Below are 113,831 nucleotides of genomic sequence, written 5' to 3' on the forward strand. Positions count from 1 at the left end.
CCCGGTGCCTTGAGAGGGGCACGCCGGGTGCGGGAAGCGGTCCGAGGAGACGGGCCGGTCGAAAGACCGGAGCCGCGCCTCGGGCCGACTTCACCAAATCTCGCCGAGTGCGAGACAGCCCGCTTCCGGCCATGGTAGTACCGGGATATGCTCATCGGTATGACCAGCGTGAGAAAGATCTCCGTGTCGATGCCTGAAGATCTCGCGGAGAAGCTTGAGGGCAAGGGCAACCGGTCGGCGTTCGTGGCGGCCGCGATCGAGGAGAAGCTCGCGCGCGATCACAACGCAGCGGTGCTGGCGCGGATGTTCGGTGCCGACTACACGAATGCCGCCGCTGATGACCCTGAAGGCGCCCAGTGGGCAGAAGGGGTGCTGAACCGGGTACGCGCGCGTCGGGAGCAGCCGCGTGAGCGATGAGTCCGGGGCCCAGCACCAACTGGGCGGACTGGTCTTCGACTACAGCGCGCTCGAGTCGATCTATCTCGGTAAGTCAATGCGCGGAGTCCAGCTGATCATCAGTGCGGTTCAGGCCAATGAGACGTTGCACGTCCCTGCAGTGGCGCTCCAGCAGCTCACGGCGACCATGCCGCTGCGCGCGGCCGAGCTCCTGGAGCTGTCTCTCACCATGGTCGCGCCGTTGAGTATCGACCACGCTCGCCGGGCCGGCGAGGTGATGCTGGCCATGGCGACTCGCGCCGGAACTGTCACCCGGGACGCGCCTGTGGAGTACACGGTGTCCGCAGGACATGCTGTGGTTCTCGCCGAAGAGCGTGGGCTCGCCGTCATCACCGCGCAGCCTTTGTTGTATGCGGGCCAACCCGTCGAGATTGAGCCGCTGCCTTCCTGATCGCTTATGAGGTAGTTCGCGGGCTGGGCTGCCAGGGTGCGATCGGCACCCAGGTGCGGGGCCGGCGGGAGATCCTGCGCCCGCCGGCTGCCGTGGCTGTCAGTGGCGGTGCAATGTCAGGCGCGTCTCGTCATCGGTGACGGTCAGGCTGGCTTGGCCGCCGATCGGGATGGTGGCCAAGGGGTGGGTGTGGCCGACGTCGATGTTCGCCAGGACCGGGAGGCCGGTCAGTGCCGGCTGGGAAGCGATGATCTGCTCCAGAAGTGAGCGAGTCATCCTGCTGGCGTTCTGGAACCGTCCGATGGCCAGCCCCCGGATGCCCGCCGCGTCGGGAAGCTGAAGCAGCGACGTCAGGTCTCGGGCGAAGGTCGCCGGGTGTGACTCGAAGTCGTCCTCGACGATCAGGATCGCGCCGTCGAGAGAAGGCATGGAGGGCGTGCCCTGCAGCAGGTTCAGCGTGCACAGGTTGCCGCCGACGATGCGTCCCTCGGCGGTGCCGGGGCGGATCGGCCACCATCCATCGTTGGGGATCAGCTCGCGCTTGTCCTGGTCGAGGAACCAGGCATCGTCGCTCCAGTACGCGGCCGGAGCCAGGGTGATCGGCTCGATGGTGAACATGACATCGGTGAACCACCGCAGGGTCTGCTCGAAGTGATCGCGCATTCCGAACGTCGACCAGTGCGGCCCCGAGTAGGTGACCAGCCCGGTTCGGGCGAGGATGGCGTTCTGCAGGGCGGTGATGTCGGAGTATCCGCACACGATCTTCGGGTTGGCGCGGATCAGCTCCCAGTCCAGGTACGGCAGCAGCTCATTGCAGTTGAAGCCGCCGATGACCGTGAGGATCGCCGCCACCGACGGGTCAGCGAAGGCCTCATGCAGATCAGCGACTCGAGAGGCGATGCTGGAGGAGTCGAGCGCGTCCCGTTCGTCGACATGGCGGCCGTAGGAGACCGTCAGGCCGAGTTCGGCGAACCGGGACTCGATGAGGCCGGTGTGGTCGTGCTCCATCACCATCGCGCGGGATCTGGCGGGCGCCACCACCCGTATGACGTCGCCTTCGTGCAGCTTGCGCGGGAAGATCGCATCCATTGCCAGAGCGTAGCGAAATACTGAGGGCCGGCGAGCCGAAGCCGCCGCCGCGCGCACCAACGGCACCTGCGGGTGGCGGCCGCCGCCTGGCCGTACCGACTGGTACGGCCAGGCCGGTCGAGCGGGCCCCACCCGGCAGGCGGGTGCCCAACGGGTGGAGCCGCAGTTCGCCGGGAAGTCAGGCGCCGACGTAGGCCGCCAGGTGGTCGCCGGTGAGGGTGGAGCGGGCGGCGACGAGGTCGGCGGGGGTGCCCTCGAAGACGATCCGGCCGCCGTCGTGGCCGGCGCCGGGGCCGAGGTCGATGATCCAGTCGGCGTGCGCCATGACCGCCTGGTGGTGCTCGATGACGATGACCGACTTGCCGGAGTCGACGAGCCGGTCGAGCAGGCCGAGCAGCTGCTCGACGTCGGCGAGGTGGAGGCCGGTGGTCGGCTCGTCGAGGACGTAGACGCCGCCCTTGTCGGCCATGTGGGTGGCCAGCTTGAGCCGCTGCCGCTCGCCGCCGGACAGCGTGGTGAGCGGCTGGCCGAGGCTGAGGTAGCCGAGCCCGACGTCGGCGAGCCGGTCGAGGATGGCGTGCGCGGCCGGCGTGCGCGCCTCGCCGGCGCCGAAGAACTCCTCGGCCTCGGTCACCGACATCGCGAGCACCTCGCTGATGTCGCGGCCGCCGAGGTGGTAGTCCAGCACCGATGCGTGGAAGCGCTTGCCCTCGCACTCCTCGCAGGTGGTGGAGACGCCGGCCATCATCCCCAGGTCGGTGTAGATGACGCCGGCGCCGTTGCAGTCGGGGCAGGCACCCTCGGAGTTGGCGCTGAACAGCGCCGGCTTCACGCCGTTGGCCTTCGCGAACGCCTTGCGGATCGGGTCGAGCAGCCCGGTGTACGTCGCCGGGTTGCTCCGTCGCGAACCCTTGATCGCTCCCTGGTCGACCGAGACGACACCCGCCCCGGCGGGGATCGACCCGTGGATCAGCGAGCTCTTGCCCGAGCCGGCGACGCCGGTGACGACGCAGAGCACCCCGAGCGGGATGTCGACGTCGACGTCCTGAAGGTTGTGGCGGGTGGCGCCGCGGATCTCCAGCGTGCCCTTGGGCGTCCGCACCGTCTCCTTGAGGGCGGCCCGGTCGTCGAGATGGCGGCCGGTGATGGTGCCGCTGGCCCGCAGCGCCTCGATGGTGCCCTCGAAGCAGACGGTGCCGCCCGCCGTACCGGCGCCGGGGCCGAGGTCGACGACGTGGTCGGCGATCGCGATCGCCTCCGGCTTGTGCTCGACGACGAGCACCGTGTTGCCCTTGTCGCGCAGCCGCAGCAGCAGGTCGTTCATCCGCTGGATGTCATGGGGGTGCAGGCCGATGGTGGGCTCGTCGAAGACGTAGGTGGTGTCGGTGAGCGAGGAGCCGAGGTGGCGGATCATCTTGACGCGCTGCGCCTCGCCGCCCGACAGCGTGCCCGCCGGCCGTTCGAGCGAGAGGTAGCCCAGCCCGATCTCCACGAACGAGTCGAGGGTGTGGACCAGCTTGGCGAGCAGCGGCGCGACCGACGGCTCGTCGAGGCCGCGGACCCATTCGGCGAGGTCGCTGATCTGCATCGCGCAGGCGTCGGCGATGTTGACGCCCTGGATCCGCGAGGAGCGGGCATCCTCGCTGAGCCGGGTGCCGTCGCACTCGGGACAGGTGGTGAAGGTGACCGCCCGGTCCACGAACGCCCGGATGTGCGGCTGCATCGCCTCCCGGTCCTTGGAGAGGAACGACTTCTGGATCTTGGGGATCAGCCCCTCGTAGGTGAGGTTGACGCCGTCGACCTTGACCTTGGTCGGCTCCTTGTAGAGGAAGTCCTGGAGCTCCTGCTTGGTGTACTTGCTGATCGGCTTGTCCGGGTCGACGAAGCCCGACTCGGCATAGACCCGCACCGTCCAGAAGCTGTCCGACTTCCAGCCGGGGATGGTGAACGCGCCCTCGGCCAGCGACTTGGAGTCGTCGTAGAGCTGGGTGAGGTCGATGTCGGTGACCGAACCCCGGCCTTCGCAGCGCGTGCACATGCCGCCCATGCGGGTGAAGGTCGCCTTCTCGGTCTTGCGGGCGCCGCGTTCGACCGTGATCGCACCGCTGGCCCGGACCGTGGGGACGTTGAAGGAGAACGCCTGGGGCGAGCCGATGTGCGGCTGCCCGAGCCTGCTGAACAGGATGCGCAGCATCGCGTTGGCGTCGGTGGCGGTGCCGACGGTGGAGCGGGGGTCGGCGCCCATCCGCTGCTGGTCGACGATGATCGCGGTCGTCAGCCCGTCGAGCACGTCGACCTCGGGCCGGGCCAGCGTCGGCATGAAGCCCTGCACGAAGGCGCTGTAGGTCTCGTTGATCAGCCGCTGCGACTCGGCGGCGATCGTGCCGAACACCAGCGAGCTCTTGCCCGATCCCGAGACGCCGGTGAACACCGTCAGCCGGCGCTTCGGGATCTCGATGCTGACGTCCTTGAGGTTGTTCACGCGCGCGCCGTGCACGCGGATCACATCGTGGCTGTCAGCGACGTGCAGCGCAGGCGACTGCATGTCCGTCCTCGTGGGCATGCTCATCGTGTCTCCATCTGTTGGGCGGGGGCGCTCACCTGGCGTGATTTGACCGGCTTGAGCATACAGGTGGCCCTTGGGGCGAAGCCGGTGCTTACGACGAACCGATCAGCCCGCGCCTCACCGGTCCTGAAGCAGCCCGAGGACGTTGCCATCGGGGTCGGTGACGGTGGCCACCAGCCGGCCGCCGCCGACGTCGCGCACGGGGTCCTTCACGGTGGCACCGGCGGCGGTCACCTCGGCCAGCTTCGCCTCGATGTCCGGCACGTGCCAGTAGGCCAGCGGTGAGGTCATGCCCTGCGGCCCACCGTTCGGCACCAGCCCGATGTGCTGGCCCGCGGCCTCGTAGCCGACGTAGTAGGGCCCGTCGGCCTGCGGCTCCACGCCGAGCAGGGCGGTGTACACCTTCTTGGCCGTCGCCAGGTCGGAGACGGGATGCAGCACGGTCTTGATCCCCAGGGTGGAAGAGTCGGTCACGATCACTCCTGATGTCGTGGGTCTGGTTGGGCATGTCTGGCGCAAAGAAGTACGGGAAGTCCAGGTCAGGGATGCATCCGGGTCATTGCGCGGGAGAAAGCTCGCGTGATGGTGATGTGCAGGTGTTCACGCTACGTGCGGCTCGGTGGCCGACGCTTCTCCATTCCTGATGGATCTGGTTGCCTGTTTCGCCACGTACGGTGGCATTCCCGTCGTCACGCGCTCGATGCGCCGGGGTTGCCGGCGTCCCGCCGCACTCCGCCCGGTCTGGTCTAACGGCCAACCTCAGACTCTGACGATCTTGATAGTCTTCCCGCAGAGCTTGCTCATGTCGTCCTCGCCAGAGGTCAGGATGAGGGCCGGTTTCACGGCACGGAGCGCGGTGGCCGCCACAATGGCATCGATGCCGTACTTGTGGCCGTGAAGCCGGTTGGCGCGCAGCAACTCGATCGCCTGCGAACAAATGTCTTCGGTCACCGGTTCGACCTTCAGCCGCGAGAGATGCCACTTGAGGCGATCACTCTTCACACGAACGTCCTGAGCCTCGATCGGTGTAATCGCGCTGACGACGACGCGGAAGTCGTTGTCCTGCGCCTCGCGCACGATCGCGGTCACTCGCTGGTCCGCCGCACACCACTTGACGAGGCCTTCGCAGTCGAGGACGACGGTGCCCGCACTCAGCCGGCTCCGTGAGCGTGTCACCTGTCCTCCTCCAGGAGTTCGGGTGCGGATTTCACGCTCCGGAACAGCTCGGCCGCCTCATCGCGCAACGCCTGCGGGATCGGCCCCGAGGCGGCCTCGTTCGCCTGAAGCGCCTCTTCCAGGAGATCGCGCTCGATTTGCCGCTCCACTGCCGCATCCACGTACGCCGAGAACCCGCGGGCTCCGACACGTGCCCTGACCGCGCGGATGTTGCCCGCCCGCAGAGAGACGCTCACCTTGGCTGCTGGACCGTCTCCTGGCCCGAAGTCTCGCTCAGGCATCCTCATGCGACGAGTTTACTACTTGAAGTAGCAATTCGCCTACGCCGGGCTCAACGGCAGATCTCTCGAGCAGGGGAGGGGGTCAGAGTGCCGTTGGCGGCGGAGCGGTGGACTGCCGCGCTGAGCGCCTGCGCGTCGCGGAAGGCGGTGTCTGCTCCGACGCCACGCCATCCAGATGGGGAAACTCGTACGCCGCGGCCGTGGACGCACTCCCGTTGCCAGGGCTACGACGTCGGGTGACGATGGAACCCGAGGTAGCTGAAGCGTGGGTAGGCGCTCGACGGGTACGCAGGGGGATGATCGGGGGCAAGCGTGATGACGCTGCATGGGCGACATGGCCGGGGACCGGCTGCGGGCCGGCCCGTGGGTGGCACCGTAGGTGCGGCGGTGGCCTGACGTGGCCGGGCTCGAGTGGGCCGCGGACGCGCTGGTGATCTTCGGGATCACCGGCGACCTGGCCAGGAAGATGACCTTCCCCGCGCTCTATCGATTGGAACGGCGCGGCGCGCTGACCTGCCCGATCATCGGCGTCGCGGCCACCCATCTGACCACGCAGGAGCTGGTCGTGCGCATGGGCACGGCCGTCGAGGAATCCGGCGAGCAGGTGCACGAGGCGGTGTTGGCCCGGCTGGCCAGGCGGTTGACCTATCTGGCCGGCGACGTGACCGACCCGCAGCTGTACAAGGCGCTGTCGGTGCAACTGGCAGGAGCGCGCCGACCGCTGTACTACCTCGAAATGCCGCCATCGCTGTTCGCGCCGATCGTGGACAGGTTGGATGCGGCCGGCCTCATCGGGGATGGCCGAGTGGCGGTGGAGAAGCCGTTCGGACACGACCTGGCCTCGGCGCGGGAGCTCGGCAACCGCCTGCACCAGGTGCTCAGCGAGCGGCAGCTCCTGCTCGTGGATCATTTCCTGGGCAAGGAGCCGGTGATCGAGATCGAGTATCTGCGGTTCGCCAACATGGCCATGGCCGAGTTGTGGCACCGTACCAGCGTCGAGGCCATTCAGATCACGATGGCGGAGAACTTCGGGGTGGACGGCCGCGGCCGGTTCTACGATGCGGTGGGGGCGCTACGGGACGTTGTCCAGAACCACCTGCTGCAGGTACTGGCGCTGGTGGCGATGGACCCGCCGATCGGAGCCTCGGCCGATGATCTGCGGGACAGGAAAGCCGAGGTGCTCAAGTCGATGCCGCCGGCCGACGTGCGGCACTACGTACGCGGCCAGTACGACGGCTACCTGCAGCTGTCTGGAGTGGCTCCAGGGTCGGACACGGAGACATTCGTGGCGCTGCGGTTGGAGATCGACAGCTGGCGGTGGGCCGGAGTGCCGATCTTTATCCGAGCCGGAAAACAGTTGCCGGTACGCGCCACCGAGGTGCGGCTGGTGCTGCGGCATACTCCCCGGCTGCGGTTCCTGCCCGACGCGGCGCGGGTGGAGGCGAACCAGATCGTGTTGCGCATCGCTCCCGATCCCGGGCTCCGGCTCCAGCTGTCGGCGCTGGACGAGAACGAGGCGTGGCGTCCGGTGCGCCTGGACTCGGTCTTCGCGAAGGAGCTGGGAGTGCCGCAGGCGCCGTACGAACGGCTGCTGTACGACGCGCTGAACGGCGACGACCGACTGTTCGCCCGGCAGGACGCGGTGCAGGAAAGCTGGCGGATCATGCAGCCGCTGGTCGCCTACCCGCCCCCGTTGCACCGGTACCCGGTGGGATCATGGGGGCCACCCGAGGCCGACGCGCTGCTGTCCGGGTACCCGTCATGGCAGCCGCCCTGGCTGCCCGCACCATCCGCCTGAAGGGCGCGCGGTGTCACCAGCGGAGGAGGGCGGCGACGCCCTTGTGCGGGGCCAGGGGCTGGGCGGCTTCCGTGCCGAGGATGGTGACGGAGACACCGCTGTCCAGGGCCGCCTCGATCATGCTTTCGCCGAGGTCGGGCACCTGCTCAATTGCCATGGACTGCGGGGTCTGGTCGTAGTAGAGGTAGCCGTCGCTCCCGCGACCGCCGCTCCAGTGGCCGTTCTCGTCGAGGAGGAGATGGTCCACTCGACCCTCGTTCAGCAGGGCGAGCGTCTGGTTGAGCCCGAGCGTGCCCTTCCCGCCGGACAGCGCCGCGTCCTGCACCCGAGCGACCAGCGCCGCGTCCCGTCGCTCGCGGGTGGCGACCAGCTCGGCGGCCACGTGCTTGGCCACCTCCGGCGCCGGCAGCGTGTCCACGATGGTGTCCACCTGCACGACCTTCATCGGGTGAAGCGCGGCGGCGACGATCTCGGTGAGGGCCGCGTCGCCGATCAGCAGCACGTCGGCCCACGACAGCGCCGTGGCTCGATGACTGATCTCGGGCGCGACCCCGTGCAGGAACCGCCTGAGATTGTCGTCGATCCGCCGCTGGTACCTGTCGACCTGCGTGGAGTCCGTCTGCTTCGATCCGCCGGGACCGGGGCCGCGCATCTGGCGCCAGTCATCGGTGTCCAGGTCGAAGGCGGTCTTGGCGACGTCTTCCGCCACGCCGTACCGGTAGTCGATGAGCCGCACCCCGTCACGCGAGACCAGCACGAGCCCGGCGGGCGCGCTGGTGGCCATCGCGGTGACGAGCGGCCGCACGTACGCCGTCGGCTCCAGCACCGCGCAGTGCTGGATGGACACCTGGAGCGAGATCTTGCGCACCTCCCTGCCGCTCACGGCGGCGAACAGCGCCCGCCCGATCCCCGACTCGGCCGCGTCGACCAGCTCGCGGATGTCCGGCTCCAGCTCCTCCAGCCGGGAGAGTACGGCGGCGCGGCGATCCTTGTCCGGCCAGGAGGCGACCTGATCGCGCATGTCGCTGAGCTCGTTGCGCAGGCGAATGCCCCAGGCGGGCCGGGTCGACGCCTCTTGCCGTGGATCGGCGGTCGTGTACAACGATATGACGCCTACCTCGTCCTTCATGGACACGAGTTCGCGGAGGAAGGTCTGGTCGAATACCACGGTGGTCCTCTCCTTGCGTCGGGATCCCTTCCGACTCTAGGGACCCACAAATGCCCCGAATCCCACCGTTAGTGGATATTTCCTCCACCTTGACCAACCCCACACCCCCTCCTCACGGGTGACCGGGTGCTGCGGTGGCGTCGGGCGCGTGCCCGCCGCGCGAATGCCTCCTGGCCGCCTGACCAGCGTGTTTCATGGGTATGGCCAGCATGCCCGGCCCTGTCGGGGCGCACCTGGGGTGCGCGGGTCTCGCAGATCCCGCCACCGCCGAGCGGGCGTGGGCTGGCCAGAACAGCCTCTGGACAACAGGCTCAAGGAGTGAAAGACATGCGTGGTGTAGTGCTGCACGCCCCCGGCGATGTCCGGGTGGAGGAGATCGGCGAACCGAAGATCACCGCCCCGACGGATGCGATCATCCGGCTGTCGGCGGCCTGTGTCTGCGGCTCGGACCTGTGGCCCTACCGCGGTGTCGAGGCCGTCGACCAGCCCGTGCCGATGGGACACGAGTACGTCGGCATCGTCGAGGAGGTCGGCAGCGAGGTCAAGAACGTCAAACCCGGCCAGTTCGTCGTCGGCTCGTTCGTCGCCTCCGACGGCACCTGCGAGATCTGCCGCTCGGGCTACCCCTCCTCCTGCGTCCACCGCGTGTTCATGTCCCTGGTCGGCACCCAGTCCGAACGAGCCCTGATCCCGCATGCCGACGGCACACTCGTGGCCACCCCGGCCATGCCCGACGCGGAGCTGATCCCCAGCCTCCTGGCCGCCTCCGACGTGCTGGGCACCGGCTGGTTCGGCGCGGTGGCCGCCGAAACCGGCCCAGGCAAGACGGTCGCGGTCGTCGGCGACGGCGCGGTCGGCCTGATGGCAGTGCTGGCCGCCAGGCAACTGGGCGCCGAACGGATCATCGCCATGAGCCGCCACGAGACGCGCCAGAAGCTGGCCAGGGAGTTCGGCGCCACCGACATCGTCACCGAGCGAGGCGACGACGGCGTGGCCAAGGTCAAGGAACTGACCGCAGGGCTGGGCGCCCACTCGGTCGTCGAAGCGGTCGGCACCCAGGAGTCGATGCAGCAGGCCATCCGCTCCACCCGCCCCGGTGGCCACGTCGGCTTCGTGGGCGTCAACCACGACGTCGATCTCAGCGGGGAGGAACTCTTCTTCGCCCAGGTCAGTCTGCTCGGCGGCCCGGCCCCCGTGCGCCGGTTCCTGCCCGAGCTCATCCAGCTGATCTGGGAACGGAAGATCGACCCCGGCAAGGTCTTCGACCTCACCCTGCCGTTGGAGCAGGCCGCCGAGGGATACCGGGCCATGGACGAGCGCCGGGCCATCAAGGCCCTGCTCACCCCTTGACCCCCACTACGCGGGGCCGGTGGCCGCCGTCTCCCATGCCGCGGCAAGAACGCCTCCGAAGAACGCGGGCAAGATGACGCCGCTTGGAGAAACTGCGGCAAAGAGGCAGAACACCCACCGCGGCGACCTCGGAGACGCCGAAGACGGGGGACCAGGCGGCCAACCGTAAGAAAGAGAGCCCTAGGCCGACACGAGTCGAACGATTTCGCGAGGGCGTGATTCGCGCTCGTCAAAGGCGAGATCCACCTCCGGCGCCGCCATCACGGCGGCGAGCGAAGCGGCGGACGCCTCCTCGGACTCCCACTGCACGGTCGAGATCACCGCCTCGCCGTCCGCGGACAGCCAGTAGTCAGCCGAAAGGCAGCCCGGCGTCCGCCGGAACACCTCGGCGACCTGGTGGACGCGTGCGATGAACTCCTCGCGGTGAGCGGCGTGGGGGTAGTGGCTCGCCACCATGCCTACCTTCATGACGATCTCCTTTCGATGGCCGACGTCCGCACCTGTGCGCCGATGCCGGAGCCGGGGGTGTCCCCGCCAGGGACGAGAGCTCTTCAGTCACGACTGCCGCTGCCGGTCCCATTCGGCCATCAGGCCGAAGAGGGAGAACCGGTCAAGGACCGGCTGGTCGGGGTTGATCTCGCGGTAGCGCTGGTAGACGTTGACCACGACCCGCTCGGCGTCCAGCCAGCCGGCGTACTCGGCCAGGTCCACCGTGAACGCCGCCTCCTGGACGTCCATGCCCTTGGCGTAGGCGGTGTCGGCCTGCTCGACGACGCGGCCGAAGTAGCCGCGGACGGCGCGGATCCCGTCGGCGTCGGTCACCGGGCCGTGGCCAGGCACCACGACGGCGGCGTCGAGGGCGAGCATCGTGTCGCAGGCGGCGATCCAGTTGGCGATCGGCCCGCTCCACACGATCGGCGTGCAGCCGACGAACAGCAGGTCGCCCGCGAAGAGCACGCCCGCGTCGGGAACGTGCACCACCGTGTCGGCCTCGGTGTGGGCGGGACCGAGGTTGAGCAGGTGCACCTCCCGCCCGCCCACGTCCAGGACGAGCCGCCGGTCGAAGGTCTGGTCGGGGGCGCGCAGGCGGATGCCGCCGAAGTCGTACGGCCCGAAGCGGTCGCGCAGATACGCCGTGAGCGTCGGCCCGAGGTCCATGATCTGCAGCGCCGTGGTCAGCTCAGGCGCCATCTCGGTGTGCATCTCGTGGGCGGTGCCCTCGGCGGCGATGACGCGCGCCGACTCGGGCAGCAGCTGGCCGCCGTGGGTGTGGTCGCCGTTGGCGTGGGTGAGGACGGCGTGACCGATCGGGTGCCGGTCGGTGATCGGCCGCATGCCGGAGAGCATCTCGGCGGTGAGCGGCAGGTCGTAGAGGGTGTCGACGAGGAGGGAGGCGCCGTCTCCGGCGATGAGGCCGGCGTTGCTCATGCCGTACCCGCCGTCGGGCAGCAATCCACAACACTCTGCGCGAGCACTGCAGGCGATGGCTGGAGCGGCTGCCGCTGCGGCCCGGGCTGTCCGCCGAGGCGCTGGCCGTCACGATCATCGGCGCCGGGATCGGCGTCCACCAGCAGTGGCTGCTGGCGCCCGACCGGGTCGACCCCGACCAGGCGCTGGGTGCGCTGCGCACGCTGGTGGAAGGGGCGGTGCTGCCTGCCTCGTGATCTCCGTGTGCCACAGTGGTCGGGTGAGTGAGTTCACCGAGGCGATGGCGCAGCTCGCGGCGGGGGTCGCCGTGATAACCGTACGAGATGGCAGAGACGACCTCGGTGTCACCGTATCGGCCCTGATGTCCGTCTCCGTCGACCCGCCGCTGGTGCTCGCCAGCCTCGGCAGCCGCGGCTACCTCACCGAGGTGCTCCTGCGGCAGGACCGCTGGGCGGCCTCGCTGCTGTCGGCCGGTCAGGCGGCCATCGCCAGCCGGTTCGCCACGTCGGGCCGGCCGAGCGCCCGTCATCTGGTCGCGGGCGCCCCGCACCACCGCGGCCCGCGCACCGAGGCGCTGGTCGTCGAGGGCGGGGTGGCGGCGCTGGAGCTGGAGACGTCGCAGGTGGTGCCCGCGGGTGACCACACCCTGTTCGTGGCCAGGGTCCTCACCGTCGACTACGTCGACCCCACCCCTCTTCCCCTCGTACGGCTGCGCGGCCGCTACCGCCCGGTGTAGCCATGTCTCCGCCGACCACCGGCTGACCGCCCGCCCGAGCCGGGAGGCCCCTCGAACACCCTCGTGCTCACGACATGTGATCGGCTGATCGGCGCCGCCTGAACCAGTGCCGATGGCTCCGTACGAAGGTCACCACGAAGAGCGCCTGGATGGCGCCCTCGATGAGGATCAGCAGCCCGGAGTCCAGCGCCGGAAGCACCGATCCGCCGTTGAAGCCGTCGACGATGGCGCCGATCGCGCGGAACAGCGCGACGATCGCGATCGGGGCGGCGAACAGCGCGAACGCGGTGAGCGATACCGTGGCGCCGACGACCAGGAAGACGGAGTAGACACGGGTGGCCCGCCGCTCGTGCGGCGCGAGTTCACTGGTCGGATCCTCGACCGGGCAAGGGCGGCGGCGCAGGCGCGCGACGGTTCTGGCGCGCAGGTAGCGGGCGAAGGCGAGTCCGTCGTCGAAGAGGTTGCGGGTACGCAGCAGGTCGCGAAGGACGTAGTACAGGTCCGTGCGCATGTAGACCTGAAGCTGGAAGGGGATGGTCATGAGCACCGCCACGACCAGCGCCTGGAACAGGGCCTTCGTCAGTGACGGCAGGGCCACGTGGGCGATCAGCAGGGTCAGTGACGCCATGAGGAACACGTCCCAGGCCATCCCCGCCAGGTAGACGCGGTACCGGGACCGTCTGGGCACGCCCCACACCGCGGTGACGTCGGTCTGCACGACGAGGTTGTGCAGCCGGGTGCCGAAGCCGATGCGCCCCGGCACGCCGAGCGACCGTGCCGCCATCAGATGCATCATCTCGTGCGTGCTGAGCGTCAACGACACCATCACGGTGTTGACCAGCACCGTTAGCCCGACGTACTCGCTCCAGAAGAAGTCCTCGTAGTGGGGCAGCAGATCGGGCCTGACCACCAGCGTGGCCAGCGCCGCCCCCACGACCAGCAACCATCCGAGCTTCATCGGCCGACTGAAGATCCAGCTCACGTGTCGGTCGGTCAGCCACGGGAAGTGGCTGCGCGGGGCGTCCGCGCCGGGATCGGGCAGTCGGCGCTCGTCCACCGAGTCGACGAAGCCCAGCTCTGTCAGCGCCTCCACGAGCTCGGCGACATCAATCTCCACGTCCTGCTCGGCCGCCAGCCGCTGCTCCACGGCGCTGACCGGCAGTCCCGCGCGCAGGAGCCGGATCGCCTCGCCGTACACGGCGGGCAGCTCGATGAACTCCCCGATCTCCGCCCTGCCCACCACCACGACATCCGGATCGTCGTCGTCCGGACGGGCGATCAGCGGGTGGAAGCCGATCCGGCTCTCGGCGATGATCGGAACGGCGGTCACGACGGTTCGGCTCCGCACGCCGGGCAGTCGTCGTAGTGCGGGATGTCGATGTAGTAGGAGTGGTCCCACATGCCGTAGTTCCAGTGGAAGACGCGACCACGGGCCTGTACGGGCAGGCCGCCGAGGTGGTACATCACCTCGAGGGCGCACAGGTGCCCGCTGATGTTGGCGCTGGCCGCGATCACGGCGTTGGGCCGTTCCTCGGTGAGCGAGCGGCCGTGAGCCTTGAACTCGCGTTGGTCCTCCTGGCGCCGCAGGCACATCCAGCACCCGGTCTGGTGCGGGACCAGGGATCCGACCACGGCCATCGGCCCGGTGTAAAAGCTGACGAACCACGGTGTGCCTGTGCGCAGCGCCGCGTCGTTGGTCCAGAACATGATGTCAGGGTGAGGTTCGTCCGCGCACAGGATGAACACGTCACACTCGTCCATCAGCTGAGCGATGTCATCCGATCCGCCTGCCTTCATGGTGCTTCCGGTGACCTCGACCAGGCTGTTCATCTGGCGCAGCCGCGCGACGGCAGTGTCGATCTTGGGGCGACCGATGTCCGCCTCGGTGTAGAGGAGCTGGCGCGTGAGGTTGGCTTCCTCGACGGTGTCGAAGTCGACCAGGTGGAGGGCACCGATACCGCTGGAGACCAGCCCCGCCGCCACCGCCGAGCCCGTGCCGCCGATGCCGAGCAGACAGACCCGGGCGTCCTTGATCTTGGACTGGACCTCGTACGGCGAGCTGCGCGGAACCGGGTCGATCCAGGCGAAGTAGTTCCTGGCCGGCTCGTAACGCCTGGCCTCCCGCTCGGTGAGATTGACCGGCAGCGGCACGCCGGCGTCCTCCACGAACCCGTTGTCGATCAACCCCGAGATGACCTCACGAACATCCTGCTCATCGACGGCGGGATTGGTTTCGGCGAAGGCGGCGCAGACCTCGTCGACCGTACGGGTGCCGTCCATGAGGACGATCAGCCGGGCTATCGAGCCGTCCTCGTCATCCTGGATCTCGGAGGATATGCCCTGCTGCATGAGGCCGATCATGATGCGATCGCCAGGCAGGGTCATGGGCTGGTGAACGCGCTTGATGCGGGGGACGCGCACGAGAACCTTCCGGGTCACAAGACGTGGGAGGCCGGTCAGGTTCACCCTGACCGGCCAGTGGATCCGTTAGAGATCAGCCACCCTCACGAAGCCCGGTGGTCTCGACCTTCTCGAGTCGCTTGATCTCGAGCTTGATCTTCTTGGTGGCCTTTTTGTCGTCGGTTACCTGATCCAACTTCTCCATGCTGCCTCCCAAAGGAGTCGAGGCCGTTGATCGGTGATCATACCTAGGCGCAAATCCAGATGTAAGGTCGAATTTGACGACAATCGAACACGTACTGTCACCCGATCCCTGACATGCACCAGGTGCACCAGAATGCCCGCATGACTGATTCGAGAATCGATCCCCCCGCGGCCGGCGACGAGCGGGAGCTGCTGACCGCCTTCCTCGACTGGCATCGGGAGACCCTGGCGGTCAAGTGCGCGGGCCTGACCGAGGCGCAGCTGCGCGAGCAGTCGGTCCCCCCGTCGACGATGTCGCTGCTCGGCCTGGTCCGGCACGTGACGGACGTCGAACGCTACTGGTTCCGCCGCATCCTCGCGGGCACGGACGTGCAGGCCGTCTACTGGAGCGACGTCGACGACGTGGAGTTCGACGTGGCCGACGCCTCAGCCGACGAGGCGTTGGCCGGGTGGCGGGCCGAGGTGGAGGCCTGCCGCAAGATCTCGGCCGACCTCCCGCTCGACGCCCTCGCCAAGCGTGACCGCCGCGGCGACCACTACTCCCACCGCTACATCCTCATTCACCTGATCGAGGAGTACGCCCGCCACAACGGCCACGCGGACCTCCTGCGCGAACGCATCGACGGCGCCACGGGGGAGTAGGCGCTAGCGGATGACGAACTCGCCCGGCAGCAGGAGCGGCCCGTAGGCGGGCAGCCCCAGCTCACCCGCGAGCCGGGCGAACGGCCCCCAGGCCTCCAGCCGGACCCTGGCCAGCGCCGCCGCCTTGTCCTCGCTGGACTCCGCCCCGCGCAACCGTTCCAGCGGGTTCAGCCGGGGGTAGGTCCGCACCGGCGCGTCCGCCGCCAGGCCCGCGCGCTTGCGCGCCATCCCCAGCGCGTCCTCGAGGCCGCCGAGCTCGTCCACGAGCCCGTTTTCGCGCGCGTCGGCCCCGGTCCACACCCGGCCGCGGGCCAGCTCGTGCGCTTTCTCCCTGGTCAGGTGGCGGCCCTCGGCGACCTTGCCCACGAAGTCGTCGTAGATGCGGTCGAGCCAGGCGTTGACCCTGTCCCACTCCTCGGCGGAGAACGGCCTGACGGAGGAGAACATGGCCGCGTTCGCGCCCTCCCTGATCAGGTCGGTCGTCACCCCGGCCTTCTCCAGCAGGCCGCCGAGGACCGCCTTCCCGCCGAACACGCCGATGGACCCGGTCAGCGTGCCCGGCTGGGCGACGATGACGTCGGCGGCCATCGAGACGAAGTACCCGCCCGACGCCGCCACATCCCCCATCGACACGATCACCGGCTTGACCTTGCGGGTGAGCACGATCTCGCGCCAGACGGAGTCGGAGGCCACGTAGGAGCCGCCGGGGCTGTCGACCCTGAACACCACGGCCTTGACATGGCCGTCCTTGCGCGCGGACCTGATCGCGGCGCTGACGGTGTCGGAGCCCATGGCGCCGCTGCCGCCCAGAGGGCTGCGCCCACTGCGGCCGAGCCTGATCATGCCGTGGCCGTGGACGAGCGCGATGCTGTCGGCCGTCGGGTGCGGCAGCTTGCGGGCGGTGAGAGCACGGGCGTAGCGGGCGACGTACTGCAGGTGGGCGTCGGCGCCCGCGGCCTGCTTGACCTCGTCGTAGACCTCGTCACGGTAGGCGAGGCGGTCCACGAGCCCCGCCTCGACCGCCTCGGCGCCGATGAAGGGACCCCTGTCGATCAGCTCGCGCACCTTGGCCGGATCGAGCCTGCGCCCCTCGGCCACGCCCGCGACGACCTGCTCGATGATCGACTCGGCGAGCCTGCCGTACGACTCCTTGTGGGCGTCGGTCATGTGGTCTTCGGTGAAGGTGTTGGCGGCGGTCTTGTACTCGTGGCGCTTGCCGACCTCGTAGCCGACGCCGAGCTTGTCGAGCGTGCCCTTGAGGAAGCGCTGTTCGAGCGCGATGCCGGTGAGGCCGACGTCGCCGCTGGGCTGGAGGTAGACGCGCTCGAAGGCGCTGGCCAGGTAGTAGGGGATGGTGCCCTGCCCGAACTCGCCGAACGTCTCCCCGAAGGCGACCGTCAGCCTGCCCGACGCACGGAAGCGGACGACGGCCTCCCGCAGCTCCTGGACCATGGCCAGGCCGAGCGGGGCGCCGCCGATCTTGACGATGAGCGCCTTGACGCGGGAGTCGTCCCTGGCCCGCTTGAGGCCGGACAGCACGTCGGCCAGGCGCGGCTTGCGGATGGAGAGGATCGCGGCGAGCGGGTCCGTCGGCGGGCCCTCGGTCAGCCCCTCGGTGAGGTCCAGCTCGAGGACGAGCGGCGCGGTCCGCCGCTGTCTGAACCGGTCAACGCTGTCAACGATCACCTTGGTCGCGTCCATAAATGTCACCCTAAGCGACGCCCCTCCCCCCGCGAGCGCCGCTCTCCCCACCATCTCGGCCCTCCGTCGGAATCCGGTACGGCAAAGCCGGTCTGGCGCCTCCGTGGTCACCCGGTCCCGTCCGCCGAAGGCGCGCCGCCCAGCAGGACTCCGCTCCCCGCCGTCACGGCGCCCGTAAAGCCCTCACGTGACCGAGATCGTCAAACCCCTCATGTGGCCGCGCCCGTTGAACCCCTCGCGTGACGGCGCCCGTCAAAAGCCTTCCGTAACGGCGCCCGGCCCCGCGCTCCCGGTGATGCGTATCCCTCGACAGAGGCCCGCCCTGCACCCACGGTGGTGCCCGGCCCGGCGTGCCGTACAGACCCGGAAAAGCGCTCGCGAACGCGCCCCTCGGGCACAAAAGCACCGGCCATGCTCGTGAGAAACGAGCATGGCCGGTGAAAGGAGCGGGTCAGGCTGCGGTGCAGGTCAGCGTGGCGGGCGGGGTGTTGGCGCCGCCGCGCAGCTTGCCGTTGAACCCGAACTGCGTCGTCGCGCCCACCTCGAGCTTGCCGTTCCACCGGGCGTTCGTCACGGTGACGTCGGCCCCGCTCTGGGTGTGCTTGCCCTGCCAGAGGGTCGTCACCTTCTGCTGGTCGGGGAAGCTCCAGCTCACCTTCCAGCTCTTGACGGGCAGGCTGCCGGTGTTCTTGACGGTGACATACGCCTGGAACCCGCCCGGCCAGGTGGCCCGGTTGGTGTAGGTGGCGGTGCACTCGACGTGCGGCAGCGCCTTCCACACGTCCAGGCGCGGCGTGGTGACCTGCTTGCCCGCGCTGGTGTAGGTGATCGGCTTGCCCGTCTCCTTGAGCTTGGCGACGATCTCGTCGACGGAGGCGTTGGGCAGCTTCTCCCTCATGAGGGCGAACGCGCCGGCGACGTGCGGGGCGGCCATCGAGGTGCCGCCGAAGCCCGCGTACTTGTTGTCGGGCACGGAGGAGAAGATCGGCCAGCCCGGCGCGAACAGGTCGAGCATCTCGCCGCGGTTGCTGAAGGAGGAGACGTCGTCGGTGCGGGTGCCGACCTGCGGGTACTCGACGTCGGTGGAGCCGACGGTCACCACGTTGGAGACGCAGGCGGGCCAGGAGACCGACGCGTCGTGTCCCTCGTTGCCGGCGGCGACGACGGTGGCGACGCCCTGGGCGAGCAGTTCGTCGGTGCGGGCCTTGAAGTCGGCGCCGTCACCGGTGTCGCAGGCGGCGTCGTACTTGCCGCCGCCGAGGCTCAGGTTCACCGAGACGATGTTGTACTGCTGGGCGATCGTGTTGACGTAGGCCATCCCGGTGAGGATGGAGGAGTCGTAGGCCAGCACGCACGGGGTGTTCTCGGCGCCGCCGCAGTAGTCGGTGTTGGCGAACCTGCTGAACACCTGCACGGGCACGATGGTCGCGCCGGGGGCGACGCCGTTCGAGGGCTCGCGCTGCGTGGGGTGCGACTTGCCCGCGACGATGCCGGCGACGTGGGAGCCGTGCGAGCAGATCCCGAAGGCCGCCTCGCCGGGTGGGATGTCCTTCATGCACGCGTCGGCGGTGGCGCTGGCCGCGCCCGAGCCGATCTGGAACGGCGCGCCGCTCGGGCACAGGGAGGTGGCGCTGTCGGCGGCGTTCTCGGCGGAGAAGCACGCCTCGGCGGCGATGCGGCCGCCGAAGAACGGGTGGTCGCCGTCGATGCCGGTGTCGAGGACGGCCACCGCCTTGCCCGCGCCGGTCACGCCGGCGGCGTGGGCCTTGTCGGCGCCGATGATGGCGGTGCTCCTCACCAGGTTCGGCGAGTTGAGGTGGTCCTCACGGATGGAGACGACGTCGGTCTGGCCGGCGATCTTCTTGAACTCGTCGACGGTGCCCTCGTAGACGAAGAAGTCCAGGCGGCCGGCGAGCGCCTCGGGGGTCGGGGCGACGTTCTCGACGCTGGGGGCGACGGACTCGGCCTTGGCGGCGAGGGACTTGGCCTGCGCGGGGCTCTGCACCTGGACGATCGCCCGGTGCGTGCCACTGATCCGGACCGCGGGGTCGATCTTCTTGATGGGGTCGTCCGCGGCGGCTTGCGCGGGAGCCTGGATGAGCCCGGCAGAAACGGCGGCGAGGGTGGCCGCAGCAGCCAGGAGAGACCGCAGTCTCACTGTGCCTCCGAGGGGGGTGATCCAATTTATGTGGCCTGAGTGTACAGATGTGACATTTGTTGTCAGAAGGGAGGGGATGTGTCGTTTGGGTAACACGCGCTACGCGCCGAGCGAGGTGGCGGCCTTCCTGAGCGCGGCGCTCGACTTCGAGCCGAGCCGTACCTTCTCGGCCGCGTTGACCTTCTCCAGGGACGAGGTCGCGCCGTGGGCCCAGTTGAGCCAGGCCGTCAGCAGCGCCCTGTCGAGACCGGCCCGCGCGCCCTTCGACGCCTTCAGCACCCGATAGGCCTTGCCGAGCGAGGAGGCCTTGGTCAGCTCGGGGAAGACCTTGCTCGTCTTGTGGGCCAGCTTCAGGTAGCAGGTGAGCGTCTCGTCGGACAGTTGTCCGGTGCCGCGGTAGAGCTCCACGGCCCACTGCTTGGCGCTCATGGCGGTGCCTGCCGTACCACGGGTGCACACGGGGGCGGGCGCGGCGGGAGGCGTCACGGTGACGGTCACCGTCACCGTGATCGTCGGCAGCGGAACAGGAGTCGGTCCTGGCGGATCGGCCGGATCCTCGCCCGTCTGCGGATCCTCGTCGGAGGGGACGGGTGAGGGGCCGCTCGCCGACGGCTCAGGGTTGGGCGCGGGGTCGGGGTTGGGAGCGGGGGCGGGGGCGCTCTGGGTGGCGGTGGGCTGCGGCGCGGCCCCCGTCATGGCCGCCGCGAGGTCCAGACGCGGCGTGATCACCTCGGCGCCGTTCACCTGGTAGGCGAACGGCCTGCCGGTCGTCTTCAGCTTGTCGACCAGCGCGCCGATCGGCTGGTCGGGAAAGGCCGCCTTCAGTACGGCGAGCGCGCCCGCCACGTGCGGGGCGGCCATCGAGGTGCCGCTGTGGGTCGCCATGACATCGTCGGGCACCGACGACTCGATCTCCACGCCGGGCGCGAACAGGTCCAGCAGCGCTCCTGTGTTGGAGAAGTCGGCGATCCGGTCGCCGTTGTCGCTGGCCCCCACGGCGACGGCCGAGGAGACGCACGCGGGGAACGACGTGCCCGCGAAGTACTCGTTGCCGGCGGCGACGACCGTCGCGATCCCCTTGGACAGCAGGTCGTCGATCTTCGCCTTGAAGACCTGGCCCTCCTCGGTGCTGTCGCACGTGGTGTCGGACAGCCGTCCGCCGAGGCTGAGGTTCAGCGCCGCGATGGGCGTGGTGGGGGCGAGCGAGGCGACGTGGTCGAAGGCCAGGCGCAGCGACGACTCGAAGGCCATCAGGCAGGCCGCCGCGCCGCACACGTCCTCGTCGTTGACCCTGCTGAACACCTGGACGGCCACGATGCCGGCCCCGGGGGCCACGCCACCGCCGCCCGCCGCGATGCCCGCGACGTGGGTGCCGTGCTCGCACAGGTTCTCGCTGCCGGCAAGGCACTTGGGGGTCTCGGCGTCGGCGGCGCCCTGGCCGACCATCTGGCTCTGGCCGTTCGGGCACAGCGACTCGACGCCGTCGTACTCGGTGGAGGAGAAGCACGCCTCGGCGACGATCCGATTGCCGAAGAAGGGGTGGTCGCGGTCGATGCCGGTGTCCAGGATCGCCACCGCCTGCCCCGCGCCGGTCGCGCCGGTGGCGTGGACCTTGTCGGCGCCGATGACGGGCAGGCTGGAGATGGCGGCGGGCGGGTAGGCGCGGTCGAGGTGGATGGAGGCGACGCGCGGGTCCTCGGCCAGCGCGGCGAGCTCCTGCGCGGTGCCCTCGACGACGATGAACGGCTGGGCGGCAGGCTGGGTCGCCGGCTGCAGCACCACCTGGGCGTCCTCGGCCGCGGCCTGCGCCGCGACCGGCGCGGACTGGGCGGCGTCGGTGAGCTCGACGATGACCCTGGCGGTGCCCTCGGTGACGGCTAAGCCCTCTTCGAGCTTCTCCTCTGCCACCACGGAGGCCACCGCGGAGGTCGGCGACGGCGCCGGAGTGGCGGGAGGTTCACCGGCGACCGCGGGAGCGGCGGGAAGTAAGGCCAGCAGGACCGAGCACACGATCAGGCGTCGAAATCGCACACGTCCTCCGAGGGGTGGTGATCTCGGAGTCTAGAGAGCTTTGTCCGCTTAGCCCAGAGGGTCGGGACCTTCCGTGGAAATCTCGGCCGGGGTGTGCTTCAGCCAGATCGCGCCCAGCGGCGGCACCCGCAGCGTCGTCGAGTACGGCAGGCCGTGGTGCGACTCCTCGAACGCCTCCACCGAACCGAGGTTGCCCACCCCGCTGCCCCAGTAGTCGAAGGCGTCGGTGTTGACCAGCTCCTCCCACCGCCCGCCGTACGGCAGGCCGAGCCTGAACTCCTCGTGCGCACTCCCGCTGAAGTTGACCACGCACGCCACCGCGGACCCGTCCACGCCCAGCCGCAGGAACGAGAAGACGTTGCCCGGCGCGTCGTCGGCGTCGATCCACCTGAACCCGTCAGGCGTCGTGTCCTGCTCCCAGAGGGCGGGCGTCTCCCGGTAGATGGCGTTGAGGTCGCGCACCAGCTTCTGCACCCCGCGATGCCCGTCGAAGTCGAGCACCCACCAGTCGAGCCCGCGCTCCTCCGACCATTCCGACCCCTGGCCGAACTCCCCGCCCATGAACAGCAGCTGCTTGCCCGGATGCGCCCACATGAACGCCAGCAGCGCCCGCAGCTGCGCGAAGCGCTGCCACTCGTCGCCCGGCATCTTGCCCAGCAGCGAGCCCTTCCCGTGGACGACCTCGTCGTGCGAGAGCGGCAGGACGAAGTTCTCGCTGTAGGCGTACATCAGCGAGAACGTCATCTGATGGTGGTGGTACTGCCGGAAGATCGGCTCGTGGCGCAGGTAGGCGAGGGTGTCGTGCATCCAGCCCATGTTCCACTTGAACCCGAACCCGAGCCCGCCCAGGTGCACCGGCCGCGAGACGCCCGGCCACGCGGTCGACTCCTCGGCGATCGTGGAGATGCCCGGTGCCTCCCGGTAGCAGACGGAGTTCATCTCCTTGAGGAACTCCACCGCGTCGAGGTTCTCGCGCCCGCCGTAGACGTTCGGCGTCCACTCGCCCTCGCGCCTGGAGTAGTCGAGGTAGAGCATCGAGGCGACCGCGTCGACCCGCAGCCCGTCGATGTGGAACTCCTTCAGCCAGTAGAGCGCGTTGGCCACCAGGAAGTTGCGCACCTCGTTGCGGCCGAAGTCGAAGACGTAGGTGCCCCAGTCCGGATGCTCGCCGCGGGCGGGGTCGGCGTGCTCGTAGAGCGGCGTGCCGTCGAAGCGGGCCAGCGCCCAGTCGTCCATCGGGAAGTGCGCGGGCACCCAGTCGAGCAGCACGCCGATGCCGCGCTGGTGCAGCGCGTCGACCAGGTGACGGAACTCGTCGGGAGTGCCGAACCGGGCGGTCGGCGCGTAGTAGGAGGTCACCTGGTAGCCCCAAGACCCGCCGAACGGGTGCTCGGCCACCGGCAGGAACTCCACGTGCGTGAAACCCATCTCCTGCACGTAGTCGGCCAGCTGCGTCGCCAGCTCGGTGTAGCCGAGACCCGGCCGCCACGAACCCAGGTGCACCTCGTAGGTGCTCATCGGCTGCTTCCGCGCGGATCTGCGCTCGCGCTCGGTCATCCAGTCGGCGTCGCCCCACTCGTAGGAGGACTGGTCGACCACCGACGCCGTCTGCGGCGGCACCTCGGTCCTGCGCGCCATCGGGTCGGCCTTGTCGCGCCACAGCCCGTCCGCGCCGAGGACCTGGAACTTGTACCGCTCGCCCTCGCCCATGCCGGGCACGAACAGCTCCCACACGCCCGACCGGCCCAGCGAGCGCATCGGATGGGCCACGCCGTCCCAGTGGTTGAAGTCGCCGACGACCCTGATGCCGCGCGCGTTGGGCGCCCAGACGGCGAACGCGGTGCCGTCGACGTCCTCGTGGCGCATCGTCCGCGCGCCGAGCGCCTCCCACAGCCGCTCGTGCCTGCCCTCACCGATCAGGTGCAGGTCGACCTCGCCGAGGGTGGGCCAGTGCCGGTAGGGGTCACGCATCTCGTACGGCTCACCGCCGCCGTAGCGCACCCGCAGGCGGTAGTCGGGGACCTTGTCCAGGCCGGTCACCGTCGTCTCGAACACACCGTGAGCGACATGCTTCATCGGCCGCGACTCGTCGTCGATGACCACCTCGACCTGTTCGGCCAGCGGACGCAGCGTCCTGAACGTGACTCCGTCCTGGCCCAGGTGCGCTCCGAGAATCGAATGCGGGTCGTGGTGCGCCCCGCCCGCCAGACGGTCGAGCTCTGTCCTCATCGGCATGCCTCTCACCCTGCCCTACAGCGACCTTCCAACCCATGCCCTTGCCCGCTCTCGCCATGCGAATTCTGGAGACGGGCATTTCAGAAAAATCGGATTAATCATGGTGATCTGTGTCCGACCTGCGGGCGACCCACCCGCCGCCGGGCGCAGGCGCGATGATCGCCATCCTGGCCATGCTAGCCACCGACGCCCTGAGCGCACGGCAGCCACACCGGCCGCCCGTGTCGATCTTTCTTCCTGTACGGCAAGCCGGTCTGGCGCCTCCGTCCCAGCGTGGTGCCCTCCGTCGCGGGCGCGCGCCCAGCAGGACTCCGGTCCCCGCCGTCACGGCGCCCGTCCGACCGTAAGACCCGAAGACCCCAAGCCTGGCGCCCCTCCCGCGCCACCCGTCAGGCGACCTCCCGGGGCTGCCTCCCGCCCACTCGCCGGGCCGCCTCCCGCCGCGAGCAGGGCCGCCAGTGTGGCGATGGCGAAGCTCCAGCCGGGGCCGCCGGCCGACAGGACCGCCGCCCCCACCGCCCTGCGAGGCTGCCGCCTACGACCCCTCATTGACGCCTCCGGCTGCCGCGGTCCCGGCCGGTTCCACGTGCGCGACGGCCGTGCCGAGGGCCGCGTAGCCGAGGCCGACGCTCACCCCCGGGATCCCGGGTCGCACGGTCAATGGGAGCGGATGGAGCGAGGCCCTCCGATGCGGCAACCTGAGGCATCGGTATCCATGGTGTGCGTTCTGTACATCATGCACGTATCATGAGAGGCATGAAGACTGACTCATTGGGCATCGTGGAGGCGCGCAACAAGCTCGGCGTCCTGGTTTCCCGCGCCGTGCATGGCCACCAGCCCACCACGATCAGTCGCTCTGAAGACGAGCGCGCCGTTCTCATCTCCGAAGAGGAGTATGAGGAGCTCCTCCGGCTCCGCGAGGAGCGAGAGATTGGCCGCGTCCGCGAGGCCATCGCCTCCCGCGAGCGAGGCGAGATGCGGATGCACCGCTACGAGAGTGCCGCCCAGCTGTACTCTGACTACGGTCTTCCCGTCCCCGGCGACCGCTCTTGAAGCGGGCGCTCGATCTCGCCGACGCTGTACGGGTGGCCCTTCACCAAGTGGCGCCCGGCCTGCGCGCTGTGATCATCGATACTTTGCTCGACCTCACGGAGGAGCCCGAACCGCTGGGGGTCCGTCCTTACGGTGGCATTCCGAGCGCGTTCGAGCTGCGCGCGGAAACGTTCCGCGTCGTCTATACGCATGGTGCCGACCACGTGTCCGTCTGGGTCCTTCAGATCAATACCTGATCACCCGGCCAGGGAACTGACCTGCACCGACATGCTGTACGTAGCGCATGGTCGGTGTCTGCCCAGGGCGGAACTTCGGCCGTCCACCTCTCCCAGGCGCAATCGCCGTTCACCGCTTGCTTGACCTTCGCCCCGGCCCGTAGGGAAGAATCACGCAATGCCGGTGTTACTCAAGACGGTCCTGGCGGGCGCGGCGATCGGGATCGTCCAGGTTCTCATCCTGGTCTTCTGGCCTCATGATCCGGACGACGACTTCACCGGGGTGGGGGCGATGATGCTCGCGCCTTTCCCACTCGCGTTCCTGCTGGGCTGGGCCGCGAGGCTGCCGCGCTGGCCGATCGTGGGGGTGTCCGCGCCGTTCGTCATGTTCGCGCTCGACATGGTCATGGCTTCGGGCATGCGGTGGTTGCCCGACTCGCTTGTCAGCCTCGCCGTCCCCGCCGTGATCGGATTTCCGCTCACGGCGTGGCTGTGCGCTCCGGGCAACAGAATCGTCCGCGTCGCCGCAGCGGGGACGGTCGCTCTCGCCTTCTGCACGGCTCCGCTGGTGGCCGAAGCCATCCGGACGGCTGAACTCGCCAGGGCCGTGGAGAGCTCGGGAATACCGCTGGTCGCTCCAGCCATTCCGAACTTTCGGCTCGCCTCCATGGACGAGATCTGGTTGCCCGAGATGATCGGCCTCACCTATTACCCCACCGCCGCTCAGTGGAGTGGCCGGTCGGTCCAGGTGTACATCAGGCCGGCCACCGCGGCCTCCCCTGAGGCTGCGTGCGCCGATCCCATGCCGGACTGGAACTGGAAAGCGGTCACGCCGTGCCGGCAGATCGCGCCCGGCGTCTGGGCGACACGCCTGGAGAACGGCTACACCCCCGTGTACGCCAGGCACGGCGACGCCCTGGTGCAGGTAGGCGGCTACGACGAGATATCAGAGAGCTTCCTCCTCGCGGTACTGCCCACCTTCCGGCCCATCACCGCAGGGGAAATCGCAGCGGCCGGCTAGATCGCGGAGGCGGCCGGAAGTGATCCGGTGGATCGGAGCCGAATGCGGTGAACACCCCCACCCCCGATGGTGATCGACACCAGGGCATCCGCGCGAGGCTGGCCGTCGTCAGGTTTCGTCGTGTGGTTGGGCTGGCACGTCAGGCGAGCGCCCTTGCAAGCCGCTCGAAAGGGATATTCAAGGCGAATTCGATACAAAGCGTGAGGAATCGCGCTGCCCTGCCGGCAGTGCACCCTTCGGCAGGTCCGACCGACAACACACGACGGGAAACCCACATGTCCACAGCTGAAAACCACGCCGAGACCGGCAACGGCCGCAGGCTCACCGCTGCGGCGGTGCTGGCGCTCGTTCTTGCGTCCGGCGCGATGGCCGCCACCACCAGCGCCGCCGACGCCGCCGTGGCTAAGCCCAACCCTGGCGAGTCATCGCTCAGCGGCAGGAATCACAACGAGACCGTGCTGGCCCGCAACTGATCGGAAAATCCACATGTAGACCCCGACCGGCGAGGGCCGGCGGCTCACCGCTGCCGCGGTTCTCGCCGGCCTGACCCCTGATCCAGAACAGAGTCCCTGACGGGCGCCCTCCCCGGTTCGTCCCACGGCCACCTGTGTGGGCATCCTCGATTGCGGTGGCGAGTGTGGTACTGGAGGACACTCCCAGACGGGGCGCCGCATCTGGATCAGAGGAGCATCGTCGTCGGCTCCCACACCAACGCCCCCGAGCCTCCGCCGCCAGCCCTGACCCCCGTGGCATCGTGGCGTCCATTGACGTCGGCCCGCCCGGACGGTAGGTGGCAGCCTGGTAGGGCAGGGGTCGCTCCTCATGTTCTGGAGCACCCATGTCTGATGATCACCCCTCTCCGCCCCTGCGCCCCATCCCCGAGCCCGGTCCGAACGAGCCGGCCGCGACGCCCGCCACCGGCCGGGGCGCCGGCTCACCCGACCTCAGGCCGCGCACGGAGACGGCGGACGTCCTCCCCTTCGGCAAGCCCGGCCGAGCATTCGGCGGCAGCCCGTTCACCTTCGGCTTCACCGCCGCTCTCGGCGTCCTGGCCGCCTGGCTGCTGGTCCAGGCACTGACGGCGACCGCCTCGATGCTGGTCCTGATCACCGTGTCGCTGTTCTTGGCCGTGGGCCTGGATCCAGCGGTGCGCTGGCTGCAGCGGCGCGGCCTGCCACGCTGGGGCGCGATCACCGCCGTGTTCGCCGCAGTGATCGTCTTCTTCGCCGGGTTCGGCGTGGCGGTGATTCCGGCGCTGTCGCAGCAAACCGGGCAGTTCGTCGAACAGCTGCCCACCTACATCGGCCAACTGCAGAGCCACCCCCAGGTGCGTGACCTGGACCAACGCTTCGGCCTGCTCGAACGCCTGCAGTCCTACCTGATCAGCGGAGATCTCGGCCGTCAGGTGTTCGGCGGGCTGCTCGGGGCCGCCGGCATCGTGGTCAGCGCCGTCTTTTCGGCCCTCACCGTGCTCATCCTCACCCTGTACTTCCTGGCCGCGCTTCGCACCATCACCAGCACCGGCTACCGGCTCATCCCCAAGTCCCGCCGGGCGCGGGTGCAACTGCTCGGCGACGAGATCCTCCACCGAATCGGCAGCTATGTCGCCGGCAACCTGCTCATCTCGCTCATCGCCGGCGTGACGACGTTCGTCTTCCTGTCCATCGCCGGCGTGCCGTACGCGCTGGCCCTGGCCATCATCGTCGCGGTCACCGACCTGATCCCGCTCATCGGCGCCGGCATCGGCGCCGCTGTCGCCATCGTGGTGGCCCTGTTCGTCTCGGTTCCCGTCGCCATCGCCTGTCTGGTGTTCTTCATCGTCTACCAGCAGATCGAGAACTATCTGATCGCGCCGAAGGTGATGAAATCGTCCGTCGACGTGCCCGCTGCCGCCACCATCGTCGCCGCCCTCATCGGCGGAGCCCTGCTCGGCATCGTGGGGGCGTTGTTGGCCATTCCGGTCGCTGCCGCCGTCCAGCTGATCGTGAGCGAGGTGGTCATGCCCCGCCAGGAACGCCACTGACCGAAGACCTGGTGCGAAGGTTCTTCAGGGTCGTGGCGGCTCTCCGGCTGGCACGCACGCGGGCCTGAACGTTATTCCTCCGCGGTCAAGTGATCGAGGAGGACCTGGCTGATGTACAGGTCGATGAGGTGGGCACGCGCGCTCTCCACGTGGTGCGGGGTCGCGGCCTGCAGCGCGGCCAGGCCCTCGTCCGTGAGTACGGCGAGCCAGCCGCGCCGGTCACCCTTGTAGTGCTTCCTGCGTACCCAGCCGCTCTGTTCGAGCTTGTTGACCGCATGGGAGATGCGGCTGGGCTTGGAGTTGGTCCAGTGCGCCAACTCACCGACCTCGACCCCACGGCGTTCACCGACACCAGCAACTCCTGGTACTGCCTGACCGGCGTGGAGGTCAGCGGCAGCCGTAACGCGGCAGTCGCCCTGTTCGGCGATTCGCTCACCGACGGGGTCGGCTCCACCCCCGGCGCCGACAACCGCTACCCGGACCAACTCGCCGAACGGCTGGCTGCCCGCCCCGCCCCCTCGCCGTCATCAACGCCGGCCTCGGCGGCAACCGCCTCCTGACCGACTCCGCGGAATACGGGCCAAGCGGCCTGGGCGTCCGCACCGTCATCATCATGCAAGGCGTCAACGACCTCGCCGAATGGAACAAGCCCCAGCAGGCCACCGCCACCCGGCTCATCGCCGGCCACCGGCAACTGATCCGCGCGGCCCGGGCCAAGGGCCTCACCGTCATCGGCGCCACGATCATGCCCATGAAGAACGCCGACCTGGCCTACAGCGACAAGGCCGAAGCCGTCCGCGACCGCGTCAACCGCTGGATCCGCACCAGCGGCGCCTACGACCACGTCGTGGACTTCGACCGCGTCGTCCGCCAGCCCGCCGACCACGACGCACTCCGGCCCGGATACGACTCCGGGGATGGCATCCACCTCAACGACGCGGGCTACGACGCCCTCGCCCAGGCCATCGACCTCGACGCTCTGTGAACAACTCCTTCCCGGCGGGTCGCCGGTCAGCGTAGGGCGTCGACGGGCTCCATGCGGGCGGCGCGCAAGGCCGGATACAGGCCGGCCAGGAGCCCGACCAGCGCGCCGGCCACGGGGGCGGCCAGGGCCAGGCGGATGTCCAGCACCGGGGTCCAGTGGCGGACGGCCGCGACCACGACGACGGCGACGGTGCCCAGGCTGGCGCCGATCACTCCGCCGGCCAGGCCGATCAGGCTGGACTCCAGCAGGAACTGGGCGGCTATGTGGCGGCGGGCGGCTCCCAGAGCTCGGCGCAGGCCGATCTCGGCGACGCGTTCCATGATGGTGACCAGGGTGACGTTGGCGATCCCGACCGCGCCCACGACCAGGGAGACCAGTCCGAGGACGAGGAACAGGCCGTTGACGTCGTCCTGGGCGCCGTCGCGTGCGCGTTTGGGGCTGGGCGGGGCGATCACCTGGAGTTCACCGGTGTGGTTGGGGCTGAGGGCGAGGGGGGCCTGGCGGGCGATCAGCTCGGCGGCGCCCAGTTGGGTGCCGACCAGGACGCGGGTGACGTTCTTCAGGCCGAAGTCGGGGCCGAGGGTGGGCGGCACCAGGATCGCGCTGGCGAGGACCTGCTCGCGCTGCAGGCCGCCGATGATGCCGATGACGGTATAGGCGCGGTCGTTGATGAACACCGCCGGCGCGTGGTCCAGTCGGGTGATGCCGAGCATGGCGGCGGCCTGCTCGCCCAGCACGACGACCCGGTCGCCGCGGGTGAGGTGGCCCGCGTCGTAGAAGCGGCCGGTCAGCAGTCTGCCGCGGGTGGTGGCCGGCAGGTCCGGGGTGGCCGCGACGACGGCGAGGGTCTGCCCGGCCACCTGCGTCGGGTCGAGCAGGTTGTTGGCGGTCACGACGAGGTTGGAGCTCTTGTCGCTCTGCGCCAGCGCGGTGGCCGAGAGCACGCCGCGCAGCCGCCGCAGTTCCGCTGCGGCCTCCCACGACACCAGGGCCTGGCGGCTGTTCTGCGGCACCTCGACGGTGACACTGGTGGCCAGCAGTTCGTCGAAGCGGCCGACGATCTGGTTGCCGGCGGTCGCGGCGATGCCCATGGTGACCACCAGCGTGGTGATCCCCAGGACGGTGCCCAGGGTGGTCAGGGCCGATCGGACGGGACGGGCCAGCATCCCCGCCAGGGACTCGGCCCACAGATCGCGGATGTTCATGCTCACCCCTGCTCGGTCAGGATGCCGTCGCCGATGCGCACCCGGCGCTTGGCGTGGGCGCTGACCTCGTCTTCGTGTGTGATCACCAGGATGGTCAGGCCCTGGGAGCGCAGCCCGTCGAACAGGTCGAGCACGGCCTCGGTGTTGCGGCTGTCGAGGTTGCCGGTGGGCTCGTCGCACAGCAGCAGGGACGGACGGGCCATCAGGGCGCGGGCGATGGCCACCCGCTGGCGTTCGCCGCCCGACAGCCGGTCCGGCCGGAAACCGGTGCGGTGTCCCATGCCCACCTGCTCCAGGGCCTGCTCGGCACGGGCCAGGCGACCGCGGCGCGGGTGCCGCCCGTAGACCTCGGCGAGCATCACGTTCTCCGCCACCGTCCGGTGGGGGAGCAGGTGGAAGGACTGGAAGACGAACCCGATGCGCGCGCCGCGCAGCCGGGTTCGCGCGCCGTCGCGCAGGGCGGTGGTCTCGATGCCGTCCAGCCGGTACGAGCCCGAGCTCGGCCGGTCCAGCAGCCCGAGAATGTTGAGCAGAGTGGACTTGCCGGACCCGGACGGGCCGATGATGGCCACGTAGTCGCCGTGGTCGACGCGCAGTGTGACGTCGTCCAGCGCGCGCACCGGCGGGTCGGCGGGGAACTCCCGGCAGACGCCGGTCAGCTCGATGACGGGCTCAGGCATCGCTCACCACGACCCGGTCGCCTTCCTTGACCGTGCCGGCCTGCACGGGCGTGATCTCCACATTTCCGTCGGCGGTCAGCCCGGTGCGCACCTCGACCTCGCGGGTCCTGTCGCCGTCGAGCGCCACCCGTACCCGGGGGCGGCCGTCGGCGGAGGTGACGACGGCGGCGACCGGCACGCTCAGCACCTCCCCTTCAGTGGAGCCGACGGAGATCCGCACCGTCAGCGACGAGCCGACCAGCGCCTTGAGCCCCTTGGCGGTGTCGGGAGTGAGCAGGATCGGCACCGAGCCGGTGCCGGGCGGGGTGTCCTGGTTCTCGTCCTTCTTCTTGTCCTGCGAGGTGACGCGGGCGGCCTCCCCGGTGGCGGTGAGCCTGGCCTGCAGCAGGGTGCCGTCGAGGGTTTCCATGGTGGCCTTCTGGTTCCGACGCAGCAGCTTGGCCTCCTTGGCGTCCACCGACCCGGTGATCGCGAAGGCGGAGCTCGTCACGGTGGCGACCTTGGACTCGATGGTGTCGCCGGGCTTGACCTCGGCCTTGTCGATGCGGGCCGGCAGCGTCGGGAGGAAGACGACCTCGCCCGCCGGGACGCTGACGCCGTAAGTCTTGAGGAACTCGGCCAGCATGTCGCGGGCGTCGGCCAGGCCGGCGGCGCTGTTGCTGACCTTCATCCGCAGGGGGGAGACCTCCCGGGCCCGGCGCAGGCTCTGCTTGGCGGTGGCCTCGGCTTCCTTCGCGGTGCGCACCGATTTGCGCAGCTCCTCCAGCCGCTTGTCCTGCTCATCGCGGACTTGCTCGAAGTAGTCGTCCACGGCCTTGCGGGCCTCGTACAGGGCCTGCCGGGCGTTGGCGAGCTTCATCTCCAGCAGGCGGGTGTCCGTCGAGCGGGACGGTGTGGGGGTGGGCAGCGGTGGTTCAGGTGGTGGCGGGGTGCCAGAGGGTGTGCCGGACGGCGTCGGCGCGGGCGGCGGCGAGGGCGGCGGGGTGTTGTTCTGCTCCCTGGCCTCGTTCAGTTCCTTCTCGGCCGCGAGCACTGCTTCCTCGGCGGTGCGCACGGTCTGCCGCAGGCTCGTCAGTTTGGCGGCCTGATCGGGGGTCATGTCCTGCCGCAGCGCCTCCCGCAGCGCCTGCTCGGCCGAGTGCAGGTCGCGGCGGGCGTTGTCGAGGCGCAGCTTGAGCGGCTGGACATCGAGGCCCTCATCCAGCGCCTTGCGGGCCTCGGCCAGCTCGGCCTGCCTGTTCCGCACGGTCTCGCGGTAGGTCTGCAGGTTCTTACGCGCCTCCATGTCAGGCTCCTGGGCCTGGTAGCCGCGCTTGGCGTACCAGCGTTTCACCGCGGTGACGGTGGCCGCATCGAAGACGCCCGACACAGGCACCCGCACGCCCTCGCGGCGCAGCGCGCGCTGCAGCTGGCGTACGTCGTCGCCTTCGGTGCCCGGCACCAGCGGCCGGTACATCGGCAGCCGCCCGCGGAAGGCGAACACCGGCCGCCCGTTGACCTGCATCAGCACGTCACCCTCGCGGATCGGGCCGGTTTGGGGCGCCTTGGTGACGCGCTGGGGCGTGCCGCCGCCTCCGCCCATGCCGCCGCCTCCCCCCGTGGCGCCGGTCACGCCGACCGTGCCGGCCAGCGTGACCGGCAGAGGGGAGCCGTAGGTGAGCGTGCCGTTGACGGTGACGGTGCTGGTGAGCTTCCGCCGTTCGACCGGCGCGGTGACCAGGGACGGCTTCGGCGGGCGGCGCGCGGCCAACTGGTCGGCGGGGGAGCGCAGATCCGCGCCCACCGCCCAGCCGATGCCGGCGAGCGCCACCACTGCGGCCACGACACCGGCCAGTACCTTGTTCCTCGAGAGACCGGCCTTCGAGGCGCCCTTCCTGGCTGTGCCTGGACCGCCGGGTCCGCCGGGCTCCGCGGCCGGCTCGCCTGCGGACGCCCTGAACTTGCGCATACTGAACTCGCTTCGATGGAAATGGAGTGAGGGGTGGAAGCGGCGGGCTCCCAGGAGCTATCCCGCGACGGCCATGGCCACGCCCATGCCCGCGAACAGGCCGGCCTGCTCGTAGACGGTGTTCAGCTTGGGCCGGTAGGCGGCGTAGAACTCCTTGCCGCACTCCAGGTCGTCCAGCGCGGCCTTGATCTCGCGCGTCAGGAGAGGGCGGGCCTGCTCGGGCGTGGGTTTCTCGCCGAGCTTGCTCAACTCCTGCCCGAACGGCCCCTCGGTGCTGTTGGCGATCTCGACGGGTTGCTGGGAGGTGACCGTGTAGCCCTTGCCCTTGAGGCAGTCGGCGAACTGGCCGGCCAGCTCCACCAGGCGGGCGTCGCCGTTCACCTCGCGGTTGATCGCCTGCTTCATCATCTCGGACTGGGCCTTCGCCGCCTCCTGCATGGAGGTCATCTTGCGGCCGGTGGCCTTGTTGAGCATCTCCAGCATGCACGTGTCCATCGCGGCGAAGTAGGCGTCCCGCTGCGCCTTCGACAGCCCGGCGATGACTTTCGAGTTCGGGTCGTCGCCCGGGGCCTCAACGGTCCGGGCGAGCATGCGCCCGCCCGGGTCGTTCGGGTAGACGATCGAGGCGGCCCAGCCGAAGCCGTACTTGCTCCGGTGCTTCTTCATGGCCTCGTAGTCGCCGGACATCTCCTTCTTCTGCTCTTCGGGGATATCCCGCGTGGAGACGACCGGGTGGTAGGTGAAGCCCTTGCCCTTCATGCAGGCGGCGAGCTGGGCCTGGTTCTGGCGCTGCTTGTTCTGGGGGTCCACGGAGGGAGCCGCCGATGGCTGCGCATCACCGGTCGAAGCGCAACCGGTCATAACGGCCAGCAGAGCTGCGCCGGCCACCATGGCCGCGAGCGATCTATGGGAGTGAATCATGGGGCCTTCTCGTCAGTCATAGGGGGATGAGTGAGGCAGCACGAAGAAGACCCGCGGCGCAACCGTGCAGCGGGCCCGTTCGTCGCGGGTTCGTCTATCGGGGTTCGTCGCGGTGCGGGCCCGCGAGCCGGTTCACCTTCCCGTGGGCTTCCTGAAGCGAACCTGAACGCGCCTGAAGCCTCGTGCGAGGGTCGAGGCAGCCAGCGGCCGCGTACACCCTCGACCCTCGCATGCGACCTTCGTTACCGCGGGATGGCTGCTGTCGTCTTCACAGTCCCCCCGCGCAGCCGCGTTTCCGCTTTCGCGGTCCAGCGCGTAGCGGCCGTTGCCCGAGCGGCGTGCCCGTTCCTCAGGGCCTTGCCCGCAATCGTGGGCACTGCGCATGCCTTGTGCGCACCCACGACCTGGACCGTGCGCTTCGCCTTCCGGATCTTCGCCGTGTGGGCCGGCCTGTCCCAGGTGTGGGCGGGCCTGTCCCAGGTGGCGGGGCCGGAGTCGATGATCTCGCCGTGTCCGGCGCTCGTGCTCGCGGTCACCGGTACGGGACGGTGATCGGCCAGCGCGGGGCCGGCCATGGCAGACAGGGCGAGGCCGCCCATCACGCCCAGAATCGCGATACGCCGCTTGACCATGGAATCCCCCTTGGTGCAGGTGCTTGATGTGATGGCTCGAGACTGGCGCGCCGTACCTGAAGCAACCCTGAACGCAGCCGAAGTGATCTTTAGGTTGTCCACCACGGGGAACCCGCTCGTGCGGGAACGGAGACTGGGCGTCGAGCTCAGCCCGCTCTAGATCCACCCTCGCCTGGCCGCCTGCAGCCCGGCATGGAAGCGGCTGGTCGCGCCCAGCCGCTCCAGCAGCCGGGTGATGCGGCGGCCGAGCGTGCGGGGGCTGACGCCGAGCTTGCGGGCGATCGTCTCGTCCTTCAACCCCGAGGCCAGGAGCGTCAGCAGCTCCCTGTCAACGGCGTCCAGCTCTTCGGGGCCGTCGAGCTGGCCGGGCACCGGACCCGCCTGCGCCCACAGCGCGTCGAACAGCGCGGCCAGCGCCGAGGCCAGCGTCGAGGGCTGGACGAGGACGCCGCTGGTCAGCCTGCCGTCCCGCACCGACAGCGGCAGCAGCGCCCGCGCGCCGTCCACGACGATCAACTTCAGCGGTACGGCAGGCAGCACCCGCGCCTCCTCGCCCCCGGCGATCATCGCTTGAATGGTGTCGAGATACCCCGGCACCTCCAGCGCGGAGATGGCGTAGATGGCCCGGCTCGTCACCCCTCTGGAGAGCAACGCCCGCTCCGAGGCCGAGGAAACGCTCACGTCCAGGTACGGCGGCGCATCGAGCACGCTGACGCTCTGCCGGGCCGAAGCGGTGATGTCCACCAGCGAGGCCCGCAGCGCCCGCTCCCCGTTGACGACCTCGACCAGCCCGCCGGTGCGCTGCGCCCCCTCGGTGAAGTCGGCCACGAGCTCACCCATCGCGGCCGTGACCTGGTCGAGCGAATCCTGCCGCTGCCTGACCAGCGCGCGCACCGCCACCCGCGGATCGGCGGGATGCGGATCACCGGCATCGGCGACCAGGCCCGCCCCGGCCAGGGCGGCCAGCAGTTCGTCGAGCGGGGCCGGTGCGGCCACCGCGGCCAGCTCCTCGCGGCTCTGGCCCGGATCGCGAAGCAGGGCCCGATAGAGCCGCTCGGCGGGCTCTGGCACACCTACTTCCTCGAGCATGCAGAGAGTATGACTGATACCGGTCAATGGCCAGGAGCAGACATCTGGTGACATTGTGGCAAATGGGGGTTGAGGTGCAGGGTGCCACGCAGCACCCCTCCCACAGAAAGACCCTCCTATGCCCATCACACGTGCGGCAGTCACCGCCGCACTGGTCCTGCTGGCCGGGCTGAGCCCGCTGCCGGCTCACGCCGATCCCGCGCCGGAACCGGCGGCCAAGGTGGATGTCACGGTCGCGGCCGGCGAGTCCACGACCTACTTCGTCCAGCTCAAGGCGAAGGCGGACCTGTCCGGCGCGCAGGCCCGTGACCTGCACCGCGACAAGGCCACTGCTGCCTATCAGGCGCTCACCTCCACGGCCGAGTTATCCCAGCGCGGCCTGCGCAAGCTGCTAGACGAAGCCCGCGTGCCGTACGAGCCCTTCTGGATCGCCAACACCGTCAAGGTCACCGGCGACGCCGCGCTCGCCCAGAAGATCGCCGAGCTCCCGGAGGTCGAGAAGATCGTCCCGGAGCGCAGCACCGAGCTGCCCGAGCCCAAGCCCGGCTCCCAGCTTCAGGCTGCGGCGGCGATCGAGTGGAACATCCAGAAGGTCAAGGCCGACCAGACGTGGTCCGACTTCGGGGTGCGCGGCGAGGGCATCGTCATCGGTGAGATCGACTCCGGCGTGCAGTACGACCACCCCGCCCTCGTCGCCGCCTACCGCGGCAACCTGGGCAACGGCCAGTTCAGCCACGACTACAACTGGTTCGACCCGGCCAAGATCTGCCAGGGCGCAGGGCCCTGCGACAACAACGGTCACGGCACCCACGTGATGGGCACCATGGTCGGCGCGGACGGCCTCGGTGTCGCGCCCGGCGCCAAGTGGATCGCCGCCAAGGGCTGCGAATCGGGCAGCTGCAGCGACAGCTCGCTGCTGAAGGCGGGCCAGTGGATGCTCGCGCCGACCGATGCCAACGGCCTCAACCCGCGCCCGGACCTGGCCCCGCACGTGGTCAACAACTCCTGGGGCGGCAGCAGCGGAGGCAACACCTGGTACCAGTCGATCATCGACGCCTGGGTCGCCGCCGGCATCTTCCCCGCCTTCGCCGCGGGCAATGACGGCAACGGCATCACGTGTTCCACCACGCACTCGCCCGGCGACAACACCGCCGCCTACGGCGTCGGCGCGTCGGATGCCAACGACAAGATCGCGTCGTTCTCCGGCTTCGGCCCCTCCCGCTTCGGCGGCGAGACCAAGCCGAACATCACCGCGCCCGGGGTGAACATCCGCTCGTCCATGCCTGGCGGCAAGTACCAGGCCCTGAACGGCACCTCGATGGCCACGCCGCACGTCACCGCGGTTGTCGCGCTGGTCTGGTCGGCGGCTCCCTCGCTGGTCGGTGACATCACCGGCACCCGCGCGCTGCTCGACTCGACGGCGAGCGACGTGGACGACACCCGCTGCGGCGGCACCTCGGCCAAGAACAACATCTGGGGCGAGGGCCTGCTCAACGCGCACGCCGCTGTGGACAAGGCGCCGCGCGGCGACACCGGCGACCTGTCCGGCAAGGTCACCGACGCCGCGACCGGCAAGCCGCTGGCCGGTGTCACCATCGCCGCCGAAGGCCCCAACCCGCGCACGGCCGTCTCCAACGCCGACGGCACCTACAAGGTCCAGCTCGTTTCCGGCGCCTACACGCTGACCGCGAGCGGCTACGGCTACAGCGCCGCGACCGCCACGGTTGAGATCGGCCGGCGTACCGGCACCGTGCAGGACTTCGCGCTGCAGCCACTGGCCACCCAGGTGTTGTCGGGCACCGTGCTCGACCTCACCGGCAAGCCGCTGCCCGGCGCGAGCGTGCTGGTCAAGGGCACCCCGCTGGCGCCCGTCACGACCGACGGCCGTGGTGCTTTCAGCTTCCCCACGGTCGCCACCGGCGAGTACGAGCTGCAGGTCAGCCCGGCCGCACCCGTGCTCTGCAACGGCACGCTGACCCAGAAGATCGCCGTCGGCACCGGCCTGACGTTGCGCCTGCCCGCCCGGGCCGACGCCGTGGGCGGCTACAGCTGCGCGCCCGCCGACTACGCCTGGCTCAAGGGCCGCACCGAAGTGCCGCTCACCGGCGACGAGGACGCTCTCACGATCACCCCGCCCTTCCCTGTCACCGTGTACGGCCAGCCGTATGAGAAGCTCCACCTCACCACCAACGGTGTGATCAATCTGCTCCAGCCGCGCCTGGGCGACTACGACAACACCGCGGTTCCCTCCGCCGAGCAGCCCAACGGCGCGATCTACGCCTACTGGGACGACCTGGTGACCGACGAGGTCTACACCGAGGTCCACGGTGACAAGTTCGTCGTGGAGTGGCGGGACGCCACGGTGTACGGCACGCGCGAGCGTGTCACCTTCGAGGTGGTCTTCGACAAGGCGGGCGGTTTCACCCTGCAGTACCGCGAGGTCGGCAAGGGCGCGAGCGCCACCGTCGGGGTGGAGAACGTCGGCGGCGGCGTGGCTCTGCAGTACTCCTTCAACGAGGCCGCCCTGCGCGAGCGCACCGCGATCCGCTTCACCCCCGGCGCCGCCGTGCCGCAGGAGCAGCCCGCCGCGACGGGCCTCACCGACGCGCAGATCGCCGAGCTGGACAAGCGCCTGTCGATCGGCCCCGCCCCACAGGGGCAGGAGCCGAAGGAGTCCAAGGACGCCCAGGCGCAGAACCAGGGTGTGACGATCGAGCGCCAGCAGCTCTTCGAGACGGCGCAAGGCATGGCGGCCGTCGCCGAGCTGCCCGGCACCCGCGGCGGCCAGCTCGTCGTGCACAGCACCGGCATGATCACCGCGCTCGACCGCAAGGGCGACCAGCTCTGGCGGCGCACCAACGGCTCCTTCTACGACGTCTGGCAGCTCAAGCCGGTCCGGCCGTGGGACACGGTGATCAGGCCGCTGGAGGTGCCGATGGGCTTTTCGGTCATCGGGCCGTACTCCGGCTCCTCCGAGCGTGGCTACGCGGTAGGCGACCTGACCGGCGACGGCAAGCCCGAGGTGGCCGTCGCGCTCAACGTCGGCAGGAACCGCCCCGTCGTGCTGCCCGGCGTGCCGTACAACAGCGGGACCTACGTCGTGGTGCTCGACAGCGCCAGCGGTGCCACGCTGTGGCAGCAGCTCTTCGTCGACGCCAAGCACGTGCTGATCCACGACGGCACCCTGATCGTCTCCGACCAGTCCGGCGTCAACCGGCAGACACCGGCCGGCTACACCAGCACCCTGTACGGCTACCGCTTCACCGCACAAAACGGCGCCCTGACCACGGCCACCACGTGGACCATCGCCAGCGGCTCACGCCCGACCTACTGGAACACCCTCGAACCAGCAGGAACCGGTCAGGTCGCCGCGGTCTGGACAGACCGGACGGCAGGCGTCTCCCACACGCTGCTGGTGAACATCGCCGACGGCGCCAAGAAGTGGGACACCGCGAGCACCGGTGGCTTCCCGCGCACCATCCGACTGGACGCCGCCAAGGGCGTGCTGGTCGGGCTGGAGCAGAACGACCTGCGCAAGGAGGTCCGCTACGACGTGGTGACTTTCGCGCTCGCCGACGGCGCCAAGAAGGTGGTCGAGTCGCGGATCAACGCGCTGCCGCTGCACCTGCGCGTGGCCGGCCCCGGCCGGTACGCGGTCAACGAGGCCACCATCGACCCCTACTTCTGGGTCAACTCCAGCACGGTCCGCCTGGTCGGCAGCTGGTCGCACACGATCAAGCGGGCGCCCGACTATCACAAAGACGGCCCGATGTTCTTCGGGCTGCAAAGCGCGGGCGAGCGGGTGCTGGCCAGCTCGCACACCATGGAGAAGCGTGGCAGCGCCGACAACCGCAGCCTGATGCGGCAGACCGCGCTCACCGCACTCGAGGTGCGCGACGGCGACGTCGACTGGGAGCGGCGCGGCGTGGTCGGCTCGCCCATCCACGCCACCGTGATCGACGAGGAGGTGCTGACGGTCACCGCCGAGCAGAACCTCGTGCGCTACAGCCTGCGCAGCGGACGCGACACGGGCAAGACGCCGCTGATGGCCGACCTCAGCAGCGCCGCGACGACCGACCTGACCGGCGACGGGACCAAGGACCTGATCGCCGGCGGCCAGTCGCACGCCGTCTACGCCTTCGACGGCAAGGCGCTCAACGGCGAGCCCAAGGTGCTGTGGCGGACGGTCACACCCGGCGCGATCCACAAGATCGAGCTGGCCGACGTGGACGGCGACGGGCGCCAGGAAGTCGTGGTCGCCGCCACCACGCAGACGCTGGTGCTGGATGCCCGCACCGGGCACGTCGAAGAGCGCATCGAGGGCGACGGGTTCGTCTGGACCTTCGCCACCGCCGAGCTCGACGGGCGCCGCGGGGCGGAGATCGTGGTGCCGACCACCAGCGTGCGCGCCTACACCGGCTCGGGTCACCGGCTGTGGAGCTACTCGGTGAAGGACGTCAACTTCGGCAGCCTGTCCATCGACGGCGGACGGGTCTACGCCAGCTACAACACGCCCGGCACCTACCTGGCCGACAAGCCCGTCATCGGCGGCGTCGCGCTCGACGGCCGGCGTGGAAAGGTGCTGTGGCAGGTCACGCAGGACCCGGCCCTCTTCCAGGCCGCCCAGCCGTGGAACGGCGTGTTCGCCTCACGAGGTCAGGTGATCTTCGTCTGGCTCAAGCGGGAGGATTGGACGCCGAACCTGGTGGAACTCCGCGACGGCGCCACCGGCAAGGTGCTCACCTCCACGGTCAACGGCGGCCTATGGACGAACTGGGGGTGGAAGCGCACCGACCTGGGGCTCCTGCAGGCCCGTGCGGTCTCCACCACCTTGATCGACGCGGCTGGTGGCGTGCACGACCGGCTCTACCTGCCCCCGGTCTTCGACGCCGACCTGGCCAAGGCCGACAGCGGCACCCAGGCGCTGGTCACGACATCCGGCGGCGGGTTCTACGCCTACGATCCAGCGGTGCTCACCGCCGGGAACAACTATCCGGACTACTGGGCAAGGGTCGATGACCTGGCCACTGTGACCATGGTCAAGTCCGACCTGGACGGCGACGGCAACGACGAGCTCGTCGGCCTGCCGCGCGACGTCTACGGCTTCGACAAGGCTCTCGAGCTGTCCGGCGGCGGCTACTACTTCCCTGATGAGGAGATGCACGGCATCGCGATCTACAACCTGAAATAGCCAAAGGGCCTGGTACGGCAGGGCTCTTTCTAGGGGTCGTCGCAACACAGTGGCTTGGTTGCCGGCGGCGAGAAGCACAACGAGACGCTCGGCTGGGGTATCCCAGTCGAGCGTCTTTCTTGGCCCGTGTCGTCCGATCGTTTGTGTCTGAATTTTTAGTCAGTTTCCCCATTGATGTGGACTGAATTTTCAGTCAGTATGCGTTCGTAGATCGAAAGGCTCCCGCTGCGTGCGGGCTCGGTGCAGGAGGCTGTCATGACTGAGGCGGCGCAGGACGCGCACGGGTCGTTACCAGCGGGCGAAGGAGCGGGTCGGCATCGCCGGGCCATCGAACGGCACTCCATCGACTGGGTGCCGTTGTCGGAGCGGCACGGCAGGGTCTCCAGCCTGGGTGCCATCTGGTTCGTCGGCAGCCTCAACCTCACCGGGTTCGCGACGGGCGTGGTCACGCTGTCCATGGGTGCCTCGCTGCTGTGGACAGTGGTGGCCACCGTGCTGGGCTCGCTGTTCGGCACCTTCTTCATGGCGTTCCACTCGGCGCAGGGCCCGCAGCTGGGCCTGCCTCAACTGCTGCAGTCTCGGCCGCAGTTCGGGTATATCGGGGCGGCGGTGACCGTATGGGTGTTCGCGTTGGTGAACTACATCGGCTACAACACCTCTGACGCGTTGCTGGCCGGCGATGCGATGAACACGCTGTTCTCGATCCCGAACGGGCTGGGGTATGGGCTGTCGGCCGCGATCGCCACCGTGATCGCGCTGTTCGGCTACGACTGGATCCACGCCGTCAACAAGTGGCTTACCTGGCCCTTCGTCGTCGTCATGGCAGTCATCAGCGGGGCGGCCCTCTTCAGCGGCGGGCTTCCGGCCGGGATCTGGGCCCCCGGGCCGTTCGACTTGACCACCTTCATGCTGGTTTTCGTCTTCGTCGCCGGCTTTCAGCTGGGCTGGGCGCCCTACGTGTCGGACTACTCGCGCTATCTGCGCCCCGACATACCGGTCCGCAGCGCCTTCTGGTGGACCTACCTGCCCAGTGCGATCTCCGGGATCTGGGTCTTCGTCCTGGGCGCGGTGGTCTCGGCGGCCGCACCGCCCGGCACCACCCCTGTGGCCGCGCTGAAGCTGGCGGCCGACCGCCTGGCAGAGGGGTTCGGGCTGCTGGCGATTGTCACCCTGTTGATCGGGCTGCTGTCGATCATGGCGATCAACCAGTACGGCGGCAGCCTCACCATGATCTCCATCGCCGACTCCTTCCGCCCTGTTCGGCCCACCCGGACGATCCGGGCCGTGACCATCGCCATCATGCTGATCACGGTGGGTTCGATCGCCAACTTCGTGGGCGTCGAGCAGTTCAACTGGTTCTACGCCAACGTCGTGGTCATCTTGACCTACCTGTTCATCCCGTGGACCGCGATCAATCTGGTGGACTACTTCTTCGTCCGCAAAGGCCAGTACGTCGTCCGAGAGATCTTCAACCCCCGTGGCATCTACGGCCGCTGGGGCTGGCGCGGCAACCTGGCCTACCTGATCGGACTGGCCGCGATGACCCCCTTCATGGTGATCGTCGGCCTCTATACCGGCCCGATCGCCAAGACGCTGGGCGGCGTCGACTACTCGCTGCTGGTCGGCCTGCCCGTGGCCGGCGGCCTCTACCTGATCTTCGCCCGCAGTCTGGATCTGGCTACCGAGCGGCGCATGGTCCAGGAGGAGGGCCTGCTGGCACCACGGCACTGAGCGCTCCCACCCCCCACCGAAAGGAAACAGGAGCATGAACGACCTGACCCGCCGGGCGATGCTGGCCCGGACCGGCCTGGCCGCCGCCGGACTGACCGCGGCGCACGTGCTCGGCGACGCCGCGCCGGCCCACGCCGCCACCTGGCGTGTGCCCGGTGAGGAGGTGGCGCACAAGCGGACCTGGATGTCCTGGCCGCACAGCACGACGATCTGGGGCAACCTGCTTTCCAAGGTCCAGTCGGACATCGCCAAACTGGCCAAGGAGATCGCCAGGTACGAGCCGGTGATCATGTGTGCCAACGGCTCCGCCAACGCCTCCAGGGCGCGCACGATGTGCGGCTCCACCGTCACCGTCATCAGCTCGGTCCCGGTCTCCGACTGCTGGATCCGCGACTCCGGCCCCATGTTCCGCGTCGACGGCGCCGGCGGGCGCGACGCCTTCGGCCTGAACTTCAACGCCTGGGGAGAGAACGCCACCAGCTTCTACGGCATCCCTGCCTCCGCCTACAACAACGACCGCAAGATCGCCCAGAACCTGGCCGGCTACCTCGGCCTGCCGTTCGCCAAAGCCGGTGTGGTCGGCGAGGGCGGCGGCATCGAGTACGACGGCGACGGCACGCTGATCGCCACCGAGAGCTGCTGGGTCAACCCCAACCGCAACCCCGGCAAGACCCGCGCCCAGATCGAGGCCGAGCTGCTGTCCAGGTTCGGCGCCAGCAAGATGATCTGGGTGCCGGGCGTCACCGGGCAGGACGTCACCGACGGGCACATCGACGGCACCGCCCGCTACATCGCGCCCGGCGTGGTGATGGTGCAGCTGGCGGGAGCGGTCCGCCCCGACGTGTGGACCGAGAACGCGCAGGCCATCCACGACGCGCTGGTCAACGCGACTGACGCCCGGGGACGCAGGCTGCACGTGCTGACCATCGAGGGTCCCGACATGCTGCCCCGCATCCCTTCCGGTCAGCGCAAGGACTTCCTCAGCTCCTACATGAACTGGACGGTGACCAACCAGGCCGTCATCACCGTGCAGTTCGGCGACACCGCCAAGGACGCGGCGGCCAAGACGGCGATCGCGAACGCCTTCGGCCGCCCGGTGGTCCAGCTCAACCTCGACAACCTGTACGGCAACGGCGGCGGTGGCGCGCACTGCGTCACCATGCAGGAGCCACAGCCCTGACCACGGGCTTCAGGGGCGATCGAACTCGATGTCGATCGCCCCTGCCAGCAGTTGCTGCGCCCGCTCCAGGCTCATCGTGCCGCTCAGCCACCGCTCGCTCAACCCCTCGACCAGGGAGGTGAGCCGTTCGGCGGAGTCCATCGGCTCCACCTTCGCCGAGACCAGACCGGCGGCGCGGGCCTCGGCGATCAGGTCGATCAGGTCGCCGACCCATTCACGGGTGGCGGCCTGCAGCGGCTCGCGCAGGTCGGGGTCGAAGGTGGCGCTGGCCCGCAGCTCGCCCCAGGCGGAGCTGTTCTCCCGGACCGCGGGGGTGTCCTGCAACTCCAGCGACAGCAGCAACTCGATCCGGGTCCGCGCATCCCCGCCCCGCTCCAGCGCCTCGCTGGTGTAGCGGCCCGCCCGTTGGCTGACGAACTCCAGGGTGCGACGCATCAGACCGGCCCGATTCTCGAAGTGATAGTAGATCAGCGAGGTCGACACCTTGGCCTCGGCGGCCAGTTTCTCCACCCGCAGGCCACGCACGCCGTCGCGGGCGATCACCCGCAGGGCCGCTTCGAGGATCAGTTGCTGACGGTCCGACATGTCACCCCACATTACCTTGATCATCGATGGGGCATACCCGGCGCCTTCCCTGGTCTCCTCGACGGCGAACCCGCCGACGCCGACGCTGATCCCCGATTCGGGATCCCGGGGCGCGTGGTCAACGGGGGCGGGAGCCCTCGGGGGAGCGCGGCCCCGAGCCGTCAGGCGAGGGACCTTGCCTTTCCGAGGGCGTGCCGTACCCAGAGGGGCCTTGCTTTGCCGTACCCCAAGAAGGTCAGTGGGGGTTGGTGGCGGTGACGTCGCGTGGGGTGATGCGGAAGCCCTGCCAGTGGATGGGCATCGGGTCGGCGTCCTCGTCCCTGGCCACGTGGTGGAAGCCCACGTTCACCCACAGGACCGGATCGGTCACCCGCTCCCCGTTGGTGTAGCGGTCAACGGACGTGCCGCATCTCGGCGCCACGTTCTCGGTCGCGAGCCGCTCGCACGCACGGTACTGCGTGACGAACACGTCCGCGTGGGTGAACGCCTCGTCGGCGGGGCCGCGGTACTCCGCGCTGTCGGAGTTGTTGATCTCCCATGACACCGGGTGCCTGTCGGCGTTCTTGACGCGCGGGTCCACCACCCGCCACCAGCGCATCCTGCTGTTGACCGCCTTGGTCTCCCGCCGGAACACCGTGCGCACCAGCGACCGCTTCTTGGTGCGGGTTCCGGCGACGTCGTACTGTTCGACGACGTCGCGCGCCCTGCCCTCGATGTCGAAGTCCATCCGCCAGAAGATGTTGTGGCTGTGGGACTCCTCGAAGTGCTTGCGTCCCACGCCGATCGGCCAGCCATGCTTGGGCGCGGTGGTGGTGCCGGCCAGCGAGCCCGTCGCGCCCACTCTCGGGGTGATCGAGCCGTCGTCGCCGAAGACCCATTCGGAGATGTAGGTGTACCAGCCGACCTGGTAGGCGGCCAGCACCACCAGCTCGTGGCCCTGCGCCGACTCGCGCTGCGACTCGTCGCCCCAGCCGTCCTTGAGGTGGGCGTGGCCGCGCGGGCGGGTCGTCACGCACACCTTGCTCTTTGCCAGCTCGCCGCCGGGGCAGTCGGCCGCCGTCAGCGCGATCGCGGCCGAGCCGAGCGAGCCGATGTCGTGGTAGCGGGGCTCGCCGCTGTCGTACGGGACGTGGATCTGCGCCAGGGCCCCGCTGCGCAGCACGCTGATCGACCGGTTGCCCTTGGGGGTGTAGGCGACCTTGGTGACGGTCAGGCCCTCGATCGTGCGCATCTCCCAGCACAGCCGCCAGCGCGCGCCGTTCGGCAGCGTCTTGTCGACAAGGTACGGCGAGCCGCACGGCCGCGCGGCGGGTGCGGAGGCAGCGACCGACAAGGGGGCAGCGACCACTAAGGGGGGCGCGACGAGCAGGCCGGCGAGCATGAGACGGAGGATCAACTCACCACTCCAGGGTGTGGACCTTCTTGGCGGACAGGTCGATGACGATGCGGCTGGTGTCGAGGAAAGTGCCGTTGGGCAGCCGCACGAACAGCCGCAGGCACCGGTGCGTCGCGCACGGCCCCCGCTCGGGGGAGTAGATCAGCCCGCGCAGCGCCAGGTCGGAGGGCGAGGCGAGCTCTCTGCCCGCCGCCTTCCTGAACGACTGGCGCACTCCCGCGCCCAGCCTCGGGTGGGCCAGCAGCAGCTCGGCGGCGCGCAGCTCCTCCCGCCTGGACGGCGGCGGCTGCACCCCCCTGCCCCTGGCCTCCTCGACCACCTTGCCGGCGCCGAGGTCGACGGTCCTGACGATCACCGCGTCGGCGGCGTAGTCGTAGAGGTAGGCCTCGGCCCGCCGCGACTGCTCGGCGTCCTTGTCGTCGTCGCGTTCGACGTAGAGCAGCTCGGCCTGCCCCGCCTTCTGGTGTTTGGTCGCCGTGGCGATCTCGCCGGCGCGGGCGATCTCCTCGGGTGTGAGCGGGTCTCCCGGCGCGGGTGACTGCTGGACGGCCTGCGCCGCCTCGGGCCCGTCACCGCTGGTGGCCACCAGGAGCGATCCGCTCAGCAGGACCGTGCCCAGCCCCGCGGCCGCGAACACACGACCTCGCCGCATGCCGCCCCCTTACTCTTCGCTTTTGTATGCATGCGAAGAGTAGTGCTCTCGTGACGCTCCGGAGGGGAAACGCCCAAGTTGCCTCAGCGGAAGGCAGACAGCGGGATCGGCAGCCACGACGGGCGGTTGCGGGCCTCGTAGACGACCTCGTACACCGCCTTGTCGTACTCCAGCGCCCGCAGCAGCGCCGAGTCCTCGACGCCGCCGTCGGAGTAGCCCTCGAGGAACGCCGACCTGTTGCGGGTGGCCCACTCGGCCGCCTTGGGCAGCAGGGAAGCGCCGTCGGGGCGGTCAGCCAGCAGGTGGCCCGCGGCATAGTCGAAGGAGCGGAGCATCCCGGCCACGTCCCGCAGCGGCGAGGCGAGGGCCCTGCGCTCGTCGAGCGGCTGGCCCGGCTCGCCCTCGAAGTCGAGCACGAACCATCCGGCGGGGGTGCGCATGACCTGGCCCAGGTGGTAGTCGCCGTGGACGCGCTGCACCTTCACCTCGCCCGTCAGCTCCTCCACCTGGTGGAAGGCGTGCTCCACGATCTCGGCGTGCTCGGCCAGCTCGGGTACCTCGGCGATCGCCCTGGCCAGGCGGCGGCGGAAGCCCTCGACCATCCGCTTGACCTCGTGCGGTTCGACGACGTCGGTAGGGAAGGCCGCGGCGAGCTGCCGGTGGACCTCGGCGGTCGCGGCCCCGAGGCGCTCGGACTCGGCGGCGAAGTCGCCGCCCGCGTCGTCGCATCGGATGTCGTCGAGCTGCCCGTAGAAGTCGCGGACGCTGGCCAGCGCCAGGTCCCAGCCGTCGCTGCTGGTGGACAGGAACTCCTGGGTGAAGGCCAGCGTGGTCGGGTGGCCGTCGAGGTCGGTCTCGATCCATCCGTACGGCCTGGCGATGTGCGGCGCGCCGCGTTCGGCCAGCGCGGTGACCACTTCGAGCTCGGGATTGACGCCGGGGATGAGGCGGCGGAATAGCTTGCAGATGTAGGCGTCGCCGTACACGAGCGAGGTGTTGGACTGCTCGGCCCCGAGGACGAGGCTGCGCTGCGTGGTGTCGATCTCGGCGCCGCGCACGTGGCGGAACCTGATGGGCCCGTGGTCCTGCGCCTCGGCCATGCCTTCGAGCAGCAGGTGGGTGAGCGCGGAGTCGTGGGCGGCGTCGTAGACGTGGGTGCCGTCCTGCGCGGTGCCGATCAGGACGTGCCTGAGCCTGTCGGGCAGGTCGGCCCTGATGCCCAGGAGGACCTGGTAACGGTCGCGCGCGTCGGCCTGCCGTACGGACAGGACCAGGTGGTGCAGTTGCGCGTCCTGGACGGCGCCCAGGGTGGTGCTCGATTCGATGCGGAGTTCGTCCAGAGGGCGCCCCTTGCCCGCGAACCAGCGTTGATGGGTGATCCAGCGGGCAAGGAGGTCCTCAAGCACGACTTACTCCTCCTGGGGTACGGCGGGCGGAAGGGTGAACCAGTAGAAACCATGCCCAGGGAGCGTCAAAAGATACGGAAGTTCGCCAATCGGGGGAAATGGCACCCCGCCCATCGTCTCCACGGGCGAGACGCCGACGAACCTACGCAGATCCAGCTCCACGGGCTGCGGGAACCGCGAGAGATTGTTCACGCACAGAATGCGATCATCGCCCAGTTCACGCACGAAAGCGAGGACGCTGGGGTTGGATGAGTTGAGTTCGATGAATTCGCCCAGGCCGAAGACCGGGTGCCGCTTTCGGATGTCGATCATCCGTTTGGTCCAGTGGAGCAGCGAACCGGCGTTCTTCTGCTGCGCCTCGACGTTGATCGCCTGGTAGCCGTAGATCGGGTCCATGATGACCGGCAGGTAGAGCCGGCCGGGGTCGCAGTCGGAGAAGCCCGCGTTGCGGTCGGGTGTCCACTGCATGGGCGTGCGGACGCCGTCGCGGTCGCCGAGCCAGATGTTGTCGCCCATGCCGATCTCGTCGCCGTAGTAGAGCACGGGCGAGCCGGGCAGCGACAGCAGCAGCGCGGTGAACAGCTCGATCTGGTTGCGGTCGTTCTCCAGCAGCGGGGCCAGGCGGCGGCGGATGCCGACGTTGGCCCGCATGCGCGGGTCCTTGGCGTACTCGGAGTACATGTAGTCGCGCTCTTCGTCGGTGACCATTTCGAGCGTGAGCTCGTCGTGGTTGCGCAGGAAGATGCCCCACTGGCAGTTCTCCGGGATCTTGGGCGTCTGGGCCATGATCTCGGAGATCGGGTAGCGCGACTCCCTGCGCACCGCCATGAAGATGCGCGGCATGAGCGGGAAGTGGAAGGCCATGTGGCACTCGTCGCCGCCGTTGACCGGGTCGCCGAAGTACTCGACCACGTCGGAGGGCCACTGGTTGGCCTCGGCGAGCAGCACGCGGTCGGGGTAGAGCCGGTCGACCTCGGCCCTGACGCGCTTGAGGTAGGCGTGGGTCCTGGGCAGGTTCTCGCAGTTGGTGCCGTCCTCCTCGAACAGGTAGGGGATGGCGTCCATGCGGAACCCGTCGATGCCCAGGTCGAGCCAGAACCTCAGCACCTCCAGCATGGCCTCCTGAACCGCGGGGTTCTCGTAGTTGAGGTCGGGCTGGTGGTGGAAGAAGCGGTGCCAGTAGTACTGCCCGCGGACCGGGTCGTAGGTCCAGTTGGAGGTCTCGGTGTCGATGAAGATGATCCGGGCGTCCCGGTACGGCTCGTCGGTGTCGGACCAGACGTAGAAGTCGCCGAACGGGCCCTCGGGATCGTGCCGTGACGCCTGGAACCACGGGTGGGCGTCGCTGGTGTGGTTCATCACCAGGTCGGCGATCACCCGCATGCCTCGCTTGTGCGCCTCGTCGACCAGCTTGACGAAGTCGCCGAGATCGCCGAAGTCAGGAAGGATCTTCATGAAGTCGGCGATGTCGTAGCCGCCGTCGCGCAGCGGTGACTCGTACAGCGGCAGCAGCCAGAGACAGTCGACGCCCAGCCACTGCAGGTAGTCGAGCCTGCTGGTGAGCCCCTTGATGTCGCCGGTGCCGTCGCCGTTGGAGTCGGCGAAGCCCCTGATGAGCACCTCGTAGAAGACGGCCCGCTTGTACCACTGGGGATCGCGGGGCTTGTCCTCGTCGAAGGTGTTCGGGATGGCAGCGGAGTTCACGGTGTCGGACAAATTGGACTCCCCGATCGCTGTGTTACCGATGAGCCGCTCGCACGGTGAAGACGTGCGCCGGATTGATATGAGGGTCGAGGCGCACGTAGTTGTTCTGCCGCCACCGGTACGACTCGCCAGACATTTCGTCGTCCACGACGAACTCGGCGTTCCAGTCGAGACCGAGAGCGGGCAGGTCGAGATCGACCGTCGCCTCATGAGTATTGTGCGGGTCCAGGTTCACGACCGCCAGGACCACGTCGCCGAGTCCGTGCCGTCGTGTGGCCGTGTCGTAGGCGCCGGGAAGCCGCTTGGAGAAGCAGACCAGGTCTGGGTGGTCGACCCTGTGGAACGTCAGATTACGCAATTCCTGGAGTGCCGGGTGCGCTCTTCGGAACAAATTCAGATGCGTGATGAACGGGGCAAGAGTGCGACCCTCCCGCTCCGCGTCAGCCCAGTCGCGTGGTCTGTACTGATATTTCTCGCTGTCGAGGTATTCCTCGCTACCCGGACGTACCGGGATATTTTCGGCGAGTTCGTACCCGGAGTAGACGCCCCAGGTAGGTGACACGAGCGCGGCCAGGACCGCCCGGATCTTGAAGGCGGGCATACCGCCGTGCTGGAGGTACTCGTGCAGGATGTCGGGCGTGTTGACGAAGAGGTTCGGCCTCAGGAAGTGCGACGTGTCGTGCGACAATTCCGAAAAATACGTTTCCACGTCATACTTCGAGTTCTTCCAGGTGAAGTATGTGTATGACTGGTGATATCCGATTTTGGCGAGCGTCTGCAGCATCGCGGGACGCGTGAACGCCTCGGCCAGGAAGATCACATCGGGGTCCGTCGTCCTGATGTCGGCCAGCAGCCGCTCCCAGAACGCCACCGGCTTGGTGTGCGGGTTGTCGACCCTGAAGATCCGCACCCCGTGGCTCATCCAGTACTTGACCACCCGCTTGACCTCGGCGTAGATCCCCTCGGGGTCCTTGTCGAAGTTGACCGGGTAGATGTCCTGGTACTTCTTGGGCGGGTTCTCCGCGTAGGCGATCGACCCGTCGGCCCTGATCGTGAACCACTCGGGATGCTCCTTGACCCACGGATGGTCGGGCGAGCACTGCAACGCGAAGTCGAGCGCCACCTCCATGCCCAGCTCGCGGGTCTTGCCGACGAAGTCGTCGAAGTCGTCGATCGTGCCCAGGTCGGGATGGACGGCGTCGTGCCCGCCGTCCTCCGAGCCGATCGCCCACGGCGAGCCGGGATCGTCGGGGCCCGGCGTGAGCGTGTTGTTGCGCCCCTTGCGGAACGTCGAGCCGATCGGATGGATCGGCGGCAGGTAGACCACGTCGAAGCCCATGCGGGCGATGGCGGGCAGCCTCTTCGCGGCGGTCTGGAAGTTGCCGGACTTGGAGATGCCGCCCTCGTCGACGATCGCCCCCTCCGACCTGGGGAAGAACTCGTACCACGAGCCGAACAGCGCCCGGCGCCGCTCCACCCTGACCTTGTGCGGCTTGCTCCTGGTCAGCATGTCGCGCAGCGGATGGGCCTCCAGCATCGCGGCGGTCTCCGGCATCAGCGCGATCGACAGCCGCGCTCTGGGATCGAGCCCCTCGTCGCGCAGCGTCGCCGCCACGCCCAGCAGCGCCGCCCGGTGCCCGCAGGTCTCGGCGGGCTTCAGCTCCGCGCCGACCTTGAGCGCGCTCGCCTGCACCGTGCCGGTCTTCAGGACAGTCGTCCCGTTCGTCTTCAGCGTCCCGTTGCCGTTGCGCGTGACGTTGCCCGCGTGCGGGGCGGGGCAGTCGGCCGGCCGTACGGCACGGGCGGCGCGCTCGAACAGCCGCGCGCCCTCCTCGCACATCAGGTCGACGTCCATGCCGCGCGGAATCTTGATCTCCGCGTCGTGCAGCCACGTGCCGATCGGGTCGCTCCACGCCTCGACCCTGAACGACCAGTCGCCCTCGTTGGGCAGCGACACGCGCGCGGTCCACCTGTCGGTGCCCTTGGCGATCTCTCGCATATGTTTCAGGTGGCCACGCTTCCCTTCGGGAGAGGTGATCACCACCCCCGCGGCGACCGCGTCGTGTCCCTCGCGGAACACGGTCGCGGCAATCTCGAAGGTCTCGCCAGCGACCGCCTTGGCGGGCCACTGCCCGCAGTCGACAACTGGGAAGATGTCCGTGATGGGAATTCGACCGATCATCGCGTCCTGTTCTCATGGTCGAGTGGCCGACTGTCGCAATGACGATCCTCGCACCTTCACGCGTGAAGCTGAGGACGCCATCCCGGGACGGTGTTTCGGGTTCAAAGTGGGGAGTGCCCCAATCGTCCCCGTTAATGCCTCTTCATGGAAGGGTTGTGAGAGGGAAGTGATCGATCTACGGGACTACGCCTTGTCCACCACCGCTCACCACCTAGGGTCGGAATCGTGAGAGCTATCCGCAGGTTCACCGTCCGCACCGTCCTGCCCACGGAGTTGGCCGCCCTCGGCGAGCTCGTGCACAACCTCAGATGGTCGTGGCATCCAGAGACCACCGACCTGTTCGCCGAGGTCGATCCGGCCGTCTGGGAACGTGTTGGGCACGACCCCGTCGCGCTGCTCGGGGCCGTCGACCCCGCCAGATTGCGCCAGCTGGCCGGCGACCGCCGTTTCCTGCGCCGCCTCGCCGACGCCTCCGACGATCTGCGCGAGTACATGACCGCGCCGCGCTGGTACCAGACGCTGCCGGAAGCCGCCAAGGCGATCGCCTACTTCTCGCCCGAGTACGGCATCGCCGCCGCCCTCCCGCAGTACTCAGGCGGCCTCGGCATCCTGGCCGGCGACCATCTGAAGGCGGCCAGCGACCTGGGCGTGCCGATCATGGCGGTGGGGTTGCTCTACCGCCACGGCTACTTCACCCAGTCGCTGTCGCCCGAAGGCTGGCAGCTGGAGCACTATCCCAGCCTCGACCCCGGCGGCCTGCCGCTCAGCCTGCTCAAGGACGAGGAGGGCACCGCCGTCCACATCAGGATCGGCCTGCCCGACCACCGCGCGCTGCACGCGCAGGTGTGGGTGGCGCAGGTCGGCAGGGTGCCGCTGCTGCTGCTCGACTCCGACGTGGCCGACAACGACGCGGCCGCGCGCGACGTCACCGACCGCCTGTACGGCGGCGGCACCGACCACCGGCTCATGCAGGAGCTGCTGCTCGGCGTGGGCGGCGTCAGGGCGATCCGCGCCTACTGCCAGATCACCGGACACCCCGAGCCCGAGGTCTTCCACACCAACGAGGGTCACGCCGGATTCCTCGGCCTGGAGCGCATCCGCGAGCTGACCGAGTCGCGGCTGTCCTTCGACGAGGCGCTGGAGGCCGTGCGCGCCGGCACGGTCTTCACCACCCACACGCCCGTCCCCGCGGGCATCGACCGCTTCCCCTCCGACATGATCGAGCGGCAGTTCGGCGGCGACAACGCCTGGCCCACCGTGCCCGTCGAGCGCATCCTCGCGCTGGGCGCCGAGCGCGAGCCGGGCCGCTTCAACATGGCGATCATGGGCATGCGCCTGGCCCAGCGCGTCAACGGCGTCTCCGAGCTGCACGGCGAGGTCAGCAGGGAGATGTTCAAAGAGCTATGGCCGGGATTCGACCTGCACGAGGTGCCGATCGGGTCGATCACCAACGGCGTCCACGCCCCCACCTGGGTCGGCCGCGAGATCATGGAGCTGGCCGGTCGCGAGCTGCCGTCCCTGATCGACAAGGCGCAGGGCTGGGAGGGCGTCCACAAGATCTCCGACGCCGACATCTGGTCGATCCGCGGGCTGCTGCGCGAGCGCCTGGTCGAGGCGGCGAGGGTACGGCTGCGCCGTTCGTGGCGCGCCCGCGGCGCCAGCGACGCCGAGCTGACCTGGGTCGACGACGCGCTCGACCCCAACGTGCTGACCATCGGGTTCGCCCGCCGCGTGCCGTCCTACAAGCGGCTCACGCTCATGCTGCGCGACCCGGCCCGCCTGCGCGAGCTCCTGCTCGACCCCGACAAGCCCGTGCAGATCCTCATCGCGGGCAAGGCCCACCCGGCCGACGAGGGCGGCAAGAAGCTCATCCAGCAGATCGTCAGGTTCGCCGACGAGGAGGACGTGCGGCACCGCATCGTCTTCCTGCCCGACTACGACATGGCGCTCGGCCAGCTGCTCGTGCAGGGCTGCGACGTCTGGCTGAACAACCCGCTGCGCCCGCTGGAGGCCTCCGGCACCTCGGGCATGAAGTCGGCGCTGAACGGCGGGCTCAACCTGTCGATCCGCGACGGCTGGTGGGACGAGTGGTACGACGGCACCAACGGCTGGGCGATCCCGACCGCCGACGGCGTCGCCGACCCCGACAGGCGCGACGAGCTGGAGGCGGCCGCGCTCTACGACCTCATCGAGCACGAGGTCTCCGACCGCTTCTACGACAGGGCGCCCGACGGCCTGCCCCGCAGGTGGCTGGAGATGGTGCGCCACACGCTCACCTCCCTCGGACCCAAGGTGCTGGCCGGGCGGATGCTGCGCGACTACGTCGTCGACCTCTACACGCCCGCCGCGGTCTCGGCCCGCGCGCTGTCGGCCGACTCCTTCGCCCCCGCCAAGACGTTCGCCGCCTGGCGGGTGCGCGTCGCCCAGGCGTGGCCGGGCGTCAGGGTGGAGCACGTGGAGGCCTCGGGCGTCGGCGACACACCCGAGGTCGGCGCCGCCCTCGACCTGCGGGCGACGCTCGCGCTCGGCGAGCTCGACCCGTCCGACCTGCTGGTCCAGGCCGCGTACGGCAAGGTCGGCCCGCACGACGAACTGCTGAACCCCAACTACCTGGCCATGAGCCTGGAGGGCACCAACGACGACGGCAAGGCGCACTTCGCCGGGAAGGTGCCGCTCGACAGCACGGGAGCGTTCGGCTACACCGTGCGCGCCGTCCCCGCCCACCCGCTGATGGCCGCGCCCGCCGAGCTCGGCCTGATCGCCCTGCCGGAGGAGCCCGCCGGCATGACCAACGGCACTCTCCGCTGACCCCCCGCCGCGGAGCCCGGCCTGCCACCGGGCTCCGCGCCCCCTGGGGAGCCCGGCCCGCGTCGTCCCACCGATCCCTAAGACCCAAGAACCCCCGGCTGCTTCTCAGGAGGCCCCGAGGGACCCTGGCCGATCCCTACGACCCAAGTACCCTCGGCTGCTTCTCAAGAGGTCCCGAGGGGACCCTGGCCCGCGTCCCAGGTTGGGTCGTGGTTTGACGGTTTGTGGGAAGGACGTCCGACAGCGATGGGTCCGTCCGTCCAGGCCCCATAATCGGTATGTGGAAGACACCCGGAACGGTCTCAGGGCCGACACACTCGTGGCCACCGTCCGCGGCGTCCTTCCGTCGCTGACGCCCGCCGCGCAGACCGTGGCCAGGCTCATCCTCGAAGACCCCGCCACCGTCGCCCGCAGCACCATCACCGAGCTGTCGGCCGCCTCCGGCACCAGTGAGGCGACGATCGTGCGCACCGCGCGGTTGCTCGGGTTCGCCGGATACCCGCAGCTCAGGCTGGCTCTCGCGGCTGCAGCGGCGCAGCCCGACCGGCTGGTCCCCGGCGACCTGGCCCCCGACGACCCGCTGTCGGAGGTCATCCTCAAGGTGTCGCGCGCGGAGTCAGAGGCGATCAACGACACCGTCGCCCAGCTCACCTCCGAACGGCTCGGCCTGGTCGTCGACGCCATCGCGGGCGCCCGCAGGATCGACTCCTACGGCGTGGGCGCCTCCGGCCTGGTCGCCCAGGACATGGCGCAGAAGCTCATGCGCATCGGCCTGTCCAGCCACGCCTTCCAGGACGCCCACCTCGCCCTGACCAGCGCCGTCCTGCTCAGGCATGGCGACGTCGCGATCGGCATCAGCACCTCCGGCGAGACGCCCGATGTGCTGGAGCCGTTGCGGATGGCGGGCGAGGCGGGGGCCACGACCGTGGCCATCACCAACAACCCCCGCTCGTCGCTGGCCGAGCTGGCCGAGCACGTGCTGATCTCGGCGGGGCGGGAGACGGAGTTCCGGCCGGGCGCGCTGGCCAGCAGGATCAGCCAGCTGCTGGTCGTCGACTGCGTGTTCGTGGGGGTGGCGCAGCGCACGTTCGACACCTCACAGGAGGCGCTGCAGAGCACCAGGCGCGCGGTCGCCGACTTCACCCGCAAACGCTGAAACCCAGGCCACGTGAGCCCGAGGTGGGGGCACAAGCCGGTCGCCCAGAAGAGGGGCGGGTGGCGAAGGCGGGTGGAGAAAGGCAGGGGACCCCGCCCGGATGGGCGAGGTCCCTGTGAAGCGCCGGTCTACTGGAACGACACCTGGACGTCGTCGGCCTTGACGAACATCACCCGGTGTCCGAACTGGATCTCCAGGTACCGCGTCTTGCCCCGCACGACCGTGTGCGGTGCGGGGTCGAAGGTGACCGCCCGGTAGTACTCGGTGGCCGCCGGACCCGCCAGCGTGTACTTCTCCCCGGCCGAGAACGTGTACTGCAGCGGCGTCACCGCCTGGTACGGAATGCCCGCGGGGTAGGCCTCCTGCTCGGGGTAGGCCCTGCCGTACACGGGGATGGTCGCCAGCCCGGGCTTCGGGGTCACGACGAGTCCCATGGACGGCACCGCGGTCGGCTTGGCGGCGGGGTTGTGGAACCACGCCTTCTGCCCGAGGTACCAGATCGCCGTCCAGTCGCCCTGCCGCTCGGCCACGGCGTAGCGCTGGCCGGTGGTGGCGCGGGCGCTGTGGTCGTAGACGCTGTACAGCGAGTCACCCGTGGGGTGCTTGCCGATGTCCTTGACCAGCGGCGCGTCGTCGCGCGGCTCGGTGCGCAGCCACACCGTGGAGGCGGGCAGCGGCGGGCAGGCCGCCGACGGGTTCTTGCGGTCGCAGCCGTAGAAGTACGGCTTGTTGGTGGCGAAGTCCGGCTTGATCATGACGGATCCGGACCGCGGACCGCCGAACTGGTGCAGCGGGGCGCCCATCAGCTCGAAGTAGCGCGCCCAGTCCCAGAACGGTCCCGGGTCCTCGTGCATGCGCCTGACCGTGGTCGGCAGCGTACCGGGCACGTTGTCGTGGCCGAGGATGTGCGCGCGGTCGAGCGGCACGCCGTGGCGCATGGCCAGGTAGCGCACGAGCTTGGCCGACGTGCGGTACATCGCCTCGGTGTACCAGGTGCTGCCCTCGGCCAGGAAGCCCTCGTGCTCGATGCCGATGGACTTGGCGTTGATGTACCAGTTGCCGGCCTGCCAGCCGACGTCCTTGGTCTTGATCTGCTGCGCGATGTGACCGTCGCTCGACCGGACCGAGTAGTGCCAGCTACCGGGCCACGTCGGGTCCTGGTTCAGCCTGACGGACGGCGCCCAGTAGCCCTCCATGTCGTGGATGATGATGTAGTCGATCTTCTGGCTCTGCGGCCTGTTCGCCAGGTCGTAGTGGCCGTAGTCGTCGTTCGGCAGCTCCGCGTACGCCGCGGGGATCCACTCGCAGGAGATCGAGCGCGGGCACTCCACGCCGTCGCGGCGGGGCAGCGAGAGCCCCAGCTTCTCCAGCCATTCCACGATCTTGCCGAGCCCCGGCACCGGCGTGAGCGTGACCCGCTGTCCGTCGTCCGTCGTGCGCGCGGCCCCCTCGGCGATGACCGAGTAGACCTCGTCGGCGAAGAACTTGGCGGCCTCCTGCTCAGTGGCGCCCGAGTAGCGGGCCACCGCGCCGTACCACTGCGCAGGGTCGTCGCTGAGCGGCGCCCCGAGCTGCTTCTGATAGTCGGCCAGCAGCGCCGCGCCACCGCGGATGTTGGCCGCGGGGTCGCTCCTGAGCATCTCGTGCGACTCGCCGGTCAGGGCCGCCGCCTTCTCCATGGTCCTGAGCGAGGCGGGGATGTCCGTCGGTGCCGCGGGCGGCTCGACGGGCAGGGCCAGCGGGCGGGTGTCGTCGCCGCGCGGGTCCTCCTCGCCTTCACCGTGGTGGTTGGACCCCGTGAAGGCCGCCGCGTCCGTCAGGTGCATCGGGCCGAACCCCGCGTCGTTGCTGGGCTGGCCCGCGTGGGCGTCCCAGCGCGACTGCAGGTAGGACACGCCGAGCAGGACGCTCTCCGGCACCTGGTAGGTCTCGGCCGCCGCGGCGAACGCCTGCTGCCGGTCCTCCGGCGCCTCGGCCTGCGCGACCCCTGCGGGGATCAGTAGCGGTAAAAAGCACGCGACCGCCAACGCTTTGCGCATCGAAGACTCCTTGACTGGGGGGCCGTACGGGAGTCAGCGTCTCAACATTTTCCTTCCTCTAGAAGAGGGATGAGAAGAAATTTTTCAGGACTTCACCGGATAGGGTGGCCGCGCCATGGAACTCGTGATTCTCGGAGCGGGCCCCTCGGGCCTGGCAGCCGCCTGGCGCGCGGCCCTGCGCGGGGTGCGCGTCACCGTGCTGGAGCGCTCCGAGCGGGTGGGCGGGCTGTCGGCCGGCCTCGAGGTCGCGGGCATCAGTGTGGACCACGGCAGTCACCGCCTGCATCCCGCCACGCCGCCGCACCTGCTCGCCGACCTGCGCGGACTGCTCGGCGACGATCTCCAGGTACGGCCCCGCAACGGCCGGCTGCGCGTCGGCGACCGCTTCGTGGGGTTCCCGCTGCGGCCGGGCGAGCTGGCGCGGCGCCTGCCGTACCGGATGCTGGCGGGGATCGCGCGCGACGCGGTCCTTCCGCGCGGAGGGGACGATTCGTTCGCGGGGCTGCTGCGCGCGAGCCTCGGGCCGACGCTTTACCGCTGCCTGTACGAGCCTTACGCGGTCAAGCTGTGGGGGTTGCCCGGCGAGGAGATCGACGGCGACCAGGCGCGCAGGCGGGTCACCGCCGACAGCCCGTGGAAGATCGCCCGCAGGGTGCTGCGCGGGTCGCCGAACGGGCAGGGGAAGATTTTCTACTATCCGCGCCGGGGGTTCGGGCAGATCGTCGAGGCGATGGCCGACGCCGCGGTGGCCGCCGGGGCCGACCTCCGCCTGGGCACGGCCTGCGAGTCGCTCGTGCCGGGGCCCTCCGGGGTGGCCGTGCACACCTCCGCGGGACGGCTCGACGCCGGTCACGTGTTCTCCACGATCCCGATGCCCGCGCTGGCCGGGCTGGTACGGCCGGGGCCCGCGTCCGAGGTGGTGGCGGCGGCGCGCCAGCTGGAGTTCAGGGCGATGGTGCTGGTCTACGCGGTGCACGAGGGCGGGCGCTGGTCACCGTACGACGCCCACTACCTGCCGGGGCCCGAGACGCCCGTCACCAGGATCTCCGAGCCCGCCAACTACCGGGTCAGCGCGGCCGACCCGGCCGACCGCACGGTGCTGTGCTTCGAGATCCCGTGTCAGGTGGGCGACCCCGTCTGGACCGCGCACTCCTACGACGATCTGATCAAGGACTGCCTGTCGGCGACGGGGCTGCCGCCGCTGCGGCTCGCGGGCGTGGAGGTCAGGCGGCTGCCGCACGTCTACCCCGTCTACCGCACCGGCTACGCCGACCACCTCGCCGGCCTCGACGCCTGGGCGGGTCGGGTGCCGCACGTCACCACGTTCGGCAGGCTCGGCCTGTTCGCCCACGACAACACCCACCACGCGATGGCCATGGCCTACGCCGCCGTCGACGCGCTGACCGGCCGGGGTCCGGGTGAGGGCTGGGACGCGGCCGCGTGGATGGCGGCCCGCGCCCGCTTCGCCGAACACGTGGTGGAGGACTGAGCCGTCAGCCGTTGGCGGCGTCCTCCATCTCCTTGAGGTTGATCTTGGACATCTTGAGCATCGCCTGCATGGCGCGCTCCGCCCTGGCCGGGTCGGGGTCGCCGAGCAGCCTGGGGAGGGCCTTGGGGATGATCTGCCATGACAGGCCGTACTTGTCCTTGAGCCAGCCGCACTGGCTCTCCTCGCCGCCGTCGGCGGTGAGCTTGGCCCACAGCTCGTCGACCTCGTCCTGCGTCTCGCAGTCGACGTAGAGGGAGATCGCCTCGGTGAACCTGAACTGCGGGCCGCCGTTGAGCGCCATGAAGCGCTGGCCCTCGAGCTCGAAGGTCACGACCATGGGCGTGACCTCGACGATCCTGGAGTTGCCGAAGACGGAGACGTAGTGGTTGGCCGCCTCCTCCGCCTGGTTGTCGAACCAGAGGAAGGTGGTGATCTTCTGCATGATGTGCTCCTCTCTGCTGTCGTTATAGTCGCAACCACCGACAGAACCGAGGCGGCGCCACGCTCACCGGTAACCCCAGGTCTGTCCATGTCTGCGGTTGTCAGGTGTTGAGCTCGCGGTGCACCGCGGGGATGACCTTGCGGAGGTATTTCCCGAGTGTGATGAAAGACCGCCCGCTCTGCCGGAACGCGTAGCGGATGGGCACCTCGCGATAGACGAAGCCCTTGGCCAGCAGGTCGAGCGTGAGCACCTGGGCGTAGTTGTAGTCGTGGATCACCTCGGCGGCCTCGAGCGCGGCGGGGGAGAAGGCCCGGTAGCCGCTCTGGCCGTCGGTGAGGTCGCGCCGCCTGGTCAGCAGGCGCATCCACGCCGTCAGCACCCTGTTGCCGAACCTGCGGTGCGGCAGCATCCGCTCGATCGTCCCGGCGAAGCGGGAGCCGACCACATAGTCGGCGCTGCCGTCGAGGATCGGCGCGGCGAGCGTGTCCAGGTCCTCGGGGAAGTACTCCAGGTCGGCGTCCAGGTAGACGGCGGCGGCCGGGCCGAGCCGCGCCGCCTCGGCCAGGCCGCGCCGTACCGCCGCGCCGAGACCCAGGTTGCGCGGCTGCGGCAGGACGCGGGCGCCCGCCTGCCTCGCCCGTACGGCGGAGGCGTCGGTGGAGCCATCGTCCACGACGAGCGCGACAAGGGGCCTGCCGGCCACCGACGTGGGCAGCCGCCTGATCACCTCGCCGATCGTGGCCTCCTCGTTGAAGACGGGGATGAAGGCGACCACGGGCGCGTAGCAGGGGACGGCACGCGGGACGGGGCGGGGCGGAAGGCGCCGGGGGAGGCGCAGCCGGCCGAAGTAGCCGGGGGAGGGGGCGAACAGCGCGACGCCGCCGACGACCAGGGAGTAGGCGGTCTTCACGGCGTGGGTGAGGAGCGCGATGGCGAACGCCGTTCCTGACGGGACGGCCAGCGCGACCATGGCGGCGGTGGCGGCGGCCTCGTACGAGCCGAACCCGCCGGGGGTGACGGCCACGGTCTGGGCGGCGATGGTGACGGCGGTGACGGCGACCGCGTCCGCGGCGGTCAGGTTCGCTCCCGCAAGCCTGGCGACCTCGTAGACGACGGCCGCCTCCAGCACCCACGCGAGCGCGGCGCACCCGAACACCCCGACCGCCCGCAGTCCCTGGGAGGCGACCGCGAAGCCGACGACCGCAGACACCGCGAGCGCGCCCGCGACCGGCCACACCCACCAGCCCACCGCCGACGACACCAGCGCGGGCGCGGCGACCAGGGCGAGCAGGAGCACGGCCAGCAGGTCCGCCGAGCGGGCCCCCACCGCCGAGCCGATCACCTCGGCGGGGGCCAGCCCGGTCCTGCGCAGCACGGACGTCACCCGCAGCGCCTCGCCCAGGCGGAACGGCAGCACGTGGTTGCCGAGCAGCGACACGTGGATCGCCGCCCACGACTGCCCGGGTGACAGTCCCCGCAGCACCCAGGTCCACGCCCACGACCGCAGCGCGAACGCCGCGCCGTACAGGAGGATCGCGAAGGCCAGGCCGAGCGGGTCGGCGAGCAGCGCGCGGGCGGCCGAGGCGAGCGAAGGGCCCGAGACCACGCCCGCGAGATACCAGACGGCCACGCCCAGCACGACGACGCCGACGGTGCGACGCAGTGCCTTCGCCATGACGAGCCTCGCAGGGATCCTTGGAGGTCAGGCTGAGTGAGGTTAGGCTACCTTTACCTGCTGTCACAGACGAGAGGCGGGTGCGCAGGTGACGGTGGTCGTGACCGGTTCCGCCGGGTTCATCGGGAGGGCGCTGACCGCGACGCTCCTCGCGGCGGGCCGGACGGTGATCGGGGTCGACAGGGTCCCGCAGCCGCCCCGTCCGGGGCTGACCGTCCTGACGGCCGATCTGCTGGACGACGACGAGCTGGTCCGAGCCGCCCTCGAAGCCGCCGACGCCGTCTACCACCTGGCCGGATGCCCCGGCGTGCGCGACGACAGCCCCGGCATCGCCTGGCGCCGCCATCGCGACAACGTGCTCGCCGGAGCCAGGGTGCTGGCCGCCGTGCCGCGCCGCGTGCCCGTGGTCGTCGCCTCCTCCAGCTCCGTGTACGGCGGAGCCCGCCACGGACGGCCCAGCGCCGAGACCGACCGGCTGCGCCCCCTCGGCGGCTATGCCCGCAGCAAGGCCAGGCTCGAAGCCCTCTGCGCGGGGCGGCAGGCCACGATCGTCAGGCCGTTCACGGTCGCGGGCGAGGGGCAGCGGGCCGACATGGCGCTGGCGGTCTGGCTGGAGGCGGCGCTGGCGGGCCGTCCGTTGCGGGTGCTCGGCTCGCTGGAGCGCACCCGCGACGTCACCGACGTACGGCAGGCGGCGCGCGCCCTCGTCGACCTGATGGGGACGCGGGGCGTGGTCAACCTCGGCACCGGGCGGGGACACTCATTGCGCTCGATGGCGGCGGCCGTCGCCGCGGTGACCGGCACGGAGGTCAGGTTGGCCGTCGAGGCCGCTCCCCGCGCGGAGCCCGGCGACTCCCTCGCCGACACGCGGCGGCTGCGCTCGCTGATCGGCTGGACGCCCGAGACGGACCTGCTCGACGTGGTCAGGCGGCAGCACGCGGCGTCGGGCGTACTGGCGGGGGCGGCATGACGTCGGCGCGGACCCGCGCGGAGGCCCGTGACCGGGCCCCCGGGTCCCTCCCGGCTCGGGCGGGCCCGCGCTGGGCGATGGCGGGCGTGGCGGTCCTCGCGACCGTGGCCGCGCTGCTCGGGATCGGCGTGCGGGCCGGCTTCGGGGCGCACGTCGCGGTGGACGAGCCGCAGTACCTGCTCACCGCCCTGTCGATCTACGAGGACCTCGATCTCGACATCAGCGACGAGCTGGCCGAGCGCAGGTGGGCGCCGTGGGGCGGCCAGGCGCTGCCCGTGCAGACCGAGGTGCGCGACGACGGCACGCAGATCAGCCCGCACGATCCGCTGCTTCCCCTGCTGCTGGCCGTGCCGATGGGGCTCGGCGGATGGGTGGCGGCGAAGGCGACGCTGGCGCTCATGGCGGGGCTGCTGGCGGCCCTCATGATGTGGACGGCGGTGCGCAGGTTCGGCGTGCCGTACCGGCTGGCGGCGGCGGGGGTGGCGGTGGCCTGCGCGAGCGCGCCCTTCGCGGTGTACGGCCAGCAGGTCTACCCCGAACTGCCCGCCGCCCTGCTGACGCTCGCCGCGATCGCCCTCCTCACCGCCTGGCCCGCCCGCCCCGTTCGTCCTGCGCGGGCGGGTGGGTTGTGGGCGTTCGGTCTCGTCGTCACACTCCTGCCGTGGCTGTCGGTGAAGTACGCCCCCGTGGCCGCCGTCATCGCCCTGCTCGGCCTCTGGCGCACCAGGTCGAAGGCGCTGCTGGCCGGGTTCGCCGTGATGGGCGTCGCCTACCTCGCCGTCCACCGCCTCGTCTGGGGCGGCTGGACCGTCTACGCCAGCGGCGACCACTTCCAGCAGTCGGGCGAGTTCGGCGTGATGGGCTTCGACCCCGACTACGCCGGACGCGCCTTCCGCCTGCTCGGCCTGCTCGTCGACCGGGGCTACGGCCTGGCCGCGTGGCAGCCCGCCTGGCTGCTCCTGCTGCCCGCCGTCGCCCTGGCGCTGCGCAGGCCCAGGCAGCCCGTCCTGCTCCTGCCGCTGGCCGCCGCCTGGCTGACCGCGACGTTCGTCGCGCTGACCATGCACGGGTACTGGTGGCCGGGCCGGCAGCTCGTCGTCGCCCTCCCGCTGGCCGTACTCCTCGTTCTCGTCTACCTCACGAAAGCGCCCAGGCCCGTGAAGGCACTGGCCGGGCTGCTCGGGGCCGCGGGCCTGGTCACCTACGGCTGGCTGCTCGCCGACGGGCTCGCGGGAAGGATCACCTGGGTCTCCGGGTTCGAGGACACCGGCTCCCCGGTCTACCAGGCTCTTCGCCTCGTGCTGCCCGACTACCGGCAGGGCTGGGCGCTCTTCTGGCCCTACCACCTGGCGTGGCTCGCCCTCGCTCTCGTTCTTGTGCTCACGGTAAGGAAATCCCATGTCACTGCGTAGGCTGGTCGCCGCCTTCCTCGTTCCCATGGCGATGCTCACCGCCTGTGGAGGTGGGGCCGAGGGCGAGAGCTTCGACGACGACGCCCTCGTCGTCTACTCGGGCCGCAACGAGAACCTCGTGGGCCCGCTGCTGGAGAAGCTGAAGACGGCCACGGGCCTCGACGTCCAGGTGCGCTACGGCGACAGCGCCGAACTGGCCGCCCAGATCATGGAGGAGGGCGACCGTACCCGCGCCGACCTGTTCTTCTCCCAGGACGCGGGAGCGCTCGGCGCGCTGTCCAAGCACGGCCTGCTCGCCCCGCTCCCTGACGACCTGCTCGGCAGGGTCGACGCCAAGTTCCGCGCGGCGGACGGCACCTGGGTCGGCGTGTCGGGGCGGTCCAGGGTGATCGTGTACGACCCGCGAAAGGTGGCCGCGCCGCCCAAGAGCGTGTTCGAGCTGACCGATGCCGCGTGGAAGGGCAAGGTCGGCTGGGCGCCCACGAACGCCTCGTTCCAGGCGTTCGTCACCGCGATGCGGGTGCTCGACGGCGAGGACAAGGCCAGGCAGTGGCTGGAGGCGATGAAGGCCAACGGCACCCAGAGCTACCCGAACAACGTCGAGATCCTCAACGCGGTCGACGCGGGCACGCTCCAGCTCGGCCTCATCAACCACTACTACTGGTACGAGAAGGTCGCCGAACGCGGCCAGAACGGCGTGCCGTCCCGTCTGGCCTACCTGCCGGGCGGCCCCGGCGCGCTGGTCAACGTGGCGGGCGTGGGCGTGCTGAAGAACGCCCAGCACGCCGACGCCGCCCGCAAGGCCGCGGGCTACCTGCTCGGCACCGACGCCCAGCAGTACTTCGCCACCCAGACCAAGGAGTATCCGCTGATCGCGGGCGTGGCGCCCGAGCCGGGGCTGCCCAAGCTCGACACGCTCAACGTGCCCGAGGTCGACCTCGGCAAGCTCGACTCGCTGGAGCAGACGCTCAAGCTGCTCCAGGACGTGGGCCTGGTCTAGGGGGCCTGGTCCAGGTGGCCCGCCGCATCCCCGCAGCCCTGCTGGTCCCCGCGGCCCTCACCGCGGGCCTGTCGCTCGCGCCCGTGGCGTACCTGGTCGTGCGGGCCGCGGAGGGCGGGCTGCCCGCCTTCGCCGCTACCCTTCTCCGCTCGCGTACGGCGGAGCTCGCCGTCCGCAGCGTCGGCCTGGCGGCGCTCGTCACGGTGTCGTGCGTGGTGGTGGGGTTGTCGCTGGCCTGGCTCGTCGTGCGGACCGACCTGCCGGGGCGCAAGGTCTTCGGGGTGCTCGCGGCGCTGCCGCTGGCGGTGCCGTCGTACGTGGCGGCCTACACCTGGATCGCCCTCTACCCGGGCATCTCGGGGTTCTGGGGGTCGGCGCTCGTGCTCACGCTCTGCTGCTACCCCTACGTCTACCTGCCCGCCACGGCCACCCTGGCACGGATGGACCCGGCGATGGAGGAGGTGGCGCTCTCACTCGGCAGGGGGCGCACGGCCGTCGTGGTCCGCCAGCTGCGCCCCGCCGCGGCGGCCGGAGGGCTGCTCGTGGCGATGTACGTGCTGGCCGAGTTCGGCGCCGTCTCGATCATGCGCTTCGACGTCTTCACCACGCAGATCTACACCGCCTACCGCGCCTCCTTCGACCGGACGCCCGCCGCCGTGCTCGGCCTGCTGCTGGTGCTGATCACGCTGCTGATCGTGCTGGGTGAGGCCCGCTCGCGCGGCAAGGCGGCCTACGCGCTGCGCGGCGCCCCGGCCAGGCGGCGGACGGTGGTGCGCATGACGCCAGCGGCCAAGGCCCTCGGCACCGGATGGGCGCTGGCGGTGGCCGCGCTCGCCGTCGGATTCCCGCTGGTCAGCATCGGCTACTGGCTCGCGGACGGCTCCTCCCGCGGCCTCGACCCCGCCGACCTCGGCGCCTCGGTGGCCGCCACGCTCGGCGTCTCCGCCGCCGGGGCGCTCCTCACCGGGGCGCTGGCCGTACCCGTCGGCATCATCGCGGCCAGGCACCGGTCGTGGGCCGCCAGGTTCGTCGAGCAGTCGTCCTACGTGGGGCACGCGCTGCCCGGCATCGTGATCGCGCTGTCGCTGGTGTTCTTCGCCGTCCGCTACGCCTACCCGCTCTACCAGCAGTGGCCGCTGCTCGTGCTGGCGTACGCGGTGCTGTTCATGCCCGCGGCGGTCGGCGCCGTACGCGCCTCGGTCGTGCAGTCGCCGCCCGTCCTCGAAGAGGTGGCGCGCTCGCTCGGCCGCGGGCCGCTCGGCGCGGTCAGGTCGGTCACGCTGCCGCTGGCGCTGCCCGGCGTGGCGGCGGGCACGGCGCTGGTCTTCCTGACGGCCATGAAGGAACTGCCGGCCACCCTGCTGCTGCGGCCCACCGGCATGGACACGCTCGCCACCCAGCTGTGGACACAGACCGGCTCGGGCTCGTACGGCGCCGCCGCGCCCTACGCCGCGCTGCTGATGCTGCTGGCGGCGATACCAGGATTCCTCCTCGGGAGGCGGGAGACATGAGCGGACTGACCGTTTCGGGGATCGTGAAGGCGTTCGGCGGCGCCCAGGTGCTGCGCGGCGCCTCGCTGACCGTGCGGGAGGGCAGCCTCGCCGCCGTGCTCGGGCCCTCGGGGTGCGGTAAGACGACGCTGCTGCGGATCGTCGCAGGCTTTGAACGCGCCGACGCGGGGACGGTCTCGCTCGGCGGTCGCGAGGTCACCTCGCTGCCGCCGGAGAAGCGGCGGGTCGGCATCGTGCCGCAGGAGGCGGCGCTGTTCCCGCACCTGTCGGTCGCGCGCAACGTCGGGTTCGGGCTGCCGCGAGGGTCGTCGCGGTCTGGGTCGTCTCGGTCTGGGTCGTCGCGGGCCGAGTCGTCGGCCCGGGTGGAGGAGTGCCTGGAGCTGGTGGGGTTGTCGGGGTACGGCTCGCGCATGCCGTACGAGCTGAGCGGCGGTCAGCAGCAGCGCGTCGCCCTCGCCCGCGCGCTCGCCCCCCGGCCGGGAGTGGTGCTGCTCGACGAGCCCTTCAACGCGCTGGACCGGTCGTTGCGCGGGGTGGTGCGCGACGAGGTCAGGTCGGCCGTGAAGCGGGCGGGCGCGACCGCCGTCCTGGTCACGCACGACCAGGAGGAGGCGCTGTCGATGGCGGACGTGGTGGCGGTCATGCGCGACGGCGTGATCGTGCAGTCGGACACGCCCGCCGAGGTGTACGCCGCGCCCGTCGACCTCGGGGTGGCGACGTTCGTGGGGGAGGCGGTCGTGCTCGACGCCGTCTCGACGGGCGGGGTGGCCTCCTGCGTGCTGGGAGAGCTGCGCCAGCGGTCGAACGGCGTCGCGGGGGCCGGTTTCGTCGCTCTCCGTCCCGAACAGCTCACGCTGGCGGCCCCCGCCGTACCCATGAAACCGACAGGACGGGTGGCCAGGGTGGAGTTCTTCGGGCACGACGCCGCCGTCACCGTCAGCATGGACGACGGCGTCGTGATCCGCGCCAGGACCAGGGGCGCCGAACTCCACCAGGTGGGCGACATGGTCGAAGTCGGCGTGGACGGCCCCGTGCTCTTCTTCCCCGCCGCCGGATAGGGTCGGCCCATGGGTGAGTTTGCACGCGTCGAGGTGTCCGGCCAGATCGCCACGATCAGGCTCGATCGTCCGAAGATGAACGCCCTCAACGGGCAGGTCCAGCGCGAGATCGCCGAGTGCGCCCGCGCCGTCGACAGCGACCAGGACGTCCAGGCGGTGATCCTGTACGGCGGAGAGCGGGTCTTCGCCGCCGGAGCCGACATCAAGGAAATGGCCGACATGTCCTACGCGGACATGGCCGCCCACTCCAGGACCCTGCAAGATTGCTTCACCGCGGTCACCCGCATCGGCAAGCCGGTCATCGCCGCGATCACCGGCTATGCGCTCGGCGGCGGCTGCGAGCTCGCCCTCTGCGCCGACTTCCGCGTGGCGGGCGAGAGCGCCAAGCTCGGCCAGCCCGAGATCCAGCTCGGCATCATCCCCGGCGCGGGCGGCACCCAGCGCCTTCCCCGCCTGATCGGCCCCGCACGCGCCAAGGACCTCATCTTCAGCGGACGCCACGTCACCGCCGCCGAGGCCCTGTCCATCGGCCTGGTCGACAAGGTCGTCCCCGACGCCGAGGTGTACGAGGCGGCGCTGGCGTGGGCGGCCACGTTCGTCGGCGGCCCCACCGTCGCGCTCCGCGCCGCCAAGCAGGCCATCGACCACGGCCTGGAGGTCGACCTGGACACGGGGCTCGAGGTGGAGCGGCTGCAGTTCTCCGGCCTGTTCGCCACGGACGACGCCAAGATCGGCATGCGCGCCTTCGCCGAGAAGTCCAAGCCCAAGTTCACCGGCCGCTGACCGTCCTCCCAAGTCGGCCTCGTAACGGCATGGGCCTCGCCCATGGCGCGCTTCGCGCTTCTGTGGGGCTCGGGCTCCCCTCGTCGGGGGGCCGAGCCCCCGAGGCCCCCGGGTGGGTTCCTGCCGGCCCCCACACCCCCGGCGACGTTGGCCGCTTACCTAGGTCGGTGGCAGGACGGGTCGTGTCGCGCGGCGCCTGAAGGCCGTCGTGATGGGGTGTCGGCTGCCCGACAGATGGCCTCGGTGCTCAGCCTGGATCCACCACGTGACCTCCATGAGGGCCGTATGCCCGATGATGCACGTGGTCTGTTGACCCCCAAGAGATTGGCCGAGATGTCGCAGCTGGGCACCTCCTGAGAAGCGCCAGCATGCCTCTCGATGGTCTCGCCAGACTCAACAGGGGCGCCGAAGCTGCCTTTCGGCCCAGAGGTTGGGCGCAATACGATCATGTCGTGACAGCTCTCTGGGAACCTGCCATGCCCGGCGTGTTGCGGCTGCCCTCGGGGCGGCTCGTGCGCGGACGCGGCCTTCGCCGTCCGACGCCGGAGGGGCCGGAGCCCGCCTTCGGGCTCTACCTGCTGGGTCACGAACCGCCCAAGGTCGAGTGGGAGGCCCGCTGGCTGCGCTGGCCGGATTTCTGGCTGCCATCCGACCGGGTCGCCGCGGGGGAGGCGCTGCGCGAGGCTTGGGCGCGTGCGGCGTCCGAGCGGGTCGAGGTCGCCTGCGCCGGTGGGCACGGGCGAACGGGCACCGCGCTGGCCTGCATCGCCGTCCTCGACGGGGTGCCGAACCGCGAGGCGGTCGCCTACGTCAGGAAGCACTACGCCCCGCGCGCCGTGGAGACGCCGTGGCAGCGGCGCTTCGTGTCTCGCTTCCAGTAGATATGTCGCACGGCGGAGCCGCCCGCCGATGCGACGTGCCGCAGGGGGCGGCCGTCGCGATCAGGCCGTTCGGCGCCTGTGGACCGCCGCCTTGAATCGGCCACGCGAACGTTATCCACAGGCTGGTTCCCGCAGCCCGGTCGTCAAGACGACGGGGCAGTCGAGTTCGGGGCTGTCAGGAGCAGCGTGGAGAAGTAGGTTCGATATCTCCTGTCGTCCCGGGTGAGAAGCCGATGCCCACACACAGCAGCGTGAGCGCCGATGGAGAAGTCGGGCCAGGCGAACGCTTCGCGCCGCCGTTCTTCGGTGGGCCAGTGCGTCACTGGACCACCGAAACCAGGTGGGCGTCTTCGAGTGACCTCATTCCTCGCCGCGGAGCATCTCCATGAGCTCGTTGGTTCCCATGGCCAACGGTGCGCTACGGCGAAGGCGGCGAACCATCCGCTCGCCACGGGTGGGAGCGTCCTCGGCGCGCACGATCATGACCGTGGTGCCTTCCACGATGAAGTCGACCTCATCTCCTTTGCGAAGATTGAGTTGTTCGCGGATGGATGCCGGGATCGTGACTTGCCCCTTGGCGATGATCCGCATGGCGCCTCCTCCGTGGGACAGGTCTGTCGGAGACAACCTAGAAGCAGGCGGCCCAGGGGTGAGGTGGATTGCCGCTATCGTGGCGTTTCATGATGCGCGTCCTGGTCCCGGCGCGGCTGAGGAAGGCCGTGCGTTCGTGGTTCGACTCCCGCTACATCTCGGTCGCCGACCACCGGCAGGACATCAAGGACGCGCTGTGGGAGGTCCAGACGCTCCGCCGTGAGGTGACGACGCTCCAGGCCGAGGTGCAGCGCCTCAGGACCGCTCCCAGGCCGCAGGCGCCCACACCCGATCCGAAGGCGGAGGAGGCGCACCGGCTGGCGTTCGAGACCGCTCAGGCGCTCGACAAGGTGCTCCAGAACGAGGTGCTCGTCTGGCAGGCGATCGACGAGCTCAGGGAGCGCTCGTGCGCGTGAGGTGGAACGGCGGGGAGCTGACCTTCAGGCTGGACCCCGAGGACGAGATCACCGGCAGGGCCGCCGACGACCACCCGGTGAAGCTGGCCACCAACTCCTGCGAGATCAGGGGCGTGCCGGGCGACGCGCACGACGACCTGTGGGCGGTGGCCGCCTGGACGATCGTGGCGCCGTGGACGCGTAGGCGGATCACGTTCGACCGGCCCGTCTCGCCGGAGCTGGCGCGGGCGCTGCACGACGGGTGGGGGGTCGAGGCGGGGCCCGTCGGAGGGACGGCGCGGGCGGCCGGGCGGAGGCTGGCGATCTCCTACAGCGGCGGCGCCGACTCCGTGGCCGCGGCGACGATCTTCCCTGACGCTCCGTTCGTGCACTTCAGGCGGGTGTCGCACCGGCGGGTGCCGAACCGGTGGCCGCACTACCGGTCGGACGTGCTGGCCAAGCTCGCCGTACAGACCGGACGTGAAGTGACCACGGTCGAGTCCGACCTCGAGTTCACGCTCGCCGAGCCGAGGCCCGGCTACCCCGAGCACCACGCGGTCGCGGCGGGCGCGCTGCTGCTGGCCGACGAGATGGACCTGGGCGGGCTCGCGTTCGGCTACGAGCTGGGCTCGCGCTGGCTGGGTGGCGACCGCTACCTGCTGCGTTACACCCCCGACAACCTCATGTGGGCGCCGCACGGGGCGTGGGGGCGGCTGTTCGCGGCGGCGGGCGTGCACATCGTGCTGCCGGTGGGCGGGGTGAGCGAGGCTGTCACGATGCGGATCGCGCTGGAGTCGCCGCTGAAGGAGCAGGTCAGGTGGTGTCTGCGGGGCACCGGAGGGCCCTGCCGCACGTGCGGGAAGTGCCTGTACAAGGAGCTCATCCAGGCGGCCGTCGAACGCCGGCCGATGGAAACGCCGATCACCGCGAGCCGTCCCGTGGCGCGCAAGTGGCAGGAGCCGCCGCCGTACGGCGGGCAGGAGATGATCGAGTACGGCTGCGCGCGGGTTCCGGGGATCGAGCGGACGCCTTTCGCGAAGGCGGCGCAGTACCTCCGGGCGACGGAGGAGTCGACGGCGTGGCTGGACCACTGCTACCGACCGGCGATCGACGAGATCCCCGGGGTGTGGCGGGGGCAGGTGGCGGAGTTCATGGCGACGCGGGTGGGGTTCATGGACGAGGCGCAGACCCGGCGCGTGGAGACGTGGGGCACTGAGACCTGGGGCACTGAGAGGTGACGCTGAGGTGAAGGTTTACCTGTCGGTCGACATGGAGGGCGTGACCGGGCTGACCGACCCGGAGGAGATGCACGCGGGCAAGCGCGGCTACGAGCGCGGCTGCGAGCTCATGACCGCCGACGCGAACGCCGCCATCGAGGGCGCATTCGCCGCGGGCGCCACGAGCGTGCTGGTCAACGACGCCCACGGCTCCACCAAGAACCTGCGGATCGACCTGCTCGACCCGCGCGCCACCCTCATCCGCGGCCCCGGCAAGTCGCAGCGCATGGCGCAGGGTCTCGACTCCTCGTTCGACGCCGCGATGTTCGTCGGCTACCACGCCCGAGCGGGGGTGCAGCACGGCGTGCTCAACCACACCTGGATGGGCAAGGAGATCCAGAACGTCCTGCTCAACGGCGAGCCGTGCGGTGAGACCAGGCTGGTCGCGGCCTGCGCGGGCTTCCACGGGGTGCCCGTCGTGCTCGTCACGGGCGACGAGGCGGTCGGCGAGGAGGCCGGGGACGTGCTCGGCGAGGTCGAGACGGTCGCGGTGAAGAGGGGGATCGACAAGTTCTCCGCCGAGCTGCTGCCGCCGAGCGTGGCCCAGGAACGCATTCGTGAGGGCGCGGCAAGGGCGCTGGACAGGTTGACCGACTTCACGCCCTACGCTGCGGCTCGGCCGTACACGCTGGGTGTGGAGTGGAACTCCACGGCGATCGCGGCGGCCTGCGCGCTGATCCCGGGGGTGAAGCAGACGGGACCGCGGGAGATCGAGTTCGTGACGGACGACTTCACCGAGATCATGGCGCTGATGGGGCTGTTCGCGACGATCGGCGGGCAGGTGGCCTGCGGCAGCGGCCCGTATGGCTGATCGGGCCACGCTCACCAGACGGGGGTTGCTGGTCGGGATCGGCGCGGCGAGCGGCGCGGGCGCGATGTACGCGGCGATGGGCGCGCTCGGGCTGGCCCCGTCGGAGCAGGACAAGGCGTTCACCCCGCCCCGGCAGGGGGACTTCACGCTCAAGGGCAGGGGCGCCGCGTCCGTGGTCGTTCTCGGCGCGGGCGTGGCCGGGCTGACGGCCGCCTACGAGCTGGGCAAGGCGGGCTACGACTGCACCGTGCTGGAGGCGAGCGACAGGACCGGAGGGCGCAACCTCACGTTGCGCGGCGGTGACCGCCTCGGCGAGGTGAACGGTCCCGTCCAGGAGGTCCGGTTCGGCGAGGGCGTCTACTTCAACGCGGGGCCCGGCAGGATCGCGCCGTGGATGGTGACGATGGACTACTGCCGCGAGCTCGGCATCCCCATCGAGACCTTCGTCAACACCAACGCCGCCGCCTACGTCCACACCAACGGCCGGACGGTCCGCAACAAGACCGCCCGTGCCGACATGTACGGCTATATCGCGGAACTGCTGGCCAAGGCCACGCAGCAGGGCACGCTCGACCGCAGGCTCACCAAGGACGACCAGGAGCGGCTGCTGGAGTTCCTGCGCAGGTTCGGCGACCTCGGGCCCAAGCTCGCCTACGAAGGCTCGGAGCGACGCGGGTTCACCGTTTATCCCGGTATGGACGACGGGACGGAGCTCGCCGGACCCCGCAGCGTCCACGACGTCCTGGCCGCGGGCGTGGACAGGGCGATCACCAACGACTTCGGCTACGACCAGGCGACGCCGATGTTCCAGCCGGTCGGCGGCATGGACGCGATCGTCGCCAAGCTGACGGAGGCCGTCGGCCGCGACCGCATCAGGACGGGCGCCAAGGTCACCAAGATCATGAGCCTCGACCGGGGTGTCACCGTCACCTGGGAGGGGGGCGAGCTGACCGCCGACTACTGCGTGGCCACGCTCCCTCCGCACGTGTTGGCGAAGATTTTCCACAATCTCGGAGAAAAGGTAACTACTGCCCTTAAAACCCCCATTCCGGTCGCCGCTGGCAAGATCGGGCTGGAGTACGGCAGTCGCTGGTGGGAGCTCGAGGACCGCATCTATGGCGGAGTCACCGAGACCGATCTCGACATCGCGCACATCTGGTATCCCTCCCACGACTACCACGCCCGTCGCGGACTGCTCGTGGGCTACTACAACTACGGCGACCCCGCCCAGCTGTACGGCTCGCTGACCCCCGAGGACCGCAGGAGCAGGGCGCTCACCCAGGGCAAGAAGATCCACGGCGAGAAGTACCGCTCGGAGCTGCTGTCGAGCGTCTCCATCGCGTGGGAGCGCCAGCCGCACCTGCAGGGCGGCTGGGTTCGCTGGCCGTCCTTTGATTCGTCCTTCACTCTCCTGCAACGTCCCTCGGGAAGGGTGTACTTCGCGGGTGACTGGCTGACTCACCTGGTGGCCTGGCAGGCGGGCGCCATGGAGTCGGCCAGGAGCGCCGTGACCCAGCTCCACCGGCGAGCCGTCAGGTCCGCGTGAGGCGTAGGGTCCTGGTCATGACTTTGCACTGGGTTCCCGCGCTCGACCGGCTCGACCTGCTCGCCGAACCAGTGGCGCTCGCCGTACGTCAGATGGAGGAGGAGGTGCGCGTGGCCGAGATCGACCCTGACCTGGCCGACACGGCTGCCTTCTGTGACAGGTACGGGGTGGCGATGGACGCGTCGGCCAACTGCGTGGTCGTGGCGGGCAGGCGCGGCGGCGAGGTGCGCTACGCCGCGTGCATGGTGCTGGCCACGACCAGGGCCGACGTCAACGGCGTGGTGCGAAGGCATATCGACGCGCGCAAGACCAGCTTCGCCGCCATGGACGATGCGGTCGCGCTGACGGGGATGGAGTATGGAGGTATCACCCCCCTCGGTCTGCCCGACGACTGGCCGATCCTGGTCGACAGCCGGGTGGCCGCGCATCCCGAGGTGGTCATCGGCAGCGGGGTGCGGCGATCGAAGCTGGCCGTGTCGGGAGCCACGCTGGCCGCGCTGAAGACCGCGGAGGTCCTGGATCTGGCGAACTGAAACCGATGCGATACCGATGATTGGGAAACCCATGGGGGCATTTCAGACGTTACACATGCGTGGGAATGTGACCTCGAGGTTCATCTCTGGGGTGGGGTTTGAGCCGGTATGGTGCTTCATGCCATGAACGATGACCGACTAGGCCCTTACCGGCTGCTCAGGCGGCTCGGTGAAGGCGGAATGGGCGTTGTCCACCTCGCTGTCGACCCGCAGGGACGGCAGGTGGCGGTCAAGGTCCTGCGCGCGGAGGTCGCCGGCGACGATGTCGCCAGGCGGCGGCTCTCGCGCGAGGTCGACACGATGCGGCGGGTGCGCAGCAAGTACATCGCCGAGGTCCTCGACGCCGACGTGACGGGCCACCGGCCCTACATCGTGACCCGCTACGTCCCCGGGCGTCCCCTCGACGAGATCGTGAAGCACGACGGGCCGCTGGAGCTGCCCGCGCTGGTCAGGGTCGCCCACGGGGTGGCGTCCGCGCTGGCCGCCGTCCACTCCGTCGGCGTGATCCACCGCGACCTCAAGCCAGGCAACGTGCTGATCCTCGACGGCGACCCCGTCCTGATCGACTTCGGCATCGCCCAGGCGGTCGACGCGACACGGCTGACGCAGACCGGCATGTTCATCGGCACTCCCGGCTACCTCGCGCCCGAGATCATCGAGGGCCACGAGGCGGGCCCCGAGGTCGACATCCACGCGTGGGCGGGCACGCTGCTGTTCGGCGCGACCGGCCAGCCGCCCTTCGGCAAGGGCACGCTGGAAATGATCTTCTACAACATCACGGCGGGCAAGGCCGACGTGTCGGCGGCGCCGCGCGAGCTGCAGCCGCTGCTCAAGGCCGCCTTCCAGCGCAACCCCGCCAAGCGGCCCACGGCCCCGGAGCTGGCCGAGCAGACCGCGCGGCTGCTGCCGGCGTCGGCCAAGGTGGCCGACGAGATCTCCACCATGCCGCGCCCCGACCGGCACAGCTCGCAGCAGCTCACCGACCCCGCCGACGTGCCCACGCCCGCGATCCCGCCCGCGCGGCCTCCGCTCGGGCAGCCGTCGCCTTCGTCCTCGTACGGCAGGCCCGCCCCCGGCAGCAGGGAGTTCGTCTCGCTGCTCGGCGACCAGGGCCCCGCCCACCCGGCGACCGGCAACCAGAACCAGACGGCAGGCCCCAACCAGGCGGTCGGCCCGAACGCGGGCGGCCAGGGCATGCCGCCCGGCGCGCAGGGGTCCGGCACGGGCGGCCAGCACCCCGGCGGCGGCAACCAGGCACCCCAGGTTCACCCGCAGGGCGGCAGGGGTCCGGGCTCGCAGGGCGGCACCGGATCGGGCCCGCAGGGCGGCAGGGGTCCCGGCGGTCAGCCCGGCCCCCATCCCGGTCAGCAGTCCGGCCCCCATCCCGGCCAGCAGTCTGGTCAGCAGGGGCGGCCAGGCTCCCAGGGTGAGCCCACGACGACCGGTGGCGATCCGTGGCCGACGCGCCGGGTGAGTCCCGAGGAGCTGCGCCAGATGCGCGAGGAGGCCTCGTCCCAGCCGTGGGACGTGCCGACCCGCGCGGCCACTGACCCACCGTCCAGCCGCCCGTGGCCTGCCCAGGGCACGTCCGACCACCACGCGCCGCCCGCGGGCCAGGGCACCGGCCACCCCTCCGCCGGTCATCAGCAGGGGCCGGGCGGGTTCCCGTCCTCCGGCGGCCAGGCAGGCGCGCAGGGCGGTCGCGGCTACCAGGCCGTGCCGCCGCAGGCGTCGCCGTACCCGCACAGGGACGGCGACATCCCCACGCGCAGGGTCCGCCCCGACTCGCCCGACTTCCCCTCGCCCTACGGTCAGCAGCCCTACCAGGCGGCGCCCCAGCAGGGCCGTCAGCAGCCGCCCCACCAGGGCACGCAGGACCCCGAGACGTGGCGCGAGCCCCGCATCCCCGGCTCGCGTCCCGGCCTGGCGTTGCAGCGCTCCAAGGCGTACGGCGTCGCGGGCGCCATGCTGCTGATCATCATGATCGTGCTGGCCGTCCTCGCGCCTGTGGTGGTGAGCGCGGTGGCGATCCCGTTCGCCGTGCTGCTGCGCGCCGCCGACCTGGCCCAGCCACAGCTCAACGCCAGGCGTCCGACGTCGGCCGCGGCGGCCGACGTGATCAGGGTCTTCGCCCAGCCGGCCGCGCTGCTGAAGTCGATCGGCATCACGCTCGCGCTCGTGCCGTACGCGCTGATCCTCGGCCTGCCGGTGACGCTGCTGCTCACCGTGCTGACCCGGATGCCGTTGGGCAACGCGCTGGCCTGGGGCGGAGCGATCGCGCTCTGGACTGTTTGCGCCGGTCCCGGCGTCGAGGCCCCGGGACGGCAGATGCGCAGGACGCTCGCGTCCCTGGTTCCGTCGCGTACGGTTGCCATGGGGGTCGCGGGTGTGCTCGCGGTCGGAGCCGCGCTTTCCCTGGTCCTGGCGTATAGCACGGTGCCGAATACGGGCAGACAGTCTGTATGGGCACCGGTCAGCGTGAGCCCGGTCACGGACCAGCTCCAGGACCTCAGGGGAAAGGCGGACCAAGGAGGGGGATGAGTAGATGAGCACCGGCAACACCCAGGCGCCCGAGCGTCTCGGACCCTACCGGCTCGTCAGGAAGATCGGCGAGGGGGGCATGGGGGTTGTCCACCTCGGGATCGACGAGGAGGGGCGCGAGGTCGCCATCAAGGTGCTGCACCCCCACGTGGCCGCCGATCTCAAGGCGCGCGACAGGCTGACCCGCGAGGTCGAGACCATGCGCAGGGTGCGCAGCAGGCACGTGGCCGAGGTGCTCGACGCCGAGTTGGTCGGGGGCCAGCCGTACGTCGTGACCAGGTTCGCGCCGGGGCGCACGCTCGAGGAGACGGTGCTCACCGACGGGCCGCTGTCGGCCCAGGAGCTCATCAGGCTGGCCCAGGGGCTGTGCGCGGCCCTGGTGTCCATCCACGCCGCCGACGTCGTCCACCGCGACTTCAAGCCGTCCAACGTCATGCTGGTCGACGGCGAGCCGCTGGTCATCGACTTCGGCATCGCGCACCTGGTCAACGCGACCAGGCTCACGCAGACCGGGATGTTCGTCGGCACGCCCGGCTACCTGGCGCCCGAGATCATCCGCGACTCGGAGATCACGCAGGCGGCCGACGTGCACGCGCTGGCCTCGACGGTGTTCTTCGCCGCGGTGGGCACACCGCCGTTCGGCACCGGCACGTTCGAGGTCATCTGCTTCAACATCATGGAAGGCAGGGCGCAGCTCGACAAGGCGCCGGGATGGCTGCGCGGCTGGCTGGCCAGGGCGCTTGCGGTCGACCCGCAGGCGCGGCCGGACGCGCAGGAGCTGCTGCGGTCGGCGCGGCAGCTCGACCCGTCGGTGACGGCCTTCAACGAGACGCCGCCGAGCGGCACGCGGGTGCTGGGGCCGCCCAGCCAGACCAAGACGTTCGGGCGCGACGACAGCTACTCCGACCTGCTGCCGCCGGTGGAATACACCAAGCCGCCCAAGCCTGAGCACAAACCGCGCAAGGAGCCGAAACAGCGGCATCGTGAGGAGCCCAAGCCGCCGCCGTACGTGCCCGCGAACGCGCCGCCGTACCGGCCGCCCGCGCCGTACCCCGACCAGCGGGTGGCGGGTTTCGCCCCGCCGCCGCAGGCCGCGGTCAGGCCGTACACGCCACCACCGGCCCCGGCCACCCAGCCGCGGCCCTACACGCCGCCGCCCGCCGCCCGGCCGCGATACCGCGTCGGGCATCCGCTGATCGCGGGGCTGCTGCTGACGCTGCTGGTCGCGCTCACGGTCATGATGCCGGTGATGGCGTCCGCGGTGGCCGTGGTGATCGTGCTGGTGCTGCGGGTGGGCGAGTACCTGTTCGGCGACCTCGTCTCGCGCCGACAGTTGCGCGGCAGCAGCGCGGCCGATCCGGCGCTGATCCTGCTCGGCACGCCATGGGCGCTGATCAAGTCGGCGTTCGTGTCGCTGGTGCAGGTGCCGCTGTCGGTCCTGTGGGGCGTGTGCGTCTGGGGCGTGCTGCACTACGGGATGAAGATCGAGAGCGACCAGGCCGTGGCCTACGCCTCGGGCGCCTTCGCCGCCGGCCTGTTCGTGCTGCCGGGCGGCGGAGCGCCGCGCAAGGCGGTGACCCGCACGCTGACCGGCGTCATCCGCAGCCCGGGCGCGGGCCTGGCGGTCGCCCTGGCCGTCGGTACGGCGGCGCTGATCGCGGTGCTGTTCGCGATGGGCCAGGAGCCGACCTGGCACCCGTGGGAGCAGCCCTCCGACGTGGTCAGGGAGCTGACCCGCAGCGCCCAGGACAGCGTGACCGGCCTCATCACCGGGCTCATCGACTCACTCATGACCAGTCTCGGGCTCGGCTTCCTGTCACCGTGGTCCTAACCGGCTCATAACGTGGTCACGCGCCCCCGCGCCGGGCACTATGGAGGGATGAGCGAGCCGGACGGTGAGCACCTTGGCCCCTACCGACTGCTGTCCACGCTGGGCTCAGGAGGGTTCGGCGAGGTGCATCTCGCGCTCGACCCCGAGGGGCGCACGGTCGCGGTCAAGGTCCTCCATCCGCACGTCGCCGCCGACGACTCGGCGTTAACCAGGCTGGAGCGCGAGGTCGAGACCATGCGCCTGGTCGAGGGGCCGTTCGTGGCCGAGGTGCTCGACGCCTGCCTCGCGGGCGGGCGGCCGTACCTGGTGACCCGGTACGTGCAGGGGCGGCCGCTCGGCGTCGTCCCTGTGCCCGTCGCCGACCTGCGGCGGCTGGCGAAAGGGCTGGCGCAGGCGCTGCTGGCCATGCACGAGGCGGGGATCGTGCACCGCGATCTCAAGCCCGCCAACGTGATGATGGCCGACGGCGACCCCGTCGTGATCGACTTCGGCATCGCCTCCGCGCTCGACTCGCTGTCGGTCACCGCCTCGGGCGCGGTGATCGGCACCCCCGGCTATCTCGCGCCCGAGGTGCTGGAGGGCCAGGAGGCGGGCGCTCCGGCCGATGTGTTCTCCTTCGCCGCCACGCTGGCCTACGCGGCCACGGGGCGCCAGCCGTACGGGACGGGGCCGCTGTCGGCGATCGCCTACCGGGTGGTCCATCACGAGGCGGACCTGGAGGGGGTGCCTGACTGGCTGGAGCCGTTGCTGCTCGACTGCCTGGAGCGCGACCCCGCGGCGCGGCCGACGGCCGCGCAGATCTGCGCCGTGCTGGGCGTCGACGCGCCCGTCCGCGGCCGTCACGGCGTCACAGGCGCCGGTACGGCACGCCGCCGTCACCAACTCCTCAAGGCGTCGGGTGTCTTCTCGGTCGGCAGGCGGTCGGGGGCCGGTCGCGGCGACTTCGGTGCGCCGGGCGTGCACGAGCTGTCGACGCGCGAGTGGCGGCCGGGCAAGGACGCGCACCGCATACCGGCCGAGGAGTCCAGGGCCCTGCACAGGGAGAAGGTCCGCAGGCGCTGGGTGGTCGGCGCGGGCGTGTTCGTCGCGCTGCTGGCGGCGGCGGCGCGCACTCCGCTGCCCGAGGTCTCGCTGCTCCTGCTCGCCTCCTACGCGCTGGTCGTGGTGGCCGACGCGGCGGTGGCGCTGCTCTCGCGCGGCGTGTTCAAGGTCCGCCGCATGGTGACGGACCTCACGTCGCTGGCCGGGGCGGTGGCGCTGTGGCTGGCGCTGAGCACCCTGTTCAGCCCGTTCACGCTGGCGCTGTTCGCCGGGACCGCGCTGGTCGTCGGCGTGGTCTTCCTGCTCAACGCCTGACAGTGGGGGCGCGGCGGGCCTCCGGAACAAAGTTCGGTATGGTGGGACGAACTGCGGGTTTGCGTCAAAGCTACTCATGGGTAACATGACGACCCGAGGGGCCGTGCAGCTGGCGCCCCGGGCAGTCTGGCAGTCTGGACAGCACTCATCCGAGCATGCGATCACGGGAGGTCGGCCACCGGCCATGAACATCGTCGTCTGCGTGAAGCAGGTCCCTGACACGGCGACCGAGCGCAAGCTCCGGTCCGATGACAAGACGCTCGACCGCGACGCCGCCGACGGCGTCGTCAACGAGCTTGACGAGTACGCGGTCGAGGAGGCCCTCAAGCTCAAGGAGGCCCACGGCGGCGAGGTGACCGTCCTCACCATGGGCCCAGGCAAGGCCACCGAGACCATCCGCAAGGCCCTTGCCATGGGCGCCGACAAGGCGGTCCACCTCAGCGACGACGCCCTGCACGGCTCGGACGCGCTCTCGACCTCCTACGCGATGGCGCAGACGCTGAAGAAGATCGGGTTCGACCTGGTCATCCTCGGCTCGGAGTCGACCGACGCCCGCACCGGCGTGCTGGCCGCCATGCTGGCCGAGCGCCTGGGCGCCGCCCAGCTCACGCTGGCCAACAAGGTCGACGTCGATGGCTCCTCGATCTCCATCCAGCGTCTGACCGACTACGGCTACGACAAGGTCGAGGCCACGCTGCCCGCCGTCGTCTCCGTCGTCGAGAAGATCAACGAGCCGCGCTACCCGTCCTTCAAGGGCATCATGGCGGCCAAGAAGAAGCCGGTCGAGACGCTGGCCGTGGCCGACGCCGAGATCGACCCCGCGCAGGTGGGCTTGGGCGCGGCCTGGTCCGAGGTCGTCGACTTCGCCGCCGCTCCTCCGCGCGCGGCCGGCACGATCGTCAAGGACGAGGGCGACGGTGGCGCGAAGGCCGCCGACTTCCTCGCGTCCAAGAAGTTCATCTGAGCACGGGAGACAACAGCAGATATGTCGGAGATTCTCGTTCTCGTTGAGCAGGCCGACGGCGAGGTCAAGAAGGTCACGCTGGAGCTGCTGACCCTGGCCCGCACGCTCGGTACCCCTTCGGCCGTCTGGGCGGGCCCCGGCTTCTCGGCCGACGCCAAGGCCAAGCTGGCCGAGTACGGCGCGGAGAAGGTCTACGTGGCGGGCTCGGCCGACGTGGCCGACTACGTCGTCGCGCCGAAGGCCGAGCTGCTCGCCCAGCTCGTCGGCTCGGCCTCGCCCTCCGCCGTCCTCGTCGCCGCCACGGCCGAGGGCAAGGAGGTGGCCGGTCGCCTGGCCGTCAAGACCGACTCGGGTGTCATCACCGACGCGGTGGGCGTCGGCGAGGGCCTCGTCGCCGACCAGTCCATCTTCGGTGGCGGCGTCAACGTCCACTCCCGCGTCACCAAGGGCACGCCGATCATCGCGGTCCGCCCCAACTCCACCGCTCCCGCCCCTGCCCCCGCCGCCGGCGCCGAGGAAGAGGTGTCCGTCGCTCTGTCCGACGCCGCCAAGGCCTCGAAGATCGTCGAGCGGGTCAAGCAGGAGAAGGGCGCCCGCCCCGAGCTCACCGAGGCGGCGATCGTCGTCTCCGGTGGCCGCGGCGTCGGCTCGGCGGAGAACTTCTCGGTCATCGAGAACCTCGCCGACGTCCTCGGCGCGGCCGTCGGCGCCTCCCGCGCCGCCACGGACGCCGGGTGGTACCCGCACCAGTTCCAGGTCGGCCAGACGGGCAAGACCGTCTCGCCGCAGCTGTACATCGCGGCCGGCATCTCGGGCGCGATCCAGCACAGGGCCGGCATGCAGACCGCGAAGACGATCGTCGCGATCAACAAGGACCCTGAGGCGCCGATCTTCGAGCTGGCCGACTTCGGCGTGGTGGGCGACCTGCACCAGGTCGTCCCGCAGCTCACCGAAGAGGTCGGCAAGCGCAAGTAAGTCGATCGAGCGGCGGCCCCCTGCTTCATCGGGGGGCCGCTTCTCTAGTTCTGGGCGATCGTCTCCGCCCAGCCGGTCAGTGCCTGCCTGAGCTCGCCAGCCTGTTCCGTGCTCATGCCGTAGACGGCGAAGGCGCTGTGTGGAAGTCGCTCGACATACCGCAACGCGTTTGCGAACCAGGCCGTATCGAACCCAGGGTCGTGATCGGCGGCGAGGGACAGCAACTGCGTGCCTGTGTAGCGCCCGCTGGCCAGGATGGCATGGACATCGACGTAGTCGCGGACCTCGGAACGTCCGAACAGTGCACAGACCTTGTTGGCGACCGCGTCGTCCGAGTGCAGCACCGGACCTATCTCCAGAAACGTCGGTGGATGCGCTCGCCAGTCGACACCCAGCTCGACCTTGCTGCTCTGACTTTCGGGTGTGGTGACCTGCAGGCGGGCGAAAGTCTCGAACCGCAGCGTGATATCCACGCTGAGACCGTCGGCGCGGTATGCCTCGACGATCTCGTTCACGGCCTTGTCGAAGTCGGGCTCGGCCTGCGTGGTCGTGAACAGGTCGACGTCTTCCGACTTGCGGGTGAGAAAGCCGTGTGCCTGTACGGCGTAGCCGCCCGCGAGGGCGAAACCGTACTTGCCTGTGGCCGCCAGGCCGATCCTGGCGAGCCGTTCGTGCAGGGGGTCCATTCAGGCAACGCTCCTGAGGGAGGGGAAGCGCTCCTCCCACAGCGCCCTGACGCGTCGGGGAAGGACGAGCCGGGACCAGACGCGGAGGAGCGTCGGGCCATCAAGGTATCGCCGGAGGTCGCCGACCTGCAGGGATTCTCGGACAACTCGTTCGTACATGAGTCCGAGTTCGGCGGGATCGTCCAGGTTGTAGCGGCGTTGTTCGGACCAGTCGAGCCGGTTGGGCAGCTCGACGACGCCGCTCGTCGGTCCCGTCAGCTCCGCCAAGGTGGCGGGGACGAGATACGGGCGGCGGTCGCCGTAGGAGAGCCTGCGCTCGCTCATGCCTCCAGAGTACCCAGACGAGGCCCTTCGCCGAGGGCGGCGCGGATACGGTCGGCCAGTTCTCTGGCCTGCTCGGGGCTCCACGGGATGAGGCCGTTCTCGCTCATCAGCGCGTGGAACTGCTGCTCGCGGTACGGCGTGCCGGGCGGCAGCGGCGCCACGTGCCAGTGCAGGTGCGCGTTGCCCTGCTGGCTGCCCAGCGTGAGCAGGTAGGTCCGCTCCGAGGGCACGACCGCCTCGACGGCGAGGGCGACCTTGCGCACCACCGCCATCAGGGCCAGGTAGGCGTCCTCGTCGAGGTCCCGTACGGCGTGCTCGACGTGCGCCTTGGGGGAGATGAGCGTGTAGCCGGGAACGGTGGGATACCTGGCCAGGAAGGCGAGGTGCGCCTCGTCCTCGTAGAGGATCTCCTCCAGGTCGTGCGCCGGATCGCCGGCGACGATGGCGCAGATGAAGCAGGGGCCGTTCAACGTTCGTTCGACGTAGGCGTCCAGGTCCATGCTCTCGGAACGGTTCATCGTCCGATTCTCCCCGAGGGGAGCCCGACCATGATCGCCGTACGCCCGCCGCCCGCCCGCCGTACGGGAGACCGGCGGGAGAGGCGGGACCGGGTGGGCGCGGGGGCGGCGGGTCAGGCCGCGAGCTGGGCGGGCTCGCGGCGCTCGACCGGGGCGATCGTGATGACCTCGGGCTCGGCGCGCGGCAGGAAGCGGGCGGCCAGCGCGATGGCAAGGCCGAGCGCGACCGCGATGCCGAGGGCCGTCCTCAGTGAGGTGAGGTCGCTGAGGAAGCCGATCACCACGGGGCCGAGCAGCAGGCCCGCGTACCCCATCGCCCCCGCCTGGGCGATGGCCGGGCCTGGGTTGTCGGTCGAGGTTCCGGCCAGCGACAGCGTCATCGGTGAGATCGTCGCCACGCCGAGGCCGACGAAGAACATCGCGAGGACGGCGATCAGCGGTGTCGCCGCCGTCAGGACGATCGCGAACGTCGCGGCCGTGGCCAGGCCGGAGACGGTCATGATGCCCCGCACGCCGAAGCGCGAGCGCAGCCTGTCGCCGCCGATCCTGGCGATCAGCATGCCGGCCTCGAAGATCGGGTAGCCGAGCGCGGCGACCGCCTCGGTCGCGCCGAGCTCGTCACGCATGAACAGGCCGTTCCAGTCGGCGACGGTGCCCTCGACCATGAACGCGAAGAACATGATCGCGCCCAGCAGGTAGACGATCGGCGGCATCCGCCTGCGTGCCCTGGTGACAGCCACGGTCACCGGGGTCTCGGGCAGGTAGGCGCGGCCGATGACCATGATCAGCGGAAGAGAGAGGAGGGCGACGAGCGCGACGTTGGCGGTGAAGGACAGACCGAGGGCGATCGACAGGCTGCCGAGGCCACCCGCGGTGATCGCGCCGACGCACCATCCGGCGTGCATGCCGTTCATGAGCGGCCTGCCGTAGGCCTGCTCGACCGTGGAGCCCTGGGCGTTCATCGCGATGTCGACCGTGCCGAACGCCATGCCGAACAGCGCGACCGCCACCAGCAGCCACGGCAGGTCGGGCGCGAGGGCGACGCCGAGCAGTGACAGCGCCGTCGCAGGGCCGCCGACCCGCAGTACCGTCCTGCTGCCCGCGCGGTTCATGATGCCGCGCATCGCCTGCATGGTGACGAGCGCGCCCAGACCCCACGCCAGGAGGACCACGCCGATCGTCGCCTCGGACAGGCCGAGTTTGTCGGTCAGCGCGGGGATGCGCACGGTCATCGTGCCCACCATCAAGCCAGCAAGGACAAAAGTGAGGATCGACCCATAACGGGCAGTCCTCAGGTCGCGGGTCATCGTCAACACCTCTCGGGATCGTTCATGACACCCCTGCGGCGGCGCGCGAGGGCGTAGTCGTACTGGTGGTTGTTCGGGGAAGGGGGGATGGGGGAGTGGGCGCGACAGGTGGGCGCGCTACAGCAGGGCGAGGAGGCGGGCCTCGAGAGCCTGGAGATCGCTCTCGGAGTTGAGGTCGGGGTCGTGGCTCGCCACGTCCCACAGGCCCTCACACGCCAGCCGTACGATCTGGCAAGCCACGGGGTCGGGCTCGTCGGCCAGCCCCTCGCGGTGCCACCTGGCCATCGCGTCGCGCAGCGGCGCGAGCAGGAACAGGTTGCCGGAGGCGCCGGTCACGACGGCCCAGCGTCGCAGGCGGCCCGAGCGGACGGCGGCCAGCGTGGCGCCCAGATACCTCTTTGTATAGGTGTCGCCCGGCTGCGCCGCCAGCAGGTCGTCGAACTCCGCGATGAGCCGCTCGACCATGCCCTTGATCAGGGCTTCCTTGCTGTTGAAATGGTAGAGAAGACCACCCTTGCTCACGCCGGCCCTGTCGGCTACGGCGGCGAGGGTGAGCGCGGCCGAGCCCTGGTCGCAGAGGAGGTCCTCCGCGGCATCCAGCAACTCGTCACGCTTCATGACAACTACTGTACCGTCCGGACGGTACAGTCGCAAACGAGATACGCTGATCGGGTGAGCACGGCCTATCTCGACCACGCGGCGACCACTCCGATGCTTCTCGAGGCCATCGAGGCGATGACCCGGCAGCTCGGCCGCGTGGGCAACGCCTCGTCGCTCCACGCCGCGGGCCGGCAGGTCCGCCGGGTGGTCGAGGAATCCCGCGAGGCGATCGCCGACGCGCTCGGCGCGCGCCCCAGCGAGGTCGTCTTCACCTCCGGCGGCACCGAGGCCGACAACCTCGCCATCAAGGGCCTCTACTGGGCGAGGGAGCCGCGCAGGCGCATCCTCGTCAGCTCGGTCGAGCACCACGCCGCGCTCGACCCCGCCGCCTGGCTCGCCGACCGGCAGGGCGCCGAGATCGAAAAGCTCGAGGTCGACGCCGAGGGCCGGGTCCACCCCGACACGCTGCGGGCCGCCATCGAGCGCGACCCGTCCGAGGTCGCCCTGGTCAGCGTCATGTGGGCCAACAACGAGGTCGGCACCGTCCAGCCGATCAACGTGCTGTCCGCGATCGCTCACGACCACGGCATCCCGTTCCACACCGACGCCGTCCAGGCCGTCGGCATGCTTCCCGTCTCCTTCGCCGACTCAGGCGCCGAGGCGCTCACGCTCACCGGCCACAAGGTCGGCGGGCCGATGGGCGTCGGCGCGCTGCTGCTGGCCCGCGGCGTCACCCCGGTCTCCGTCCTGCACGGCGGCGGCCAGGAGCGCGACGTCCGCTCCGGCACCCTCGACGCCCCCGCCATCGCCGGGCTGGCCGCCGCCGTCTCCGCGGCGGTGAAGGGCCAGGAAGAGCAGGCGCGCCGCCTCACCGCCCTGCGTGACGACCTCATCCATCGCGTACGGCAGGCCGTACCCGACGTGATCCTCAACGGCGACCCCGTCCATCGGCTGCCGGGCAACGCCCACTTCTCCTTCCCCGGATGCGAGGGCGACGCGCTGCTCATGCTCCTCGACGCCAAGGGCGTCGAATGCTCGACCGGGTCGGCGTGCTCGGCCGGGGTGGCCCAGCCGTCCCACGTTCTGCTGGCCATGGGCGCCGACGCGGCGGCGGCCCGCGGGTCGCTGCGCTTCACCCTCGGCCACACCTCGACCCAGGCCGACGTCGACCGGCTGATCGAGGTGCTCCCCGCGGCGGTCGAGCGGGCCCGCCGGGCGGGCCTCAGCTAGCCGGGCCGCCGTCGGCACTCATCAGGAGAAATATTTCGCCCGCGAGCGACGATTCCGCTCCGCCGCGGGAGTCACCTCTTCGACCGGACCTCGACACCCGGGTGCGCGCCGTCCTGCGCGAGAACAGATGGATCAGCTGAGGAGAATGACGATGACCACGCGACCCCTTGATCACACCTTCACGGCGCCGATCGAGAAGGACGGAGCCTTCGCCACCTACGTCACCATGCCGGGCTCCGCAGAACTCCTGGGGACGAGGCGGCCCGTGAAGGTCGGCGGGACGATCGACGGCCACCCGTTCACCGCCACCCTCATGCCGTCGGGCACCGGCCCGCACTGGCTGCCGATCAAGGCGGCGCTGTGCAAGCTCATCGGCAAGCACGAGGCAGGCGTCGAGGTGACATTCCACCTCGACCGGCGGCTCAGCTGAGCGGCGGGCCGGCGCCCACCCGACAGCCCGTGATCAGAAGGTCGGTCAGACGGCGTCAGCGGCGCGTGGTTTGCTTTCCCCATGAACGAGTCGCAGATCGCCCGCTACCTGGACAGGTTCGGCGCAACCCGCCCCCAGCAGCCGGACGCGCAGGGCCTGCGGGCCCTGCAGCTCGCCCACCTCAAGGCGGTGCCGTTCGAGAACCTGAGCATCCATCTCGGCGAGCCGATCGCGCTCGATCCCGAGGCGCTGTTCGACAAGGTCGTCGAGCGTCGCCGCGGTGGGTTCTGTTACGAGCTCAACGGGCTGTTCGCGCAGTTGCTGACCGCGCTCGGCTACCAGGTGACGCTGCTGGCCGCCCGGGTCTTCAAGGGCGAGCGGCCGGGGCCGCTGTTCGACCATCTGGCGCTGCGCGTGGATCTCGACGAGCCGTGGCTGGTCGACGTGGGGTTCGGCGACTTCACCGACGAGCCGCTGCGGCTGGACGAGCGCGCGGAGCAGAAGGACGGCGGAGGCGTCTTCCAGGTCGTGCCGGCGCCCGGCGGCCACGGCGACCTCGACATCGTGGGCAACGGCGAGCTGTGCTACCGGCTGACCGCCCGGCCGTACGAGCTGGATGACTTCGTCCCGACGTGCTGGTGGCAGGCGACCTCGCCGGGCTCGCACTTCACCAGGTCGCCGGTCTGCTCGATGCGGACGGCCGAGGGCCGGATCACGATCAGCGGCCGCAAGCTGATCACGACCGTGGACGGCGAGCGCACCGAACGCGGCCTGGCGGAATCGGAGCTGCTGCCCGCCTACCTCGACCACTTCGGGATCACCCTCGACCGGCTACCGGCCGCCGTCACACGGTGAGCACGATCTTGCCGCGCGCGTGTTCGGCTTCCAGGGCCCGGATGGCGTCGGGGGTCTCGTTCAGCGGATACGTCCGCTCGATCACCGGGGTGATCCGCCCCGCCACGACGAGCGCGGCGAGATGGGCCAGGCCCTCGACGTCGAGCGTGGCGAACAGGCCACGCAGCCGCTGGCTCACGAAGGGCGAGACGAGAGTGGCGGCGACCAGCCGGGGGATGGGGCCGAGCACCGGGCCGCCGTTGCCGCTGGAGGAGACGTAGACGCCCTTCGGCGTGAGCATCCTGCGGAACGCCGAGAGCCGGTGGTTGCCCACGAGGTCGATGACGGCGTCGAACAGGACCGTCCCCCGGGTGACGTCCTCGCGGGTGTAGTCGATCACCTGGTCGGCGCCGATGGAGCGCACCAGGTCCACGTTGCGGGTGCTGCAGACGCCGGTCACCTGCGCGCCGAGCGTCTTCGCCAGTTGCACGGCGAAGGTGCCGACCCCGCCGGAGGCCCCGTTGACGAGCACTTTCCCGCCGGGCGCGACCGCGCCGAGCCGTAACGCCTGCAGGGCGGTCTCGGCCGCCACGGGGAGGGTGGCCGCCTGCTCGAAGGTGACCTCCGCGGGCTTGGCGGCCAGGAGGGTCTGCTTCGCCGCGACGTACTCGGCGAAGCCTCGCTGGTTCACCTCGCCGAACACCTCGTCGCCGACCTTGAATCGCGTCACGTCGCAGCCTGCCGCGTCCACCGTCCCCGCGACGGCCCGGCCCAGGACGCTCTTCCTGGGGCGGCCGATCCCGAACGCCAGGCGCCCGACGCGGGGAGAGCCGCGCATGGCGAACAGGTCGCCGTGGTTGATCGAGGCCGCGCTGACCCGCACGAGCACCTCGTCGTCGCCGACGGCGGGCATATCGGCGTCGATGTAGCGCAGGACGTCGGCCGAGCCGTACTCCTCGTAGACGATCGCTTTCACGGCTGCTCCTCACTTCGGTGGGCGGTTCGGGGGTTCAACGGCGCCGCGCGCGGGCGAGCCCGTCGAGGACGGTGTGGGCGAGAGTGCCGATGGACAGCACGACGAGCCCCGTGCCGATCCACCGCGGAACGCTCGGCGGCCAGCCTGCCGCCTGGACGAAGGCGGGGTTGAGCAGCCTGTCGTTGGCCGCCAGCCAGATCAGCGTGAGCGGGCACGCGAGGTCGACGAGCGAGCCCGCGACGGCGAACGGAACGCTCCAGCGGATGTAGTGCCGCGCGTAGGCGAATCCGAGACTGGCGATCACCAGGGCGATGAAGAGGTGGACGACGCCGGTCTCCCACAGCCGGGGCGAGAACAGGCCGATCGCGGCGCCGTCCGCGTCCGTCTCGGTGCTCACCACCGGCGAGAGCAGGATGAAGGTGCTGAACAGGACCGTCACCACGGTCAGGGTGATCAGCTCGCCGTACCTGGCGCGGCGGCTGGGCGGCGGATCGGGGAGCGCGGCGGGGCTCCATGGCCGTGCGGGTCTCCCGCGCGAGGTGGCGGTGCGTTCGATGATCACGAAGACGAGTGTCGTCCAGAAGGCGAGGTGGAGCCCGGCCGTGAGGGCCGCGCCGAGAGTGTCGCCCACCACGCTCGCGGCGGGGGCGCCATGGAGAGCCCGCATGAGCCCGACGGCGGCGGCGACCGCGGGCACGACCGTCGCGAGCAGTGCCGTCAGCACCCGCACGTAGTCGAGGTAGAGCCCCGGGCCGATGAGGTGGAGTGGACGGTCGGCGTAGCCCGCGGCCAGCCGCGCCGGGTCGCCGAGCTCGGTGAGGACCGCGAGCTCCGCCTCCGCGGGGTCGCCGCCCGCCTCCAGGCGGTCGTCGACGGCGTCGGCGATCGAGGCGCGTAACTCCCTCTCGATGTCGGGGCGCTGCCTTCCCGGTACGCGGCGCAGGGTGGCGTCGACGTAGCGGTCGGTGAGGGTGCGCGAGGTGGTCATGACTCGCCTTTCAGCGCGCGGAACGCGGCGTGGAGCGCGTCCCAGTCGTGGCTCAGGGTGTCGGCGAGCGCGAGGCCCTCGGCGCTCGTCCGGTAGAACTTGCGCGGCCTGGATTCCTCGGTGTTCCAGTCGCTGGTCAGGAGCCCCTGCTTCTCGAGGCGGCGCAGGAGGGGGTACAGCGTGTTGGCGTCGACGGCGAAGCCGCGTCGGTCGAGCAGGTCGAGCAGCGCGTACCCGTAGTTGGGCTGCTTGAGGATGAGCAGGCAGGCGAGCACGACGGTTCCTCTGCGCAGTTCCTGCAGGTGTGCCGAGAGGAGCTCATCGCTTGGCATGCGTCTCACAATAGTGTGTGTCACACAGCAAGACAACAGGCGCGGTTGGCCCCCCGTATCAGAGGGCCGGTCAGGCCGTTCGGCCGGGCGTGACAGGCTTGCGCCCGCGCGCGCGGCCCAGCAGCGTGTCGAGCGCCCACGCCCCCGGACCCAGCACCGCGATCAGCAGGAACGACCAGGAGTAGATCGCGGCGAGCTCCCCTTCGTTCTCCAGCGGCCACAGGGCTCGGGGCTGGTGGGCGGTGAAGTACGCGAAGGCCATCTCGCCCGAGCAGATCACGGCCACGACGCGGGTGGCGAGACCGACGAGGATCAGACCGCCCCCGACGAACTCGATGACACCCGCGTACCACAGTGGCCAGGCAGCGACCGGGACCTTCTCTCCGCCGAGCACGCCGAACAGCTTGGCAGCGCCGTGACAGGCGAACAGGAATGCGACGACGATGCGCCACAGGGACAGGACGTACGGACCGGCCGTATCGACGGATTTCATGGTGCTCTCCTCTTCTGCTGAGCCCTGCCCATTCGGGGAGCAGCGCCGGGCAGCCCAAAGGAGATTTGGTATGGGTTTCACTCACCCGCGAAACTCAGGTCGCGAGGGACTTCCTGAGTGAGCGCAGGCACAGCCCCAGCGACTCGTGCTTGGAGGCGCCCGAGTCGCGGATGTGTTCCCAGGCGGCGTAGAGCATGGCCCACACGAGCTGCTGCACCCAGCCGGCGGGCAGCGCGGCGTCGATGACGCCCTCGGCGTGGCCGCGCTCGATCAGCTCGATCAGCGTGCGGTCGGCGGGGGTCTCGACCTCCCACTTCTCGCCCGTCATCAGGTGCGGTTCGGCGTAGACGAGCATGAGCGCGTCGCCGAGCTCGAAGTACTGCTGGCAGAGCCGGTCGAGCGCCTGGAGCGCGGGCCCTTCGCCGGGCCTGGCCCGGTCGGTGGCGGTCGCGATCTTCTCCAGGAGGTCGTCGCCGATGGCCGTGATCAGGTCGGACCGTTCGGGGTAGTAGCGGTGGATCGTGGTGCGGCCGACCCCCGCCGCGGCGGCGACGTCGCTGAGGGAGGCGCCGGGGTTCTTCGACAGCGTGGCGACCGCGGCATCGAGGATCGCGCGCCTGGTCCGTGCGCGCATGCCGGTCTCAGCAGCAGTCATGCGTCCATGGTACGCGGTTGACCGGAATGGAACGGTCGTGTTCCACTAGAGAGCATGAGTGTTCCCACGTTTCCGCGTCTGCGTGTCCTGTGGTCGTTCGCCAGGCCCCACAAGAGCAAGCTGGCGATCGGCCTGCTGCTCGCGCTGGTCGGCTCGGGGCTGAGCCTGGCGACGCCCATGGTGACCAAGTGGGTGCTCGACTCGCTCGGCGCCTCCGCCTCGCTCAGCGGACCGATCACCGCGCTGCTCGTGCTGCTGCTGATCGGCGCGGCCATCTGGTCGTGCCAGTGGATCCTGCTGGGCGCGCTCGGCGAACGCGTCGTGCTGGAGGCCCGCGAGTCGATGGTCCGCAGGCTCTTCAGGGCGAAGGTGCCCGAGGTGACCAGGCGGCCGACGGGAGAGTTCGTCACGCGGGTCACCTCCGACACCGTCCTGCTACGCGAGGCGGCCTCCTCCAGCGTGATCGGGCTGATCAACGGCGTGATCATGCTGATCGGCACGCTCGTCCTGATGGGCGTGCTCGACCTCGTGCTGCTCGGCACCACGGTCGCCGCCGTCCTGGTCGTCGGCGTGCTGTTCGCCGTGCTCATGCCGGCCATCGCCAAGGCGCAGGAGCAGGCGCAGGAGCACGTGGGACGGCTCGGCGGCGTTCTGGAGAGCGCCCTGCGCGCCATCAGGACGGTCAAGGTCAGCAGGGCCGAGGACCGCCAGGCCGACCGCATCATCGCCGACGCCCGCGCCTCCACCCGGCACAGCGTCAGGGCGGTGCGCAGGGAGGCTATCGCCTGGACGCTCGCCTGGTCGGGCATCCAGCTCGCGATCATCCTCATCCTCGGCATCGGCGCCTGGCGGGTCGGAGCCGGGCTGCTGGAGGTCTCCAGCCTGATCGCGTTCCTGCTGTACGCGTTCGCGCTGATGGAGCCGATCACCGAGCTGAGCCAGAACCTCACCGCGCTCCAGTCGGGGATCGCCGCCGCCGAGCGCATCCGCGCGGTCGACGAGCTGGAGCTGGAGAGCGACGTGCCGGTGACGCGGCTGGAGGGGCGGCCAGCCGCCTCCGGCGGGCCGATCCTGGAACTGCGCGGCGTCTCGGCCGCCTACGGGCCCGGCGTCGCGCCCGCCGTACGCGGGGTGGACCTGGTGATCCCGCGCAGGGGGCACACCGCGATCGTCGGGCCGTCCGGCGCGGGCAAGACCACGCTGTTCTCGCTGCTGCTGCGCTTCCTCGAACCGCAGCGCGGGGAGATCCTGCTGGACGGCGTGCCGTACCGGGGGCTGACGCACGAGCAGGTGCGCGAACGGCTCGCCTACGTGGAGCAGGACACCCCGATCGTGCCCGGCACGATCCGCGACAACCTGTTCTTCTCCCACCCCGACGCGGCGGAGGACGAGCTGCTGCGCGTCCTCGACGAGGTACGGCTGAGCGGCCTGGTCGGCAAGCTCGGCGACGGGCTCGACACCCCGCTGTCGTCGACCTCGGTGTCGGGCGGCCAGCGGCAGCGGATCGCGCTGGCCAGGGCGCTGCTGCGCACCCCCGACGTGCTGCTGCTCGACGAGGCGACGGCGCAGCTCGACGGGCTGACCGAGGCGGCCGTTCAGGAGTGCATCAGGTCCAGGGCGGAGACGGGCGCGGTGGTCACGATCGCCCACCGGCTCTCGACGGTGATCGACGCGGACACGATCGTGGTGATGGAGGACGGCGGCGTGCGCGCCCAGGGCACCCATGAGGAGCTGCTGGAGTCGGACGAGCTGTACCGGCGGCTGGTCGAGGCCCTGCGCATCGACGCGCAGGAGGTGTCCGCCGCCGCCGCCTGACCCGCACGGGTGAAGACAACGTGAACTCGATCGCGGCCTTCGGCGAACAAGAAGGCGATCGTTTCCCTTCACCCGTGAGGTAGGTCATGACCTTAGGCGCATCGCTCGTCGCCGTTCTGCTTGCGGTCGGCATTACGCCGCAACCCGGGGCCCCGTCCCAACCGGTGAACGGGGTGACCCTGATCACCGGTGACCGCGTGCTGGTCACCGGCCAGGGGCACCGCGTGGAGCCCGGCCCCGGCAGGGAGGTGGACTACACGAGCCAGGTGCGCGGAGGACACCTGTACGTGATCCCCTCTGACGCCATGCCGCTGGTCGTCGAGGGGACGCTGGACCGGCGCCTGTTCGACGTCACCCAACTGCTGGCCTGGGGGTACGGTGACGCCGCCACCCCCGACATCCCGGTGATCTCGGAAGGGGAGCAGCCGCAGGGCCTTCAGCGGACCCGGCAACTGTCCAGCCTCGGGATGAGCGCGCTGCGCGTGCCCAAGGCGAACGCCGGTCAGACCTGGAAGGACCTGACGGGCGGCGGCGCCCGAACCCTGGCGGCCGGCCGTACCAAGCTGTGGCTGGACGGCCGCAGATCCTTCTCGCTGGACCAGAGCGTCAAGCAGATCGGCGCGCCGCAGGCCTGGCAGCAGGGCATGACCGGCAAGGGCGTCACCGTCGCCGTGCTCGACTCCGGCTACGACCCCGACCACCCGGACCTGAAGGACGCGGTGGTACAGGAGCGGAACTTCAGCGAGTATCCCGACATCCGCGACAAGAACGGCCACGGCACCCACGTCGCCTCCATTGTGGCGGGCAGAGGAGAGAAGTACCGAGGGGTGGCGCCGGAGGCCAAGCTCGCCATCGGCAAGGTGGGAGACTTCGCCATGTCCGAGTCCGCCCTGATGGCGGGCATGGAATGGGCCGCGGTCGAGGTCAAGGCCAAGATCGTCAACATGAGCCTCGGCGGCCCCGACAGCATGGAGACCGACCCCGTCGAGCAGGCGGTGAACACGCTGTCGGAGCGGACCGGCGCGCTGTTCGTCGTGGCCGCGGGCAACGGCGGCCCGGTGAACAGCCCCGGCAGCGCCGAGGCGGCTCTCACGGTGGGCGCGGTGGACAAGCAGAGCCGGATGGCGGGTTTCTCCAGCACGGGGCCGCGCGTGGGCGACCACGCGATCAAACCCGACGTGACCGCGCCGGGTGTGGGCATCGTGGCCGCCGCGGCCTCCGGCACCGCCGACGGCACCCACGTGGCCATGGGCGGCACCTCGATGGCCGCGCCGCACGTGGCGGGAGCCGCCGCGATCCTGGCCCAGCGCCATCCCGAGTGGACGGGCGCCCAGGTGAAGGCCGCGCTCATCGGCAGCGCCAAGCCGCTGGCGGACGCGACGCCGTACCAGCAGGGGGCCGGGCTGGTCGACCTGGTGCGCGGGCTCGGACAGCAGGTCGTGGCGACACCCGGCAACGTGTGGGCGGCCTTCCCGTGGAACGGCACGGGCGACCGGGTCACGACCAAGACGATCACCTACGCCAACGCGGGTGACACCCCGGTCAGCCTCGACCTGACCGTCGAGGGCGAGGTGCTGAAGCTGTCGGCCGAACGGGTCGAGGTGCCGGCCAAGGGCGAGGCCTCGGTCACACTCACCATCGACGCGGGCGGGAAGGTGCCGGGCGACTACCCGGGCACGGTCACCGCCAGGTCGGGCGAGACCGTCGTCCGCACGCTGGCCGGCGCCTACGTCGAGCCGGAGTCCTACGACGTCACCGTGAACGTGATCGGCAGGCAGGGCCAGCCGGTCGACCGCGTGATCAGTGAGGTCTACGACGCCAAGACCGGGGCCGCCCACCCGCTGGCCCCGGTGAACGGCGTGGCCAAGATCCGGCTGCCCGAGGGCGAATGGAACCTCTACACCGACATCGACGAGAAGATCGACGGGAAGTGGATCAGGACGATCGCCGACACGCCGGTGCGGGTCGATGGCGGTGACCTGCGCCTGACGGTGGACACGCGCCAGGGCAAGCAGGCCACGACCACGCTGGACGACCCCACCGCCCGGCTCGAACGCGGGTACGGCTACGGCCTCGCCCACGGCAAGTGGAACCTCTGGACGATAACGGGGGGCGCTGACGCCAACAGCCAGTTCTTCGTCGTTCCCGTCCGCCTGCCGGGGCTGACCTACGGTGTCGCGACCCGGTGGCTCAGCAAGGACGTCACTCCCAGCCCGTACGTCTACCAGCTCGTCGACCATCGCACCGGCGGCATCCCCGACGACCCCGCCTACCACGCCAGGCAGAAGGACCTGGCGAAGGTGACCGCGACCTACCGGGCCTCCGGAGTGGCGGCCACGGGCACACCGCTGGCCGGGTTCCGCTTCACCGACCTGCCGGGCCACTCCATGGGATGGCTGGTCGGCGAGATCGACCTGCCCGGCACGCTCGTCCACTACCGGACCCCCGGGCTGGTCTACGAAAGCGGACTCGAGGTCGGCACGTCCGTCCTCGTCGGCGAGGGCAGGCTCATGCAGCGCGGCGAGAGCAGCCGCGAGGTGTGGAACGCCGCGGTCACCGGGCCGTCGTTCGTGCTGCCGGGCGGCAGCCGTACCGGCGACAAACTGGCCTTCTCCGCCGTGGGGATGTTCGCCGACGGCGGCCGGGGCAGGACGGGCTTCGACAGCGCCGCCACCGGCACCGCCACCCTCGCCAAGGACGGGCAGGTGCTGGCCAAGGCTGACCTGGCGAACTGCTCCATCTACGAACAGGAGAACTGCGAACTGCTCGCCGACCTGCCGGGCGAGCCCGCCGGCTACACGCTGACCGCGTCGATGCGCAGGCAGGTGCCGTACTCGACGCTGTCCACGGGAGTGGAGTCCGTCTGGACGTTCCCGTCCTCCACCGCCGCCGAGCGGCAGCCGCTCCCGCTGACGGCCGTGCGCTACGCCCCCGCAGGGCTCGACGACTTCAACCGGGCAAAGCCAGGCACCACCAGCCGCCTGCCGGTGTCCGTCGAGCGCAACCCCGGCTCCCCGCAAGCGGAGGTGAAGTCGCTCCGGCTGGAGATGTCCACCGACGACGGCGCGCACTGGCGCCGCATCCCGGCCGTCCGCACCGGCTCAGGCTGGACCGCCGTGGTGCCGAACCCACGCACGCCGGGCTACGTCTCCCTGCGCGCGGTGGTGACCGACACCGCGGGCGCAGGCGTCACCCAGACGATCACCCGGGCCTACGCCGTGGGCTGACCCGCTAGGAGAGGAAGGGAACGACGGAGGTCCAGCTCGGGTCGGTGACCACATCGACGAGCGGCTGGCCCTCCTCCCAGCTCACGATCAGCTCTTTGGCGTGGATGGCCGCTTCGCCCGTCGGGTCGGCGTAGACGTGGATCACCCTGGCGCCCTCGGCGCTCAGGTGCGCCGCCAGCACCCCGTCGGCGTGCAGCCTGCCGAGCCTGGCCGCCAGCCGTTCCTCGAACTCCCGCAGTGCCGCCAGCGACTCGCCCTCCGGCAGGCCGTTCTCGTCGGCGTGCTTGTAGGGGAGCGTGATCTGGATGTGCTGGTCGTAGAGGGGGTAGTCGACGGGACGCAGCGGATAGCGGGTGGTGGCGATGAGCGGCGCGCCGCCCGCGGTCTGCCCTTCGAGCAGCGCCCACTGCTCCTCGGCGAACTCGGCGGCCAGGTCGGCGATCACCGAGGGCAGGTGGACCGCCTCGACCGAGTCGATCGGCTGGAACGTCGCCGCGGTGATCTCGCCGACCCATCGGGCCACGTCGTCCTCGCCCAGCAGCCAGTCGAGGGCCAGGAGCGTGGCCTCCATGCGGGTGTCCTCGTCGAGCATGACGAAGACGGGGTGGAAGGCGGCGATGTCCATGCGCGGATTGCCCCGCGGGACGCGCAGGCCGAGCAGGAGCTTGTCGAGCGCGAACTCGTAGCCGCCGACGTCGAGCGTGAGCTCCATCGCCTCGGGGTTGGCCTGGCGCGAGGGGTGGTACTCCCACAGCGCGTCGCCGTCGGGCGCGCCCTTGGCCCACCGGTGCGCGAGCGAGCGCAGCTCGGGATCGCCCGCGCAGGTCACGACCAGCGCCTGCTGGGCCTGCCTGCCGGGCGCGACCTCCCAGACCAGGCCGGGATGGATCGCGGTGACGGCGGGCGCGATCAGCTCGGAGAGCCGCTCGGCCTCATCCGCCTCGACCAGGGCATCGATCTGGGGTCTGGTCCGCTGCCACCACTCCCAGAACTCCGCCAGCCCGCCGGTCTCGCCGCTCTCGCCGGTCTCTTCTTCGTCGCCCTTGCGCCCGAACAGTCGCATAGCCCAACATCCTCCCACCCGGCGGCATCTCTCTCATCCCGCCGCCCACGGCGAGCCGGTCTTTTCTTTCTGTACGGCAAGCCGGGCGTCTTCTACAGCCCCCCGTCTTCTTCTTCGGCGCCCCCGTCTTCTTTCTTTCTGTACGGCAAGCCGGTCTGGCGCCTCCGTCCCAGCGGGGTGCCCTCTGTCGCGGGCGCGCGCCCAGCAGGACTCCGGTCCCCGCCGTCACGGCTGCCGTTCGACCGTAAGACCCGACGACCCCGAGCCCCGGCGATCCTCCCGCGCCACCTCCCGGGCCCGCGATTGGACCCCGAGCCCGGCGACCCTCCCGCACCGCCCGCCGCGCCACCCCGCCGGGCCGACTCCCGCGTCATCTCCCGCGCCACCCCGTTGGGCCCTCCCGCGTCCGCCTCCCGCGTCCGCCTCCCGCGTCCGCCTCCCGCGTCCGCCTCCCGCGCCACCCCGCCGGGCCGACTCCCGCGTCATCTCCCGCGCCACCCCGTTGGGCCCTCCCGCGTCCGCCTCCCGCGTCCGCCTCCCGCGCCGCCTGCCGGGCCGTCTCCCGGTGTCCGCCTGATGGGCCGTGTGTCGGGTCGCCTGATGGGCCGCCCCGTCGGGCCCTGCGATTGGGCCCCGAAGGGCTGCCCTCCCTGGCCGTCTTTCGGGCTCGGTGGATGAACCCCGTCCCGAGTTCCAGCAGACCCTCCAGCTGAGGGGATCGTGGGTCCGGGAAGCCGTCGGCGGGCGGTAGTCTCGAAGCGTCATGGGACTGCGTGTGCTTGCCGCCATGTCGGGCGGCGTCGATTCAGCCGTGGCCGCCGCTCGGATCGCCGAGGCCGGTCACGATGTCACCGGTGTGCATCTGGCGCTCTCGGCCAACCCGCAATCCCATCGCACGGGCGCCAGGGGTTGCTGCACGATCGAAGACTCCCGCGACGCCCGCCGCGCCGCCGACGTGATCGGCATCCCGTTCTACATCTGGGACATGGCCGAGCGTTTTCAGCGCGATGTCGTCGAGGACTTCGTGGCCGAGTACGCCGCCGGCCGTACCCCGAACCCGTGCCTGCGCTGCAACGAGAAGATCAAGTTCGAGGCGGTGCTCGACAGGGCGCTGGCGCTGGGCTTCGACGCGGTCGCGACGGGCCACCACGCCAAGCTGGCGGACGGCGTCCTGTCCAGGAGCGTCGACCAGGGCAAGGACCAGTCGTACGTGCTCGGCGTGCTCACCAGGGAGCAGCTCAAGCACGCGATCTTCCCGCTCGGCCACTCCACCAAGGCCGAGGTGCGCGAGGAGGCGGCCAGGCGCGGCCTGACCGTCGCCGACAAGCCCGACAGCCACGACATCTGCTTCATCGCCGACGGCGACACGCGCGGCTTCCTCGCCAAGCGGCTCGGCCAGGAGTCCGGCAGCATCGTCGACCAGGAGGGCGCGGTCGTCGGCTCGCACGAGGGCGCCTACGCGTTCACGGTCGGCCAGCGCAAGGGCCTCCACATCGACCGGCCGACCGCCGACGGCAGGCCGCGCTACGTCCTGTCGATCGAGCCGGTCTCCAACACGGTCACCGTCGGGCCGCGCGAGGCGCTGCAGGTCTCCGAGATCGTCTGCACCCGGCCGGTGTGGAACGGGCCCGACCGCTTCGACGACCTGACGGTGCAGTTGCGCGCCCACGGCGAGGTCTACGGGTGCAGCTTCGAGGAGCGCGACGGCCAGGTCGTCATCACGCTCGACAAGCCCGCGACCGGCGTGGCGGCGGGGCAGGCGGCCGTGCTCTACTCGGGCGACACGGTCATCGGCTCCGCCACCATCTCCACCGCCGCCTGACCCTCTCTCCGGCAGCAGGCCAGGACAGCCGACCAGCCCGGCCAGGACAGCCGACCAGCCCGGCCAGGACATCGACCAGTAGTTCAGGACATCCACATCAGGACGCCGTGACGGAGTTGCCGATCCGGCCCTCCCGCTGCGTCTCAGCGGGTGCCGGGATGCCTCACCGTCACGACAGCGTGACGGAGTCGCCGACCGGCAGGCGGCGGATGTCCGCGCCCTGCTTGTCCGCCTCCATCTTCAGCCAGTTGTCCACCAGCCCCAGCCCCTGCTCGCTGTACAGCGCGTCGTGCGTCGAGTACGCCCGGGCGGGCTTCACCGTGCGCAGGTACTCGATGACCTCCGACAGCTTCAACCACGGCGCTCCGGTGGGCACCAGCAGCGTCCCGACCGGTACCGGCGGCACGGTGAAGGCGTCGCCCGGGTAGAACAGCTCCTCGTCCACCAGGAACCCGACGTTGTCCACGATCGGCACGTCGGGGTGGTTGGCGGCGTGCCACTCGCCGAACACCTTCACCGAGAAGCCCGCGTCCTCGAAGGTGTCGCCGTGCCGTACGGTCTGGACGCGCAGCCCCTCGGCCGCGCCCTCGGCCACCCCCTGGCACGTCCACACCGTCACCTCGGGCGACAGGGTCAGCAGCTTGTCACGGTCGGCGTGGTCGAAGTGGTTGTGCGTGATCAGCACCGCGTCGGCCCCTTCGAGGGCGGCGGCGTCGGTGAACGCGCCGGGGTCGATGACGAGGACCTTGCCGTCCTTCTCGATCCTGACGCACGCGTGACCGCATTTGGTGAGCTTCATCTTCCCCACGATAGGCCCCGCGTGGCCCGTGATCGGAAATGCCTGGCGCGTCCCCCGGGCGGCGGAACCGAGGCGATCACGTGGCTCCCGTGTGGCCGGGTCAGGGGTCCTGCCGCGACACCACCGCCTCCACGGCGGCTTCGTTGGAGTCGAAAAAGGTGAGCTGGAGTCCGTAGTGTGCCAGCAGGTCGCGCAGGTCCTGAGTGGCGCGCGCCACGACGAGGCGTCGACCTGCTGCTGCCAGCTTCGTCACCACCTGGTGCAGCGCTTCCGCTCCCGTGGGTGTCCACGTCGGAGATCGCTTCGGCATCGAGGACGATGTCGTTCGCCTCCAGGGCGAGGATTTCCGTTTTGAAGGTGTCGGCGTTGGCGAAGAAGAGTGGTCCCGCGAATCGGTACACCGCCGGTCCTGAGCCTGGCTCCTGACGGGAGCGGAGCGCACCTTCGACCAGGACGTGAGGTTCGGGTTCCGCCTGTTGACGGACATCACGCTCAGAGCCCTCTCCCAGGCGGTCAACGACCCCGCCACCGCTGTCCAGTCCCTTGAGCAGATCGACGACCTCCTGCGCCGCCTGGCCGGTAAGGCGCTCGACATCGGCTACGCGGCCGACGCCCACGACCGGGTCCGTCTCGTCATCCCCTCCCGAGCTGGGACGACTACCTGCGCCTCGCCCTCGACGAGGTCATCGTCGCCGCCTCTCACACCCCCATGGTCCTGGTACGGCTGCGCGATCTGCTGCGAAGGCTGCACGACGAAGCGCCTGGGCCCCGCACGAGCCCGATCGCGGACCGCCTGCGACTCGTCGAGGAGCGTCTGAGGTCCGACTTCCCCCGGGAGGTTTCCGCGTGAGCCACGCGGCAGCAGACCGCACCGCCACCCGCTTCCCAGGCGGCCGCCTCCGCCCCTCCTTCGACCGACCCACTGGCTGACCTGGAACGCCTGGCCCGGCTTCACGACTCAGGCGCGCTCAGCGACGCCGAGTTCGCCGCGATGAAGGCCCGGTTGATCGGAGGATGACGCCGATGACCGCGCTTGCCGCGTCAAACGCGCGCGTACGCGCTTGCCGCGTCAAACGCGGAGGAAGAGACCGAGGACCCAGCTGACGACGCTGATGATGAGCGAGCCCCAGACGGCCGACCAGAAGCCGTCCACATGGAACGGCAGGTGCAGCAACCCGGACAGCCAGCTCGTCAGGAGCAGTAGCCCGCCGTTGACCACCAGGGCGAACAGGCCGAGCGTGAGAACGTAGAACGCGCACCCCAGGACGTGGATGATCGGCTTGAGGACCACGTTGACGACGCCGAAGATCAACCCGACGGCGGCGAATGTCAGGATCTCCTCGCTCGTGGAGTCGGTCTGCACGTCGACGCCGTCGACGATCAGCGTCGTCACCCAGAGCGAGACGCCGACGATCAGGATCTTCAGGAGCGCTCTCACGTCAGCGCCCCTCATGACACAGGACGTCGATGCACACGGCATGGCGAGCAGGAGAGGAATGTCCTGGCCCTCGACGATCGAGATCCCGTAGGTGTCGCGGATGTTCAGCCATCGCTTGGAGACCTCGGCGACGACCGGGCCGTCACGGCTGACGGTGTATTCGTGGTCGAGGAAGTTGCCCCGTGTCTGCAGCTCGCCACCGTCGGCCAGATCGATGGTGAAGCGATCGCGCAGGCCGATGAGATGCTTGTGCAGGCTCGCCACGGTCTGGCCGCCGTGCTGCATGACCATGGTCTCCCGAAGGCGGAGCAGCTTGCGCTGGAGGTGGAGCAGCTCGTTGCCGGACGTGTCCCTGAGCACGAGGGTCAGGCGCAGGCGCAGCACCTTGCCGTCCACGCGGTAGACGTGCTGGCCGAGCCCGTTGTCGATCCAGAAGTCGTCGCCGAGGGACGCGATGCGCTGCCGCAGCTGGTACAGCGTGGTGGCCGGCGGCGGCGTCGTGTCCCCCCTCTTGAAGATCATTTTTGTCTCCTCTGTCGAAGCCGCCCTCGTGCCGCGGGGCGGCCGCTGAGAGGACGGCCGAGCGGTCTGTCATGGCGTGACGATGTCGAAGTCGCGGTCGACGTCGTCGAGAAGCCCGATCAGCGTGGCGAGCGCCTGTCGGTCGCCGTCCATCTGGACGCCGTCGAGGCTCTGTGACGCCACCAGAGCGAGGCGGATCTTCGCTTGGGACGCCGACCCGATGAAACCCCTGTCGGCATTCTCGAAGTCGGTCCTGTCTCCGAGCGACGGCCTGGTGTCCACGGAATCCCCCAGCGTCAGAGCGGTGCTGCCACCTCATGCCCCGGATTCCTCCTGCACAGCACAATGGAACGGGCAAGAAGGCGTGACGCGTGGGGTTGAGGACAGACCGCGGCGCGGAGGTGGCGGCCCGCGTGCCGCTCTAGGCTTGGGGCCATGTCTTTTGGCGCAAGCGGTGTCGGATCGCACCCGGGCGAGGATCATCTGGAAGCCCTCAGGACGGTGTTCGGAGAGCTGCCGGGCCTGCCGTACCTGCCTGAACTGCCGGGCAGGGGCGTCGGCGCCGACATGGTCGGCCGCACGGCCTCGCTGCTGGTCGACCTGCCGGTGGAGGTCCAGCCCTCGGGATGGCGGCTGGCCTCCCGGCCCGGCCGCGACCACCGCAGGGCCGTCGACCACCTGGCGCGCGACCTCGACGGCCTCGAGGAGGTCGCCGACGGCTACGCGGGCCCGCTGAAGCTGCAGGTGTGCGGCCCGTGGACACTCGCGGCCGCGATCGAGCTGCGCCACGGCGACAAGATGCTCTCCGACCCCGGCGCGGTCAGGGACCTGACGGCCTCGCTCGCTCAAGGGGTGGCCGACCACGTGGCGAAGGTGCGCGGCCGGGTGCCCGGCGTCACCGACATCGTGCTGCAGCTCGACGAGCCGGGGCTGCCGGGCGTGCTGGCGGGCACCGTGCCGACGGCCTCGGGGTTCGGCAGGCTGCAGCCGGCGGAGGAGTGGCGGGTGGAGGAGTCGCTGCGGCTCTTCCCCGGCGCGGTCGTGCACTGCTGCGCGCCGAGGGTCCCGATCGCGCTGCTGCGCAGGGCGGGCGTGCGGGCCGTCTCGCTGGACGCGTCGCTGCTGTCACGGCGTGACGAGGACCCGATCGGCGAGGCGATCGAGGCGGGCGTCGACTTCTTCCTCGGGGTGGTACCGGGCGTCGACGCCCGGCTGCCCGACCTGAAGGTGATCGCCAAACGCGCCGTGGACCTGTGGGAGCGCCTCGGGTTCGCCGCGGAGCAGCTGGCGGAACGGGTGGTGCTGACGCCCGCGTGCGGCCTGGCGGGCGCCTCACCGGGCTATGCCCGCCATGCCTTGTCGAAGTTGAGAGAGACGGCAAGGGTCCTGCAAGCGGGCTGAGCTACGCATGAGGGCATGACGGCCGGTGACTTCGCGGGCGCGAGCGCGCTGCTGCTGGGCACCGGCACGTACGGCCCCGGCTCCGACCTGCCCGACCTGCCCTCGGTGGCGCGCACGCTCGACGACCTTCGCGAGGCGTTGCTGACCAGGTGCGGGCTGGCCGCGGCGCGGGTCGTGCTCGATCCGGCCTCGCCGCGCGAGATGGGCGACGCGATCGCCTCCGCCGCGTCGAAGCAGGGGCCGCTGATCGTCTACTACGCCGGGCACGGCCTGGTCAGCAGGCGCGGAGCGCTTCACCTGGCGGCGGCGGAGACCGTCTCGCGCCCCCTGGGCCTGGAGCACACGGCGCTGCCGTACGACCTGTTACGCCGCTACCTGCTCGACAACGTCGAGGGGCCGCTCGTCGTCGTCCTCGACTGCTGCTTCTCCGGCCGGGCCATCGACGGCATGTCGGACCCGTGGGACGTGGCCGAGATCTCCGGCGCCTACGTGCTGACCTCGGCGGGCCGCAGCGAGCCGTCCTTCGCGCCGGAGGGGATGCGGCACACCGCGTTCAGCGGTGCGCTGCTGCGGCTGCTGGCCGCGCCGCCGCCCGTGCTGACCCTCGCCGGTCTGCACCGCCACCTGAGCAGGGAGCTGCCCGCCGCGGGCTTTCCCACGCCGCGCGTCCGCACGACGGGGCGGGTGGGTGAGCTGGTGCTGCTGCGCGCTCCCTCCGCCACCTCTTCTCCGGTACGGCAGGCGCCCGCGACGGCGTTCGACGGCCCGCCGTACAAGGGGCTCGAGGCGTTCGGCACGGCGGACGCGGCGCTGTTCTTCGGCCGGGAAAGCCTGGTGGAGACGCTGGTCAGACGCCTGGACGACCCCGCGCCGCTGATCGTCACGGGGGCGTCAGGCTCGGGCAAGTCCTCGCTGTTACGGGCGGGGCTCGTGCCCGCGCTCAGGCAGCGCGCGGCGGGCACCTCGGTGGCGGTGATCACGCCGTCCGAACCCGTTCCCACCGACGTGGACGTGCTGGTGGTGGACCAGTTCGAGGAGGCGTTCACCGCGGGGACCCTTCCCCGCTTCCACGGGCAGGTCGTGCTGGGCGTGCGGGCCGACTTCCTCGGCAGGTGCGCCGCCGTACCGGAGCTGAGGGCGGGTCTGGAGCGCGGGCCGGTCGTCGTGGGCCCGATGAGCGCCGCCGAGCTCCGCGCGGCCGTGGAACGTCCCGCGCTGGCCGCCGGGCTCACCCTCGAACCGGGCCTGGTCGAGCTGCTGCTGCGCGATCTCGGCGAGGAGCCGGGACGGCTCCCGCTGCTGTCCCACGCCCTGCTGGTCACCTGGCAGCGGCGGCGCGGCGGCACGCTGACCGTGGCGGGCTACCAGGCGACCGGCGGTATCCGCGGCGCGCTGGCCGCCACCGCCGACGACGTCCTCGCCTGCCTGCCCTCGCCCGAGGCGGCCCGCGCGCTCTTCCTGCGCCTGGTCCACGTGGGCGAGGGCACCGACGACACCCGGCGGCGGGTGGAGCTGGACCGGCTGCTGGCAGAGGTGCCCGACGCGCTGGCGGCCTGCGAGGTGATCGACTCCTTCGCCGCCGACACCGCCAGGCTGATCACCATCGACGGGCCAACGGTGGCCATCACCCATGAGGCCCTGCTGACGGCCTGGCCCACGCTGCGCGGCTGGCTCGACTCCGACCGGGCGGGCCTGCTGGTCGAGCAGCACCTGATGGAGGCCGCGGCGGTGTGGGACGGCGACGATTCGGGCCTGTACCGGGGCTCCAGGCTGTCGCTGGCCCGCGAGTGGGCCGCGGACAGGCAGGTGGGCGCGACCGCCCGCGCCTTCCTCGATGCCTCGATCGCCATGGAGGAGCGCGAGTCCCTCGCCGCCCGCCGCAGGGCCAGGCGCAGGGTGCTGCTGTCGGGGGTGCTGGCGGTGCTGCTGGTCCTGTCCGTGGTCGCGGGCGGCGTCGCCCTCCACCTGTACGGCAGGGCCGACGCCGCGCACAGGAGCGCCACCGCCCGGGCCCTGGTCCTGCAGGCGAACGCCCAGGTCCAGGTCGACCCGCCGACCGCGCTCCGTCTGGCCCTCGCCGCGCACGCCATCGAGCCGGGCGAGCGCCACGAGGCTGCACTCGTGGGCCTGCTCGCCGACACCTTCTACGCCGCACGGCTGAACGGCGGCGGCAAGGGCCTGATCGGCCTCGCCTACAGCCCCGGCGGCCGGATGGTGGCGACCGTCGGGCTGGAGGGAACGGCCGAGGTGTGGGACACCTCCAGGCCGCACGCCCCCGTACGGATCGCCGCGCTGCGCGGCCACGCGGGACACGTGCGCGCGGCGGCGTTCAGCCCCGACGCCCGCACGCTGGTCACCGGCGGCGACGACGGCGCCGTCATCCGCTGGCGGGTCTCCGACTGGGCGCGGACGGCCACGCTCGAACCGGGCCGCGGCCGGATCTACGCGCTGGCCTTCAGCCCCGACGGCGCCCGCCTCGCGCTGGGCGCGGCCGAGGGCGCGCTGGTGTGGCCCGTCGACGGCGACCTCGTATGGTCCGGCGGTGACAGGGCGGCGGCCGTGCTCGCGACGAGGAAGGACGACCCCGTCAGGTCCGTGGCCTTCACCAGGGACGGGCGGCGCGTCGTCACCTGCAACAGGTTCACCGACTGCGCGCTGTGGACGCCCGCCGACGGCAGCACCGTGCGCTTCTCCTCCCCGGCGCCGGTCGAGGGGGAACAGGCGCAGGTCACCTGGGCGCTCGCGGTCAGCCCCGACGGCAGGTCGGTCGCCACCAGCGGGAAGCGCTCGCGCGCCTACGTGTGGGACATCGGGGGCGCCAGGCCGAGGCTGGTGGCCGACCTCCCCGGACACGCGTCGGCGGTGCACGCCGTCGCCTTCAACGGGGACGGCAGGCTGCTGGCCACGGCGGGCGGTGACGGGCGCACGATCGTGTGGGAGGTGAGCGAGGGGGCGCCGGTACGGCGGGCCGTGGTGGGCGGGGGCGCGGGCGGGATCGTGGCCGCGGCCTTCGACCCGGTCACCTCGGACCTGCTGACCACCGACGGCGACGGGCTGACGGTGCTGTGGGAGACCGCGAGGCTCCGGCCGCCCGCCGTACTGGCGAAGGCGCCGCAGCGGGACGTCGGCCGCGGGGCGCTCGCCCGCGACGGCAGGCGCCTGGTCACGGTGACGGCAGAGCACGCGGTCACGCTGTGGGAGCTGGGGGAGCCCACCGGAGCTCGCAGCGGGACCGGGACGCTCACCGGAACCGGCACGCTCACCGGGACCGGCACGCTCACCGGGACCGGGACGCTCACCGGGACCGGGACGCTCACCGGGACGGGGACGCTCGCTGAGACCGGGGCTCGCGTCGGTACGGGGGTTCCCGTCGAGCCGGGGGGTCGCGCCGAGACTGGGCGTCTCACCAGGGTCGGGACCCTCGCCGAGGACGCAGGCGAGGTGTCGGCGCTGTCCGTGGACGGCACGGTGGTGCTGGCCGGGAGGCAGAACGGCAGCGCCGTCGTGTGGAAGCCGGGCGCGGTCCCGCTGGCAGGACTGTCGGGGGCCAGGATCACGGCGGCCGCGTCGGCGGGCGGCCTGGCGATGGTCGGCGCGGACGACGGCACCGCGACGCTGTGGCCCGTGACGCTGGGACCCGCCGAGACGGAGCGACCCGCCGAGACGGAGGGACCCGCCGAGACGGAGCGACCCACCGAGACGCAGGGGCCGGGACCCGCCGAGACGCCGGGACCTGCCACGAGGTCGGGGTCCGGCGCGACACGGGGACGTGCCACGACGCTGGGGCCCGTCACGACGCTGGGGTCCGCCACGACGCTGGGACCCGCCACGACGCTGGGATCCGGTGCGGCGCTGGGGCGCGTCACGGTCGCCGATCCCGTACGGCTGCCGCGGGCCGCGGGCGGGCCCGCCTCGGTGGACGCCGTCGCGCTCAGCGCGGACGGGCGGCTCGCCGTCACGGGCGACTCCCAGGGCCTGGTCAGGCTGTGGAACCTCACGAACCTCGCGAACCTCAGGAACCTCACGAACTTCTCGAACAGGGCCGAGCCGCTGCTCGCGGGGTCCTTCACCGCCGACCCCTCGGGGATCGTCTCGGCGGCCCTCTCGCCTGACGGGCGCAGGCTGCTCACCGGCGGCAGCGCGCGGCTGGCCAGGCTGTGGGACGTCTCCGACCCCGCGCGGCCCGTCCATCTGGCCGACCTGGACAACGACGGCGCGGTGGTCTCGTCGGTCGGCTTCGCGCTCGGCTCCGCCGTGGCGTACACGGGCGGGGGCGGCGGGCCCGTCAGCCTGTGGCGCCTGGAGACGACGGGCCGCGCCCGCAGGTACACGACGCTGCCGGAGGCCGACGAGGTCACGGCGAGCGCGGACGGCAGCCGGATGCTCGCCGTGGGCGCGGAGACCGGAGCCGTGGTGTGGGACCTCGGCGCCCACACCGCCGTGCTGCGCGACCCCATGAGGGCCGCGTGCGTACTCGCCCGCCGGGGACTCGACGAGAAGGAGTGGATGCGCCTAACCGACGGACTCGCCTACCAGCGCACGTGTACCTAGGAGATGATCATGAGAATCCGTGTCGTCACCGCCGCCCTGCTGAGCGGCCTGGCCCTCCTGACCACCCCCGCGCACGCGACAACCGCCACGTCGGCCGGGTCCATCGGGTCCGCCACACTCGCCGGGTCAGCCGGATCCGCCACGTCAGCCGGATCCGCCACGTCAGCCGGATCCGCCACGTCAGCCGGATCCACCGGGTTCACCGGGTCCACCGGGTCCACCGCGTCGGCCGGGTCCACCGCGTCGGCCGGGTCCGCCGGGTCGGTCACGCTGGTCGGGGGGCCAGGGGGCAACTGGGCCAGGATCTACGCCTCCATCAGCGGCGGCAAGCTGACCGTCAAAGCGCCGAAGGTCAGCGACAGGCGCAACAACGCCACCTGCACCTGGGTGATCCTGCTGGTGCGCCTCCGCAACGACACGACCCGCCGGGTCGTGACGAACTGGGACGCCGCCACCAACCGCAACTGCTCGAACAGGACCCGCGGCCTGCCCGCCTACGACAGGAACGGGGTCGACAGCGCGTTCGCGCAGCTCTGCCTCGGTCCCGCGACGCCGCCGCCCACCCAGGCGTGCTCGACGTCCTGGACCCGGCTCTGAGAGGTGAAGGCGCGGCCGCGGGAGCCGTACCGGATCCGGCTTTGGAGGGTGAACGGCGCGACCGCGGGAGCCGTACCGGATCCGGCTTTGGGGGGCGGACGGCGCGGCTGCGGCAGCCGTCCCGGACCCGGCTTGGGAGGGTGAGCGGTGCGGGCCGCGAGGGCGCCAACTGTCGGTGCTGCGAGATAGCGTTCTCTCAGGTTTGACGGAGGGGAGTGTGCCGATGAGCGCCGAGGTCGAGGGCGTGCCCGTGGACGCGCTGAAGCGCCACGCCGAGCTGAGCGAGCTGGTCGAGGAGGCGCGCTGGCGCTACTACGTCCTCGACCAGCCCACCGTGAGCGACGCGCAGTTCGACGGCTGGTTCAACGAACTGCTCGCGCTCGAAGAGGCCCACCCCACGCTGCAGACCCCCGACTCGCCGACGCAGAAGGTCGGGGCGCCCGTCTCCGGCGACTTCGCCAAGGTGCGCCACCTGCAGAAGATGGAGAGCCTCGACAACGCCTTCGACGCCGCCGACATCGCGGCCTGGCAGGTCAGGGCCGAGCGGCTGGCCGAGCACGACCCGGGCCCCTACCTGTGCGAGCTGAAGATCGACGGGCTGGCCATCGCGCTGGTCTACCGCGACGGCAAGCTGGATCGCGGGGCCACCAGAGGCGACGGGCGTACGGGCGACGACGTGACGCCCAACGTCCGCACGATCAAGGGCATTCCCCCCCGGCTCACCGGCGACGACTTCCCGTCGCTGGTCGAGGTGCGCGGCGAGGTCTACATCCCGGTCGAGGATTTCGCGAAGCTCAACGAGCAGCTGGTCGAGCAGGGCAAGCCCCCGTTCGCCAACCCGCGCAATGCCGCGGCGGGCACGCTGCGGCAGAAGGACCCGCGCATCACCGCGCAGCGTCCGCTGCGGATGCTCGTCCACGGCGTGGGCGTCTGGGAGGGCGCGGCCGAGCTGCGGGCCCAGTCGGAGGTCTACGACCGGCTGCGCGCGTTCGGCCTGCCGGTGAGCGACCTCTACCAGGTGGTGCCCGACGTCAAGGGCATCGACGACTTCATCGAGCACTACCGCGAGCACCGCCACGACCCCGCCTACGAGATCGACGGCGTCGTGGTCAAGGTCGACAAGATCAGGACACAGCGGGAGCTCGGCTCCACCTCGCGGGCGCCGCGCTGGGCGATCGCCTTCAAGTACCCGCCCGAGGAGGTCAACACCAAGCTGCTCGACATCGAGGTGGGCGTCGGGCGCACCGGGCGCGTCACGCCGTACGCGGTGATGGCGCCGGTGGTCGTGGCCGGGTCCACGGTCGAGCGGGCCACGCTCCACAACGCCGCGATCGTGGTCAAGAAGGGCGTGCTCATCGGCGACACCGTCGTGCTGCGCAAGGCCGGTGACGTCATCCCCGAGATCGTCGGGCCCGTGGCGCCGCTGCGCGACGGCTCCGAGCGGGCGTTCGTCATGCCGACGCGTTGCCCCGCGTGCGACACCGAGCTGGCCTACGAGAAGGAGGGCGACGCCGATCTGCGCTGCCCCAACGCCCGCTCCTGCCCCGCGCAGATCCGCGAGCGTCTCTACTTCGCGGCCGGGCGGCGGGCCCTCGATATCGACGGCCTCGGCTACGTGGCCGCCACGGCGCTGAGCCAGCCCGTCCCCGAGCAGGAGCCCGTGCTGCGCACCGAGGCCGACCTGTTCGACCTGACACTGGAGCAGCTGATCCCGATCAGGTCCGTGGTGCGCGACCAGGAGACGGGCCTGCCCAAGGTCGACCCGAAGACCGGCGAGGCGAAGGTCGTCTCGTTCTTCTCCAACGTCAACGGCGAGCCCAGCCAGAACGCGCTCAAGCTCATCGACGAGCTGGAGAAGGCCAAGCAGGTGCCGCTGTGGCGGGTGCTGGTCGCGCTGTCGATCCGGCACGTCGGGCCGCCGACCGCCCAGAAGCTGGCCGAGGCGATGCGCTCGATCGACGCCGTCATGAACGCCTCAGAGGAGGAGCTGGCCGCCGTCGAGGACATCGGCCCGCGCGTGGCCGCCACCATCCGCGAGTGGTTCGAGGTCGACTGGCACCGCGAGATCGTCGATCGCTGGCGGGAGGCGGGGGTCCGCATGGAGGACGAGCCCGCTCCCGAGAAGGGCCCGCAGATCCTGGAGGGCCTCACCTTCGTCGTCACCGGCACCCTTGAGGGCTTCACCCGCGATTCCGCCGCGGAGGCCATCACCGGCAGGGGCGGCAAGGTGGCAGGATCGGTGTCGAAGAAGACCGCCTTCGTGGTGGTGGGGGAGAACGCGGGGTCGAAGTACGACAAGGCGGTCAGCCTGGGGGTGCCGATCCTCGACGAGGCCGGGTTCCACGTCCTGCTGGAGCAGGGTGCCGAAGCCGCTGCCGGGGCGGCGGTGAAACCGGAACAATAACCCTCTCCATCGGAAAGGGGCACACATGTCGGACGTCAGTAGTGAGCGGCTGGCGGAGCTGCGCCGTACCTTCGACGCGATCGACGACAGCGGCGACGGCTTCATCAGCCAGGCGGAGTTCCTTCGCCACTTCCCCGGCCTTCCCGGCGAGGCGATCGCCTCGCTGGAGGAGAGCGCCGACGCCGACGGCGACGGCAGTATCTCCTTCGAGGAGTTCGTCCGGCTCGTGGGGTGAGCGGGGCGCAAAGAGCGCCAAAAGCCACGAATGTGAACAAGTGGCGTGACGGACTGTAGGCGGGTGGTTTCGGGAAGTGGGGTGGAGGTCGTACCCTCCCATAGTGACCTCTTGGGGGTTCTGTTACCGATGACCGACCCAACCGACACCCGCGACACGGGACCACGCGTCGGAAGCCCGCTCTGGGCCTTCCTGCTGAGCGTCTCCGTGATCGGCTTCACCGCGCTGCTCGTGGCCGAGCTGCGGCTCGACCCTGCCGACCTGGTCTCGCTGGCCCAGACACCGCTGTTCTGGGTGCTGGTGGTGCTGGTGGTGCTGGGCGAGCTGCGCCCCGTCATGGTGTCCTCGGCGACCGCCGTGGGCGGCACCTACCCGGCGACCATGTTCACCTTCGCCGTGTTACTGCACTTCGGGCTGCCTGTCGCGGTGCTCCTGCAGGTGGTCGGCATCGCCGTCAACGGGATCGTCACCCGCAAGGCCTGGCACAGGGTGATGTTCAACATCGCCCAGGCGACGCTGGCGTTCACCGCGGGCGCGGTGGTGCTGGGGCTGTTCGGCATCGTGCCCGCCCCTTCGTCTCCCTGGGTGCCGGCAGGCTTCGCGCTGGTCCCGATCGCGCTGTCGGGCATCGCCTACTTCACCGCGCGGGCGATGCTGGTGTGCAGCGCGGTCGCGCTGCACGAACGCCGCTCGCTCACCAGGGTGCTGCGCGCCTCGATCGGCCCGCAGGCGCTCGTCTACACCGGGCTGCTCGGGCTCGCGCCGCTGGTCGTCGTCGTCATGCAGGACTCCCCGGGGCTGGTGCCGCTGTTCGTGGCGCCGCTGGCGGCCGTCTACTTCACCGCCACGCTGTCCATGCGCCGCGACCACCAGGCCATGCATGACGAGCTGACCGGCCTGCCCAACCGCAAGATGCTGATCGTCTCGACGGAGGAGGCGCTCGCCGAGTGCCGCAATGACGAGCGGGTGGGTCTGTTCCTGATCGACCTCGACCGGTTCAAGGAGGTCAACGACACCATGGGGCATCCGGTCGGCGACCGGCTGCTGCAGATGGTGGCCCACCGGCTGACCCACTCGGTACGGCCAGGCGACGTCGTCGCGCGCCTCGGCGGTGACGAGTTCGCCGTGCTGCTGCCGTCCATCAGAGACACCCATGCCGCCAGGGAGGTCGCCGCCAGGCTCAGGGCCGCGCTCACCGAGCCCGTGCGCCTGGAGGGCATGACGTTCGACCTGGACGGCTCGGTCGGCATCGCGCTCTTCCCCGACCACGCGCCCGACTTCGAGCTGCTGCTGCAGCGGGCCGACGTGGCGATGTACCTGGCCAAGGAGGGCCGCACGGGCGTCGAGCTCTACCAGCCCGACAAAGACCGCAACTCGCCCGAACGCCTCAGCCTGCTCGGCGACCTGCGCCGCGCCGTCGACAACCGCGAGCTGCGCCTGCACTACCAGCCCAAGGTCGACCTGACCACGGGCGAGGTGCGCGGCATGGAGGCGCTGCTGCGCTGGCGCCACCCCGTGCGCGGGCCGATCTCGCCGGCCGACTTCATCCCGCTGGCCGAGCAGTCCTACCTGATGCGGCAGATTACCGAGTACGTCATCGACGCGGCCATGGAGCAGGCGGCCCGCTGGTGGCACACCGGGCTGCGGGTCCAGATCTCGGTCAACGTCTCCGCCCGCGACCTGCTCGACTCGGCGCTGCCCGACCAGCTGGAGGCGGGCCTGTCCCGCTTCAGGCTGCCGCCCGAGGCGATCCAGCTGGAGGTCACCGAGCGGATCCTGATGGGCGACCAGGCCTACGCCCACGAGACGATCAAGGCGCTGGCGGCGCTCGGGGTGCCGCTGGCGCTCGACGACTTCGGCACCGGCTACTCGTCGCTGATCAGGCTGCAGCGGCTGGCCGCATCCGAGGTGAAGATCGACGCGTCGTTCGTGCAGCGGCTGTCGTGCTCGGAGGACGACGAGCGGATCGTGCGCTCGATCGTGGACCTGGTGCGGTCGCTGGGGCTGCGGTCGGTGGCCGAGGGGGTGGAGTCGGACGACGTGGCGCTCCGGCTGGCCGACATGGGGTGCGACATGGGCCAGGGCTGGCTGTTCGGCCGGGCGATGGCGCCTGCCGACGCGACGGTGTGGCTGCGGGAGCGGGTCGGCGTCCGCGAGATCGACTACGTGGAGATCTCCCAAACCGTCTGACGCGCGAGGGCGGGTTGCCAGGCGCGGACGAGGTCGTCGGGACCGTACACGGCTGACAGGCCCGTGCACGAGACCCCGCTACGGGACACGGCGACCAACGGGACGAGCTCGTCGGTGACCGCGGCACGATGCCTGGCCAGCGCCGCCGCGTCGTGGTCGTCGAACGGTGAGTTCTCCAGCCACTTGATCGACCCGAGGAAGTGCAGCTTTCCGGCGACGGGCGCCCGATCGGCTCCGACGAGGTCGATCTCCACGTCGTTGCCGCGCGTCCAGTACGCGCCGACGGCGGCGCTGCCGGGAACGAGGCGGGCCAGTGACTCGCGGACCAGTGGCTCGACCGCCCGTCCCCGCCAACTGCTCCACTGGGACGCGATCCTGCGCAGGGTGAGATCGCCCCGGCGGCGTTCGATCTCCGGCATGTGGGGACGGAGGAAGCGGAGCCAGAAGCGGAGGTAGGGGTCGCTGATCCGATAGCGGCGCTCCTTGGAGGGGCGGGTGGACAGCGGCAACTCCGAGGTGACCACGCCCTTGGCGATGAGCAGGTCGGCGGCGCGGGAAAGCGTGCTGTGGGAGATGCCGCCCGCGGCTCGGGCGATGTTGGTGAAGGTTCGTTCGCCACTGCCGATGGTTTGGAGCACCTCCCTGGCCTGCGCCTGGGTGGGAAACTCGGCGGCAAGCGAGCGCTCGCCGGAGACCAGCAGGGCGGAGAGGGGATTGCCGAGCGCCTGGTGAAGGTACTCC

At 70.5% G+C, this 113,831-nt stretch carries 97 protein-coding genes and 1 pseudogene (1 of these 98 running past the window's edge); 51 read left to right on the top strand and 47 right to left on the bottom strand.

Annotated elements, in window-relative coordinates:
• The first annotated feature begins 159 nt into the window (after positions 1–159).
• Positions 160–417 carry a CopG family ribbon-helix-helix protein gene (locus ACFXJ8_RS25170; protein WP_379646398.1) on the top strand — a complete coding sequence of 86 codons (258 nt, stop codon included), beginning with the start codon at positions 160–162 and terminating at the stop codon, positions 415–417.
• On the top strand, positions 407–847 hold the full coding sequence (locus tag ACFXJ8_RS25175) for a hypothetical protein (protein WP_379646399.1): 441 nt from the start codon (positions 407–409) through the stop codon (positions 845–847). Before ACFXJ8_RS25170 ends, ACFXJ8_RS25175 begins: the two co-directional genes overlap by 11 nt.
• A 99-nt stretch (positions 848–946) precedes the next feature.
• Here the strand turns inward: ACFXJ8_RS25175 and ACFXJ8_RS25180 are convergent, their stop codons facing one another.
• From ACFXJ8_RS25180 to ACFXJ8_RS25200, 5 genes are all read right to left on the bottom strand, one after another.
• Positions 947–1,936: a S66 peptidase family protein gene (locus tag ACFXJ8_RS25180; RefSeq protein ID WP_379646400.1), complete on the bottom strand. Its 990-nt coding sequence runs from the start codon at positions 1,934–1,936 to the stop codon at positions 947–949.
• A 178-nt stretch (positions 1,937–2,114) separates the two neighbouring features.
• Positions 2,115–4,499 carry an ATP-binding cassette domain-containing protein gene (locus ACFXJ8_RS25185; protein WP_379646508.1) on the bottom strand — a complete coding sequence of 795 codons (2,385 nt, stop codon included), beginning with the start codon at positions 4,497–4,499 and terminating at the stop codon, positions 2,115–2,117.
• A 120-nt stretch (positions 4,500–4,619) separates the two neighbouring features.
• Entirely contained in the window at positions 4,620–4,976 is a 357-nt protein-coding gene (locus tag ACFXJ8_RS25190; RefSeq protein ID WP_379646401.1) for a VOC family protein, read from the bottom strand.
• A gap of 285 nt (positions 4,977–5,261) precedes the next feature.
• A complete protein-coding gene (locus ACFXJ8_RS25195) occupies positions 5,262–5,678 on the bottom strand; it encodes a PIN domain-containing protein (protein ID WP_379646402.1) in 417 nt (138 codons plus the stop codon).
• Positions 5,675–5,965: a hypothetical protein gene (locus ACFXJ8_RS25200; RefSeq protein WP_379646403.1), complete on the bottom strand. Its 291-nt coding sequence runs from the start codon at positions 5,963–5,965 to the stop codon at positions 5,675–5,677. Before ACFXJ8_RS25200 ends, ACFXJ8_RS25195 begins: the two co-directional genes overlap by 4 nt.
• Positions 5,966–6,356: 391 nt before the next feature.
• Between ACFXJ8_RS25200 and ACFXJ8_RS25205 the strand changes: the two genes are divergently transcribed.
• A complete protein-coding gene (locus ACFXJ8_RS25205) occupies positions 6,357–7,757 on the top strand; it encodes a glucose-6-phosphate dehydrogenase (protein ID WP_379646404.1) in 1,401 nt (466 codons plus the stop codon).
• A gap of 13 nt (positions 7,758–7,770) precedes the next feature.
• Here the strand turns inward: ACFXJ8_RS25205 and ACFXJ8_RS25210 are convergent, their stop codons facing one another.
• On the bottom strand, positions 7,771–8,925 hold the full coding sequence (locus ACFXJ8_RS25210; RefSeq protein ID WP_379646405.1) for a VLRF1 family aeRF1-type release factor: 1,155 nt from the start codon (positions 8,923–8,925) through the stop codon (positions 7,771–7,773).
• 327 nt (positions 8,926–9,252) lie between these two features.
• Between ACFXJ8_RS25210 and ACFXJ8_RS25215 the strand changes: the two genes are divergently transcribed.
• On the top strand, positions 9,253–10,275 hold the full coding sequence (locus tag ACFXJ8_RS25215) for a zinc-dependent alcohol dehydrogenase family protein (protein ID WP_379646406.1): 1,023 nt from the start codon (positions 9,253–9,255) through the stop codon (positions 10,273–10,275).
• A 180-nt stretch (positions 10,276–10,455) separates the two neighbouring features.
• Here ACFXJ8_RS25215 and ACFXJ8_RS25220 read toward each other — a convergent pair whose 3' ends face one another.
• A complete protein-coding gene (locus ACFXJ8_RS25220) occupies positions 10,456–10,743 on the bottom strand; it encodes an antibiotic biosynthesis monooxygenase (protein WP_379646407.1) in 288 nt (95 codons plus the stop codon).
• An 87-nt stretch (positions 10,744–10,830) separates the two neighbouring features.
• Positions 10,831–11,703, bottom strand: coding sequence for an MBL fold metallo-hydrolase (locus ACFXJ8_RS25225; protein WP_379646408.1), 873 nt, complete (start codon positions 11,701–11,703; stop codon positions 10,831–10,833).
• A 259-nt stretch (positions 11,704–11,962) separates the two neighbouring features.
• On the opposite strand from ACFXJ8_RS25225, the gene ACFXJ8_RS25230 reads away from it, so the two are divergent.
• Entirely contained in the window at positions 11,963–12,439 is a 477-nt protein-coding gene (locus ACFXJ8_RS25230; protein WP_379646409.1) for a flavin reductase family protein, read from the top strand.
• Positions 12,440–12,506: 67 nt separating this feature from the next.
• On the opposite strand, the gene ACFXJ8_RS25235 is transcribed toward ACFXJ8_RS25230, so the two are convergent.
• Together ACFXJ8_RS25235 and ACFXJ8_RS25240 are read right to left on the bottom strand one after the other, a co-directional pair.
• On the bottom strand, positions 12,507–13,769 hold the full coding sequence (locus ACFXJ8_RS25235) for a hypothetical protein (RefSeq protein ID WP_379646410.1): 1,263 nt from the start codon (positions 13,767–13,769) through the stop codon (positions 12,507–12,509).
• A complete protein-coding gene (locus tag ACFXJ8_RS25240) occupies positions 13,766–14,788 on the bottom strand; it encodes a ThiF family adenylyltransferase (protein WP_379646411.1) in 1,023 nt (340 codons plus the stop codon). The genes ACFXJ8_RS25235 and ACFXJ8_RS25240 overlap by 4 nt, the downstream gene beginning before the upstream one ends.
• 396 nt (positions 14,789–15,184) lie before the next feature.
• On the opposite strand from ACFXJ8_RS25240, the gene ACFXJ8_RS25245 reads away from it, so the two are divergent.
• The gene (locus tag ACFXJ8_RS25245) at positions 15,185–15,685 is read left to right on the top strand and encodes a DinB family protein (protein ID WP_379646412.1); all 501 of its coding nucleotides are present in this window, start codon (positions 15,185–15,187) and stop codon (positions 15,683–15,685) included.
• 3 nt (positions 15,686–15,688) lie between these two features.
• Here the strand turns inward: ACFXJ8_RS25245 and sppA are convergent, their stop codons facing one another.
• The 4 genes from sppA to glgB all read right to left on the bottom strand — a co-directional run bounded on the left by sppA (position 15,689) and on the right by glgB (position 23,804).
• Positions 15,689–17,386 carry a signal peptide peptidase SppA gene (gene sppA / locus ACFXJ8_RS25250; RefSeq protein WP_379646413.1) on the bottom strand — a complete coding sequence of 566 codons (1,698 nt, stop codon included), beginning with the start codon at positions 17,384–17,386 and terminating at the stop codon, positions 15,689–15,691.
• 451 nt (positions 17,387–17,837) lie between these two features.
• A complete protein-coding gene (locus ACFXJ8_RS25255; RefSeq protein ID WP_379646414.1) occupies positions 17,838–19,544 on the bottom strand; it encodes a S8 family serine peptidase in 1,707 nt (568 codons plus the stop codon).
• A 99-nt stretch (positions 19,545–19,643) separates the two neighbouring features.
• Positions 19,644–21,575 carry a S8 family serine peptidase gene (locus ACFXJ8_RS25260; RefSeq protein WP_379646415.1) on the bottom strand — a complete coding sequence of 644 codons (1,932 nt, stop codon included), beginning with the start codon at positions 21,573–21,575 and terminating at the stop codon, positions 19,644–19,646.
• Positions 21,576–21,623: 48 nt separating this feature from the next.
• Positions 21,624–23,804, bottom strand: coding sequence for a 1,4-alpha-glucan branching protein GlgB (gene glgB, locus ACFXJ8_RS25265; RefSeq protein ID WP_379646509.1), 2,181 nt, complete (start codon positions 23,802–23,804; stop codon positions 21,624–21,626).
• 762 nt (positions 23,805–24,566) lie between these two features.
• On the opposite strand from glgB, the gene ACFXJ8_RS25270 reads away from it, so the two are divergent.
• From ACFXJ8_RS25270 to ACFXJ8_RS25290, 5 genes are all read left to right on the top strand, one after another.
• Positions 24,567–24,863, top strand: a complete 297-nt coding sequence (locus tag ACFXJ8_RS25270) for a type II toxin-antitoxin system prevent-host-death family antitoxin (protein WP_379646416.1) — start codon at positions 24,567–24,569, stop codon at positions 24,861–24,863.
• Complete coding sequence (locus ACFXJ8_RS25275) at positions 24,860–25,099, top strand: hypothetical protein (RefSeq protein ID WP_379646417.1); 240 nt, start codon at positions 24,860–24,862, stop codon at positions 25,097–25,099. Before ACFXJ8_RS25270 ends, ACFXJ8_RS25275 begins: the two co-directional genes overlap by 4 nt.
• A 157-nt stretch (positions 25,100–25,256) precedes the next feature.
• Positions 25,257–26,099, top strand: coding sequence for a hypothetical protein (locus tag ACFXJ8_RS25280; RefSeq protein WP_379646418.1), 843 nt, complete (start codon positions 25,257–25,259; stop codon positions 26,097–26,099).
• Positions 26,100–26,374: 275 nt separating this feature from the next.
• Positions 26,375–26,572 (top strand): hypothetical protein, encoded by a 198-nt coding sequence (locus ACFXJ8_RS25285; RefSeq protein ID WP_379646419.1) that lies wholly within the window; start codon positions 26,375–26,377, stop codon positions 26,570–26,572.
• A gap of 365 nt (positions 26,573–26,937) precedes the next feature.
• Positions 26,938–28,122 (top strand): AI-2E family transporter, encoded by a 1,185-nt coding sequence (locus tag ACFXJ8_RS25290; RefSeq protein WP_379646420.1) that lies wholly within the window; start codon positions 26,938–26,940, stop codon positions 28,120–28,122.
• A gap of 71 nt (positions 28,123–28,193) precedes the next feature.
• Here ACFXJ8_RS25290 and ACFXJ8_RS25295 read toward each other — a convergent pair whose 3' ends face one another.
• Entirely contained in the window at positions 28,194–28,439 is a 246-nt protein-coding gene (locus ACFXJ8_RS25295; RefSeq protein ID WP_379646421.1) for a MarR family winged helix-turn-helix transcriptional regulator, read from the bottom strand.
• On the opposite strand from ACFXJ8_RS25295, the gene ACFXJ8_RS25300 reads away from it, so the two are divergent.
• Both ACFXJ8_RS25300 and ACFXJ8_RS25305 read left to right on the top strand, forming a co-directional pair.
• Positions 28,431–28,682 carry a hypothetical protein gene (locus ACFXJ8_RS25300; protein ID WP_379646422.1) on the top strand — a complete coding sequence of 84 codons (252 nt, stop codon included), beginning with the start codon at positions 28,431–28,433 and terminating at the stop codon, positions 28,680–28,682. The two genes, ACFXJ8_RS25295 and ACFXJ8_RS25300, sit on opposite strands and share 9 nt — an antisense overlap.
• Entirely contained in the window at positions 28,679–29,107 is a 429-nt protein-coding gene (locus tag ACFXJ8_RS25305) for a GDSL-type esterase/lipase family protein (protein ID WP_379646510.1), read from the top strand. The genes ACFXJ8_RS25300 and ACFXJ8_RS25305 overlap by 4 nt, the downstream gene beginning before the upstream one ends.
• 26 nt (positions 29,108–29,133) lie before the next feature.
• On the opposite strand, the gene ACFXJ8_RS25310 is transcribed toward ACFXJ8_RS25305, so the two are convergent.
• Genes ACFXJ8_RS25310 through ACFXJ8_RS25325 form a run of 4 tightly spaced genes read right to left on the bottom strand, consistent with a single transcriptional unit; the run spans position 29,134 to position 33,750 of the window.
• Entirely contained in the window at positions 29,134–30,312 is a 1,179-nt protein-coding gene (locus ACFXJ8_RS25310) for an ABC transporter permease (protein WP_379646423.1), read from the bottom strand.
• Positions 30,313–30,314: 2 nt separating this feature from the next.
• Entirely contained in the window at positions 30,315–30,992 is a 678-nt protein-coding gene (locus ACFXJ8_RS25315; RefSeq protein ID WP_379646424.1) for an ABC transporter ATP-binding protein, read from the bottom strand.
• On the bottom strand, positions 30,985–32,940 hold the full coding sequence (locus tag ACFXJ8_RS25320) for a peptidoglycan-binding protein (protein ID WP_379646425.1): 1,956 nt from the start codon (positions 32,938–32,940) through the stop codon (positions 30,985–30,987). Before ACFXJ8_RS25320 ends, ACFXJ8_RS25315 begins: the two co-directional genes overlap by 8 nt.
• A 57-nt stretch (positions 32,941–32,997) precedes the next feature.
• The gene (locus tag ACFXJ8_RS25325; RefSeq protein ID WP_379646426.1) at positions 32,998–33,750 is read right to left on the bottom strand and encodes a hypothetical protein; all 753 of its coding nucleotides are present in this window, start codon (positions 33,748–33,750) and stop codon (positions 32,998–33,000) included.
• 522 nt (positions 33,751–34,272) lie between these two features.
• On the opposite strand from ACFXJ8_RS25325, the gene ACFXJ8_RS25330 reads away from it, so the two are divergent.
• Complete coding sequence (locus ACFXJ8_RS25330; RefSeq protein WP_379646427.1) at positions 34,273–34,413, top strand: hypothetical protein; 141 nt, start codon at positions 34,273–34,275, stop codon at positions 34,411–34,413.
• Positions 34,414–34,649: 236 nt separating this feature from the next.
• Here the strand turns inward: ACFXJ8_RS25330 and ACFXJ8_RS25335 are convergent, their stop codons facing one another.
• Positions 34,650–35,582: a LuxR C-terminal-related transcriptional regulator gene (locus tag ACFXJ8_RS25335; protein WP_379646428.1), complete on the bottom strand. Its 933-nt coding sequence runs from the start codon at positions 35,580–35,582 to the stop codon at positions 34,650–34,652.
• A 118-nt stretch (positions 35,583–35,700) separates the two neighbouring features.
• Between ACFXJ8_RS25335 and ACFXJ8_RS25340 the strand changes: the two genes are divergently transcribed.
• From ACFXJ8_RS25340 to ACFXJ8_RS25350, 3 genes are all read left to right on the top strand, one after another.
• The gene (locus tag ACFXJ8_RS25340) at positions 35,701–40,773 is read left to right on the top strand and encodes a S8 family serine peptidase (protein ID WP_379646429.1); all 5,073 of its coding nucleotides are present in this window, start codon (positions 35,701–35,703) and stop codon (positions 40,771–40,773) included.
• 255 nt (positions 40,774–41,028) lie between these two features.
• Positions 41,029–42,504, top strand: coding sequence for a purine-cytosine permease family protein (locus ACFXJ8_RS25345; protein WP_379646430.1), 1,476 nt, complete (start codon positions 41,029–41,031; stop codon positions 42,502–42,504).
• A gap of 34 nt (positions 42,505–42,538) precedes the next feature.
• Positions 42,539–43,684 (top strand): agmatine/peptidylarginine deiminase, encoded by a 1,146-nt coding sequence (locus ACFXJ8_RS25350; RefSeq protein WP_379646431.1) that lies wholly within the window; start codon positions 42,539–42,541, stop codon positions 43,682–43,684.
• Positions 43,685–43,693: 9 nt separating this feature from the next.
• Here the strand turns inward: ACFXJ8_RS25350 and ACFXJ8_RS25355 are convergent, their stop codons facing one another.
• From ACFXJ8_RS25355 to ACFXJ8_RS25380, 6 genes are all read right to left on the bottom strand, one after another.
• Positions 43,694–44,293: a TetR/AcrR family transcriptional regulator gene (locus ACFXJ8_RS25355; RefSeq protein ID WP_379646432.1), complete on the bottom strand. Its 600-nt coding sequence runs from the start codon at positions 44,291–44,293 to the stop codon at positions 43,694–43,696.
• 211 nt (positions 44,294–44,504) lie between these two features.
• Complete coding sequence (locus ACFXJ8_RS25360) at positions 44,505–45,665, bottom strand: copper amine oxidase (protein ID WP_379646433.1); 1,161 nt, start codon at positions 45,663–45,665, stop codon at positions 44,505–44,507.
• 1 nt (position 45,666) lies between these two features.
• Positions 45,667–46,317 (bottom strand): hypothetical protein, encoded by a 651-nt coding sequence (locus ACFXJ8_RS25365; RefSeq protein WP_379646434.1) that lies wholly within the window; start codon positions 46,315–46,317, stop codon positions 45,667–45,669.
• 83 nt (positions 46,318–46,400) lie between these two features.
• Positions 46,401–47,723: an aminoglycoside phosphotransferase gene (locus tag ACFXJ8_RS25370; RefSeq protein WP_379646435.1), complete on the bottom strand. Its 1,323-nt coding sequence runs from the start codon at positions 47,721–47,723 to the stop codon at positions 46,401–46,403.
• A 3-nt stretch (positions 47,724–47,726) separates the two neighbouring features.
• The gene (gene treS, locus ACFXJ8_RS25375) at positions 47,727–49,439 is read right to left on the bottom strand and encodes a maltose alpha-D-glucosyltransferase (RefSeq protein WP_379646436.1); all 1,713 of its coding nucleotides are present in this window, start codon (positions 49,437–49,439) and stop codon (positions 47,727–47,729) included.
• A 22-nt stretch (positions 49,440–49,461) separates the two neighbouring features.
• A complete protein-coding gene (locus tag ACFXJ8_RS25380) occupies positions 49,462–51,609 on the bottom strand; it encodes an alpha-1,4-glucan--maltose-1-phosphate maltosyltransferase (RefSeq protein ID WP_379646437.1) in 2,148 nt (715 codons plus the stop codon).
• 225 nt (positions 51,610–51,834) lie between these two features.
• On the opposite strand from ACFXJ8_RS25380, the gene glgP reads away from it, so the two are divergent.
• Positions 51,835–54,417 (top strand): alpha-glucan family phosphorylase, encoded by a 2,583-nt coding sequence (gene glgP, locus ACFXJ8_RS25385; RefSeq protein WP_379646438.1) that lies wholly within the window; start codon positions 51,835–51,837, stop codon positions 54,415–54,417.
• Between the two features lie 280 nt (positions 54,418–54,697).
• Positions 54,698–55,573, top strand: coding sequence for a MurR/RpiR family transcriptional regulator (locus ACFXJ8_RS25390; RefSeq protein ID WP_379646439.1), 876 nt, complete (start codon positions 54,698–54,700; stop codon positions 55,571–55,573).
• Between the two features lie 128 nt (positions 55,574–55,701).
• Here the strand turns inward: ACFXJ8_RS25390 and ACFXJ8_RS25395 are convergent, their stop codons facing one another.
• The gene (locus tag ACFXJ8_RS25395; protein ID WP_379646440.1) at positions 55,702–57,612 is read right to left on the bottom strand and encodes an N-acetylmuramoyl-L-alanine amidase; all 1,911 of its coding nucleotides are present in this window, start codon (positions 57,610–57,612) and stop codon (positions 55,702–55,704) included.
• A 115-nt stretch (positions 57,613–57,727) separates the two neighbouring features.
• Between ACFXJ8_RS25395 and ACFXJ8_RS25400 the strand changes: the two genes are divergently transcribed.
• Positions 57,728–59,101, top strand: a complete 1,374-nt coding sequence (locus ACFXJ8_RS25400) for a protoporphyrinogen/coproporphyrinogen oxidase (RefSeq protein ID WP_379646441.1) — start codon at positions 57,728–57,730, stop codon at positions 59,099–59,101.
• Between the two features lie 4 nt (positions 59,102–59,105).
• Here ACFXJ8_RS25400 and ACFXJ8_RS25405 read toward each other — a convergent pair whose 3' ends face one another.
• Together ACFXJ8_RS25405 and ACFXJ8_RS25410 are read right to left on the bottom strand one after the other, a co-directional pair.
• Positions 59,106–59,543, bottom strand: a complete 438-nt coding sequence (locus ACFXJ8_RS25405) for a VOC family protein (protein ID WP_379646442.1) — start codon at positions 59,541–59,543, stop codon at positions 59,106–59,108.
• Positions 59,544–59,643: 100 nt separating this feature from the next.
• A complete protein-coding gene (locus ACFXJ8_RS25410; RefSeq protein ID WP_379646443.1) occupies positions 59,644–61,218 on the bottom strand; it encodes a lysylphosphatidylglycerol synthase domain-containing protein in 1,575 nt (524 codons plus the stop codon).
• A gap of 88 nt (positions 61,219–61,306) precedes the next feature.
• Between ACFXJ8_RS25410 and ACFXJ8_RS25415 the strand changes: the two genes are divergently transcribed.
• The 7 genes from ACFXJ8_RS25415 to ACFXJ8_RS25445 all read left to right on the top strand — a co-directional run bounded on the left by ACFXJ8_RS25415 (position 61,307) and on the right by ACFXJ8_RS25445 (position 68,833).
• On the top strand, positions 61,307–62,188 hold the full coding sequence (locus tag ACFXJ8_RS25415; RefSeq protein ID WP_379646444.1) for an NAD-dependent epimerase/dehydratase family protein: 882 nt from the start codon (positions 61,307–61,309) through the stop codon (positions 62,186–62,188).
• A complete protein-coding gene (locus ACFXJ8_RS25420; RefSeq protein ID WP_379646445.1) occupies positions 62,185–63,600 on the top strand; it encodes a hypothetical protein in 1,416 nt (471 codons plus the stop codon). The genes ACFXJ8_RS25415 and ACFXJ8_RS25420 overlap by 4 nt, the downstream gene beginning before the upstream one ends.
• Positions 63,587–64,600, top strand: a complete 1,014-nt coding sequence (locus ACFXJ8_RS25425) for an iron ABC transporter substrate-binding protein (RefSeq protein ID WP_379646446.1) — start codon at positions 63,587–63,589, stop codon at positions 64,598–64,600. The genes ACFXJ8_RS25420 and ACFXJ8_RS25425 overlap by 14 nt, the downstream gene beginning before the upstream one ends.
• Positions 64,601–64,614: 14 nt before the next feature.
• Positions 64,615–66,111 carry an ABC transporter permease gene (locus ACFXJ8_RS25430; protein WP_379646447.1) on the top strand — a complete coding sequence of 499 codons (1,497 nt, stop codon included), beginning with the start codon at positions 64,615–64,617 and terminating at the stop codon, positions 66,109–66,111.
• Positions 66,108–67,169, top strand: coding sequence for an ABC transporter ATP-binding protein (locus ACFXJ8_RS25435; RefSeq protein WP_379646448.1), 1,062 nt, complete (start codon positions 66,108–66,110; stop codon positions 67,167–67,169). The genes ACFXJ8_RS25430 and ACFXJ8_RS25435 overlap by 4 nt, the downstream gene beginning before the upstream one ends.
• A 9-nt stretch (positions 67,170–67,178) precedes the next feature.
• Positions 67,179–67,952 (top strand): enoyl-CoA hydratase/isomerase family protein, encoded by a 774-nt coding sequence (locus ACFXJ8_RS25440; protein WP_379646449.1) that lies wholly within the window; start codon positions 67,179–67,181, stop codon positions 67,950–67,952.
• A 476-nt stretch (positions 67,953–68,428) separates the two neighbouring features.
• Complete coding sequence (locus ACFXJ8_RS25445) at positions 68,429–68,833, top strand: protein phosphatase (protein WP_379646511.1); 405 nt, start codon at positions 68,429–68,431, stop codon at positions 68,831–68,833.
• Positions 68,834–69,193: 360 nt separating this feature from the next.
• On the opposite strand, the gene ACFXJ8_RS25450 is transcribed toward ACFXJ8_RS25445, so the two are convergent.
• Positions 69,194–69,424 (bottom strand): AbrB/MazE/SpoVT family DNA-binding domain-containing protein, encoded by a 231-nt coding sequence (locus ACFXJ8_RS25450; protein WP_379646450.1) that lies wholly within the window; start codon positions 69,422–69,424, stop codon positions 69,194–69,196.
• Between the two features lie 89 nt (positions 69,425–69,513).
• On the opposite strand from ACFXJ8_RS25450, the gene ACFXJ8_RS25455 reads away from it, so the two are divergent.
• The 10 genes from ACFXJ8_RS25455 to ACFXJ8_RS25500 all read left to right on the top strand — a co-directional run bounded on the left by ACFXJ8_RS25455 (position 69,514) and on the right by ACFXJ8_RS25500 (position 81,653).
• Positions 69,514–69,840 carry a hypothetical protein gene (locus ACFXJ8_RS25455; RefSeq protein WP_379646451.1) on the top strand — a complete coding sequence of 109 codons (327 nt, stop codon included), beginning with the start codon at positions 69,514–69,516 and terminating at the stop codon, positions 69,838–69,840.
• Entirely contained in the window at positions 69,831–71,057 is a 1,227-nt protein-coding gene (locus tag ACFXJ8_RS25460; RefSeq protein WP_379646452.1) for a DUF6395 domain-containing protein, read from the top strand. Before ACFXJ8_RS25455 ends, ACFXJ8_RS25460 begins: the two co-directional genes overlap by 10 nt.
• Positions 71,058–71,064: 7 nt before the next feature.
• A complete protein-coding gene (locus ACFXJ8_RS25465; RefSeq protein ID WP_379646453.1) occupies positions 71,065–71,907 on the top strand; it encodes a M55 family metallopeptidase in 843 nt (280 codons plus the stop codon).
• Positions 71,900–73,453 carry a flavin monoamine oxidase family protein gene (locus tag ACFXJ8_RS25470; protein WP_379646454.1) on the top strand — a complete coding sequence of 518 codons (1,554 nt, stop codon included), beginning with the start codon at positions 71,900–71,902 and terminating at the stop codon, positions 73,451–73,453. The genes ACFXJ8_RS25465 and ACFXJ8_RS25470 overlap by 8 nt, the downstream gene beginning before the upstream one ends.
• 17 nt (positions 73,454–73,470) lie before the next feature.
• The gene (locus ACFXJ8_RS25475) at positions 73,471–73,986 is read left to right on the top strand and encodes a YbaK/EbsC family protein (RefSeq protein ID WP_379646455.1); all 516 of its coding nucleotides are present in this window, start codon (positions 73,471–73,473) and stop codon (positions 73,984–73,986) included.
• A 123-nt stretch (positions 73,987–74,109) separates the two neighbouring features.
• Positions 74,110–76,527, top strand: a complete 2,418-nt coding sequence (locus ACFXJ8_RS25480; protein WP_379646456.1) for a protein kinase — start codon at positions 74,110–74,112, stop codon at positions 76,525–76,527.
• 4 nt (positions 76,528–76,531) lie between these two features.
• On the top strand, positions 76,532–78,358 hold the full coding sequence (locus ACFXJ8_RS25485) for a serine/threonine-protein kinase (protein WP_379646457.1): 1,827 nt from the start codon (positions 76,532–76,534) through the stop codon (positions 78,356–78,358).
• 48 nt (positions 78,359–78,406) lie between these two features.
• Positions 78,407–79,714 carry a serine/threonine-protein kinase gene (locus ACFXJ8_RS25490; RefSeq protein WP_379646458.1) on the top strand — a complete coding sequence of 436 codons (1,308 nt, stop codon included), beginning with the start codon at positions 78,407–78,409 and terminating at the stop codon, positions 79,712–79,714.
• 184 nt (positions 79,715–79,898) lie between these two features.
• The gene (locus ACFXJ8_RS25495) at positions 79,899–80,678 is read left to right on the top strand and encodes an electron transfer flavoprotein subunit beta/FixA family protein (RefSeq protein WP_379646459.1); all 780 of its coding nucleotides are present in this window, start codon (positions 79,899–79,901) and stop codon (positions 80,676–80,678) included.
• 21 nt (positions 80,679–80,699) lie between these two features.
• Positions 80,700–81,653: an electron transfer flavoprotein subunit alpha/FixB family protein gene (locus ACFXJ8_RS25500; protein WP_379646460.1), complete on the top strand. Its 954-nt coding sequence runs from the start codon at positions 80,700–80,702 to the stop codon at positions 81,651–81,653.
• 44 nt (positions 81,654–81,697) lie between these two features.
• On the opposite strand, the gene ACFXJ8_RS25505 is transcribed toward ACFXJ8_RS25500, so the two are convergent.
• The 5 genes from ACFXJ8_RS25505 to ACFXJ8_RS25525 all read right to left on the bottom strand — a co-directional run bounded on the left by ACFXJ8_RS25505 (position 81,698) and on the right by ACFXJ8_RS25525 (position 85,106).
• Positions 81,698–82,339 carry a nucleotidyl transferase AbiEii/AbiGii toxin family protein gene (locus ACFXJ8_RS25505; protein WP_379646461.1) on the bottom strand — a complete coding sequence of 214 codons (642 nt, stop codon included), beginning with the start codon at positions 82,337–82,339 and terminating at the stop codon, positions 81,698–81,700.
• A complete protein-coding gene (locus ACFXJ8_RS25510; protein WP_379646462.1) occupies positions 82,340–82,663 on the bottom strand; it encodes a hypothetical protein in 324 nt (107 codons plus the stop codon).
• Positions 82,660–83,181 carry an HIT family protein gene (locus tag ACFXJ8_RS25515; protein ID WP_379646463.1) on the bottom strand — a complete coding sequence of 174 codons (522 nt, stop codon included), beginning with the start codon at positions 83,179–83,181 and terminating at the stop codon, positions 82,660–82,662. Before ACFXJ8_RS25515 ends, ACFXJ8_RS25510 begins: the two co-directional genes overlap by 4 nt.
• A 113-nt stretch (positions 83,182–83,294) precedes the next feature.
• Positions 83,295–84,596 carry an MFS transporter gene (locus ACFXJ8_RS25520; RefSeq protein ID WP_379646512.1) on the bottom strand — a complete coding sequence of 434 codons (1,302 nt, stop codon included), beginning with the start codon at positions 84,594–84,596 and terminating at the stop codon, positions 83,295–83,297.
• Positions 84,597–84,605: 9 nt separating this feature from the next.
• Positions 84,606–85,106, bottom strand: a complete 501-nt coding sequence (locus ACFXJ8_RS25525; RefSeq protein ID WP_379646464.1) for a TetR/AcrR family transcriptional regulator — start codon at positions 85,104–85,106, stop codon at positions 84,606–84,608.
• A gap of 54 nt (positions 85,107–85,160) precedes the next feature.
• Between ACFXJ8_RS25525 and ACFXJ8_RS25530 the strand changes: the two genes are divergently transcribed.
• The 3 genes from ACFXJ8_RS25530 (at position 85,161) to ACFXJ8_RS25540 (ending at position 87,603) form a co-directional block, all read left to right on the top strand.
• A complete protein-coding gene (locus tag ACFXJ8_RS25530; RefSeq protein WP_379646465.1) occupies positions 85,161–86,318 on the top strand; it encodes a cysteine desulfurase family protein in 1,158 nt (385 codons plus the stop codon).
• 151 nt (positions 86,319–86,469) lie between these two features.
• Positions 86,470–86,748: a DUF1905 domain-containing protein gene (locus ACFXJ8_RS25535; protein ID WP_379646466.1), complete on the top strand. Its 279-nt coding sequence runs from the start codon at positions 86,470–86,472 to the stop codon at positions 86,746–86,748.
• Positions 86,749–86,829: 81 nt separating this feature from the next.
• Positions 86,830–87,603, top strand: coding sequence for an arylamine N-acetyltransferase (locus ACFXJ8_RS25540; RefSeq protein ID WP_379646467.1), 774 nt, complete (start codon positions 86,830–86,832; stop codon positions 87,601–87,603).
• Here the strand turns inward: ACFXJ8_RS25540 and ACFXJ8_RS25545 are convergent.
• The 5 genes from ACFXJ8_RS25545 to ACFXJ8_RS25565 all read right to left on the bottom strand — a co-directional run bounded on the left by ACFXJ8_RS25545 (position 87,593) and on the right by ACFXJ8_RS25565 (position 91,026).
• Entirely contained in the window at positions 87,593–88,558 is a 966-nt protein-coding gene (locus ACFXJ8_RS25545) for an NAD(P)-dependent alcohol dehydrogenase (RefSeq protein WP_379646468.1), read from the bottom strand. The genes ACFXJ8_RS25540 and ACFXJ8_RS25545 overlap by 11 nt on opposite strands.
• Positions 88,559–88,592: 34 nt before the next feature.
• Positions 88,593–89,546: a permease prefix domain 1-containing protein gene (locus ACFXJ8_RS25550; protein WP_379646469.1), complete on the bottom strand. Its 954-nt coding sequence runs from the start codon at positions 89,544–89,546 to the stop codon at positions 88,593–88,595.
• Entirely contained in the window at positions 89,543–89,878 is a 336-nt protein-coding gene (locus ACFXJ8_RS25555; RefSeq protein ID WP_379646470.1) for a PadR family transcriptional regulator, read from the bottom strand. Before ACFXJ8_RS25555 ends, ACFXJ8_RS25550 begins: the two co-directional genes overlap by 4 nt.
• A 70-nt stretch (positions 89,879–89,948) precedes the next feature.
• A complete protein-coding gene (locus ACFXJ8_RS25560; protein WP_379646471.1) occupies positions 89,949–90,371 on the bottom strand; it encodes a DoxX family protein in 423 nt (140 codons plus the stop codon).
• Between the two features lie 94 nt (positions 90,372–90,465).
• Positions 90,466–91,026: a TetR/AcrR family transcriptional regulator gene (locus ACFXJ8_RS25565; RefSeq protein WP_379646472.1), complete on the bottom strand. Its 561-nt coding sequence runs from the start codon at positions 91,024–91,026 to the stop codon at positions 90,466–90,468.
• A 54-nt stretch (positions 91,027–91,080) separates the two neighbouring features.
• Between ACFXJ8_RS25565 and ACFXJ8_RS25570 the strand changes: the two genes are divergently transcribed.
• Together ACFXJ8_RS25570 and ACFXJ8_RS25575 are read left to right on the top strand one after the other, a co-directional pair.
• Complete coding sequence (locus ACFXJ8_RS25570) at positions 91,081–92,841, top strand: ABC transporter ATP-binding protein (protein ID WP_379646473.1); 1,761 nt, start codon at positions 91,081–91,083, stop codon at positions 92,839–92,841.
• Positions 92,842–93,014: 173 nt separating this feature from the next.
• On the top strand, positions 93,015–96,068 hold the full coding sequence (locus tag ACFXJ8_RS25575) for a S8 family serine peptidase (RefSeq protein ID WP_379646474.1): 3,054 nt from the start codon (positions 93,015–93,017) through the stop codon (positions 96,066–96,068).
• Positions 96,069–96,072: 4 nt separating this feature from the next.
• Here the strand turns inward: ACFXJ8_RS25575 and ACFXJ8_RS25580 are convergent, their stop codons facing one another.
• Positions 96,073–97,131 (bottom strand): DUF695 domain-containing protein, encoded by a 1,059-nt coding sequence (locus ACFXJ8_RS25580; RefSeq protein ID WP_379646475.1) that lies wholly within the window; start codon positions 97,129–97,131, stop codon positions 96,073–96,075.
• A 763-nt stretch (positions 97,132–97,894) separates the two neighbouring features.
• Here ACFXJ8_RS25580 and mnmA point away from each other — a divergent pair.
• Positions 97,895–98,953, top strand: a complete 1,059-nt coding sequence (mnmA, locus tag ACFXJ8_RS25585; protein WP_379646476.1) for a tRNA 2-thiouridine(34) synthase MnmA — start codon at positions 97,895–97,897, stop codon at positions 98,951–98,953.
• A gap of 169 nt (positions 98,954–99,122) precedes the next feature.
• On the opposite strand, the gene ACFXJ8_RS25590 is transcribed toward mnmA, so the two are convergent.
• From ACFXJ8_RS25590 to ACFXJ8_RS25600, 3 genes and pseudogenes are all read right to left on the bottom strand, one after another.
• Positions 99,123–99,752 carry an MBL fold metallo-hydrolase gene (locus ACFXJ8_RS25590; protein ID WP_379646477.1) on the bottom strand — a complete coding sequence of 210 codons (630 nt, stop codon included), beginning with the start codon at positions 99,750–99,752 and terminating at the stop codon, positions 99,123–99,125.
• Positions 99,753–99,852: 100 nt separating this feature from the next.
• Positions 99,853–100,008: a hypothetical protein gene (locus tag ACFXJ8_RS25595; protein WP_379646517.1), complete on the bottom strand. Its 156-nt coding sequence runs from the start codon at positions 100,006–100,008 to the stop codon at positions 99,853–99,855.
• 28 nt (positions 100,009–100,036) lie between these two features.
• Positions 100,037–100,153, bottom strand: a pseudogene (locus ACFXJ8_RS25600) (STAS domain-containing protein); the annotation flags it as partial.
• Between the two features lie 21 nt (positions 100,154–100,174).
• Between ACFXJ8_RS25600 and ACFXJ8_RS25605 the strand changes: the two are divergent.
• Both ACFXJ8_RS25605 and ACFXJ8_RS25610 read left to right on the top strand, forming a co-directional pair.
• Positions 100,175–100,570 (top strand): DUF2254 family protein, encoded by a 396-nt coding sequence (locus ACFXJ8_RS25605; protein ID WP_379646513.1) that lies wholly within the window; start codon positions 100,175–100,177, stop codon positions 100,568–100,570.
• A gap of 122 nt (positions 100,571–100,692) precedes the next feature.
• Complete coding sequence (locus ACFXJ8_RS25610) at positions 100,693–100,770, top strand: SHOCT domain-containing protein (RefSeq protein WP_379646514.1); 78 nt, start codon at positions 100,693–100,695, stop codon at positions 100,768–100,770.
• A gap of 51 nt (positions 100,771–100,821) precedes the next feature.
• Here ACFXJ8_RS25610 and ACFXJ8_RS25615 read toward each other — a convergent pair whose 3' ends face one another.
• Positions 100,822–101,712: an LURP-one-related family protein gene (locus ACFXJ8_RS25615; RefSeq protein WP_379646478.1), complete on the bottom strand. Its 891-nt coding sequence runs from the start codon at positions 101,710–101,712 to the stop codon at positions 100,822–100,824.
• Positions 101,713–101,781: 69 nt separating this feature from the next.
• Positions 101,782–101,994 (bottom strand): alkyl sulfatase C-terminal domain-containing protein, encoded by a 213-nt coding sequence (locus ACFXJ8_RS25620; protein WP_379646479.1) that lies wholly within the window; start codon positions 101,992–101,994, stop codon positions 101,782–101,784.
• A 153-nt stretch (positions 101,995–102,147) separates the two neighbouring features.
• Here ACFXJ8_RS25620 and ACFXJ8_RS25625 point away from each other — a divergent pair, with 153 nt between their 5' ends.
• The 6 genes from ACFXJ8_RS25625 to ACFXJ8_RS25650 all read left to right on the top strand — a co-directional run bounded on the left by ACFXJ8_RS25625 (position 102,148) and on the right by ACFXJ8_RS25650 (position 113,090).
• A complete protein-coding gene (locus ACFXJ8_RS25625) occupies positions 102,148–103,113 on the top strand; it encodes a methionine synthase (protein ID WP_379646480.1) in 966 nt (321 codons plus the stop codon).
• A 15-nt stretch (positions 103,114–103,128) separates the two neighbouring features.
• Positions 103,129–107,664, top strand: a complete 4,536-nt coding sequence (locus ACFXJ8_RS25630) for a hypothetical protein (protein WP_379646481.1) — start codon at positions 103,129–103,131, stop codon at positions 107,662–107,664.
• A 9-nt stretch (positions 107,665–107,673) separates the two neighbouring features.
• Positions 107,674–108,261 carry a hypothetical protein gene (locus tag ACFXJ8_RS25635; RefSeq protein WP_379646482.1) on the top strand — a complete coding sequence of 196 codons (588 nt, stop codon included), beginning with the start codon at positions 107,674–107,676 and terminating at the stop codon, positions 108,259–108,261.
• 223 nt (positions 108,262–108,484) lie between these two features.
• Complete coding sequence (gene ligA / locus ACFXJ8_RS25640) at positions 108,485–110,665, top strand: NAD-dependent DNA ligase LigA (protein WP_379646483.1); 2,181 nt, start codon at positions 108,485–108,487, stop codon at positions 110,663–110,665.
• A gap of 25 nt (positions 110,666–110,690) precedes the next feature.
• Positions 110,691–110,900: an EF-hand domain-containing protein gene (locus tag ACFXJ8_RS25645; RefSeq protein WP_379646484.1), complete on the top strand. Its 210-nt coding sequence runs from the start codon at positions 110,691–110,693 to the stop codon at positions 110,898–110,900.
• A 129-nt stretch (positions 110,901–111,029) separates the two neighbouring features.
• On the top strand, positions 111,030–113,090 hold the full coding sequence (locus ACFXJ8_RS25650) for a putative bifunctional diguanylate cyclase/phosphodiesterase (RefSeq protein WP_379646485.1): 2,061 nt from the start codon (positions 111,030–111,032) through the stop codon (positions 113,088–113,090).
• Here ACFXJ8_RS25650 and ACFXJ8_RS25655 read toward each other — a convergent pair.
• Positions 113,063–113,831, bottom strand: partial view of an ATP-binding protein gene (locus tag ACFXJ8_RS25655; protein WP_379646486.1) — the 3' portion only. It continues 569 nt past the right edge of the window; 769 of the gene's 1,338 nt are visible here — the last part of the coding sequence; the start codon falls outside the window, past its right edge; the stop codon is at positions 113,063–113,065. The genes ACFXJ8_RS25650 and ACFXJ8_RS25655 overlap by 28 nt on opposite strands.

The organism is Nonomuraea sp. NPDC059194, assembly GCF_042754765.1.
Lineage (GTDB): Bacteria > Actinomycetota > Actinomycetes > Streptosporangiales > Streptosporangiaceae > Nonomuraea.

Bases quoted from the DNA above. Each gene is read 5' to 3' on its own strand.
- ACFXJ8_RS25630 (WP_379646481.1), top strand. From the start codon at position 103,129: ATGACGGCCGGTGACTTCGCGGGCGCGAGCGCGCTGCTGCTGGGCACC.
- ACFXJ8_RS25650 (WP_379646485.1), top strand. From the start codon at position 111,030: ATGACCGACCCAACCGACACCCGCGACACGGGACCACGCGTCGGAAGC.
- ACFXJ8_RS25490 (WP_379646458.1), top strand. From the start codon at position 78,407: ATGAGCGAGCCGGACGGTGAGCACCTTGGCCCCTACCGACTGCTGTCC.
- ACFXJ8_RS25560 (WP_379646471.1), bottom strand. From the start codon at position 90,371: ATGAAATCCGTCGATACGGCCGGTCCGTACGTCCTGTCCCTGTGGCGC.
- ACFXJ8_RS25170 (WP_379646398.1), top strand. From the start codon at position 160: ATGACCAGCGTGAGAAAGATCTCCGTGTCGATGCCTGAAGATCTCGCG.
- ACFXJ8_RS25345 (WP_379646430.1), top strand. From the start codon at position 41,029: ATGACTGAGGCGGCGCAGGACGCGCACGGGTCGTTACCAGCGGGCGAA.
- ACFXJ8_RS25445 (WP_379646511.1), top strand. From the start codon at position 68,429: ATGCCCGGCGTGTTGCGGCTGCCCTCGGGGCGGCTCGTGCGCGGACGC.
- ACFXJ8_RS25635 (WP_379646482.1), top strand. From the start codon at position 107,674: ATGAGAATCCGTGTCGTCACCGCCGCCCTGCTGAGCGGCCTGGCCCTC.
- ligA (WP_379646483.1), top strand. From the start codon at position 108,485: ATGAGCGCCGAGGTCGAGGGCGTGCCCGTGGACGCGCTGAAGCGCCAC.
- ACFXJ8_RS25180 (WP_379646400.1), bottom strand. From the start codon at position 1,936: ATGGATGCGATCTTCCCGCGCAAGCTGCACGAAGGCGACGTCATACGG.
- ACFXJ8_RS25485 (WP_379646457.1), top strand. From the start codon at position 76,532: ATGAGCACCGGCAACACCCAGGCGCCCGAGCGTCTCGGACCCTACCGG.
- ACFXJ8_RS25625 (WP_379646480.1), top strand. From the start codon at position 102,148: ATGTCTTTTGGCGCAAGCGGTGTCGGATCGCACCCGGGCGAGGATCAT.
- ACFXJ8_RS25380 (WP_379646437.1), bottom strand. From the start codon at position 51,609: ATGATCGGTCGAATTCCCATCACGGACATCTTCCCAGTTGTCGACTGC.
- ACFXJ8_RS25285 (WP_379646419.1), top strand. From the start codon at position 26,375: ATGTCCACAGCTGAAAACCACGCCGAGACCGGCAACGGCCGCAGGCTC.
- ACFXJ8_RS25290 (WP_379646420.1), top strand. From the start codon at position 26,938: ATGTCTGATGATCACCCCTCTCCGCCCCTGCGCCCCATCCCCGAGCCC.
- ACFXJ8_RS25505 (WP_379646461.1), bottom strand. From the start codon at position 82,339: ATGGACCCCCTGCACGAACGGCTCGCCAGGATCGGCCTGGCGGCCACA.
- sppA (WP_379646413.1), bottom strand. From the start codon at position 17,386: ATGGACGCGACCAAGGTGATCGTTGACAGCGTTGACCGGTTCAGACAG.
- ACFXJ8_RS25480 (WP_379646456.1), top strand. From the start codon at position 74,110: ATGAACGATGACCGACTAGGCCCTTACCGGCTGCTCAGGCGGCTCGGT.
- ACFXJ8_RS25435 (WP_379646448.1), top strand. From the start codon at position 66,108: ATGAGCGGACTGACCGTTTCGGGGATCGTGAAGGCGTTCGGCGGCGCC.
- ACFXJ8_RS25245 (WP_379646412.1), top strand. From the start codon at position 15,185: ATGACTGATTCGAGAATCGATCCCCCCGCGGCCGGCGACGAGCGGGAG.
- ACFXJ8_RS25510 (WP_379646462.1), bottom strand. From the start codon at position 82,663: ATGAGCGAGCGCAGGCTCTCCTACGGCGACCGCCGCCCGTATCTCGTC.
- ACFXJ8_RS25200 (WP_379646403.1), bottom strand. From the start codon at position 5,965: ATGAGGATGCCTGAGCGAGACTTCGGGCCAGGAGACGGTCCAGCAGCC.
- ACFXJ8_RS25340 (WP_379646429.1), top strand. From the start codon at position 35,701: ATGCCCATCACACGTGCGGCAGTCACCGCCGCACTGGTCCTGCTGGCC.
- ACFXJ8_RS25350 (WP_379646431.1), top strand. From the start codon at position 42,539: ATGAACGACCTGACCCGCCGGGCGATGCTGGCCCGGACCGGCCTGGCC.
- ACFXJ8_RS25580 (WP_379646475.1), bottom strand. From the start codon at position 97,131: ATGCGACTGTTCGGGCGCAAGGGCGACGAAGAAGAGACCGGCGAGAGC.
- ACFXJ8_RS25550 (WP_379646469.1), bottom strand. From the start codon at position 89,546: ATGACCACCTCGCGCACCCTCACCGACCGCTACGTCGACGCCACCCTG.
- mnmA (WP_379646476.1), top strand. From the start codon at position 97,895: ATGGGACTGCGTGTGCTTGCCGCCATGTCGGGCGGCGTCGATTCAGCC.
- ACFXJ8_RS25405 (WP_379646442.1), bottom strand. From the start codon at position 59,543: ATGCAGAAGATCACCACCTTCCTCTGGTTCGACAACCAGGCGGAGGAG.
- ACFXJ8_RS25500 (WP_379646460.1), top strand. From the start codon at position 80,700: ATGTCGGAGATTCTCGTTCTCGTTGAGCAGGCCGACGGCGAGGTCAAG.
- ACFXJ8_RS25395 (WP_379646440.1), bottom strand. From the start codon at position 57,612: ATGCGCAAAGCGTTGGCGGTCGCGTGCTTTTTACCGCTACTGATCCCC.
- ACFXJ8_RS25495 (WP_379646459.1), top strand. From the start codon at position 79,899: ATGAACATCGTCGTCTGCGTGAAGCAGGTCCCTGACACGGCGACCGAG.
- glgB (WP_379646509.1), bottom strand. From the start codon at position 23,804: ATGAGGACAGAGCTCGACCGTCTGGCGGGCGGGGCGCACCACGACCCG.
- ACFXJ8_RS25270 (WP_379646416.1), top strand. From the start codon at position 24,567: ATGAAGACTGACTCATTGGGCATCGTGGAGGCGCGCAACAAGCTCGGC.
- ACFXJ8_RS25540 (WP_379646467.1), top strand. From the start codon at position 86,830: ATGAACGAGTCGCAGATCGCCCGCTACCTGGACAGGTTCGGCGCAACC.
- ACFXJ8_RS25450 (WP_379646450.1), bottom strand. From the start codon at position 69,424: ATGCGGATCATCGCCAAGGGGCAAGTCACGATCCCGGCATCCATCCGC.
- ACFXJ8_RS25570 (WP_379646473.1), top strand. From the start codon at position 91,081: ATGAGTGTTCCCACGTTTCCGCGTCTGCGTGTCCTGTGGTCGTTCGCC.
- ACFXJ8_RS25425 (WP_379646446.1), top strand. From the start codon at position 63,587: ATGTCACTGCGTAGGCTGGTCGCCGCCTTCCTCGTTCCCATGGCGATG.
- ACFXJ8_RS25310 (WP_379646423.1), bottom strand. From the start codon at position 30,312: ATGAACATCCGCGATCTGTGGGCCGAGTCCCTGGCGGGGATGCTGGCC.
- ACFXJ8_RS25565 (WP_379646472.1), bottom strand. From the start codon at position 91,026: ATGACTGCTGCTGAGACCGGCATGCGCGCACGGACCAGGCGCGCGATC.
- ACFXJ8_RS25410 (WP_379646443.1), bottom strand. From the start codon at position 61,218: ATGGCGAAGGCACTGCGTCGCACCGTCGGCGTCGTCGTGCTGGGCGTG.
- ACFXJ8_RS25475 (WP_379646455.1), top strand. From the start codon at position 73,471: ATGACTTTGCACTGGGTTCCCGCGCTCGACCGGCTCGACCTGCTCGCC.
- ACFXJ8_RS25455 (WP_379646451.1), top strand. From the start codon at position 69,514: ATGATGCGCGTCCTGGTCCCGGCGCGGCTGAGGAAGGCCGTGCGTTCG.
- ACFXJ8_RS25420 (WP_379646445.1), top strand. From the start codon at position 62,185: ATGACGTCGGCGCGGACCCGCGCGGAGGCCCGTGACCGGGCCCCCGGG.
- ACFXJ8_RS25535 (WP_379646466.1), top strand. From the start codon at position 86,470: ATGACCACGCGACCCCTTGATCACACCTTCACGGCGCCGATCGAGAAG.
- ACFXJ8_RS25365 (WP_379646434.1), bottom strand. From the start codon at position 46,317: ATGCGGCGAGGTCGTGTGTTCGCGGCCGCGGGGCTGGGCACGGTCCTG.
- ACFXJ8_RS25440 (WP_379646449.1), top strand. From the start codon at position 67,179: ATGGGTGAGTTTGCACGCGTCGAGGTGTCCGGCCAGATCGCCACGATC.
- ACFXJ8_RS25335 (WP_379646428.1), bottom strand. From the start codon at position 35,582: ATGCTCGAGGAAGTAGGTGTGCCAGAGCCCGCCGAGCGGCTCTATCGG.
- ACFXJ8_RS25400 (WP_379646441.1), top strand. From the start codon at position 57,728: ATGGAACTCGTGATTCTCGGAGCGGGCCCCTCGGGCCTGGCAGCCGCC.
- ACFXJ8_RS25280 (WP_379646418.1), top strand. From the start codon at position 25,257: ATGCCGGTGTTACTCAAGACGGTCCTGGCGGGCGCGGCGATCGGGATC.
- ACFXJ8_RS25525 (WP_379646464.1), bottom strand. From the start codon at position 85,106: ATGAAGCGTGACGAGTTGCTGGATGCCGCGGAGGACCTCCTCTGCGAC.
- ACFXJ8_RS25470 (WP_379646454.1), top strand. From the start codon at position 71,900: ATGGCTGATCGGGCCACGCTCACCAGACGGGGGTTGCTGGTCGGGATC.
- ACFXJ8_RS25320 (WP_379646425.1), bottom strand. From the start codon at position 32,940: ATGCGCAAGTTCAGGGCGTCCGCAGGCGAGCCGGCCGCGGAGCCCGGC.
- ACFXJ8_RS25220 (WP_379646407.1), bottom strand. From the start codon at position 10,743: ATGAAGGTAGGCATGGTGGCGAGCCACTACCCCCACGCCGCTCACCGC.
- ACFXJ8_RS25555 (WP_379646470.1), bottom strand. From the start codon at position 89,878: ATGCCAAGCGATGAGCTCCTCTCGGCACACCTGCAGGAACTGCGCAGA.
- ACFXJ8_RS25185 (WP_379646508.1), bottom strand. From the start codon at position 4,499: ATGCCCACGAGGACGGACATGCAGTCGCCTGCGCTGCACGTCGCTGAC.
- ACFXJ8_RS25315 (WP_379646424.1), bottom strand. From the start codon at position 30,992: ATGCCTGAGCCCGTCATCGAGCTGACCGGCGTCTGCCGGGAGTTCCCC.
- ACFXJ8_RS25515 (WP_379646463.1), bottom strand. From the start codon at position 83,181: ATGAACCGTTCCGAGAGCATGGACCTGGACGCCTACGTCGAACGAACG.
- ACFXJ8_RS25225 (WP_379646408.1), bottom strand. From the start codon at position 11,703: ATGAGCAACGCCGGCCTCATCGCCGGAGACGGCGCCTCCCTCCTCGTC.
- ACFXJ8_RS25215 (WP_379646406.1), top strand. From the start codon at position 9,253: ATGCGTGGTGTAGTGCTGCACGCCCCCGGCGATGTCCGGGTGGAGGAG.
- ACFXJ8_RS25645 (WP_379646484.1), top strand. From the start codon at position 110,691: ATGTCGGACGTCAGTAGTGAGCGGCTGGCGGAGCTGCGCCGTACCTTC.
- ACFXJ8_RS25355 (WP_379646432.1), bottom strand. From the start codon at position 44,293: ATGATCAAGGTAATGTGGGGTGACATGTCGGACCGTCAGCAACTGATC.
- ACFXJ8_RS25590 (WP_379646477.1), bottom strand. From the start codon at position 99,752: ATGAAGCTCACCAAATGCGGTCACGCGTGCGTCAGGATCGAGAAGGAC.
- ACFXJ8_RS25240 (WP_379646411.1), bottom strand. From the start codon at position 14,788: ATGCAGCAGGGCATATCCTCCGAGATCCAGGATGACGAGGACGGCTCG.
- ACFXJ8_RS25615 (WP_379646478.1), bottom strand. From the start codon at position 101,712: ATGATCTTCAAGAGGGGGGACACGACGCCGCCGCCGGCCACCACGCTG.